89 protein-coding genes, 2 pseudogenes and 1 other annotated feature (1 of these 92 running past the window's edge) are annotated in these 115,343 nt (G+C 55.4%); of the genes and pseudogenes, 57 read left to right on the forward strand and 34 right to left on the reverse strand.

What is annotated here, in order from left to right:
* Window positions 1-168: 168 nt before the first annotated feature.
* The 3 genes from PG722_RS02100 to PG722_RS02110 are packed head-to-tail and all read left to right on the forward strand — an operon-like array spanning window position 169 to window position 3,010.
* Entirely contained in the window at window positions 169-936 is a 768-nt protein-coding gene (locus PG722_RS02100; RefSeq protein ID WP_270579515.1) for a dihydroorotate dehydrogenase electron transfer subunit, read from the forward strand.
* A complete protein-coding gene (locus tag PG722_RS02105) occupies window positions 936-1,847 on the forward strand; it encodes a dihydroorotate dehydrogenase (RefSeq protein WP_110435524.1) in 912 nt (303 codons plus the stop codon). Before PG722_RS02100 ends, PG722_RS02105 begins: the two co-directional genes overlap by 1 nt.
* Window positions 1,847-3,010, forward strand: coding sequence for a bifunctional histidine phosphatase family protein/GNAT family N-acetyltransferase (locus PG722_RS02110; protein ID WP_270579516.1), 1,164 nt, complete (start codon window positions 1,847-1,849; stop codon window positions 3,008-3,010). Before PG722_RS02105 ends, PG722_RS02110 begins: the two co-directional genes overlap by 1 nt.
* 114 nt (window positions 3,011-3,124) lie before the next feature.
* Here the strand turns inward: PG722_RS02110 and glgB are convergent, their stop codons facing one another.
* The gene (gene glgB / locus PG722_RS02115; RefSeq protein ID WP_270579517.1) at window positions 3,125-4,879 is read right to left on the reverse strand and encodes a 1,4-alpha-glucan branching protein GlgB; all 1,755 of its coding nucleotides are present in this window, start codon (window positions 4,877-4,879) and stop codon (window positions 3,125-3,127) included.
* Between the two features lie 959 nt (window positions 4,880-5,838).
* On the opposite strand from glgB, the gene PG722_RS02120 reads away from it, so the two are divergent.
* Entirely contained in the window at window positions 5,839-6,393 is a 555-nt protein-coding gene (locus PG722_RS02120) for an RNA polymerase sigma factor (RefSeq protein ID WP_270579518.1), read from the forward strand.
* A complete protein-coding gene (locus tag PG722_RS02125; protein ID WP_270579519.1) occupies window positions 6,386-7,150 on the forward strand; it encodes a hypothetical protein in 765 nt (254 codons plus the stop codon). Before PG722_RS02120 ends, PG722_RS02125 begins: the two co-directional genes overlap by 8 nt.
* Before the next feature lie 62 nt (window positions 7,151-7,212).
* Here PG722_RS02125 and PG722_RS02130 read toward each other — a convergent pair whose 3' ends face one another.
* Complete coding sequence (locus PG722_RS02130) at window positions 7,213-8,862, reverse strand: DAK2 domain-containing protein (RefSeq protein ID WP_270579520.1); 1,650 nt, start codon at window positions 8,860-8,862, stop codon at window positions 7,213-7,215.
* 304 nt (window positions 8,863-9,166) lie between these two features.
* A complete protein-coding gene (locus tag PG722_RS02135; RefSeq protein ID WP_110435518.1) occupies window positions 9,167-9,517 on the reverse strand; it encodes an Asp23/Gls24 family envelope stress response protein in 351 nt (116 codons plus the stop codon).
* A 294-nt stretch (window positions 9,518-9,811) separates the two neighbouring features.
* On the opposite strand from PG722_RS02135, the gene lexA reads away from it, so the two are divergent.
* Window positions 9,812-10,402, forward strand: a complete 591-nt coding sequence (gene lexA / locus PG722_RS02140; RefSeq protein WP_161275320.1) for a transcriptional repressor LexA — start codon at window positions 9,812-9,814, stop codon at window positions 10,400-10,402.
* Window positions 10,403-11,311: 909 nt separating this feature from the next.
* Window positions 11,312-13,366: pseudogene (gene recG, locus PG722_RS02145) on the forward strand (ATP-dependent DNA helicase RecG); the annotation flags it as partial.
* Window positions 13,367-13,434: 68 nt separating this feature from the next.
* Here recG and secA read toward each other — a convergent pair.
* The 3 genes from secA to prfB form a co-directional block, all read right to left on the reverse strand.
* A complete protein-coding gene (gene secA / locus PG722_RS02150; RefSeq protein ID WP_118477917.1) occupies window positions 13,435-16,251 on the reverse strand; it encodes a preprotein translocase subunit SecA in 2,817 nt (938 codons plus the stop codon).
* A 120-nt stretch (window positions 16,252-16,371) separates the two neighbouring features.
* Window positions 16,372-16,782 (reverse strand): hypothetical protein, encoded by a 411-nt coding sequence (locus PG722_RS02155; RefSeq protein WP_270579521.1) that lies wholly within the window; start codon window positions 16,780-16,782, stop codon window positions 16,372-16,374.
* Between the two features lie 966 nt (window positions 16,783-17,748).
* A complete protein-coding gene (prfB, locus tag PG722_RS02160) occupies window positions 17,749-18,888 on the reverse strand; it encodes a peptide chain release factor 2 (protein ID WP_270579522.1) in 1,140 nt (379 codons plus the stop codon).
* A 584-nt stretch (window positions 18,889-19,472) separates the two neighbouring features.
* Between prfB and PG722_RS02165 the strand changes: the two genes are divergently transcribed.
* Window positions 19,473-20,423, forward strand: coding sequence for a calcium/sodium antiporter (locus PG722_RS02165; protein ID WP_270579523.1), 951 nt, complete (start codon window positions 19,473-19,475; stop codon window positions 20,421-20,423).
* A gap of 299 nt (window positions 20,424-20,722) precedes the next feature.
* Here the strand turns inward: PG722_RS02165 and PG722_RS02170 are convergent, their stop codons facing one another.
* Complete coding sequence (locus PG722_RS02170) at window positions 20,723-20,938, reverse strand: hypothetical protein (RefSeq protein WP_270579524.1); 216 nt, start codon at window positions 20,936-20,938, stop codon at window positions 20,723-20,725.
* Between the two features lie 186 nt (window positions 20,939-21,124).
* On the opposite strand from PG722_RS02170, the gene PG722_RS02175 reads away from it, so the two are divergent.
* Genes PG722_RS02175 through PG722_RS02185 form a run of 3 tightly spaced genes read left to right on the forward strand, consistent with a single transcriptional unit; the run spans window position 21,125 to window position 26,467 of the window.
* Entirely contained in the window at window positions 21,125-22,522 is a 1,398-nt protein-coding gene (locus tag PG722_RS02175) for a Wadjet anti-phage system protein JetA family protein (protein WP_270579525.1), read from the forward strand.
* Entirely contained in the window at window positions 22,519-23,151 is a 633-nt protein-coding gene (locus PG722_RS02180) for a DUF4194 domain-containing protein (RefSeq protein ID WP_117752090.1), read from the forward strand. Before PG722_RS02175 ends, PG722_RS02180 begins: the two co-directional genes overlap by 4 nt.
* On the forward strand, window positions 23,120-26,467 hold the full coding sequence (locus tag PG722_RS02185; RefSeq protein ID WP_270579526.1) for an ATP-binding protein: 3,348 nt from the start codon (window positions 23,120-23,122) through the stop codon (window positions 26,465-26,467). Before PG722_RS02180 ends, PG722_RS02185 begins: the two co-directional genes overlap by 32 nt.
* A gap of 94 nt (window positions 26,468-26,561) precedes the next feature.
* Here PG722_RS02185 and PG722_RS02190 read toward each other — a convergent pair whose 3' ends face one another.
* Window positions 26,562-27,470 carry an asparaginase gene (locus PG722_RS02190; RefSeq protein WP_270579527.1) on the reverse strand — a complete coding sequence of 303 codons (909 nt, stop codon included), beginning with the start codon at window positions 27,468-27,470 and terminating at the stop codon, window positions 26,562-26,564.
* Window positions 27,471-27,512: 42 nt separating this feature from the next.
* Window positions 27,513-27,854, reverse strand: coding sequence for a winged helix-turn-helix transcriptional regulator (locus PG722_RS02195; protein WP_118753448.1), 342 nt, complete (start codon window positions 27,852-27,854; stop codon window positions 27,513-27,515).
* Window positions 27,855-28,028: 174 nt separating this feature from the next.
* On the opposite strand from PG722_RS02195, the gene PG722_RS02200 reads away from it, so the two are divergent.
* Window positions 28,029-28,424, forward strand: a complete 396-nt coding sequence (locus tag PG722_RS02200; protein WP_118760739.1) for a pyridoxamine 5'-phosphate oxidase family protein — start codon at window positions 28,029-28,031, stop codon at window positions 28,422-28,424.
* A 124-nt stretch (window positions 28,425-28,548) separates the two neighbouring features.
* Window positions 28,549-29,574 carry a YeiH family protein gene (locus tag PG722_RS02205; protein WP_118645786.1) on the forward strand — a complete coding sequence of 342 codons (1,026 nt, stop codon included), beginning with the start codon at window positions 28,549-28,551 and terminating at the stop codon, window positions 29,572-29,574.
* A 23-nt stretch (window positions 29,575-29,597) separates the two neighbouring features.
* Here PG722_RS02205 and PG722_RS02210 read toward each other — a convergent pair whose 3' ends face one another.
* The 5 genes from PG722_RS02210 to PG722_RS02230 form a co-directional block, all read right to left on the reverse strand.
* Window positions 29,598-30,014, reverse strand: coding sequence for a YjdF family protein (locus PG722_RS02210; protein WP_118760740.1), 417 nt, complete (start codon window positions 30,012-30,014; stop codon window positions 29,598-29,600).
* A 264-nt stretch (window positions 30,015-30,278) separates the two neighbouring features.
* The gene (locus PG722_RS02215) at window positions 30,279-31,067 is read right to left on the reverse strand and encodes a TIM barrel protein (protein ID WP_118645790.1); all 789 of its coding nucleotides are present in this window, start codon (window positions 31,065-31,067) and stop codon (window positions 30,279-30,281) included.
* A 97-nt stretch (window positions 31,068-31,164) separates the two neighbouring features.
* Window positions 31,165-32,826 (reverse strand): solute:sodium symporter family transporter, encoded by a 1,662-nt coding sequence (locus PG722_RS02220; protein WP_270579528.1) that lies wholly within the window; start codon window positions 32,824-32,826, stop codon window positions 31,165-31,167.
* A gap of 112 nt (window positions 32,827-32,938) precedes the next feature.
* Window positions 32,939-33,949 (reverse strand): inositol 2-dehydrogenase, encoded by a 1,011-nt coding sequence (gene iolG / locus PG722_RS02225; protein WP_118360080.1) that lies wholly within the window; start codon window positions 33,947-33,949, stop codon window positions 32,939-32,941.
* A gap of 268 nt (window positions 33,950-34,217) precedes the next feature.
* Window positions 34,218-35,228, reverse strand: coding sequence for a sugar ABC transporter substrate-binding protein (locus PG722_RS02230; RefSeq protein ID WP_118753454.1), 1,011 nt, complete (start codon window positions 35,226-35,228; stop codon window positions 34,218-34,220).
* Between the two features lie 527 nt (window positions 35,229-35,755).
* Between PG722_RS02230 and PG722_RS02235 the strand changes: the two genes are divergently transcribed.
* Complete coding sequence (locus tag PG722_RS02235) at window positions 35,756-36,802, forward strand: LacI family DNA-binding transcriptional regulator (protein WP_270579529.1); 1,047 nt, start codon at window positions 35,756-35,758, stop codon at window positions 36,800-36,802.
* Between the two features lie 137 nt (window positions 36,803-36,939).
* On the opposite strand, the gene PG722_RS02240 is transcribed toward PG722_RS02235, so the two are convergent.
* Together PG722_RS02240 and PG722_RS02245 are read right to left on the reverse strand one after the other, a co-directional pair.
* Window positions 36,940-38,703: a [FeFe] hydrogenase, group A gene (locus tag PG722_RS02240; RefSeq protein ID WP_118477943.1), complete on the reverse strand. Its 1,764-nt coding sequence runs from the start codon at window positions 38,701-38,703 to the stop codon at window positions 36,940-36,942.
* Complete coding sequence (locus tag PG722_RS02245) at window positions 38,697-40,529, reverse strand: NAD(P)-binding protein (RefSeq protein ID WP_118728740.1); 1,833 nt, start codon at window positions 40,527-40,529, stop codon at window positions 38,697-38,699. Before PG722_RS02245 ends, PG722_RS02240 begins: the two co-directional genes overlap by 7 nt.
* Before the next feature lie 171 nt (window positions 40,530-40,700).
* Between PG722_RS02245 and PG722_RS02250 the strand changes: the two genes are divergently transcribed.
* From PG722_RS02250 to PG722_RS02265, 4 genes are all read left to right on the forward strand, one after another.
* Entirely contained in the window at window positions 40,701-40,859 is a 159-nt protein-coding gene (locus PG722_RS02250) for a hypothetical protein (RefSeq protein WP_270579530.1), read from the forward strand.
* 47 nt (window positions 40,860-40,906) lie between these two features.
* The gene (locus tag PG722_RS02255) at window positions 40,907-41,095 is read left to right on the forward strand and encodes a ferredoxin (protein ID WP_227600054.1); all 189 of its coding nucleotides are present in this window, start codon (window positions 40,907-40,909) and stop codon (window positions 41,093-41,095) included.
* Window positions 41,096-41,324: 229 nt separating this feature from the next.
* On the forward strand, window positions 41,325-42,344 hold the full coding sequence (locus PG722_RS02260; protein WP_117750994.1) for a Gfo/Idh/MocA family oxidoreductase: 1,020 nt from the start codon (window positions 41,325-41,327) through the stop codon (window positions 42,342-42,344).
* A 309-nt stretch (window positions 42,345-42,653) separates the two neighbouring features.
* Entirely contained in the window at window positions 42,654-43,505 is an 852-nt protein-coding gene (locus PG722_RS02265; RefSeq protein ID WP_270579531.1) for a helix-turn-helix transcriptional regulator, read from the forward strand.
* 134 nt (window positions 43,506-43,639) lie between these two features.
* Here the strand turns inward: PG722_RS02265 and PG722_RS02270 are convergent, their stop codons facing one another.
* Window positions 43,640-46,549, reverse strand: coding sequence for a heavy metal translocating P-type ATPase (locus tag PG722_RS02270; protein WP_330674652.1), 2,910 nt, complete (start codon window positions 46,547-46,549; stop codon window positions 43,640-43,642).
* Between the two features lie 460 nt (window positions 46,550-47,009).
* Between PG722_RS02270 and rsxC the strand changes: the two genes are divergently transcribed.
* The 8 genes from rsxC (at window position 47,010) to PG722_RS02310 (ending at window position 54,759) form a co-directional block, all read left to right on the forward strand.
* Window positions 47,010-48,422: an electron transport complex subunit RsxC gene (gene rsxC, locus PG722_RS02275; RefSeq protein ID WP_118477949.1), complete on the forward strand. Its 1,413-nt coding sequence runs from the start codon at window positions 47,010-47,012 to the stop codon at window positions 48,420-48,422.
* A 14-nt stretch (window positions 48,423-48,436) separates the two neighbouring features.
* Window positions 48,437-49,450 (forward strand): RnfABCDGE type electron transport complex subunit D, encoded by a 1,014-nt coding sequence (locus PG722_RS02280; protein ID WP_110435488.1) that lies wholly within the window; start codon window positions 48,437-48,439, stop codon window positions 49,448-49,450.
* A gap of 3 nt (window positions 49,451-49,453) precedes the next feature.
* Window positions 49,454-50,062 carry an RnfABCDGE type electron transport complex subunit G gene (locus PG722_RS02285; protein WP_118477951.1) on the forward strand — a complete coding sequence of 203 codons (609 nt, stop codon included), beginning with the start codon at window positions 49,454-49,456 and terminating at the stop codon, window positions 50,060-50,062.
* Window positions 50,063-50,077: 15 nt separating this feature from the next.
* Window positions 50,078-50,701, forward strand: coding sequence for an electron transport complex subunit RsxE (gene rsxE / locus PG722_RS02290; RefSeq protein ID WP_110435486.1), 624 nt, complete (start codon window positions 50,078-50,080; stop codon window positions 50,699-50,701).
* Window positions 50,702-50,722: 21 nt separating this feature from the next.
* A complete protein-coding gene (gene rsxA / locus PG722_RS02295) occupies window positions 50,723-51,313 on the forward strand; it encodes an electron transport complex subunit RsxA (protein WP_110435485.1) in 591 nt (196 codons plus the stop codon).
* A 15-nt stretch (window positions 51,314-51,328) separates the two neighbouring features.
* Complete coding sequence (locus PG722_RS02300) at window positions 51,329-52,237, forward strand: RnfABCDGE type electron transport complex subunit B (protein ID WP_188886291.1); 909 nt, start codon at window positions 51,329-51,331, stop codon at window positions 52,235-52,237.
* Window positions 52,237-52,650, forward strand: coding sequence for a Mini-ribonuclease 3 (locus tag PG722_RS02305; protein WP_110435483.1), 414 nt, complete (start codon window positions 52,237-52,239; stop codon window positions 52,648-52,650). Before PG722_RS02300 ends, PG722_RS02305 begins: the two co-directional genes overlap by 1 nt.
* Window positions 52,651-53,550: 900 nt before the next feature.
* Entirely contained in the window at window positions 53,551-54,759 is a 1,209-nt protein-coding gene (locus tag PG722_RS02310; protein ID WP_270579532.1) for a peptidylprolyl isomerase, read from the forward strand.
* A 298-nt stretch (window positions 54,760-55,057) separates the two neighbouring features.
* Here the strand turns inward: PG722_RS02310 and PG722_RS02315 are convergent, their stop codons facing one another.
* Window positions 55,058-55,609, reverse strand: coding sequence for a DUF3877 family protein (locus PG722_RS02315; protein ID WP_227600051.1), 552 nt, complete (start codon window positions 55,607-55,609; stop codon window positions 55,058-55,060).
* A 224-nt stretch (window positions 55,610-55,833) separates the two neighbouring features.
* Here PG722_RS02315 and PG722_RS02320 point away from each other — a divergent pair, with 224 nt between their 5' ends.
* From PG722_RS02320 to PG722_RS02340, 5 genes are all read left to right on the forward strand, one after another.
* The gene (locus PG722_RS02320; RefSeq protein WP_270579534.1) at window positions 55,834-57,231 is read left to right on the forward strand and encodes an alanine/glycine:cation symporter family protein; all 1,398 of its coding nucleotides are present in this window, start codon (window positions 55,834-55,836) and stop codon (window positions 57,229-57,231) included.
* 574 nt (window positions 57,232-57,805) lie between these two features.
* Window positions 57,806-59,728: an NAD(+) synthase gene (locus PG722_RS02325; protein WP_270579536.1), complete on the forward strand. Its 1,923-nt coding sequence runs from the start codon at window positions 57,806-57,808 to the stop codon at window positions 59,726-59,728.
* A gap of 66 nt (window positions 59,729-59,794) precedes the next feature.
* On the forward strand, window positions 59,795-60,448 hold the full coding sequence (locus PG722_RS02330; protein WP_118360067.1) for a VanZ family protein: 654 nt from the start codon (window positions 59,795-59,797) through the stop codon (window positions 60,446-60,448).
* 106 nt (window positions 60,449-60,554) lie between these two features.
* The gene (locus PG722_RS02335; RefSeq protein WP_270579537.1) at window positions 60,555-61,391 is read left to right on the forward strand and encodes a prephenate dehydrogenase; all 837 of its coding nucleotides are present in this window, start codon (window positions 60,555-60,557) and stop codon (window positions 61,389-61,391) included.
* A gap of 263 nt (window positions 61,392-61,654) precedes the next feature.
* Entirely contained in the window at window positions 61,655-63,055 is a 1,401-nt protein-coding gene (locus PG722_RS02340; protein ID WP_117488144.1) for a uracil-xanthine permease family protein, read from the forward strand.
* 226 nt (window positions 63,056-63,281) lie between these two features.
* On the opposite strand, the gene PG722_RS02345 is transcribed toward PG722_RS02340, so the two are convergent.
* Together PG722_RS02345 and PG722_RS02350 are read right to left on the reverse strand one after the other, a co-directional pair.
* Window positions 63,282-63,962, reverse strand: coding sequence for a nucleotidyltransferase family protein (locus tag PG722_RS02345; protein WP_270579538.1), 681 nt, complete (start codon window positions 63,960-63,962; stop codon window positions 63,282-63,284).
* Window positions 63,889-64,230, reverse strand: a complete 342-nt coding sequence (locus PG722_RS02350) for a winged helix-turn-helix domain-containing protein (RefSeq protein ID WP_161273585.1) — start codon at window positions 64,228-64,230, stop codon at window positions 63,889-63,891. The genes PG722_RS02345 and PG722_RS02350 overlap by 74 nt, the downstream gene beginning before the upstream one ends.
* A gap of 138 nt (window positions 64,231-64,368) precedes the next feature.
* On the opposite strand from PG722_RS02350, the gene PG722_RS02355 reads away from it, so the two are divergent.
* Genes PG722_RS02355 through PG722_RS02365 form a run of 3 tightly spaced genes read left to right on the forward strand, consistent with a single transcriptional unit; the run spans window position 64,369 to window position 67,910 of the window.
* The gene (locus tag PG722_RS02355; RefSeq protein WP_270579539.1) at window positions 64,369-65,133 is read left to right on the forward strand and encodes an FAD binding domain-containing protein; all 765 of its coding nucleotides are present in this window, start codon (window positions 64,369-64,371) and stop codon (window positions 65,131-65,133) included.
* A gap of 12 nt (window positions 65,134-65,145) precedes the next feature.
* Complete coding sequence (locus PG722_RS02360) at window positions 65,146-65,619, forward strand: (2Fe-2S)-binding protein (protein WP_118360063.1); 474 nt, start codon at window positions 65,146-65,148, stop codon at window positions 65,617-65,619.
* A complete protein-coding gene (locus PG722_RS02365; RefSeq protein ID WP_270579541.1) occupies window positions 65,616-67,910 on the forward strand; it encodes a xanthine dehydrogenase family protein molybdopterin-binding subunit in 2,295 nt (764 codons plus the stop codon). Before PG722_RS02360 ends, PG722_RS02365 begins: the two co-directional genes overlap by 4 nt.
* Window positions 67,911-68,066: 156 nt before the next feature.
* On the opposite strand, the gene PG722_RS02370 is transcribed toward PG722_RS02365, so the two are convergent.
* The 4 genes from PG722_RS02370 to potA are packed head-to-tail and all read right to left on the reverse strand — an operon-like array spanning window position 68,067 to window position 71,807.
* Complete coding sequence (locus tag PG722_RS02370) at window positions 68,067-69,104, reverse strand: ABC transporter substrate-binding protein (protein ID WP_270579542.1); 1,038 nt, start codon at window positions 69,102-69,104, stop codon at window positions 68,067-68,069.
* Entirely contained in the window at window positions 69,101-69,910 is an 810-nt protein-coding gene (locus PG722_RS02375; RefSeq protein WP_270579544.1) for an ABC transporter permease, read from the reverse strand. Before PG722_RS02375 ends, PG722_RS02370 begins: the two co-directional genes overlap by 4 nt.
* Window positions 69,907-70,758 carry an ABC transporter permease gene (locus PG722_RS02380; RefSeq protein ID WP_270579545.1) on the reverse strand — a complete coding sequence of 284 codons (852 nt, stop codon included), beginning with the start codon at window positions 70,756-70,758 and terminating at the stop codon, window positions 69,907-69,909. Before PG722_RS02380 ends, PG722_RS02375 begins: the two co-directional genes overlap by 4 nt.
* Entirely contained in the window at window positions 70,755-71,807 is a 1,053-nt protein-coding gene (gene potA / locus PG722_RS02385; protein ID WP_270579546.1) for a spermidine/putrescine ABC transporter ATP-binding protein, read from the reverse strand. Before potA ends, PG722_RS02380 begins: the two co-directional genes overlap by 4 nt.
* Before the next feature lie 682 nt (window positions 71,808-72,489).
* Here potA and PG722_RS02390 point away from each other — a divergent pair.
* From PG722_RS02390 to PG722_RS02440, 11 genes are all read left to right on the forward strand, one after another.
* The gene (locus tag PG722_RS02390; RefSeq protein ID WP_158574620.1) at window positions 72,490-73,410 is read left to right on the forward strand and encodes an FUSC family protein; all 921 of its coding nucleotides are present in this window, start codon (window positions 72,490-72,492) and stop codon (window positions 73,408-73,410) included.
* A gap of 765 nt (window positions 73,411-74,175) precedes the next feature.
* Window positions 74,176-75,591, forward strand: a complete 1,416-nt coding sequence (cysS, locus tag PG722_RS02395; RefSeq protein ID WP_118645840.1) for a cysteine--tRNA ligase — start codon at window positions 74,176-74,178, stop codon at window positions 75,589-75,591.
* Window positions 75,592-75,933: 342 nt separating this feature from the next.
* Complete coding sequence (locus PG722_RS02400; RefSeq protein WP_270579547.1) at window positions 75,934-77,319, forward strand: citrate/2-methylcitrate synthase; 1,386 nt, start codon at window positions 75,934-75,936, stop codon at window positions 77,317-77,319.
* An 85-nt stretch (window positions 77,320-77,404) separates the two neighbouring features.
* Window positions 77,405-77,782, forward strand: a complete 378-nt coding sequence (locus PG722_RS02405) for a hypothetical protein (RefSeq protein ID WP_270579548.1) — start codon at window positions 77,405-77,407, stop codon at window positions 77,780-77,782.
* Between the two features lie 62 nt (window positions 77,783-77,844).
* Window positions 77,845-78,012, forward strand: a sequence feature (ribosomal protein L10 leader region).
* 10 nt (window positions 78,013-78,022) lie between these two features.
* Window positions 78,023-78,589: a 50S ribosomal protein L10 gene (gene rplJ / locus PG722_RS02410; RefSeq protein WP_110435457.1), complete on the forward strand. Its 567-nt coding sequence runs from the start codon at window positions 78,023-78,025 to the stop codon at window positions 78,587-78,589.
* 78 nt (window positions 78,590-78,667) lie between these two features.
* Window positions 78,668-79,039: a 50S ribosomal protein L7/L12 gene (gene rplL / locus PG722_RS02415; protein WP_118360056.1), complete on the forward strand. Its 372-nt coding sequence runs from the start codon at window positions 78,668-78,670 to the stop codon at window positions 79,037-79,039.
* Between the two features lie 166 nt (window positions 79,040-79,205).
* Entirely contained in the window at window positions 79,206-80,540 is a 1,335-nt protein-coding gene (rimO, locus tag PG722_RS02420) for a 30S ribosomal protein S12 methylthiotransferase RimO (protein ID WP_117751026.1), read from the forward strand.
* A gap of 6 nt (window positions 80,541-80,546) precedes the next feature.
* The gene (pgsA, locus tag PG722_RS02425) at window positions 80,547-81,206 is read left to right on the forward strand and encodes a CDP-diacylglycerol--glycerol-3-phosphate 3-phosphatidyltransferase (RefSeq protein WP_270579549.1); all 660 of its coding nucleotides are present in this window, start codon (window positions 80,547-80,549) and stop codon (window positions 81,204-81,206) included.
* A gap of 215 nt (window positions 81,207-81,421) precedes the next feature.
* Window positions 81,422-82,315 (forward strand): TIM barrel protein, encoded by an 894-nt coding sequence (locus tag PG722_RS02430; RefSeq protein ID WP_270579550.1) that lies wholly within the window; start codon window positions 81,422-81,424, stop codon window positions 82,313-82,315.
* Between the two features lie 200 nt (window positions 82,316-82,515).
* Window positions 82,516-83,532: a sugar ABC transporter substrate-binding protein gene (locus tag PG722_RS02435; RefSeq protein ID WP_270579551.1), complete on the forward strand. Its 1,017-nt coding sequence runs from the start codon at window positions 82,516-82,518 to the stop codon at window positions 83,530-83,532.
* A gap of 342 nt (window positions 83,533-83,874) precedes the next feature.
* Window positions 83,875-85,470 carry a solute:sodium symporter family transporter gene (locus PG722_RS02440; RefSeq protein WP_270579552.1) on the forward strand — a complete coding sequence of 532 codons (1,596 nt, stop codon included), beginning with the start codon at window positions 83,875-83,877 and terminating at the stop codon, window positions 85,468-85,470.
* Between the two features lie 274 nt (window positions 85,471-85,744).
* Here PG722_RS02440 and PG722_RS02445 read toward each other — a convergent pair whose 3' ends face one another.
* A complete protein-coding gene (locus tag PG722_RS02445) occupies window positions 85,745-86,596 on the reverse strand; it encodes an AraC family transcriptional regulator (RefSeq protein WP_270579553.1) in 852 nt (283 codons plus the stop codon).
* A 113-nt stretch (window positions 86,597-86,709) separates the two neighbouring features.
* Entirely contained in the window at window positions 86,710-87,888 is a 1,179-nt protein-coding gene (locus PG722_RS02450) for an iron-containing alcohol dehydrogenase (RefSeq protein WP_119214608.1), read from the reverse strand.
* Between the two features lie 120 nt (window positions 87,889-88,008).
* Here PG722_RS02450 and PG722_RS02455 point away from each other — a divergent pair, with 120 nt between their 5' ends.
* From PG722_RS02455 to mfd, 4 genes are all read left to right on the forward strand, one after another.
* The gene (locus tag PG722_RS02455) at window positions 88,009-89,004 is read left to right on the forward strand and encodes a putative ABC transporter permease (protein WP_118728768.1); all 996 of its coding nucleotides are present in this window, start codon (window positions 88,009-88,011) and stop codon (window positions 89,002-89,004) included.
* A gap of 230 nt (window positions 89,005-89,234) precedes the next feature.
* Window positions 89,235-90,476: a cysteine desulfurase family protein gene (locus PG722_RS02460; RefSeq protein WP_118645852.1), complete on the forward strand. Its 1,242-nt coding sequence runs from the start codon at window positions 89,235-89,237 to the stop codon at window positions 90,474-90,476.
* Between the two features lie 117 nt (window positions 90,477-90,593).
* A complete protein-coding gene (nifU, locus tag PG722_RS02465) occupies window positions 90,594-91,028 on the forward strand; it encodes a Fe-S cluster assembly scaffold protein NifU (RefSeq protein ID WP_118477998.1) in 435 nt (144 codons plus the stop codon).
* Window positions 91,029-91,253: 225 nt separating this feature from the next.
* Window positions 91,254-94,718 carry a transcription-repair coupling factor gene (gene mfd, locus PG722_RS02470; protein WP_442867818.1) on the forward strand — a complete coding sequence of 1,155 codons (3,465 nt, stop codon included), beginning with the start codon at window positions 91,254-91,256 and terminating at the stop codon, window positions 94,716-94,718.
* A gap of 879 nt (window positions 94,719-95,597) precedes the next feature.
* Here mfd and PG722_RS02475 read toward each other — a convergent pair.
* Both PG722_RS02475 and PG722_RS02480 read right to left on the reverse strand, forming a co-directional pair.
* On the reverse strand, window positions 95,598-96,230 hold the full coding sequence (locus PG722_RS02475) for a copper amine oxidase N-terminal domain-containing protein (RefSeq protein WP_116705691.1): 633 nt from the start codon (window positions 96,228-96,230) through the stop codon (window positions 95,598-95,600).
* A 321-nt stretch (window positions 96,231-96,551) separates the two neighbouring features.
* A complete protein-coding gene (locus PG722_RS02480; RefSeq protein WP_270579555.1) occupies window positions 96,552-97,538 on the reverse strand; it encodes a hypothetical protein in 987 nt (328 codons plus the stop codon).
* Window positions 97,539-97,987: 449 nt separating this feature from the next.
* On the opposite strand from PG722_RS02480, the gene PG722_RS02485 reads away from it, so the two are divergent.
* The 3 genes from PG722_RS02485 to PG722_RS02495 all read left to right on the forward strand — a co-directional run bounded on the left by PG722_RS02485 (window position 97,988) and on the right by PG722_RS02495 (window position 102,017).
* The gene (locus PG722_RS02485; protein ID WP_270579556.1) at window positions 97,988-98,473 is read left to right on the forward strand and encodes an RNA polymerase sigma factor; all 486 of its coding nucleotides are present in this window, start codon (window positions 97,988-97,990) and stop codon (window positions 98,471-98,473) included.
* A gap of 82 nt (window positions 98,474-98,555) precedes the next feature.
* Window positions 98,556-99,590, forward strand: coding sequence for a DUF4367 domain-containing protein (locus tag PG722_RS02490; RefSeq protein ID WP_270579557.1), 1,035 nt, complete (start codon window positions 98,556-98,558; stop codon window positions 99,588-99,590).
* 978 nt (window positions 99,591-100,568) lie between these two features.
* On the forward strand, window positions 100,569-102,017 hold the full coding sequence (locus PG722_RS02495; protein ID WP_270579558.1) for a tyrosine-type recombinase/integrase: 1,449 nt from the start codon (window positions 100,569-100,571) through the stop codon (window positions 102,015-102,017).
* A gap of 370 nt (window positions 102,018-102,387) precedes the next feature.
* Here the strand turns inward: PG722_RS02495 and PG722_RS02500 are convergent.
* From PG722_RS02500 to PG722_RS02515, 4 genes and pseudogenes are all read right to left on the reverse strand, one after another.
* Window positions 102,388-103,260, reverse strand: a pseudogene (locus PG722_RS02500) (PSP1 domain-containing protein); the annotation flags it as partial.
* Between the two features lie 29 nt (window positions 103,261-103,289).
* Window positions 103,290-104,171 (reverse strand): hypothetical protein, encoded by an 882-nt coding sequence (locus PG722_RS02505; protein ID WP_270579561.1) that lies wholly within the window; start codon window positions 104,169-104,171, stop codon window positions 103,290-103,292.
* Window positions 104,168-104,491 carry a cyclic-di-AMP receptor gene (locus PG722_RS02510; protein WP_110435421.1) on the reverse strand — a complete coding sequence of 108 codons (324 nt, stop codon included), beginning with the start codon at window positions 104,489-104,491 and terminating at the stop codon, window positions 104,168-104,170. The genes PG722_RS02505 and PG722_RS02510 overlap by 4 nt, the downstream gene beginning before the upstream one ends.
* A gap of 61 nt (window positions 104,492-104,552) precedes the next feature.
* A complete protein-coding gene (locus tag PG722_RS02515; RefSeq protein WP_270579563.1) occupies window positions 104,553-105,998 on the reverse strand; it encodes an aminotransferase class I/II-fold pyridoxal phosphate-dependent enzyme in 1,446 nt (481 codons plus the stop codon).
* A 347-nt stretch (window positions 105,999-106,345) separates the two neighbouring features.
* Between PG722_RS02515 and serC the strand changes: the two genes are divergently transcribed.
* From serC to PG722_RS02535, 4 genes are all read left to right on the forward strand, one after another.
* Entirely contained in the window at window positions 106,346-107,437 is a 1,092-nt protein-coding gene (gene serC / locus PG722_RS02520; RefSeq protein WP_270579564.1) for a 3-phosphoserine/phosphohydroxythreonine transaminase, read from the forward strand.
* Between the two features lie 104 nt (window positions 107,438-107,541).
* Window positions 107,542-108,693 carry a 3-phosphoglycerate dehydrogenase family protein gene (locus PG722_RS02525; protein ID WP_118564215.1) on the forward strand — a complete coding sequence of 384 codons (1,152 nt, stop codon included), beginning with the start codon at window positions 107,542-107,544 and terminating at the stop codon, window positions 108,691-108,693.
* A 196-nt stretch (window positions 108,694-108,889) separates the two neighbouring features.
* Window positions 108,890-109,924: a tyrosine-type recombinase/integrase gene (locus PG722_RS02530; RefSeq protein WP_158557246.1), complete on the forward strand. Its 1,035-nt coding sequence runs from the start codon at window positions 108,890-108,892 to the stop codon at window positions 109,922-109,924.
* 164 nt (window positions 109,925-110,088) lie between these two features.
* Window positions 110,089-112,356: an S-layer homology domain-containing protein gene (locus PG722_RS02535; RefSeq protein WP_270579565.1), complete on the forward strand. Its 2,268-nt coding sequence runs from the start codon at window positions 110,089-110,091 to the stop codon at window positions 112,354-112,356.
* 177 nt (window positions 112,357-112,533) lie between these two features.
* Here the strand turns inward: PG722_RS02535 and PG722_RS02540 are convergent, their stop codons facing one another.
* Window positions 112,534-113,610, reverse strand: a complete 1,077-nt coding sequence (locus tag PG722_RS02540; RefSeq protein ID WP_270579566.1) for a DUF4179 domain-containing protein — start codon at window positions 113,608-113,610, stop codon at window positions 112,534-112,536.
* Window positions 113,594-114,085, reverse strand: coding sequence for an RNA polymerase sigma factor (locus PG722_RS02545; protein ID WP_188886271.1), 492 nt, complete (start codon window positions 114,083-114,085; stop codon window positions 113,594-113,596). The genes PG722_RS02540 and PG722_RS02545 overlap by 17 nt, the downstream gene beginning before the upstream one ends.
* 419 nt (window positions 114,086-114,504) lie before the next feature.
* Between PG722_RS02545 and PG722_RS02550 the strand changes: the two genes are divergently transcribed.
* Window positions 114,505-115,343 carry the 5' portion of a 4Fe-4S dicluster domain-containing protein gene (locus PG722_RS02550; protein ID WP_270579701.1) on the forward strand. Its footprint extends 685 nt past the window's final position, so the window shows 839 of its 1,524 coding nt (coding positions 1-839); it begins with the start codon at window positions 114,505-114,507; its stop codon lies off the right edge, out of view.

Here is a 115,343-nt window from a genome sequence, read left to right on the forward strand (position 1 = left end):
ACATCTAAGCAGCAACGAAAGTTGCTGCTTTTTCTTTTGCATAAAATGCAGGAGAATCTTTTCTTTTTCCCGATTTTCCTGTACAATAGAACTATCGAAAAATTTTTCGCCTGCTGTCGAAAAATCCACTGTTTCGTCGGCAGACCGATCAACGGAGGGAGAAATGTTATGTCGATTCAGGAAAACTGCCGTGTTGTAGAAAATACACGGCTGGGCGAGGGTCTGTATCTGATGGTGCTGGACGCGCCGGCAATCGTTAAACTGACGCAGTGCGGCCAGTTCGTCCACATTGCATGCGGTGAGGGGCATCTGCTGCGCCGCCCGATTTCGATCTGCACCTGGCAGGGCAGCCATCTGCGCATTGTTTTTCAGGTGAAGGGCGACGGCACGAAGTGGCTGAGCGAACGCAAGGTTGGCGATGTGCTCGACGTGCTTGGACCGCTCGGACACGGCTTTGACGTGCAGGCACTGGGCGACCGTCCGATTTTTATCGGCGGCGGCATTGGCGTACCGCCGATGCTTGGATGTGTTCGCACGGCAGTAGAAAAGGGTGCACAGCCTGCCGCAATCCTCGGTTTCCGCAACAAGGGTGCGGTGATCCTTGAGGGCGACTTCCGTGATGAATGCGAGACCTTTGTCACCACCGACGATGGCACCTATGCGCGTCACGGCTTTGTCACCGATGTGCTGAAGGAGCAGGTGGCAGATGCGACCGGCGTTGCCGCCTGTGGTCCGAAGCCTATGCTGAAGGCGATTGCGGCGATTGCAAAGGAAGCCGGCGTGCCCTGTCAGGTTTCGATGGAGGAGCGTATGGGCTGCGGCATCGGTGCCTGTCTGGTGTGCGCGTGCGCGCTCAAGTCGGAAAACGGCGAAACCCGTTACGGTCATGTCTGCAAGGACGGTCCGGTGTTCAATGCTGAGGAGGTCGAGTGGTAATGGCAGATTTAAGAGTGAACTTTTGCGGCGTTGAGCTGAAAAACCCGATCACGACCGCATCCGGCACCTTTGGCTTCGGGCATGAGTACGGCGAATTTTTCGACCTGTCTCAGCTTGGCGGCATCGGCGTGAAGGGTCTGACACCGACCGAGCGTCTCGGCAATCCGGCGCCGCGCATCGCGGAGACCCCGCAGGGTATTCTCAACTGTGTCGGTCTGCAGAACCCGGGCATTGACCGTTTCATCGAGGAGCAGATTCCGTTCCTGCGCCGGTACGACACCAAAATTATCGCCAACGTCTCCGGCAACACGGTCGAGGAGTACGAGGGCATGGTCGAGAAGATTTCGGACGCGGATGTTGACCTCATCGAGATGAACATCTCCTGTCCGAACGTAAAATGCGGCGGCATGGCCTTCGGCACCCAGCCGAAGATGGTCGAGGAGGTCGTTTCGGCAGCCAAGGCCAAGGCGAAGAAGCCGCTGATCGTCAAGCTGTCCCCGAATGTCACCGATATTGCGGAGATTGCACGCGCGGCGGAGTCCGCAGGTGCGGACGCGCTTTCGCTCATCAATACACTGCTCGGTATGCGCATTGATATCGAAAAGCGCAAGCCGATCCTGTCCAACGTAATGGGCGGTCTGTCCGGTCCGGCGGTGTTCCCGGTTGCGGTTCGCATGGTATATCAGGTGCGTAAGGCGGTTTCCGTGCCGATTCTCGGCATGGGCGGCATCCGAACCGGACGTGATATTGTCGAAATGATGCTTGCGGGCGCAGACGCGGTTGCCATGGGTACGGTGATGTTCAACGACCCGACCGCTCCGGTCAAGGCGCTTGCCGAGCTGAACGAGTGGCTGGACGCACACGGCGTGAAGTCTGTCACCGAGCTGTCCGGCGCGGTTGAGGTAGGCTGATGAGAACCACGGTCTACATCATCCGTCACGCTGAGGCAGAGGGCAATGTATACCGCCGGTGTCATGGTCAGTACAACGCGCTGCTGACCACGCGGGCGTACAAGCAGCTGCCGTATCTGGCAAAGCGGTTTGAGAATGTGCCGCTCGCGGCGGTTTACTCGTCCGATCTGTTCCGCGCACGCGTAACGGCGCAGGCTGTGGCAGAGCCGCACCATCTCTCGGTGGAGACCCGACCGGTGCTGCGCGAGATTGATATGGGAGACTGGGAGGATATTCCGTGGGCCGAGCTGCCGCACACATGGCCTGAGCAGTACGCGCTGTGGTGTGCCCGTCCGTGGGAAGCAGCGCCGCCGCACGGCGAGACGGTCATGCAGGCCGGTCAGCGCATGCTGGACGGCGTGCGCGCGATTGTGCGTGAAAATGAGGGCAAAGAGGTTGCAGTAGTGACGCACGGCAGTGCGATTCGCGGCATGCTGACGATTGCACACGGCTTTGCACCCGAACAGATGGGCGAAATCGGCTGGGGTGACAACACCTGTGTTGCCAAGCTGGAATTTGACGAAAACGGCAATATCGACATGGTTTACGAGAATGATGCCTCGCATTTGCCGCAGGAATACTCCACGTTTGCGTCCATTGGATGGACGAATACCAAGGGCATTCCGGCGTCGCCGCAGATCTGGTTCCGCCGCGCTGACCCAAAGAATCCACAGGATGTGGATAAACTCGTGGGATTCATGCGCGAGCTGCACAAGAATGCCTACGGTACGGATGCAAACCTCGATCCGGATGCGCTCATCCGCGATGTAGAGCGGGCACAGAAGGTTTCGCCGCGGGCGTGCACCTTCGGCTGTTTGGAAAGCGGGGAAGAAGCCGCACTCGTTTACCTGAAAACCTGGTGGGAGGAGCAGCCGGAGATTGGTCTGGTCGGTGGCTTCTGCATTGCCGGTGACTACCGCGGCTGCGGTCTGAGTGGACAGATTCTCGGTCAGGCCATCAGCGTGTACCGTGCGCTCGGCAAGCGCGAGCTGTGTGCTCGTGTTGCCGAGAAAAACATGCGTGCACAAGGTTTTTATCATAAATTCGGTTTTCTGCAGCGCGGCGAGTACCGCGATGAGAACGGACTGCATTATCAGATGGTAAAGCCGATTTCGGTCGAATAAATAGGAAAAGCGCTCTGTTTTTAGCAGAGCGCTTTTTGATTCGCAATGAGAAATTAGCAGTTAGTAATTGCATACGGCAGCGGAAAAGAAATCCTTTTCGGCTGCTTTTCGATTTTACAGCTTGAGCAGAACCGCACTGTATCGCGGCAGCGCAACCGTACACAGACTATCCTTGCGGGAGACGGCAAGCGTCTCTCCGGTGCCGCCGAACTCCGCGGCATTGCTGTCAAGCAGAATCGTAAATTTCGGCAGGGAAGCGGTGAATTTCTGTTCGCTGTCCGCAAAATTGCACAGGGCGAGCAGCGTTTCTCCGTTTGCACGGCGCTCCATGCCGAATACGCAGGGTGCATCCGCATGATTTTCCGCCCACCGGAAATTATCCGGCGCATAATCTGCGTGCAGCGCGGGATTCTCCACATAAGCTTTGCACAGGCTGTGGAAAAAACGGTGGAACGGACGTTCTGCCAGTGCCCAGTCCAGCGTACCGGCTTCGCTCCATTCGTATAGCTGACCCAGCTCGTTGCCCATGAAATTCAGTTTTTTACCCGGATGTGTAAACATATACAGATACATCACGCGCGCCTGCGCATACTTGTCGCATTCGTCCGCGCCCCACATTTTCTGCACGATTGCCGCCTTGCCGTGCACAACCTCGTCATGCGAGAGCGGCAGCAGGTAGTGCTCGTTGGAAAAATAGTGCATCGACCAGAGCAGCTTGCCATGGTCGCGCGGACGCAGATCCGGCTGGGTCTGGCAGAACTCGAGCGTGTCGTGCATCCAGCCGAGATCCCACTTGTAGTCGAAGCCCAAGCCGCCCTCGTCCACCGGACGGGTGACACCGGGATAGGCAGTCGAGTCCTCAGCGATGAGGAGAGCCGAGGGATGGCGGGCTTTCAGACCGCGGTTCATATTTTTAAGGAAGTCGAGCGTGTCGCCGTTGATGCCGCGCGCGGGATCGCCCTGCCAGTAGATCAGGCGCGAGACCGCATCCATGCGCAGACCGTCAAAATGAAACTCAGTGAGCCAGTAATCGGCTGCAGACTGCAGAAAACAGCGTACTTCCCGTCTGGAATGAATGAAATTGTAGCTGCCCCATTCACTTTCACCGACCGCGCTGTGCGGGTACTCGTACAGGTGCGTGCCGTCGTATTTCGCCAGACCGTAGGAGTCCACGGCAAAGTGTACCGGTACAAAATCCATGATCGCACCGATACCGGCATGATGCAGCTTGTCAATCAGCAGTTTCAGCTGCGCCGGCGTGCCGTAGCGCGAGGTCGGGGCAAAAAATCCGGTGTTCTGGTAGCCCCAGGAGCCGTCAAACGGGTGCTCGGACAGCGGCAGAAACTCCACATGCGTGTAGCCGTTTTCCTGCAGATAGGGAATCAGTCGGCGGGCGATTTCATCGTAGGTGTACCAGCCGTTTGCGTCATCCGGATTGCGCATCCACGAGCCGAGGTGCATCTCGTAGATGCTCAGCGGTGCGTCCGGCGAAGCCGTGCGGTCAGCCATCCACGCCTCGTCTGTGAAGCGGTACTCGTCAAGGTCGGTGATAATCGAGCAGCAGGCAGGCCGCAGCTCCATGGCAAAGCCGTAGGGATCGCAGTGCTCGGTGACAGAGCCGTCCGGGCCGTAGATGCGGTATTTGTAAAACTGGCCTGCGCGGGCGTCCGGCACAGAGACCGACCAGAAGCCGCTGCGGCCGTCCTGTACCAGATCGGTCTCGGTCCAGCCGTTGCACGCGCCGGTCAGCGTAATGCGGCTGGCATTGGGCGCAAAGGTACGGAAAACGACAGCGTTTTGCTCTATGTGAGCGCCAAACCAGCGGTAGGCGTCGAAAATTTCTCCTGTGAAGAATTGGTGCTGATTCATGGAAGCACTTCCTTTCTTTTCCCCTAACGAGGGATGGTCGCTTGCGAAGTGAAAGAACTGCGGCGGTTGCGCCGGGGAAACCAAAAGGGTAGACACCTACGGTTTCTACCCTCTTGGGACTCCCGTTTCCCTTGGGGATAGCACGGCGAAAATTAGTGAACTGAGACTATAGAGAACGGCAGAGGATCTTTTCTACCGTAGGACGCGCTTTGCACGTCCATGTATCCGCATATTCGCAGTGTCGGATAGATTACTGCTACACATGCGGTTAAATCTACGCTGGGTGCGGCACAAGGTGAATTGTCCGTAGGGCAAGAGAAGGTCCCCTGGGGGATAACAGTGCCGCACAATTCGTTAGCGTGTTATGATAGACAGGGCCTGCGGAGATAAATTGTAGCGAATACCTAAATTCGCAGGTGCCTTCCGTTACAACGCGCCAAAGGGTTGCGCGACACGGGTATGTCGCGCCTGCGGAGATTGAACCGCCTGTGTAGCAGCAGAGTATCTGGCACTGCGTATAGGCAGGGGAATGGGAGCACACTGTGCTCCCCTACGGAAGAAAAAATCCTCTGCCGTTCCCCTTTTCGGAGCGGTCTCGTCTCTCCGATTTTCGCCGTGCCCTCTAAGGGAAAGAGGAAGATTCACAAGAAGGAGAAAACCGCAGGTTGTCTCCTTCTTGTGCCCTCGCCGGGCAGGCGAGTTAGGTTCGCTTCGCAAGCGACCACACGATACAGCGGCACAATCCAGATTTTATAAATTAAGTATAGAATACATCCACGTTAAACGCAACCGTCAAAACTGTACAAAGTGTCCGTTAAATAAAAATGAACCGGCCCGCCGCTTCGCGGCTCTTATACTCGGGTGCGTCGAAGGACGCGGATTTCACTGAAAATAAAATGAACCGAATCCAAACTGGCTGCTCTTATATACAGACGCACCCAAGGAAAGGATAGAAAGTTATGAACGATAAAGAGCTTGTCAGCCGCATGCAGCACGGCGATATGCAGGCGTTCGACGAGCTGTACGAGCGCTACAAGGACGATGCATACCGCCTTGCGTGCCTGATCACCGGCAGCAGGACGGACGGCGAGGATCTGGCGCAGGAGGCCTTTGTCACCTGTGCGCAGTCCATCAAATCGCTGCGGGACGGCAGCAAATTCCGGCCGTGGCTGCTCAAAACGCTTTCCCGCGCGGCATGGAAGTACTGCCGCAAAGCCAAACGGGAAACGCCGGTCTCAGAGTTTTTTGACGCAGGCGAGAGTGAAAGCGCACTGTCCGCCGTGCTGCGGACGGATGAGCAGCGCCGCCTGTATGCCGCACTCGACACGCTGGACGAAAAACGCCGCGTGACCGTGGTGCTGTATTACTTCGATGATTGCTCGGTGCGCGAGATCGCGCAGGCGACCGGCGTGACCGAGGGAACGGTGAAATCCCGCCTTTTTTCCGCTCGCCGTCATCTGCGGCAGGCGCTGACCGAAGAACGGAAGCCGAAGGAGGCTGCAAATCATGGATGAAATCAAAATGGAACGTGAAATCAAGGAAATGCTGCATCAGTGTGCAGATGAGCTGCATGCACCGGATTCGATGCAGGCGCGCGTCAAATTCGCACTGAACAATGCACCGGCACGCAAGCGTCATCTGTGGAGCAAACGCTTTGTGGCGGTTGCCGCTGTCGCTGCGATTGCGGTGACCGGCGCATTCGCCGCCGGCGGCATGGGCGGCATTTTCAGTGAGGGCTGGTCTGACCAGCGGCTGGATCTGTCGAGCACGCAGGCGCATCTGGCTGATGCAGGTGTAGCGCTCACGCTGCCGGACAAGATTGGCGAGTATACGTTCAGCTACGGCTTTGATGTGGATACCACCGCACAGAACGACATGGGCGAGACCGAAAAAGTCAGCGAGGTGGACGCGACCTACACGAAGGATGGCGCGGAGCTGAATCTGTCCGCACATAAGAGCTACACCGTGTTCACCGAGGACGAGCAGGACAATCCGGTACCGGCAACGACCACCGAGGTAAACGGCGTTACGCTGACCTACCGCGATGCGCACTACCGCTTCGTACCGCCCGACTACGAGAAGTCCGACGAGGAAAAGCAGCAGGAGAAGAACGGCGAACTCGTTATCAGCTACGGCTCGGACGAGGTGGAGGATAAAATGTTCCAGTCCGTACTCTGGGAGCAGGACGGCGTAACGTACCTCATCAGCGGCTTCGACACCGGTCTGGATGCACAGGCGATGTTCGGCATGGCGGCAGAGTTTATTCAGTAAAACCTAACGAAAAAAGCATCGAGAGAGCTTCTCTCGATGCTTTTTTATGCTTTCCGGACGGTTTACTCTACCGAAATGATGTAGTAGTAAACCGGCTGACCGCCGTCGATGACGTTGATCTCCATCTCCTTATTTTCCTTGTGCAGCAGGTTCTCGACCTCAGCGGCCTGCTCCTCGGTAACGCCTTCGCCGAAGATAATGGTTGCAAACGCGCTGTCGTCGGAGACCATCTCGCGCGCCAGCTTCTTGATGACCGAGGTTTCCTTGCCGTTGGCGCACAGCTTACCCTCGCACAGCGACAGATACTCACCCTGCTTGATCTTCTTGCCGTCAAACTCGCTGTCGCGGGCCGCATACGTCACCTGACCGCTGCGGACGTGCTTTGCCGCGTCCAGCATAGCAAGCGCCAGCTCGCTGTCCTGCTCGGCTTCCGGATCGACTGCCAGCATAGCCGAAATGCCCTGCGGGATGGTCTTGGTCGGCACGACGATCACCTTTTTCTCCTCGGAGAGATGAACCGCCTGCTCGGCAGCCATGATGATGTTCTTGTTGTTCGGCAGCACGAAAACGATCTCTGCCGGAACGGCATCGACAGCGTGCAGAATATCGTCGGTGGACGGGTTCATGGTCTGTCCGCCCTGTACGACAACGTCCGCGCCGAGGTCGGTAAACAGGGTTTTGAGACCCTCACCGGCAGCAACGGCTACAAAGCCAAACTTCTTCTCTGCCGGAACGATCACGCGCTCCTTGGGCGCGTCTGCCGTGCCCTCAATTACCTTGGCGGTGTGCTGCTCGCGCATGTTTTCGATCTTAACGGTCAGCAGCGGACCGAATTTCAGACCCTCCTCGAGCGCCTTGTTTGGCTGGTCGGTGTGAACGTGTACCTTGACGATATCATCATCCTCGACAACAACCAGCGAATCGCCGATCTCGTTCAGGATAGAGCGCAGACGGGCAACATTGCGTGCCTTGTCCTTGCGGGATGCGATGAACTCGGTGCAGTAGGTGAAGGTGATGTCCTCGTCGTTGATCGCAGCGAAGTCTGCGGTGGACTTGGTCGGCTCTGCCGCAACAGCACGTTCCTTGTGGATGCCGCGCAGCGCGTCCAGCATGCCCTCGAAGATGGTGATAAAGCCGAAGCCGCCGGCGTCAACCACGCCTGCCTTTTCGAGCACCGGATTCTGATGAACGGTTTCCTCAAGTGCGGTGTGGCCCTGCTCGATGATCGCTGCCAGAACCTGCTCTGCAGTGAGCGTCGGCTCGGCCTGACACAGCTCGACTGCGTGCTGTGCCGCAACGCGCGATACGGTCAGGATGGTGCCCTCAGCGGGCTTCATAACCGCCTTGTAGGCGGTGTCTACGCCCTCGCGCAGCGCAAGCGCGAGTGTGCGGCCGTCGGCCTCGTCAGTCTCGCGCAGCTTTTTCGCCATGCCGCGGAACAGCAGCGACAGGATAACACCCGAGTTGCCGCGCGCGCCGCGCAGCAGCGCGGAAGCGGTCGCGTCCGCCGCTTTGGCGAGGGTCGGCGCGGCGAGCTTTTCCATCTCAGCCATTGCGGAACCCATCGTCATGGACATATTCGTGCCGGTATCGCCGTCCGGTACCGGGAATACGTTCAGTTCGTTTGCCTGTTCCTTCTTTTCTGCAATGGCGAGTGCGCCCTCGATCACCATGGACCGGTACAGCGCACCGTTGATTTTCTGATCTGCCATTTATCTAACTCTCCTAAAAGTAACCGCGCAGTTGCGCGTAATAAGATTTCGGTTTGCTTGCAAACCGTAACCGCATGACGGGATTTCCTTAGGGCAATCCGAGTCATTGGTTCCGTCCGCAGACGTCCGCGGTTGTACCGCGGTATTCAAACAGCGGCGTTATGCCGCAACAAAACCCGCGACATGAGCGTGGGTTTTGTTACTCCGACTCAGCGCCCTTGGGGCGCGTCGTTCGGGTATCGGAAGTCAGTTTCTACGGAACTGACTTCCGTATATAGGGGACTTGCGAAGTCCCCTATAGGTGTCAGTCCGCCTTGATGCTCTCTACATAGATATCGACGTTCTTTACGTCCACACCGGTCAGGCGCTCAACATGATAGCGTACCTCGCCGATGATAGAGCGGCAGACGGTGGCAATATTCACGCCGTGCTCGACTGCAATGTGTAGGTCGATGTTGACACCGCCGTCCACAGCCTCGGTGACCTTTACGCCGCGCGACTGGTTTTCCAGTCCGAGCAGGTGCGCCAGTCCGTCCGACATGGAGCGGATGGTCATGCCTTTGACACCGAAGCAGGAGGATGCTGCGTAACCGGCAATGCCGGCCAGCACCTCGTTGGTAATGTCGATATATCCGAGATCGGTCTTGATGGTCATATAAAAACCTCCCTGCGAGTTAAGGCAGAATGCGTCTGCCCCGCAATAATCAATACTTTTGCTGTTTATATGATATAACAAAATCATGTAAAATACAAGCAATGCGGTGATGAAACTGCGTTATTTTTCAACACGGCGGCAGAAAAATGGATAAAATAAAGGATAGTGTCGATTAACGCGGAAAATTCGTGCAGGTTAATGCAAACAAATGTTTGCTTATTGCAGCGGATTGCGGTATAATAAGGATAAAATTACGAACGTATGTTCCGACGGAAACAGCGAGGAGTGCCGAAAATGAAGAAGATTTCCGCCAAACAACAGCAGATACTGGATTATATAAGCAGTTATTCCCTTGAACACGGCTATCCGCCTTCGGTGCGTGAGATTGGTGCAGAGATGGGACTGCGGTCGCCGTCCACCGTGCATGCGCACCTGAAAAAGCTGCAGGAGGCTGGTTATCTGGAGCCGAATGAGCATAAATCGCGTGCGCTGACGCCGGTCAGCGGCCCTTCCATGGTGCCGCGCGTGCCGATTCTGGGCCGCGTCACCGCCGGTATGCCGATCCTCGCGGTGGAGGAGCATATCGGCTATGTGCCGTTCGAGCCGGCAGCGGGCGGCGGCGAGTATTACGCGCTGCGTATTCGCGGCGATTCGATGATCGGCGTGGGAATTATGGATGATGATCTGGTCATTATCCGGCAGGATGTGCAGGCGCGCAACGGCGATATTGTGATCGCGCTGCTCGAGGATGAGGCCACCTGCAAGACGCTCAACATTACGCCGGACGGTGTATGGCTCATGCCGGAGAATCCGGCGTATCCGCCGATCAATGGCACCGGGTGCCAGATTTTAGGCGTGGTGAAGGCGGTTTACCGCGAGTATTAAGAGCAGCCTTTTTCAGTACCGGCTGAGCGGGGGGACGCGAACTGCCGCAGGCGTGTTCGCCCCTAACGGGCGGGAGGTTTTTCGCTTGAAATCAAGCGGGGACTTCGCCGCGCCCTGCGGCGGGGACGTGCGCTGACGCCGCGCGGGCGCACAAGAGGGTAGACACCTGCGGTTTCCACCCTCTTGTGAATCACCCCTTTCCCTTGGAGGATCTGGCGAAGATTGCCGACATGTGACCGCTCCGAAAAAAGGGAACGGCAGAGGATTTTTTCTACCGTGTCTTTTGCAACCTGTTCGTAGTGTCAGATACCGTTCTGCTACACATGTGGGTTCATCTCCGTAGGCGCAACATGACCGTGTTGCGCAACTCTTTAACACGTTGTACCGCACGGCACCTACGGATTAGGTGTTTGGTACAATTTATCTTCGCAGAAACTGTCTGTAGCAACGCGCTATCGAATTGTGCGGCACTGTAATGCCGCGCCTGCTGGAAATAGCCGATCTGTGCAGCAGAATGGTATCTGACACTGCGAACAGGTTGAGAAATATACGGAAGAAAAAATCCTCTGTCGTACTCTTATTTTCGAAGCTGTCGCCGGTCTCTGGTCTGCGTCAGGCTATCAAATAAGGGAAAGGTAGGAGTCCAAAGAGGAAGGGAAACCGCAGGTGTCCCTTCCTTTTTGTCCCCGCCGCGGACGCGGCAGTCTCCCGCGCTCCGCAGAGCGCAGCTCCTTCGCTGAGGTTCAGCGAAAAACGCTCCGCCCGTTAGGGCGAACCGCCTGCGCGGTTCGTGCGCCTCGGTCAATTGGTGCAGAAAAAGGGTGCCGCCCAGAATGGGCGAACCGCCTGAGCGGTTCGCGCGTCCCGTAAAGCGGGTGCTTTGTAAATCGAAATTCCAAAAGGAGAGTCCACATGCCATCGGTTGATGACAGCATCCAGTTCGTCAGGGGCATCGGCCCGAAAAAGGCGAAGCTGCTCGAAAAACTGCATATACGCACGCTGCGTGACGCGCTCGAGACCTACCCGCGCGACTATGAGGACCGCACCCACATCACGCCGATTGCGGAAATCGACATGGAGGACAAGTACGCCGTGCGCGCGGTGGTCGGCACCGAACCCAAGGTCAACCGTATCCGCAAGGGCCTGACGTTGGTCAAGTGTATGATTTACGATGAAACCGGCACGCTGAACGTCACCTACTTCAACAATCCGTATGCTGCGGCACAGCTGCGCGTGGGACAGGAGTATGTGTTCTACGGCAAGGTGCAAGGATTCGGGCGCGGCCGCACAATGGTTTCCCCGCAGTCGGAGAAGGTCGCACCGGACGCTGACCACCCGGGACGCATTGTGCCGGTCTATCCGTTGACGGCGGGACTGACCCAGCGCGATCTTGAGCGTGTAACCGCTGCCGCTCTCGACACGCTGACCGGTGAATGGCCGGATCCGCTGCCCGAACTTTTGCGGGCGAAATACCGCCTGCCGGATGCAGTAGATGCGCTTTCTGCCATTCACCGACCGAAAACCAAGGACGATGTGGCGCAGGCGCGCCGACGCATGGTATTCGAGGAGCTGTTTTTGCTCTGCTGCGGCCTGCAGCAGCTGAAGGAGCGTCGAAAGGCGGATTCCGGCATTGTTTTCACCTCAAATGGATTGGATTCGTTCTTTGAAGCCCTGCCGTTTACGCCGACCGGTGCACAGCGGCGTGCGATTATGGAGATTGCGGCAGACTGCGCCTCCGGACGGCCTATGAATCGGCTGGTGCAGGGTGATGTCGGCTCAGGCAAGACAGTGGTAGCGGCCGGATTGTGTGCGCTGGCCGCGCAGAACGGCTGGCAGGCGGCTTTCATGGCGCCGACCGAAATCCTCGCCGCGCAGCACGCGGAAACGCTTGCACCCATGCTGGATGAGCTGGGCATCTCGTGCACGCTGCTCACCGGCTCGATGACTGCCGCGCAGAAACGTGCGGCACTGGCCGCCATTGAGACCGGTGCGGCGCAGGTGGTCGTGGGCACGCACGCGCTCATTCAGCAGGGTGTGCAGTTCCACCGGCTGGGTGCCGTTATCGCGGATGAGCAGCACCGGTTCGGTGTGGCGCAGCGTGCCGCGCTGTCCGCGAAAGGCGGCTCGCCGCATGTGCTCGTCATGTCGGCTACGCCGATTCCGCGCACGCTCGCACTCATTATGTACGGCGATCTGGATGTATCCGTGCTGGACGAGATCCCGCCCGGAAGAAGTCCGGTTGAGACCTACGCCGTGGGCGAAAACATGCGCAAACGTATTACTGCCTTCATCGACAAGCAGGTCGGTCTCGGTGGGCAGGCTTACGTCGTGTGTCCACTCATCGAGGACAGCGAAAATGCAGAAACCAAGCTGAAAAGTGCGGAACAGCATGCAAAAGACCTGCAGAAGCTGCTTCCGCACCGGCGCGTGGCTGTACTGCACGGACGGATGAAAAACGCGGAAAAAGATCAGATTATGCGCAATTTTGCAGCGCAGAAATACGATATTCTGGTTGCAACGACGGTTATCGAGGTCGGTGTGGACGTGCCGAACGCCAATCTAATGGTGGTCGAGGACGCAGACCGGTTCGGTCTGTCGCAGCTGCATCAGCTGCGCGGACGTGTCGGCCGCGGTACACGGCAGTCGTACTGCGTGTTCTTCGGCGCGGATAAGGGACAGGTCGCGCGGGAGCGCCTGCGCATCCTGTGCAAAACCGGCGACGGCTTCGAGGTCGCACGCGCAGACCTCGCGCAGCGCGGTCCGGGTGACTTTTTCGGTCAGCGGCAGCACGGCCTGCCCGCACTGCACGTTGCGGATTTGGCGGCTGACCTTGCGCTCATGCAGAACGCCCGCGAGGAAGCGGAAGCGCTGCTGGCCGCCGACCCAACACTCGCCGGCTATCCCATCCTGCTCGACCGTGTGCAGCGTATGTTCGCCGAACAAAATGATGAAGCGTTCAATTAAATAAAAACAGGAGAGAACCTCGGTTCTCTCCTGTTTCAGTCTGTCAATAAAGTCCGGTTTCTCGACAGTTATTTATACGGGTCGTCCGGCTTGAGGTAGCAGCATTTCTTATACTTCTTGCCGCTGCCGCACGGGCACGGATCATTTGGGCCCGGCTTCTTGCCGGCACGCTTGGGCTCTGCCTTGACAGAACCGTCGGTTGCGCCTGCTGCGCCGGTCTCCTTGGCTACCTGCTCACGCTTGGGTTCCTCACGGGTGCGAACCTGTGCAAGGAAGATCATGCGGACGGTATCCTCGCGGATGGAATCGATCATCGCGTCGAACATATCAAAGCCCTCGCGCTTATACTCGACCACCGGATCGTACTGACCGTATGCACGCAGGCCGATGCCGTTGCGCAGCTCGGTCATAGCGTCGATGTGGTCCATCCACTTGCTGTCTACGTTCTTGAGCAGTACAACGCGCTCCAGCTCACGCATGATGGGCGAGCCAAGGGCCTGCTCCTTAGCGTCATAAACCTTATGCGCCTGATCTGCCAGAATGTTGGTCAGCTGGTCAGCGGTCAGGTCGTCGCACTCCTCGGGCGTGAAGGTGCAGTCCTCCGGACGCAGGAATACGCCGATGAACGGACGGCGCGCCTGTTCAACCATCTCGGTCGAAATCAGGTTATGCTCGCCGATGGCGGCATGAACCGCATGGGCGATGGTCTCGTCGATCATCTTGACGATGTTGTCCTTAACGTCCTTGCCCTCGAGCACCTGCAGACGCTGTGCGTAGATGGTCTGACGCTGGGTGTTCAGCACATCGTCATACTCAAGGACGTGCTTACGAACGCCGAAGTTGCGGGATTCGATCTTCTTCTGAGCATTTTCGATCGCGCCGGACAGAATCTTCTGATCGATCGGCTCATCATCGGCAATGCCGAGGGTGTCCATCATGTTCTGGATACGCTCGGAGCCGAACAGACGCATGAGGTCATCCTCCAGCGAAATGTAGAAGCTGGATTCGCCGGGGTCGCCCTGACGACCGGCACGGCCGCGCAGCTGGTTGTCGATTCGGCGGGATTCATGACGCTCGGTGCCGAGGATATACAGACCGCCTGCCGCACGAACCTTTTCGGCTGCCGCGTCGGTCTCGGTCTTGAATTTGCTGTACAGCTCCTCAAACTTGGCACGGATAGCCAGAACCTCCTGATCGTCGGTGTCGGCATGGCCGTTTGCCTCGTAGATCATGTGGTCGATGTAGTCGTGCGCAACGCGCTCGTCCATCTCGCCCTTCTGCACACGGTCCTCGACCTCGTGACGGAGATACTTCTTAATTTCATCCAGCGCCATGGTCTCGGCGTTGCCGCCGAGCATGATATCGGTACCACGGCCTGCCATGTTGGTCGCAATGGTAACTGCGCCCGGCTTGCCGGCCTGTGCAACGATCTCCGCCTCGCGCTCGTGATACTTTGCGTTCAGGACGGTATGCTTGATGCCCTTAGCCTTCAGGATCTTGCTCAGTTCCTCGGACTTTTCGATGGAAACCGTGCCGACCAGAATCGGCTGACCCTTTGCGTGGCACTGCTCAATGCGGGCAATGGTCGCCATGATCTTGCCGCGTTCGTTCTTGTAAACCGCATCCGGATTGTCCTTACGGGCAATCGGCTTGTTGGTCGGGATTTCGATAACGTCCAACTGATAGGTGTGGCGGAACTCCTCCTCCTCGGTCAGTGCGGTACCGGTCATGCCGGACAGCTTGCCGTACAGACGGAAGTAGTTCTGGAAGGTGATGGTTGCCAGCGTCTTGCTCTCGTGCTCGACCTTTACGCCTTCCTTGGCCTCGATCGCCTGATGCAGACCCTCGTTGTAGCGGCGGCCGAACATCAGACGGCCGGTAAACTCATCAACAATGATGACCTGACCGTCACGGACAACGTAATCTACGTCGCGCTGCATAACGCCGCGTGCCTTGATGGCCTGATTGATGTGGTGCTGCAGCGTGGTATTCGCGGGATCGGACAGGTTTTCTACCTTAAAGTAAGCCTCGGCGCGCTTCTGACCGTGGGGGGTCAGCGTCGCGGTCTTTGCCTTTTCATCGACGATGTAATCGGCATCGATGTCGTCCTGCTCCTCCTTGGCATCCACTTCCTTGACGCGCAGGCAGGAAAGCTGAGCGGCAAAGCGGTCAGCAATCTCGTACAGCTGAGAGGACTTCTCGCCCTGACCGGAGATGATCAGCGGGGTACGCGCCTCATCAATCAGGATGGAGTCAACCTCATCGACGATGGCGAACGCATGGTCACGCTGAACCATTGCATTTTTGTAGATCGCCATGTTGTCGCGCAGGTAGTCGAAACCGAACTCGTTGTTCGTGCCGTAGGTAATGTCAGCGGCGTACATCGCCTTGCGGGCCTGCGGCGGGACCTCGTGAATGACAAGGCCAACCTTGAGACCGAGGAAGCGGTATACCTTGCCCATCCACTCACTGTCTCGCTTGGCGAGGTAGTCATTGACGGTGACAATGTGTACGCCCTTGCCGGTCAGTGCGTTCAGATAAGCGGGAAGGGTAGCCACAAGGGTCTTGCCTTCACCGGTCTTCATCTCTGCGATACGGCCCTGATGCAGGACGATACCGCCGATGACCTGTACACGGTAATGACGCATACCGAGTACGCGCCATGCGGCTTCACGGCAGGTGGCAAATGCCTCCGGCAAAAGCTGGTCGAGCGTTTCGCCGTTCTGGTAGCGCTGCTTGAATTCGTCTGTCTTGGCGCGCAGCTCGTCGTCGGTCAGCTTTTTGAACTGCTCTTCGAGTGCGTCCACTTTATCCGCAATGGGGTAGATCTTTTTCAGCTCGTGCGACGAGTGCGTGCCGAAAATTTTGGTCAAAAAATTAGCCATTACTTTTCTTCAGCCTTTCAAAAGGGCGCAATAGCCCCATTTGTTACATATACGATAGTATTATAGCATAAAGTGGACAGAATATAAATAAATTTTTTGTGAATAAGCAAATTGCTGATATTATAAAGCCGTTAAAGCGGCGGCTGTAGCGGCAAACACGGCGTCGGATGGGTCGTTTTCCCGTTCGGACAGGGGATGCCACAGGCGGTCTACACGCGCCATGCCGCCGGAAAGCCAGGTGTAGACTACCACCTGCTCCATGCCGAGCCGCACGCCGGTCAGCCGCAGGTGCATCATGCAGCGGTTCTCGCTCAGATAGATGGGCTGGGTGCGGTGCAGTGCAACGTAGCCGCGCACGTTGGCCCAGCGGTAGATTTCGCTTTCAGCGAGGTCGTGGATGCTGCCGTGCTCACCGAGATGGACGGCGGTGCTGCTCAGCACCAGACTGCGGTCCACCGAGGTGACTTCGTCGTGACCGGTCAGCGGCCGTTCGTCCGCACCAAGCGTGCACAGCGCGATATTGTTGCGCAACGGGTAAAATCGCAGCGGAAGCGCGTTTATTTTAGCCGCTGCGGTGAAAACTGCTGTCTGCGTAAAAACTCCTCCGTTGCGGCGTGATTTTGCACGGATTTATCCACAGACTTGTGGATAATTAGATGACTCCATGCCGGTGCCGCGGAGTGTTATTGTATCACGCGGAATGCGCGGGATTTGTCAAAATGGTAATTTCAGCAAGCGGGATTTTCCGGGTGGAACCTTTTCAGCACCGACTGTGCGGGGAGAACGAACTGCGTGAGCGTGTTCGTTCCTAACGGGCGGGGAGTTTTTTGCTTATATCAAGCGGGGGAGTTGCGCTCTGCGGAGCGCGGGAACGTGCGCTGACGCCGCGCGGGCGCACAAGAGGGATGGACACCAAGGTTTCCACCCCTCTTGTGAATCTCCCCGTTTCCTCTTAGCGTCTGCCTGCCAGAGAGCTGAGACTGTGGGGGAACGGCAGAGGATTTTTTCTACCGTAGGGGAGCACAGTGTGCGCCCATGTCTCGACCTATTCGCAGTGTCAGATAGCGTACTGCTACGCATACGGTTTCATCTACGCAGGCGCGACATAACCGTGTCGCGCAATTTTTGGGCACGTTATACCAGAAGGCACCTGCGAATCTGTCTGTTTGGCACAATTTATCTTCGCGGGTGCTGTCTGTTATAACGCGCTAACGAATCGTGCGGCACTGTTATGCCGCACTCAGCGTAGACTGAACCGTATGTGTAGCAGTAAGGTAACCGAACTGCGAATAGGTAAAAGAAAAGGACGGACCCGAAGTAGGTCCGTCCTTATGAGAGGAAAAATCCTCTGTCGTTCCTCTTTTTCGAAGCGGTCGCCGGTCTCTGGTCTGCGCCAGACTAAGAAATAAAGGAAACGGGATTCACAAGGGTGGAAACCTTGGTGTCCATCCTTGTGCCCACCGCCGTGGGTACGGCGGTAACGCGAAGTGCGGTAAATTACATATTACCGCCCTTGCTGCCTTCCCACACGCCGGTGGCGAGTGCAGACAGGTATGCGTTGATAAAACCGTCAATATCGCCATCCATTACAGCGTTGATATTGGCATTTTCAAAGCCGGTACGCGTATCCTTGGCGAGCGTATACGGCATGAAAACGTAGGAGCGAATCTGGCTGCCCCATTCAATCTTCTGCTGAACGCCCTTGATGTCCGAGATTTTCTCAAGATGCTCGCGCTCCTTGATCTCAACCAGCTTGGAACGCAGCATGCGCAGACAGTTTTCCTTGTTCTGCAGCTGGCTTCGCTCGGTCTGGCAGGCTACAACAATACCGGTCGCCTTATGGATCAGTCGAACCGCAGACGAGGTCTTATTGATGTGCTGACCGCCTGCACCGGACGAACGGTAAACCTGCATTTCGTAATCATCCGGCTTGATCTCAAAGTCCGTGGAGGTATCCGGAATATCCGGAACGACCTCTACCGCCGAGAACGAGGTCTGACGGCGGCCGGATGCATCAAACGGAGAGATACGGACCAGACGGTGTACGCCGTTTTCACCCTTGAGGAAGCCGTAGGCGTTTTCACCCTCGATGAGAATATCGGCAGACTTGATACCCGCGGTATCGCCGTCCTGGTAGTCCATGATCTTATAGGTAAAGCCGTGACGCTCTGCCCAACGGGTGTACATGCGGTACAGCATCGCGCACCAGTCCTGTGCCTCGGTGCCGCCGGCACCGGCATGGAAGGATACGAGTGCGTTGTGGCTGTCGTACTCGCCGGTCAGCAGCGTGCCCAGTTTCTGCTCGGCAATGCCGTCCTCCAGCTCCTTGTAGCCGCTTTCCAGCTCCTCAAGCATGGATTCGTCGTTTTCTTCAATCGCCATTTCGCAGATGGTGAGCAGGTCATCGCACAGCTCGGTCATCTTGTTGTACGCTTCAACCTTGCCCTTGAGCGAGCCCATGCGGGAGACGATCTTCTGGCTCTCCTCCGGATTATCCCAGAAACCCGGCTGAGAGGACTTGATCTCCAGCTCCTCTACCTCACGCTTCGCCTGCTCCAGACCGAGCGAGGTGTACAGCTCCTCAAGCTCGGGCTTGAGGTTGTTCAGCTTGACCTTGTATTCCTCAAATTCCAGCATGAAAATGCTCCTTCACTTTCAGATTGTTCAAAATTTCAGTACCTTATAGTATATAGGTTCACGAGGGACTTGTAAAGATTTTTTCGTGAATTATAGCAGCTTAGATAAATAATGCGGCAAAAGTAGCGTATAAAGCGCGCAAAGAGCAAGGAAATTTTATGAAGCCATGCTGGGCGCATGGCGAATGAAATTGACGATGCTATTTGCGTGCTGTATGCGCGCACTTGTTGCAGTATTTGTCTGAACTGCTATAAGGGGTTGTCCCGTAAAGATTGTGTACATTTCCACAAGTTCGGCTTGACTAATCGCTTTTTTTCCCATATGATAGTTACTGTAAAAGGGAGTAGCTCACGCAAGAGCGCGTGGTCGGTGCCGACAAGCCCGATTGACGAAAAGTCAATCCGTACCGAGCCGTAAGCAGCAAGACTTTTACCGCAGTATGCGGTAAAAGTCTTTTTTTTGTGCGCTGCAGCCGGAAATCGAGCGAAAACTCCCGCGTAAGCATGTACACTGTTGGGGACAAGGGCATTGCCGTGATAGAGCGGTGCTGTCCGAGATTTTCCGGAAACGAAGGAGGAAACGGTATGCTGTCATTTGTATTTCTGGTGATTGGCTTTGCACTTATGATCTGGGGTGCGGATAAGTTTGTTGCGGGTGCATCCGCACTGGCGCGCAAGCTGGGCGTATCACCGCTGCTGATCGGTCTGACCATCGTTGCGTTCGGCACGTCCATGCCGGAGCTGGCGGTCAGTGTCACCGCAGCCCTGCGCGGTGCAAACGAGATTGCGGTCGGCAATGTTGTCGGCTCGAACATTTTTAATCTGCTGGTGGTGGCCGGTCTGTCCGCCGCTGTCTGTCCGCTTGTGATGGATAAAACGCTGCTCCGCCGTGACTGGCCGCTGTCCATTCTCGCATCTGTGCTGCTGTTGGGCGCCATCGCACCCGACCTGACCATCGCCCGTTGGGAAGGCGTTGTACTGCTGATTATATTCGCATTCATTCTGACGCACCAGATCCGCACCGCACTGCAGAACCGCGAGCAGCTTGCTGCCGCAGCAGCAGAAGCTGAGGCCGAGGAAGCGGAAGCACCCATGTCCACTGCGATGATCTGGGTGAATATCCTGCTCGGTCTGGCGTGCATCGTGATCGGCGGTCAGCTGGCCGTAAACGGCGCGACCGGTATTGCGCGTATGTTCGGCCTGAGTGAAACACTCATCGGTCTGACCATTGTGGCCATGGGCACCAGCCTGCCTGAACTGGTCACTTCTATCGTGGCTGCACGCAAGGGACAGAACGACATTGCAATGGGCAATGTTATCGGCTCGAACCTGTTTAATATTTTCCTGATTCTCGGCGTTTCGTCGGTTATCACGCCGATTCCGGTGCAGGCGACCTCTATCGTTGACTGCCTGTTCCTGATTGCCATCAGCGCGGTATTTTATCTGCCGGCGCGCAAGGGCAAGCTCGGACGTGTGCCGGGTATCGCCATGGTGGCAATGTATGCTGTCTATACGGTGTATCTTATTATGCGATAAGGTATCGCGGTCTCTTGCCTGCCCGGCAGGGGCACAAGGGTGGACACCAAGGTTTCCGCCCTTGTGAATCCCGGTTCCTTTATTTCTTAGTCTGGCGCAGGTCAGAAACCGGCGACCGCTTCCATATAGGGAACGGCAGAGGAAAATTTACCATGACTTTCGGAGAAAAGAACGTAGACAAGCCGATTCGCAGTGCTGCCGTTGAGAAGAAGGGGGCGTCTCAGACTTGGCGCGTTGACCCGAAAGGTGAACGGATGGATATCCGCGTGTTCAACACCGAACCTGCGATAAAATCTCTCTTAGACATAGAAAAACACCCGATAGGATATTCCTGTCGGGTGTTGCCTTAATTGTAACGCAAAATCGTCATTCCGGCGGGCAAGGTGAGTGAGAACCATGCCTGCGCTCAGCACATTGGAGGTAACGGTCGCAATCGGCACACCGGCCACACCAAGCTGCAGCGCGAATAAAATCAGCTTGTCCGCCAGACCGCCCTTGTGTTTGGTCTGTGCCATGAAACGATGATTCTCCTTGCATGAGAGCTGCGGCATTATCTTATCATGCGGCGGGCAGCGGAGCAATACGCGGGAAACGGATTTCATCATTGTAATTTTTCCTCGAAAATTGTATAATATTTTTGTATAGAAAAGCAATTTGCGTGCCGAATCTATCGTTTTGCGCCGCAGAGGAGGATAGAGGACATGAAATTTTTTGAAGCCGTGCCGGACGAGCTGTTTTCGCCGCTGGCGTCACCGAACCGTGCGCTGTACGCGGATGCGCTCGATGTGCTGTACACGGCGTACCGCGAAAAGCTGAAGCTGCCCGAGGATATGTTGTATTCCATGCTGCGGAGCAGACTGGAGCAGCAGCTGGCCGAGGCTACCTTCGAGGGCGAGGACATCGACGAGGATGAGCTGCGCGATATTTCCGGCCGTGCCCGTTTCCTCATCCGCAAGCTGGGCAGCAAGGGCTGGTTTGAAAAGGAGCGCGGTACAGACTTTCGGGAATATATTACGGTGCCGGGCCACAGCAGCCGTCTGCTCGAGCTGTTCCACGCGCTGCGCGAGGACACGCCTGCACGCGGCTATTCGTATGTGTTCGGCACCTATTCCACGCTCAAGGTCGCGCATGAGTCGGACAGCGTGTATGACAAAATGGCTGCTGTCTACGGCGCATATGGCAACACGCGCGCGCTCATCAATCTGCTGCAGATGGTGTATCATAACGTCAAGCATTATTTCCAGATGCAGATCGACATGCACAATGTCGGGGACGTGCTCGCATCGCACTTTGATGATTTCGGGCAGAAGGTGATGGAGGCGTACATCCGTCCGCTCAAGATCAAGGATTCCGTGCCGAAATACCGCATTTCCATCCAGAATGTATTAAACGACTGGGCGGAGAATGATGAACTGCTCATCGCCATGGCGAATGCCGCTTTGGCTGACCGCCGAGGTGACACGCCGGAGAACTGCCGCGCCGATCTTCTTCGCAAAATTTACTGGATACAGGAGTGCTACGACAATCTCGAGCGTGATTATCTGGATGAGATCGACGCACAGGTGCGCCGCTACACGCGTGCGGCTACGCAGAAGATCGAAAACCTGACCAACCGAGATCAGAATATCCGCGGCAACCTGCACACGGTGCTGACCGCGCTGTCGCGCAACCGGCGAGCCGCCGATCTGGTGGACACGATTCAGCCGGTGTTCCGGCTGTACGAGCAGACCTGCCTGTCCGAGAGCAGCCTGTGGTACCGCAAGCGTCCGGGCAAGCGGACAAAGGCCGCGCCTGTGCTCGTGCAGGAGACCGAAGCGGATACGGCAGCCGCCGCAAAGGCGGCTGCACTTTTGCGCTCGGAGTATGGCCGCGGCGCCATCGCGGCGTATGTGCAGGGATGGCTCGGTGAAAGCGATGTGTGCCGCTCGGAGGATATTCCGCTCAAGAATGATAAGGACTATGTGATGAGCCTGCTGGCGGTGCTGACCGGCGGCGACCGCTCGGCGGATTTCACGGTGCAGGAGCTGGACGGCGAACGCCGGGAAAACGGCTATGCTATTCCGGAACTGCAGATCAGCCGGAAGGAGAACAACGAATGAATTTGGAATTTCTGAATACCGCTACCGCAAAGGAGCTGGAGCAGTTCAAAGCGGTGTGCAATCAGCTGCTCAGCCGCACCTATGTGGTGCGCACGCTGTACCGTCCGGGCAGGGGACGGGTGAGCAACCCGGACTACACTTTTTTATCCATTCATTATGAGTCCGTGCGCGAGTATCTCAGCCTGCTCGACTGGGATTTGCGGCGCGACGACATAAACGGCTACTTTTATGTGCTGAACACGGATGAAGCCAACAGGTGCATCCTGTCCAAGCGCGAAACCGCGATTCTGCTCGCCCTGCGCATGCTGTACGACGAAAGCCAGGAGCGCCTGGGACTCGAGCAGGACGCGCTCTGCACCGTGCGCGAGGTGCTCGAAAAGGTCGTAACCGACTACGCTATCCTGCCGGCCAAGCCGAATATGGAGGAGGTCAAGCGGGCGCTGACCGTATTTGAAAACCACTCGATCCTGCAGCGCATCGAGGGGAAATTTAATCAGGCTGACTGCAGATTTGCCATTCTGCCGACCATTCAGACCGCTGTTTCGAGCGAACGATTGAATGAGGTCGCAGCCGTGCTGCGAAAGGAGGAGAACGCCGATGAAGAAACTGAAGAAGATCCTGCTGATTAACTGGCTGTATTTCAGCAAGGAGATCATCGAGGTCGGTGACGTGAACTTTCTGACCGGCAAAAATGGTGCAGGCAAGTCCACGGTGATTGACGCGCTGCAGATCGTTCTCCTGGGTGAGACCAATGCGCGCAACTTCAACCTGGCGGCGAATGAGCGCTCACAGCGCACGCTGGACGGCTATCTGCGTGCCGATATGGACGAGAATAACCCATATTCCCGCAGAGGCAAGGACTTTTCGACCTATATTGTCTGTGAATTTGAGGACGATGTGGAGCACAATAGTTTCGTGTGCGGCGTGATGTTCGATTGCCGCAGTGACGGCAGTAAGCACGATCATTTCTTTATCTATGTCGGAAAACTGCCGGAAAACTGCTTTATCGAGGACGGCGAGGCGATGGATATTCACGACCTGCGCAAATTCCTCAAGCAGAATTTCTCCCGCGCCGAGGTGTACGATACCCAGTGGGAGTACCGCCGCAACATGCTCTCGCGGTGGAACGTACACAACGAGCAGGTGCTCCGCATGATGAAAAAGGCGGTGTCGTTCCGTCCAATCGTGGATATTCAGCAGTTTATCACCGAAAATATCTGCGATATTCCGGATAAGCCGGACATCGAAGCCATGCAGCAGAACATCCGCAACTACAAGCGGCACGAGCAGCTGGCGCAGCAGCAGGAGGAAAAGCTGACCGCGCTGCAGGAGATCAGCACTCTGTACCGCGAAATGACGCGCTCGGTGGACCGCTGGCGCGTGCAGTCCTTCCTTGTGCAGTGGGCGCAGAAGGAGGACATGCAGGCGCAGATCGACAGCCGCGAGCAGGAAAAGCGCAGCTGCCTGTCCGAGCTGACCGCGGCGGACACCGCGATTGAGGATTTGGCCGGGCAGGTGCAGGCGAAGGAGGAGCGCCGCCGTCAGCTGGACCGCGATTATGCGCAGAGCGACACCTATCAGGAGCGCGAGCGGCTGGAGAATCAGAAGCAGTCGCTGCTGACCGAGCAGAGCAAGCTGGTGCAGGAGATGGAGCGCGACGCACTTGAGATCAAGCGGGAGGCGCTGCGGCTGACGCACCTGTGTGAGACCGCGCTTGCGTGGGACGCCGAGGATGTGCTCGTTCCGGTGCAGCAGGCGGCGGAGCAGGTGCAGCGCACCTACGCACGGCTGTCGAGCGGCGAATGCGCGATCTTCTCGCAGGAGCAGACCGTATTCGAGGACGCCCGGCAGGCGGCAGCGACCCTGTCGGACGCGCTGGCGAAGGCGGCGCATCAGCTTGGCGATAAGGTTGCAGAGCTGCAGCATCAGCTGACCGAAAAGCAGACTGCACTTGCCGATCTGCGCAGGAACATCAAGGACTATCCGCGCGGACTGCTGCTGTTCCGTGCCAAACTGGCGGAGGAACTGGAGCAGCAGGCGGGAGTGCCGGTTGCGGTAGATATTCTTGCGGATGTGCTGGAAATTGAGGATGAGCGCTGGCGCGGAGCCGTGGAAGGCTATCTCAACAACCAGAAGTTTTATTTTCTGGTCGAACCGGCGTATTACGAGCAGGCTTTGCGTATTTACAACAAACTTAAGTGGGAAAAGAGCCTGAACGCCTACGGTCTGGTCGATATCGGCACGCTGCGCGAGCGTGAGCATATCGACCCGCAGAGCGGCAGTCTTGCGGAAAAGGTGGAGACCGGGAACGCGCTTGCGCGAACCTACATGGATTATCTGCTCGGGCGCGTGATGTGCTGCGACACGGTTGAGCAGCTGCGCGGGTATCGGACCGCCATCACGGATGAGGGTATGCTGTATCAGGGCTATGTGGCGCGTGCGCTCCGCAGAGACCGTATGGAGGATGCGTTCATCGGCCGTCATGCGGTCACGCTGCGTATCGCTCGTCTGGAGGAGGAGGCCGCCGGTCTGCAGACCGAGATTTCGCACCGGAAACCCATCTGGCAGGCAATTTCTCAGCAGAAAACGCCCATGCTGACACCGTATTATGTGCGAAACATCGTACCGCAGCGGCAGGCGGATTTTCTGTACCGCGCGGAACTGGAGGAGGAGATCAACGCGATCGACGAGCAGGTTTCCCATCTCGACCTGCTGTGGTTGGAGCAGCAGAAGCAGCTGATCACCGAGATCAGCGACGAGATTGCGGCGCTGAGTCGTCAGCGCGAGGTGCAGATTGCACACAAGGCCAGACTGGAGGAGCGTATTCGTCAGCTGGACGAGGAAATCCTGCCCGAGCAGTACCGCAGCCGCACCGAAATGGAGCGCAGGCTGGCGGAAAGATTCTCGGAGACCTACCGCGATGATATCGGTCTGCCGCGCTACCGGCAGGAGCTGGAGCGTCTGCACCGGCCGGACATCGTGTACCGCAATTTCAGCAATCACCATGCACAGGTTGTCAACGAGATGGAGAACGCCCGCGCGGCACTCCTGCGGGCGCGCCGAGAATATGTCGAGAGGTTTGGGCCGTGCTCGTTCCGCGTGGAGGCAGACGACAATGCGGAGTTCGATGCGGAACGCCGTGTGCTCGAGGAAAGCGAGCTGCCGCAGTACCGCACCAAAATCCGTGCCGCACGCGAGAGCGCGATGGAGCAGTTTCAGAACGACTTCCTGTCCAAGCTGAAAAGCAGCATCGAGCAGGTGCAGGATCAGGTCAAGAACCTCAATCGGGCACTGCGGCAGGCGCAGTTCGGCACGGACAGCTACCAGTTCCGCGTGGACCGCAATCCGGATTATGCCGAATATTACGACATGATTATGGCGCCGGAGCTGATGGAAGGCGATATTACGCTGTTTTCCGCACAGTTTCAGGAGAAATACGGTCCGCTGATCGACAAGCTGTTCAGCCAGATCACCATGGCGGACGATACCCAGCTCAATGCCCGCAAGCAGAGCGAGCTGCAGGCGAACATCGAGCGGTACACCGACTTCCGCACCTATCTGAAGTTCGATCTGGAGACCACCGATCAGAACGGCTCCAAGCAGCTGCTGTCGCAGACGCTCAACACCAAGTCGGGCGGCGAGACGCAGACGCCGTTCTATATTGCGGTTCTGGCCTCGTTCGCGCAGCTGTACCGCGTGAGCGATACGTCCAGCTTCGGCAATACGGTGCGTCTGGTCGTGTTCGATGAGGCGTTCAACAAGATGGATAGCGAACGCATCATCGAAAGCGTGCGTCTGCTGCGCAAAATGGGTCTGCAGGCGATCATCTGCACCCCGCCGGATAAGGTTTCGGATATCATGCCGATCGCTGACCGCACGCTGCTGGTCGATAAGCATAAGTATCGGATGCATATTCTGCCGTTCAGCAAGGAGAATGCACAGTAAAGAAAAATCCCGCTTTCTCGCGTGAGAAGGCGGGATTTTGTGTTATTTCGGACGGGCTGGCGTATTCTAAATTGTACGCTGCGGGCAGAACATCTTACAATTCACCGCACATGAGTGCGCCGAGCGCGTCCTCGAAGGTACGGCTGCCGAGAGAAATCGCACCGAGTGCTTCGGCACGGCGTCCAACCTCGTATTTGTGCAGGTGTACGCCGCCTTCCGGGCACTGCGTGGTGATATACACGCGCGTGCCGCTTTGGATCAGATCACGCACGGCGGCTTCTAAACGGGCGGGTACGCCGCCTGCGCCGAAGGCTTCGAGTACGACCTTGGGGTAGCCGAGCAGCACGGAGAAGAATGACGGATCAAGATCAGGTGTCAGGCGCACGGGCAGAATGTGGGTGTCGATTTGTTCTACGAGTTTCGGTTTGCCGGAGGGGACAGGCGCAGGTGTGTTCCAGTGTACTTCACTCTCACGGATTTCGCCTGCCGGTGCGGCATTTGCCGAGAGAAATGCGTCAATCTCGGTCGAATGCTGCTTAAAAACGTGGCTGCCGTGCAAAATCTGACCGTTCATCACGGCGTACACGCCTACGCGTCCGTCTGCCGCAGTGCGGAACGCATTCAGCAGATTGCGCGGCGCATCCGAGTCCGGCACGCCCATCGGCAGCATGGAGCCGGTCAGCACGAGCGGCTTATCGAAATGCGGCAGCAGGTGGGTGAGCAGCGCAGCGGTGTATGCGAGCGTATCCGTGCCGTGCGTGAGCACAAAGCCGTCGAATTTCTCGCGGTTTTGCCAGACCGCCTGGGCCATGCGCTGACGGTCGGCGGCGGTCACGTCGGTCGAGTCCAGCTGCATGAGATCGAGCGTTTCGACTGTGCACAGCGCAGACAGTTCAGGCAGTGCGCCGAGCAGCGCGGTGCCATCCAGAGCAGGGGAAAGACCGCGTTCGGTCTCGCAGCACGCAATCGTGCCGCCGGTGGCGATCATTAAAATATGAGGCATGATTTTCCTCCTGAAAGTTGTTTTTACGGATAGAAAGCCGGATTAACGGCACTGTGCCTGATAATTTTCTCCCCATTTCCACAGGGCGTCCATCACGGGTTTCAGACTGTACCCGAGTTCGGTCAGCGTGTATTCCACGCGCGGCGGCACCTCGGCATAGACCTTGCGTGTCAGCAGACCGCTCTGCTCCATCTGACGCAGCTGTGCGGTCAGAACCTTTTGCGTGACGTGCCCGATGGACTTTTTTAGTTCGCCGAAACGCAGGGTGCCGTTCATCAGGTCACGCAGGATGAGCACCTTCCATTTATCGCTGATGAGCGTCAGCGTGGTCTCGACAGGGCAGGCGGGCAGTTCCTGTTTTGCAGTCGATTCGGTCAGTTCCATGAGAAAAACCTCCTTGTTAACGCGATTTGCGCCAATAGTATCTTTTGGGTAACTACACCACAATATTGTGCTTACTTTACAGATTGTCACTACGGCTTTATTATAGAATCACCGAAAGGGAAAAGCAATCCCAATATAGAAAAAGAAAATAAAATCTTCATGGAGGTATTTATCATGAGCAAGGTCGTAGAATTTCTGCAGGCGAATCCGGTACAGTATCTGGCAACCGTAGGCCGTGACGGCAAGGCAAAGTGCCGCCCGTTCATGTTCTCGGGCGAGATGGACGGCAAGCTGTGGTTCTGCACGAACAACACTAAGGACGTTTACAAGGATATGAAGGCAAATCCGGAGATCGAAATCTCGGTTTCCAGCCCGGAGTACGCATGGATTCGCCTGCACGGCAAGGCTGTTTTCGAGAACAACATGGCTGCCAAGGAGATGTGCATCGCAAATCTGATCGTCAAGAGCCAGTACGGCGAGGCGACCAACCCGATCTTCGAGGTGTTCTATCTCGAGGATGCACACGGCAGTATCGCTGATTTCTCCGGGAATCCGCCGTATCAGTTCTAAACTGTCCCAATCAGCCTGCAAAGCACCTGCAGGCTGATTTCTTTTGCCCTTTGCCGAACTAAGTATTGAACTGCGCCGCCGAGATAGTGTATACTGATATTCGGTTTAATAAGGGGGTCAAACAATGGATTTCATCAAGAAAAACGGCGCCGGACTGCTGCTGTGTCTGTGCATTGCGATTCCGGCATGGCTGCTGGGACAGGCGGTGCCGGTTGTCGGCGGACCGGTATTCTCCATCCTGATCGGCATGGTGCTCACACTGTTCTGGAAGAACAAGACCAAGGTGCAGCCGGGCATCGGCTTTACATCGAAAAAGGTGCTGCAGTACGCGGTTATCCTGCTCGGCTTCGGTCTTAACCTGTCCGAGATTGCCAAGGTCGGCGCACAGTCGCTGCCCATCATCGTTTCAACCATCGGCACCTCGCTGATCGTGTCGTTCGTGCTGTGCAAGGCAATGAAGGTGCCGTCCAATATCTCGACGCTGGTCGGTGTCGGCTCGTCCATCTGCGGCGGCTCGGCAATCGCGGCAACCGCTCCGGTCATCGGTGCGGACGATGAGGAGATCGCACAGGCCATCTCGGTCATTTTCCTGTTCAACGTCATCGCGGCGCTGACCTTCCCGACGCTCGGCGGCATGCTTGGCATGACCGACCACGGTTTCGGCCTGTTTGCGGGCACGGCGGTCAACGATACCTCGTCCGTAACGGCAGCCGCTTCCGCGTGGGACGGTATCCACGGCAGCAATACGCTGGAAATCGCCACCATCGTCAAGCTGACGCGCACGCTGGCGATCATCCCGATTACGCTCGTGCTAGCGCTGTGGCGCACCCACAAGGCCAAGACCGAGCAGAGCCAGGGCGGCGAAGCCTTCTCGCTCAAGCGCGCGTTCCCGATGTTTATTTTGTACTTTGTGCTCGCGTCCATCATCACCACGGTGTGCACCACGGTCGGCGTACCGGCAGGCGTGTTTACGCCGCTCAAGACGCTGTCCAAGTTCTTCATCGTTATGGCGATGGCGGCTATCGGCATGAATACCAATATCGTAAAGCTGGTCAAGACCGGGGGCAAGCCGATTTTCATGGGCTTTTGCTGTTGGGTCGCTATTGCGTGCGTCAGCATTGCAATGCAGCATTTGCTTGGTTTTCTCTAAGCGGAATGAAAAAGCACAAAGGACTAATGTCCTTTGTGCTTTTCGCGTTTTTGCTGCTGTTTGAGTGCATAAAGCCGTTTGGCCTCGGCTTGTTTGCGCGCACGGCTTCGGCGCTTGCGCGCCTGCTTGTTCTGCTCCTGCTGGAGCTGCAGTGCCTGCTGCGATTTGGTGCCGATGCCGATTGGCGCGGTCTGCCGTCCGGCTTCCCGCTGTGCCCGTTTGGGATTGCGGTGTGCAGGCTTTACGGCAGTCTCAACAGCCGGACTGAATGGCAATCGGTAGTAGTGCCACAGCAGGTAAATCAGCAGCTCCGGCTCCTTCGGCTCTGCGCCGAAGGTTACCTTTGCCACGGATAACCTTCCGTTTTCGATCCGCTCGAATACACCGACCCAGAACGGGTCCTCAAAAAATACGGTCAGTCTGCCAATTACTTTGTCCATTGTTTTTCCCTCCTGAAAAATAAATGAACAAAGAATGGACAACCCGGAGGGGCAGGTTACTTACCCTGCAAAAGCAGGACGGCCGGGCTACCTACCGGCTCTGGTGCACGGAGTGCACGTTGCGTTTTTATCTTTGCAGTTTTATTATAGCATGGAAATGCAGGATGCGGTTGAAGATTTTGATTTGCGAATTCGAATGCCTGCCTCATAGCATAACAGAAGTCCCTGTACCATACAGCACAGGGACTTGAAAGAAAGAGAGATTTAGGCGTTTTCCATGATGGCCTTAACAGCAGCTGCGGTATCGGTCAGCGGGAACAGCTCATAGCCGACACGGCCGGTGTAGCCGCACTCCTCGAGGTGACGGATAACCTTCTTATAGTTGATCTCACCGGTGCCCGGCTCATGACGGCCCGGAGCATCGGCAACGTGAATGTGGCCGAAGGTGTCGCCGTAGTTGGAGATGGTATCGCAGATGCAGCCCTCGTTGATCTGCATGTGGTATACATCATACAGCAGCTTGAGACGCGGAGAGCCGATTAGACGAACGATTTCAGCGCCCATCTGGGTGGTAGCGAGGAAGTTGCCGACGTGGTCGGTGGTGATGTTCAGCGCCTCGAGGTTGAGGTTGATCTCTTCCTTCTCGGCCAGCTCAGCGCAGGCGAGCAGCGTGTCGTACATCGAGCACAGCTTTACGGTGTGGGACAGGTTGTCGTAGTGGTTTACTACAATGCCGCCGTCACCCAATGCGTTGGAGTGGATGGTAACGCTGGCTGCGCCAACCTTCTTAGCCGCCGCGATGGACTCCTTCAGGTAGTCCAGATACTTCTGCTTGTGGGTCGGGTCTACGAGCGAGTAGTCCGCATCGCCGTTGAAGCCGGAAATGGCAATGCCGGCCTTCTCAGCAGCCTCGCGGGTCGCATCCAGATCGCGGATACGCCAGTCCCAGAACTCTACGGCCTCAAAGCCGTCGTTCTTTGCAGCCTGGAAACGGTCGAGCCAGTCCAGCTCGGTGTAAAGGGTATCAATGCAAGCGCATTTTCTCAGTGCCATAATAAATTACCTCCAAATTTTCTTGTTTCGGTTGTCTTACTCTTTTAAATTGATGATACATCAAGCGCAGCGGATATGCAACGCTGTTTTCCAAAAATTATGCTCCGATGCCGAGCGGCGAGAATGCCAGATAAACCAGCACAACGCATACGATAACGATCACGCTGACGATATTGCGGTACTTCCACGGCGTCAGGTCTACCGCGCCGACGTCCTGCTGTACCCAAACCTCAGCACCCTTGCGCTTATTGTGACGGTGCATGAGGTACATGATCAGCATTTCAAGCGGCCACAGAACGGATACGGCGTACAGATAGTGCATGGTGCCCTCGTTGCCGCCGAACAGCGAATAGCTGGGAGACAGGAGCATGAAGCCGCCATAGCAGATGATGTGGAATACCATGATGAAGCGTGCGCTGTACTTCGGCAGGCAGTTGAAGAAGAAGCCGCCGAATACACCGGACAGGACCGGCAGACCGACCAGCATAACGAACGAATCGAGGAAGGTCTTGAGTCCGGCAGGGAAGAAGTAGACCATCGGACCGACGATCATCGAGAAGATCGCGAACACAATGCCGATATTTTTGCCGACCGAGACCAGCTTTTTATCGCTGGCGTTCTTGTTGATGAATTCCTTGTAGATGTCCATCGTGAACATGGTGTTGACCGAGTTGAGCACCGAGTTGAACGAGGATAGGATCGCGCCGAACATAACGGCTGCGAAAAAGCCCATGATCGGCTGGGGAACAACGCGGGTGATCAGTGCCGGATATGCGTCATCCATCATGGATACCTGCGTGCCCTCGATGTTGAAGATCGCGTAAGCGATAACACCCGGCAGCGCGAGGAACATAAAGCCGAGGATTTTCAGGAACGCACAGTAGAGCGCACCCTTCTGTGCCTCCTTGAGGTTTTCAGCAGCGAGCACGCGCTGGATGAACGACTGATGCGTGCACCAGGACTGGAAGCCGAGGAATACCAGACCGAGGAACACGGTCGGCCACGGAACCGCCGGTGCTTCGCTCTGCGCGGGTGCGATGGAGTTGAGCATATCGGCGTGGTTGTGGATCAGGTAGCGCACGCCGTCCATGATGGCAACGCCGCTGTCGCTGCCGGAGGCATGGCCGAGCACGTTGAGCGCGAGGAACGGGATCATCAGTCCGCCGATCAGCAGACCGACGCCGTTGATGGTATCCGATACCGCAACCGCTTTCAGACCGCCGAAGATGGCGTAGATCGAACCGATGATGGTGATCAGAATGCAGAGAATAACGATAGACTGGAACTTGGTAATGCCGAGCGTGCCGGACAGGTTGAAAATGTTTTCAAATACCAGCGAACCGGAGTACAGAATGACCGGAATCTGCACGAACAGGTACAGAATAATGTACGCGATGGAGAACCACAGCTTGGTGGGTCGGTCGTAGCGCTCGCCGAGCAGCTGCGGAATGGTGGTAATGCCGCTTTTCAGGTAGCGCGGCGCGGCAAACAACGCCAGCACGATCAGCGCGGTGGCTGCCATGACCTCGAATGCCATCGGGCTCATGCCGATCGCCCAGGTCTGTCCGTTTGTACCGACAAGCTGCTCTGCGGAGAGGTTGGTCAGCAGCAGCGAGCCTGCAATGACAATGCCCGGTAGACCGCGTCCTGCCAGAAAATAGCCGTCGGCGGTGGTCTGGTCATCGCCCTTGGTCTTGACGTAGGAGATGACCGCAACTAAAATCGTAAAAAATACAAAGGTTACGCAAGTGAATATCATTTTCTCTGTTCTAACTCCCTCAATTTGTAGAAAAAAACCGTTGGTGCATAGCGCACCAACGGTTTTAGCACATTGCTTAGACTGTGTGCGTGGTGTGAAAATGAAGCTGTGATTAAGCCTCGATCTCGGAGATCTTGACCGGGCGGCCCTCATGCAGCGACTTGGTAGCAGCTGCTGCCATCAGTACCGGATACAGACCGTCCTCGCCGGTAACCGGAGTCTCCTTGTCGTTGATAACGGCATCTGCGAATGCCTGCATTTCTGCAACGAATGCGCCGGTGTAGCGGTCCCACATTACCTTGTAGGCTACGCCGTGTACAGCGCCGTCTGCGGTGGACAGAACAGCGGTGTTCGGGGTGTCGTTCTGGTCCTCGGCACAGCCTTCGGAGCCGAATACCTCAACGCGCTGGTCGTAACCGTAAACTGCCTTGCGGCTGTTGTCGATCACGCCGATCGCGCCGTTTGCGAACTTGAGGGTAACGAGCGCAGTGTCAACGTCGCCGGCCTCACCGATGCCCGGATCGACCAGAACGGAACCAACTGCATTTACCTCGGTAACTTCGCTGCCTGCGAGGAAGCGGGCCATATCGAAGTCATGGATCATCATATCATAGAAGATACCGCCGGAAACCTTAACATAGGATACCGGAGGCGGCTCCGGATCGCGGGAGGAAATCTTGATGATGTTGACCTTGCCGACCTTGCCGTCACGAACCATGTCGTATACTGCGCGGTGGTTGTGGTCGAAGCGGCGGCAGAAACCGATCTGCAGCTTTACGCCGGCTTCCTTGGCTGCGTTGATAGCAGCGTGAACCTTCTCCAGATCATAATCGATCGGCTTCTCGCAGAAGATGTTCTTGCCTGCGTGAGCAGCCTCGATGATGTACTTGGAATGGGTGTCGGTAGAGGAGCAGATGAGAACTGCCTCGATCTCGGGATCGTTCAGAATGTCGTTTGCGTCCTTGGTGGTGTTCGGAATGCCGCAGGACTTGGCAAATGCCTCGGTCTGCTCATTCATAAACGGGTCAGCGATGGTCTTGATCTCCATCTCCGGTACGAACATGGAAATGTTCTTTGCGTGTACCTTACCGATACGACCCGCACCGATAATACCTACTTTCATGGGTGTTCCTCCTTAAATGAACATTTGGAATAAAAAGAGAGGTTTGTATGAAGCGTTGGAGCGCGTTTCCATACATAATTTCCGCCGCAGGCGGTATTAAATCGTGAAGGCGTTGCCTTCACAAAAAAACGCGGAGCATGTATCTGCGTTTTTTTACAAGTAAGAAAATCGGTGTGCCGCTGTGCGACGCGCTGATTTTCGCCCGGGAATCATCCGCGGCAAAGCCGCGGTGTTTCCAATCTCCTTGAAATGCGTGCATTTCAAGGAATTATTTCAGCCAGTTTGCGAAGTTGTCCAGGCGAGCCTGTGCGTTGTCCTTGGTGATGATCTCGGTGCCGGTGTCTACGTCGCCGTACTCCTCGCCGTTCAGGATCTTCACGATGGTCTCAACTGCCTTGTAGCCGATGTCGAAGTTGTTCTGTGCAGCGGTCATGGTCAGCTCACCGTTCAGAACGGCTTCTACTGCGGACTTCTGGCCGTCAAAGCCGAGGAAGATGGTTTTTGCATAGTTCGGATTGTCCTTTGCGGTACGGGCAGCTGCCAGCGCCATATCGTCGTTGTTGGAGCAGATGATGGCAACGCCTTCCGGATACTTGCTCATGATGCCTTCCATCGCGGTTACAGCGAGGTCAGCGGTTGCGTTAGCGTACTGGGTCTCTGCATCAAGGAACTCGCCGCCGGCTTCGTTTACGCCTTCGCGGTAGCCTTCCATGCGGGCGGTGTTAGTTGCGTCACCCTGAACGCCTGCGATCTCGATGCACTTGATATCGGTCCAGCCGGCTGCCTTTGCAGCTTCAACAGCGGCCTTGCCGCCCTCCTTGGCTGCTTCCTTGTTGCCGGTGCCGACGAATGCGAGGCACTTGTCGGAATCAATGCGGGTATCGTATGCTACGACCGGCTTGTCGGTGTTTGCGATAGCGGTTGCAACAGCCTCGGACTGCAGCGGAGCGATCAGGTAACCGTCGTAGGACTCAACCGCAAGGTCGGTCTGGATGGTGTTGAGCTGCTCCTCGTAGTAGGTCTCAGCCGGAGGACCCTTGATATCCAGGCTGACCTGATCCGGATGCTCATCCTCATAAGCCTCTGCGCCTGCCTGAACGATGTTCCAGAACTCGGCAGCGTTGGTCTTGAGCACCATGCTGATCTTGTACGGGCCGTCATGGGTGGAGGCGGTGTCGCCGCCGTCGTTTGCTGCAGAAGAATCGGTGCTGCCGCCGCAAGCGGTCAGGCTGAGTGCGAGGGCGCTGGTGAGCAGGGCTGCTAACAGTCTCTTTTTCATAGTGAGTCTCCCTTTCTTTTCTCGTTTTTCTTCTCGTGTCTCTCTTTCAACACTGTGCGTTTGTGTGCTCTGTGCCGTTTATGTGCTTATTATAGCGAGCGGGTATGGGAATGTCAACAGGCAATTTGCCTGTGTAAAAATCGTAAAAATGGGAATAACATCAAAATTAGTGAATAAAATGCGTGAAAAATGCGTATAAATTGAGAAATGCAAAACAAATGTGCGAAAAATGAGGATGGTCACAAGGTTTGGTGTGTGCAATTGTATATGTCGCACAAAGCACACATTCTGTGAAAAACACAGAATATCGCACATAGGTTTGGAAAAAATGAAAAATAGAGCATAAAACACCGAATATATCGGGAAATTCGTACCGAAAATTATATGTGCAAATGCACAGAAAGAAGGAAAGCACAGATTGCGTCTTCACAAAGCACAGAAATATGGTATAATAAGCACAGAGAAAAGAAACATTGCAGAGAGATGCAGGATAGTATAAAGAGCAATTACGAAAAAGGTGAAGGATTATGAACAAAAGACCAACCATTCAAACGGTTGCCGAGCTTGCGGGCGTCTCCCGCGGCACGGTAGACCGTGTATTAAATAATCGTTCGTATGTGCGCGCGGATGTGCGTGCGCGCGTGCTGAACGCCATTCAGGAGACTGGTTATCTTTCTCCGAAGGAGGCACATCGGCAGGCCGCAGAGGCAAAGCTGCCGCTCAAACCTGTGCGTTTGGGTGTGCTTTTGCCAAACTGGAGCGGCCCGTTCCACGAGGATGTCCCGAGAGGCATTCAGGCTGCGCGTTCTGAGCTGGAAAAGCGCGATGTCGAGGTGCGTGTGTGCACTTGTGATACAGATATTCCGCGCGAGACCATCGAGCTGCTGGACGAGCTGGTAAACTGGGGCGCGCAGGGCATCGCACTGTGTGCATTAAATGATATTTCGATCGAAGCACGCATCGGAGAATTGGCCGAACAGGGTATTCCGTGCATCACGTTCAACTCTGATCTGCCGAACAGCCGCCGCTTGTGCTTTGTGGGTCAAAATTACGCACAAAGCGGCCGTATCGCCGCCGAGCTGCTCAGCAAGTGCGTGCCGAAAAACGCGCGTGTGCTGGCGATGGCGGGCAATCTGGAGTACGACGGCCACCGAACCCGTTTAGACGGCTTCTGCGAGCATCTAAAGAAAAAGGGCTTCTCTTCCTCGCAGATCGAGATTGAGGAGACCTATAACGACTACCGTTTGACCTATAACCGCGTCACGGCAGCACTGCAGTCGGACAATCCGCCGGCGGCCATCTATATGGCAAACCGCAGCGTTACCGGCTGCGTGGACGCGCTCAAAGCTGCAGGCATGGATCAGCAGGTGCGTGTAATCGCACATGATATGTCGTTGCGCCGCAAGCAAATGCTGCTCGAAGGCTCGCTTGATCTGACCATCACACAGGATATGTTCCGGCAGGGCAGCCAGCCGCTGCGCCTGCTCGCAGACCTGCTGCAGAAGAATATTCAGCCGGAAAACAGTAATAAGGGGTCGGAAATTTCCATTATCTGCGCACAGAATATCGAATAACGCAAAAAAGACGCTGTATCAAGCTGATACAGCGTCTTTTTTGCTTGTTCGGGGTGTTTTTGCCGTTATGCGATAAGAACTCCGCCAAATGAGGCGGGCTGAGGGCAGCCCGCCCTACGGGATTGCAGAACCGGCTTTTATCGCGGATTCTGCGGCATCTGCCATGCGAAATGGTCGCAATGCAGCAGCTCCTCCGCTCTGTGCGAGCACGGCTCATCCAGATACTCGCGGTACAGCGCCTGAACCGCCGGATTTTCATGCGAAAAACGCAGCGGTGCATTCTGATCGAGTCGGAACAGAACCTTGCCGCGGTCGGCGGCCTTTTCGCGGTCGGTGCCGTCCACCGGCTGACCGCCGCCGCCGGCACAGCCGCCCGGGCATGCCATGATCTCCACAAACTCATAGTGTACCTCACGGCGCTGCAGCGAGCGCAGAAGCTGACGCGCGTTGCCCAGTCCGCTCGCTACCGCGCAGCGCACAGTCCGGCCTGCCAGCTCGAACGTCGCTTCGCGCCACGGCAGCGGAGAGATCGTGCCGTCGTCACGTACCTCGCGGAACGCATCCGGCGACGGATTTTCGCCGGTGGTGAGGAAGTACGCCGAACGCAGCGCAGCCTCCATGACGCCGCCGGTCGCGCCGAAAATAACGCCTGCGCCGGTGCCGTCACCCAGCGGAGAATCAAACGCGGATTCCGCGATGTTTTCCACATCGAGGTGCTCGGCACGCGCCATGCGCGCCAGCTCTCGGGTGGTGATGACCAGATCGACATCGCTGCCGTGACCGGCTGAATCCATGCTCGGCAGCTCACGCTCGGCCTTTTTTGCGATGCACGGCATGATGGAGATGCTGTAAATTTTGTCCGCGTCTACGCCGAGATTGTGCGCCAGCCAGGTCTTGCCGACCGCGCCGAACATCTGCTGCGGCGACTTGGCGGTGGACAGGCGGCCGGTCATTTCCGGAAACTGCGACTTCAAAAAGCGCACCCAGCCCGGGCAGCACGAGGTAAACATCGGCTGGTTGTCCAGATCACCCGCCTGCAGGCGCTGGAGCAGCTCGGTGCCTTCCTCCATGATGGTCAGATCGGCGGAAAACGTGGTGTCGAACACATAATCCGCGCCTAATTTGCGCAGAACGGACACCAGCTGACCGACGGTTGCCTTGCCGGTCGGCATGCCGAAGGCTTCGCCCCATGCAGCGCGCACAGCCGGAGCAATCTGCACAATGGTCACGCGGTCCGGATCACCGAGCGCAGCATACGCCTTCTGCGTGTCATCGCGCTCGCGCAGAGCGCCGGTCGGGCAGTGCGTAATGCACTGACCGCACAGCGAGCAGTCCGCCTGCTTGATCACGCGGTTTTCCGAAACATCAATGGTGGTGCGCGCACCAGAGCCGCTGATATCCCAGACGGACAGCGACTGCACCTTGTCGCATACCTGAATGCAGCGCATGCACTTGATGCACTTATTTACATCGCGGTAGAGCGGGAACGTGGTCGTCCAGTCGGCCTTTTTGCCGTGTGCGAGGTCGGTGGGGTAGGAAACACCCAGAATGCCCATATCGTTTGCGATCTTCTGCAGCTGGCAGGTGCCCGAGCGGATGCAGGTCGCGCACTTGTTGTCGTGCTGCGAGAGGATAAGCTCCATATTGACGCGGCGCGCCTCGAGTGCACGCGGAGAATTGGTGTGGATGACCATGCCTTCGCGCACGACGTTGTTGCACGAGGGAACCAGCTTGCCCTCGCCCTCTACCTCAACACAGCAGACGCGGCAGGCGGAGATTTCGTTCAGCTCTTTTAAGTAGCACAGGCTGGGGATTTCGATATCGACAGAGGCGGCGGCATCCAGAATGGTGGTGCCTTCCGGTACAGTCACCGGAATAGAATTGATCGTCAGATTTACCATTTAGAAGAACGCCCTCCCTTGAAAATACCGTAGCCGAAGTGATCACAGCGCAGACAGCGGGAGGTCTCCTGATGAACCTCCTGCTCGGTCATGCCGCACTTTACCAGATCAAAGTTGCCGACGCACTCCTCGGCGGGTCTGCTGCGCAGTTCGATGCGGCCGCAGGCCGGCATATTGGTCAGATGCGGTGCCGGAATCTCAACATCGCTCTTGATAACGTGACGGAAGCCGAGGTGCGCGTCAATGTTGGCCGCAGCCACCTTGCCGGCGGCTACCGCGCGGATAACGGTCGCCGGACCGGTAACAGCATCGCCGCCCGCGAATACATGCGGGGTGTTCGGCACGAAGGCGTCGGACTCGGCCTGAATCTTGCCGCGCACGACCGGAGCGATCTGCTCGAACGGCTTTGCGTCGATGGACTGGCCGATGGCTACGATAACGACATCGCACGGTGTGCGGAGCAGCGGCTGATCAGCGTCGTAGGGACGCGGACGACCGTCCTTGCCGTAGGAGCCGATGACCTGCGGACGCGTCCACAGAGCGGTAACGCGGCCCGTTTCATCGGTTTCGATGTGATCGGGTGCCTGCAGCGAGAGAATCTGGCAGCCTTCGCTCTGTGCTTCCTCGATCTCCTCAGCGAGCGCGGTCATATCGGTCACGCGTCGGCGGTAGACGCACGTTACTGCGGAGGCACCGAGACGGATTGCGGTTCGGGTTGCATCCATCGACACGTTGCCGCCGCCGATGACGCAGACGCGCTTGCCCTTGAAGTCCGGCACGCGGCCCTCGCCGATGTCGCGGAGCAGCTGCACCGCGGAGTGTACGCCGACTGCGTCCTCGCCGGGAATGCCGATCTTCTTGTCGTTATGCGCACCGATGGAGATGTAAACCGCGTCGTACTGGTTCTCAATCTCAGCGAACGAAATATCGCGGCCGATGGAAACGCCGGTGTGCACCTCAATGCCGGTGGACAGGATGAAGTCGATATCCGCATCCAGCTTGTCCTGCGGCAGACGATAATCCGGAATGCCGTAGCGCAGCATGCCGCCGAGCTTGGGACGCTGGTCATAGACTACGACCTGGTGACCCATCAGCGACAGGAAATACGCCGCCGACAGACCGCCCGGTCCGCCGCCGATGATGCCGATGCGCTTGCCGGTCGAAGGTGCGGAATCCGGCGGCGTGGTGTTGTCTGCGTGGTCGCACGCGAAGCGCTTGATGCCGCAGATGTTGACCGCATCGTCCACCATGCTGCGGCGGCAGTGTGCCTCGCACGGGTGCTCGCAGACATAGCCGCATACGGTCGGGAAGGGGTTGTCCTTGCGGATCAGGCGCACGGCGTCATTGTAACGGCCGGCACGCACGAGTGCAATGTAGCCCGGAATATCCACTCCGGCCGGGCAAAGTGCCACACACGGCACCGGATGATCCCAGCCGAACAGACAGCGGCCGCTTTCCACATGGGAGAGGTAGTCATCGCGGAAGCCCTGCACGCCCTGCAGAACCATGCGGGCAGCCTCATAGCCGATGGCGCAGTCCGCCGTATCCTGAATGACACGGGCGGTTTTCTCGATCAGGTCAATGGTCTCCGGTGTTGCGGTGGAGTCCAGCACCTGCTCGAGCAGAGTGGTCAGCTGTCCCAGACCGATGCGGCACGGAACACATTTGCCGCAGGTCTGTGCATGGCACAGACGCAGGAACGACAGCGACATATCCACCGGACACAGACCCGGAGGACTGGCGCTGATGCGCCGCTCGATATCGCGGTACAAGCCGGCAATGACGGTCTCAGCCTTGCCCGGCGTTTCAATGGATAAACGACTCAAAAAAGTCCCCTCCCTTTCTTGTAAAAACATATAAAAAATAATAGAACTTTTGGGCGGATAAGTCAATTGCAACTCAGTGATTTTGGAGAAAATACCAATAAAAAGCTGCTTGCAGTGGCAGCTGGAGGACGGATATGCTATACTGCCAGAAAAGAGAAGGAGAGCGAAGCTATGCGTATCATCAATTTCGGTTCGCTGAATATAGATAAGGTATATCAGGTGGAGCAGTTTATCCGGCCGGGACAGACCATCACCGCGAAGGACTGCACCGTAGCTGCGGGCGGCTTCGGCGGCATCCGCCATCGCTGTCTCGCGCGCAGGAACGCATAAATCATCGGAAACGGGACAAACTGAATCTCCGAAAGGAGTGTATCGGTATGCACGTTACAATCGAACGAGGCGGCTGTATTTCCTGCGGCCTGTGTGAAGGAACCTGTCCTTCCGTGTTCCGCATTGCGGAGGACGGCCTTGCCGAAGTCCATCATCAGCCGGAAACCGCAGAGGAGCAGGCGGGCGCGCAGGAGGCCGCAGGCGGCTGTCCGGTGGCCGTCATTCATGTCAGCTGAACAACGTAAGCGTAAAGGCGGACCGTCGGGTCTGCCTTTTTGCATCGACCGCAAGAATTTGAAAGTTTGCCCGAGAGCCCCGCTCATATCCCGCAAATAGGGGCGTTCTTTTCGCAAGAATGCTCTGTTTTTTCAGCCCCCGAAACGCTACAATAGAATCATCCAATGGAGAGCGGCAAAACCGCCGCGTAAGAGAGAGAGAGTTACATATAAAAGGAGAGAATATACCATGAAAACTGTTAAGGTTGGTTCGGTAGGTCTGGGTCGTCTGGGTTATGAGCACGCGAAGAACCTTGCAACGCAGGTTCCGGGCTGCGAACTGGCAGCCATCTGCGACGTAGATGCAAACCGCGTAAAGGAAGTTGCGGCAGAGCTCGGCGTGCCGAATACTTACACCGATTTTGAGGAAATGTGCAAGAATCCGGAGCTGGACGCGATCGTTATCGTTTCCCCGTCCTTCCTGCACTGCCAGCAGATTGAAATTGCCATGAACCACGGCAAGCATGTGTTCTGCGAGAAGCCGCTCGGCACCGATGTTGCACAGTGCAAGGCTGCCGAGAAGGTCATCGAAGCACATCCCGACCTGATCTTCCAGCTTGGCTTCATGCGCCGCTTTGACAAGTCCTACGCCGAGGCAAAGCGCAAGATCGACAACGGCGATATCGGCAAGGTTGTTCTGGTTCGTTCCTACACGCAGGACCCGCGCTCCACTATCGAGTCCACCCTCAAGTTTGCACCGCACTCCGGCGGTCAGTACCTCGATATGTGCGTGCATGATATCGACCTCATCCGTTGGTTCACCGGCTCGGATGTCAAGAATGTATGGGCAATCGGCGGCGTATTCGAGTTCGACCTGTACAAGGAGCTGAACGATGCGGACAATGCAGCTGCTACCATCCAGATGGAGAACGGCGCAATGGGCTTCATGTTCACCAACCGCACCCATGCCGCAGGCTCCAATGTCGAGACCGAGATTATCGGCACCCACGGCACGCTGCGCATTGCAAACGTCGGTGCAAAGAACCTGCTGAATATCGTGGACGAGCACGGCTCCCGCGAGGAGTATTATCCGGACTTCATGAGCCGCTGGCACGAGGCTTTCGTAGCCGAGATGGTTGCCTTCACCGGCCATGTCCGCGACAACACCAAGCCGGCTGACCTCACCGTTTATGACGGCACCGCCGTTTCCGAGGCTGCTTACCGCTGCAAGGAGTCCTTCGAGACCGGCAAGATGCTGCCGATTCGATAAAATCAGCATAGAGAAAGCCTGTCACTGTAGTGGCAGGCTTTCTGTTATCCGCGGCCCTGCCGGACCGCAGCGGGCGAAGCGCTGCATTGAGTTTTCATCGCAGGAGCGCTATAATAAGTTTATCTGATTATATGTACCGCGATCTGACAAAGGGCAGTATCGCCAAAGGTTTGATCTGGTTTGCGCTGGCAAGCCGGTCGGTGAGGTTGGTATCCGGATTGCTATCCCGACCGGCTGGTTTTTCGCGGATACTATCTCCGCCGCAGAAAGGCGCTTTTGCCGCAGAATTGAGGAAAAAGGAGCGTTTTTATGATTCAATGCTTTGTGAAAAAGGAATATGAAGCACCATTCGGCCTGACGCAGATGCCGCGTCTGTTTTCGGTCAGCCGCACAGATGAGAAGGCGTCGGCACATCCGCGTGTTATGCACGCGCATGACGATTTAGTGGAAATTGTACTCGTGCGAGGCGGCGAGAGCCGCTATTTTGTCGGCGGCACGCCGTATGAGGCACGCCGCGGCGATCTGTTTATCTTCAACAGCCGCGTCGTGCACGATGAGCCGTCCGGACCGGATCGTCCGGTGGCAACTTCGAGTCTGGCGCTTGGCGGACTGGCTGTGCCCGGACTGCGTGAAAATACGCTGATCGCGGAGGATTCCTGTCCGGTGTGCCGCCTGACCGAGCCGCAGACCGTGCGGCTGGAGCATCTGTACGACATGCTTTACGATGAACTGACCGAGGGCAACGACGACGGTGCACATCATCTTCTGCTTGCGATCCTGACACTTGTGCAGCAGTTCCGCGCGACCGCAGCCGAGGGCAGCACGCACAGCGGCAATGCCTTTGCACAGCGCATCAAGGATTACATCGACAAGCATTTTGCGGACGAATTTTCTCTGCAGCAGATGGCGGATGCGCTGCACGTCAGTCCGTACTATCTGGCGCATATCTGCAAGGAAGTGACCGGATATTCGCCGCTGCAGTATGTTCTGCGCCGCAGGATTGGCGAAGCGCAGACGCTGCTCATCACAACTGATTTGCCGGTAACGCGGATTGCATCGCAGGTGGGGTATGACAACCCGAGCCATTTCAATGCGCAGTTTTCCAAGGCGGTTGGTATGGCGCCGAGGACTTTCAGAAAAGAGTATGTTTTCCATAAGTAACCGCTGCGCAGGCGAGTTCCGTTCGCCTTTCAGGCGGAAACCCTGCGTATCAGCACAGACTATATGGTATACAAAAGGCTCCTATTCCAACCGGAACGGGAGCCTTTCTATATAAGAGGTACAAAGAGTATGTGTTATTCGGTCTTCATATACAGCATGCGGATCGAATTGAGCACGCACAGCATAGCCACGCCGGTATCGGCGAATACGGCCAGCCACATGGATGCGATACCGAACAGACCGAGGATCATAACGAGGATCTTGACCGCGAGTGCAAACACGATGTTCTCCTTGGAGACGATATTCGCCTTGCGGGCGATCTTGACCGAGATCGGGATGGAAGTCAGGTCGGCATTCATGAACACCACATCTGCGGCCTCGATTGCCGCGTCTGCGCCGCTGCCCATTGCCGCGCCGACGTCTGCACCGGCGAGTACGGGAGCATCGTTGATGCCGTCACCGACGAACATAACTGCACCGCGCTTCTCGCGGATATCGGTCAGTGCCGACAGCTTATCCTGCGGGAGCAGGCGGGCACGCACTTCGTCAATGCCGACTTCCTGCGCAACCGCGTCCGCACTGGCCTGACCGTCACCGGTCAGCATGGCGGTGGTGAGTCCCTGCGCCTTCATGCGGCTGATTGCGGATTTGGCATCTGCCTTGATGGTATCGGAAATGTCAACATGACCGAGGAAGTGACCGTCCATCGCCAGCAGCACTTCCGTGCTGCCCGGGGTGCCGTGGTAGCCGGAAAGGTCGATGTTATTGCGCTCCATCAGCTTTACGTTGCCGCAGAGTATGGTTTTGCCTTCCAGCTCGGCGGAAATGCCTTCGCCGGCCTGCTCGCGGATGTTCTCAACCGTTGCACCAACGGCAACAAGAGAAAAGTCGCCGGCCTTTGCCGCGGACGTTTTGCGCTCCTCGTAGGAGTTGATGATGGACTTGGCGATCGGGTGGGTGGAAGCGCCCTCGCAGGCGGCAGCCAGCCACAGAAGCTCATTCTCATCGAGCGGAACGCCCTGCGCCGGAACGACCTTCTGTACTACAAAGTTGCCCTTGGTGATGGTGCCGGTCTTATCCATAACAATAGTTTTAACGTTATTCAGTGCTTCCAGAGAAGCGCCGCCCTTGAACAGGATACCGCGTCTGGAGCCTGCGCCGATGCCGGAGAAGTAGGTCAGCGGTACGCTGAGCACCAGTGCACACGGGCAGGAAATTACAAGGAAGGTCATCGCGGTGTAGACCCACTTGTGCCACTCGCCGGTAACAAGGCTCGGGATAATGGCGGTCAGCAGGGCAATCGCAACAACAGCTGGGGTGTAAACGCGGGAGAAACGGGTGATAAAGCGGTCAATCTTCGGCTTGCGGGCCGCTGCATTCTCCACGCTGTCGAGAATGCGCTGTACCATGCTCTCAGCGAGAATGTGGGTGACGCGCAGCTTGATCGCGCCGTCGGTGTTGACACAGCCGGAGGTTGCCTTGTCGCCGACAGCGACACGAACCGGAACCGGCTCACCGGTGACAGCCGAGGTATCCAGACGGCTTTCGCCTTCGACAACCTCGCCGTCCAGCGGAACGCGGTCGCCCGGGCGCACCAGAACAATGTCGCCCTCCTGTGCGTCCTCAGCAGGAATAACCTCGATTTTGCCGTTGTCCTTGACCAGATTTACCGTCTCGGGACGCAGGTCGATCGCGTCCATGATCTGCTTGCGCGAACGGTCAACCGCACGATCCTCAAAGTATTCGCCGACACGGTAGAACAGCATAACGCCGACGGCCTCGTCGAACGAGCCGACTGCCCATGCACCGATGGTTGCAACGGCCATCAGGAAGTTTTCGTCAAATACCTGACCGCGGCCGATGTTCTTGACAGCCGTCAGCAGGACATGGCGGCCGAGCAGCAGGTAAGCCGCGATGAGCAGCACCAGCTTGACAGCCATGGCCGGAATGAGCAGACCGGCAACGAACAGCGCTGCACCGATGAGCATTTCGGCAAGCGGATGGCTGCTGCTCTCTTCCTTTTCCTCCTCGGGAGCGATTACCTTGACTTCGCTCTCGATATTTGAGCAGATTTTACGGATTTCGGGAAGCAGTGCATCAGGATTGTCGCCCTTGACGCGCAGCTGCTTGGTCTCGTAGACCAGCACGCAATCGTCGATGCCGTCCAGCTGGCTGATCTGGTGTTGCATTTTCGCAGCGCAGTGTGCGCAGCCGAGGTTTTCGAGCGTGTAAACGCGCTGACCGTCCTTGCCGTAGTGCTTGGGCTTGGGTGCGATGACCTTGGCTTCACTCTCAATGCCGGAGCAGATTTTGCGGATTTCAGGCAAGAGCGCATCCGGATTTTCGCCGGTTACGCGCAGCTGCTTGGTCTCAAATACGAGAACGCAGTCCTCCACGCCCTCGAGTTCGCTGATGCGCTGCTCCATTTTTGCCGCGCAGTGTGCGCAGCCGACATTCTGCAGCGTGTACACGCGCTTGACGCTGTGCGCGCCGGCGGCGTGCTCGTGGTGGTGATGCTCGTGCTCCTCATCCTCATCGTGGTGGTGATGGTGTCCGCAGCCGCAGCCGCAGTCATCGCCGTGGTGATGGTGGTGATGCTCGTGCTCCTCATCCTCGTCGTGGTGGTGATGATGTCCGCAGCCGCAGCCGCAGTCATCGTCATGATGATGGTGGTGCTCCTCATCCTCATCGTGGTGGTGATGGTGACCGCAGCCGCAGTCGCAGTCATCGTCATGATGATGGTGGTGCTCGTGTTCATCCTCATCGTGATGATGATGATGTCCGCAGCCGCAGTCGCAGTCATCGTCATCGTGGTGATGGTGGGGATGCTCGTGCTCCTCATCCTCATCGTGGTGGTGATGGTGTCCGCAGCCGCAGCCGCAGTCATCATCGTGCTCGTGATGGTGATGCTCGTGCTCCTCATCCTCATCGTGATGGTGATGGTGACCGCAGCCGCAGTCATCATCGTGCTCGTGATGATGATGTTCGTGCTCATGCACTTCTTCATTTAATAAGGTATCCTCATGCTTGTGTTCGTCTGCCATTTCGGATCGCCTCCTGTCGGTGATAGTCAATAATATATGAACGATTGCTCATATGTTCATGTATTCATATTATAACCGAAGAAAGGGAAAGTCAATAGCGGTATACGAAAAATGTGCACAAAAGGCAGGAGGCAAAACTTCGCATTTTGCGCGCATTTCAGCCGGTTTTGCGAAAAATGCAAGCCGGAAAGGGAATACCTGCATCCGTCTAAACTGACCGAACCCGAGCGTTATTCACAAAGAAAAAGCGGATAAAAATGATAGACTTAACAAGATGTACAAAGTTTCCCTGTATTTTATTCGATTTTTTTTTGCTTTTGGTCTTGCCAATACTGTACAAAAACCAGTATAATCTATACTGTAAGGCTATGCTTCATGCGTAGCCAGCCAATTTCTGAAGAAGAGGAAGCCGGGCGCGCGTCCGGTTCTTCTTGCGCAAAATATTAGAGAGGTGAAAGAAATGGCGTATTCGTTCCGTGGCGGCATACACCCGGGTACTCACGCAGACCCGGGCTATAAATCCGCGACAAACACCAAGCCGATCGAGAAGCTGGCATTGCCCGATGAGGTAATCCTGCCGGTTTCCATGCACATCGGCGCACCGGCAAAGCCGATCGTTTCGGTTGGCGACACCGTGGACCTGGGACAGCCTATCGCGGAAGCCGGCGGCTTTGTCAGCGCTCCTGTCCATGCTACCGTTTCCGGTAAGGTAAAGGCAATCGAGCCTCGCCTGCATCCGAACGGCAGCAAGGTTCTGTCCATCGTAATTGAAAATGATGGCGAGGACCGCAAGCACGAGTCCGTGCATCCCTACGACTTCGCTTCCATGAGCAATGAGGAGCGTATCGAGTGCATCCGTTCTGCCGGTATTGTCGGCCATGGCGGTGCAACCTTCCCGACCCATGTCAAGATCCAGTCCGGTATCGGCAAGTGCGACACGGTCATCATCAACGCTGCAGAGTGTGAGCCGTACATCACGTCCGACCATCGCCTGCTGCTCGAGCGTCCGGAAGAGACCATCGGCGGCCTGAAGATGCTGGCCGACATCATGGGCGTACAGACCGCGATTATTGCAATCGAGGAAAACAAGAAGGATACCTTCGCCAAGATCGAGGAGCTGATCGCGGACGATTCCCGCCTCAAGCTGTATCCGCTGGCCTGCAAGTACCCGCAGGGCGCTGAGAAGCAGCTGATCAATGCCTGCACCGGTCGTGAAGTTCCGTCCGGCAAGCTGCCGGCAGACGCCGGCTGCGCGGTATTCAACGTAGATACCGCAGGTGCGGTTTACCGCCGCTTCACCACCGGCATGCCGGTCATCCGCCGTATCGTTACCATCTCCGGTTCTGCTGTTGCTGAGCCGAAGAACCTCGAAGCACGCATCGGCACCCCGATCGAAAAGCTGATCGATGCCTGCGGCGGCTTCAAGGAAGCTCCGAACAAGCTCCTTGCCGGTGGCCCGATGATGGGCAACGCCCAGTTCTCTCTGGATGCCCCGGTTGTCAAGGGCACCAACGCATTCCTCGCCTTTGCAGGCAATGAGGATAAGCGCGTTAAGGATCCCCAGTGTATCCGCTGCGGCAAGTGCATCAACGCCTGCCCGATGCACCTCCTGCCGATCTACATGAATGTATACGGCAAGCAGGAGGATCTGGACAACGCCGTTGACTGCGGCATGATGGACTGCATCGAGTGCGGCTCCTGCGCTTATGTCTGCCCGGCTCGTATCCCGCTGGTTGCACAGTTCCGTCTGACCAAGGGCAAGATCCAGGCAAAGCGTGCTGCAGAGCGCGCCAAGGCTGAGGCTGAGAAGAAAAAGGCCGAGGCGGAGGCTGCTGCAAAGGCAGAGGCTGAAAAGCCCGCAGAGAACAAGTAAGGAGGAAAACGAAAATGGCTTATGATCTTAGCAAAGTAGTCGTAACCTCCTCGCCGCATATCAAGGCGGATGATGACACCCGGAGCCTTATGCTCGATGTGCTCATCGCACTTGTTCCGGCACTGGCGGTTGCAGTTTACACCTTCGGCGCTCGTGCGCTGATCCATGTTGTTATCGCAATGGTGGCAAGCCTTGTGTTTGAGACCATTTACAACAAAATCGTTCATCACCCGAACACCGTAGGCGACCTGTCCTGCCTGGTTACGGGCGTACTTATCGCATTCAACATTCCGGTTGCAGCTCCGCTGTGGCTGAGCGCTTTCGGTGCTCTGTTCGGCATCATCGTTGTTAAGATGCTGTTCGGCGGTATCGGCAAGAACTTTATGAACCCGGCACTCGGTGCCCGTGCGTTCATGATGGCATCCTGGGCCGGTTTCATGACCACCTGGACTGCTCCGCATGCAAACCTGCCGCTGTTCGGCAACGTAACCGTTACCGACGCGATTTCCACCGCAACTCCGCTGGCTACCCTCAAGACCGGTGCTGTACCGGCTGACACCGGCCTGCTGGAGATGCTGCTCGGTCAGACCGGCGGCGTTATCGGCGAGACCTCCGCGCTGGCTCTGCTGGCAGGCGGCGTTTACCTGCTGTGGCGCAAGGTTATCACCATCAACATTCCGGCAGCTTACATCCTTACTGTTGCTGTCATCACCTTCCTGTTCCCGCTGTCCGGCGATGTTTCCCGCGTACAGTGGATGCTCAGCCAGGTACTGTCCGGCGGCCTGATGCTCGGCGCGATCTTCATGGCTACCGACTACGTTACCAGCCCGGTTACCCCGAAGGGTCAGATCATCTTCGGCGTTGGCTGCGGTCTGCTGACGGTATTCATCCGCTACTTCGGCGGTCTGCCGGAGGGCGTATCCTACTCCATCCTGATCATGAACACGCTGGTTTGGGCAATCGACAAGAAGACCCATCCGCGCAAGTTCGGCTATCAGCTTGACAAGGCTAAGAAGGAGGCGCAGTAAATCATGGATAACAGCAAAAAGGAAGGCGGCATCGTACAGCTTGTCGTCGTACTGGGCCTCATCACGTTCATCTGTGCACTGCTGCTGGGCGTTATCAACGGTGTAACCGCGGATAAGATCACCCAGAACGGTATCGAAACCCGCAACGCAGCAATGGCAGAGATCATCCCGGACGCTGATTTCGAGGATCTCGGCACCGCACTGTCCGCTGAGGACGTTGCAGCCGCTGGCGTAACCCTGCCGGCAGGCCGTACCGCTGCTCAGATCGACGGCGTTTACAAGGCAACCAAGGACGGCGAAGAGATCGGCTACTGCGTACAGGTAGAGCCGAAGGGCTTCGGCGGCAACCTGACGATGATCGTCGGCATCAATGCGGACGGCACCGTTGCAGGCGCAAAGGTAACCTCTCACGCTGAGACCCCGGGCCTCGGTGCGAAGAGCCAGGCAGACCCGAACTGGATCACCCAGTTTGCAGGTCAGACTGCTGACGGTCAGCTCAAGGTGACCAAGGACGGCGGCACGATCAATGCGATCACCGGCGCTACCATCACCTCCCGTGCTGTAACCGACGGCGTTAATACTGCGGCAGCATATGTCGCTACTCTGGGTTAAGGAGGAAAAGCCACTATGAAATTTTCTGAACAGCTGAAATCGGGCGTTATCCTCGATAACCCGGTTTTCATGCAGACGATCGGTCTTTGCCCGACGCTGGCAACCACTACTTCTCTGCAGAATGCGATCGGCATGGGCGCGGCGGCTACCGTCGTTCTCATCTGCTCCAATATCGTTATTTCCGCGATGCGCAGAATTATCCCGGATAAGATCCGTATCGCAGCATTCATCACGATCATCGCAACCTTCGTAACCATGATCGACCTGTCCATGCAGGCATTCCTGCCGTCGCTGGCATCGTCTCTTGGTCTGTTCCTGCCGCTGATCGTAGTAAACTGCATCATCCTCGGCCGTGCCGAGGCGTATGCTTCCAAGAACAAGGTTCTGCCGTCCGCACTCGACGGTGTTGTAATGGGTCTGGGCTTCACCTTCGCTCTGGTACTCATGGGTTTCTTCCGTGAGCTGCTCGGCGCAGGCACCATCCTGTCCGGTTACGTTAACGGCGTAAACGGCATCGCAGTTCCGTTCTTCCACTCCAACCCGATGGTCATGATGATCCTGCCGGCCGGCGGCTTCCTCATGATGGGCTTCATCCTGGCTGCGATCCAGAAGATCATGGCTCGAAAGGAGGACAAGTAAGTGTTTAATTTACCTGCCTCTATGGGTTTGACCGATATCCTGTCGCTCGCAATCGCGGCAATCCTGGTCAACAACTACATTCTCGTTCAGTTCCTCGGCTGCTGCTCGTTCTTCGGCGTATCCAAGAAGACCGACACCGCGCTCGGCATGGGCATGGCGGTTATCTTCGTTATGGCGATCGCTTCCGCAGCATCCTGGGCTGTACAGTACTTCATTCTCGAACCCCTGGGTCTGGGCTACATGCAGACCATCGCGTTCATTCTCGTAATTGCAACGCTGGTTCAGTTCGTCGAGATGTTCATGAAGAAGGCTATGCCGTCGCTGTACTCTGCGCTCGGTATCTTCCTGCCGCTGATCACCACCAACTGTGCGGTGCTCGGTGCTGCTAAGACCAACATTTCCAACAGCTATTCTTTCATCGGCTCTCTGGTATACGGCGTTGCAGCCGGTGTCGGCTACACGCTGGCAATCGTGCTGTTCGCTTCCATCCGTGAGCGTCTGGACGCTACTTCCAAGTGCCCGAAGTGCTTTGAAGGCTTCCCGATCTCGCTGGTTGCAGCAGCGCTGCTGGCTATGTCCTTCATGGGCTTCTCCGGCCTGTCGATTTGGTAAGGGAGGACACAAGAAATGGATATGCAAAATGTTATTTACGCGGTAGCGGTACTGTTCATCATGGGTATCGTTTTCGCAATCCTGCTCGGCGTTGCCGCTAAGGTTTTCGCTGTAGAGGTTGACGAGCGCATCCCGCTGGTACGCGAGTGCCTGCCGGGCGCTAACTGCGGCGGCTGCGGCTTCCCGGGCTGTGACGGTCTGGCTGCTGCAATCGTAGAGGGCCGTGCGCCGGTAAACGGCTGCCCGGTCGGCGGTGCTGCTGCGGCTGAGAAGATCGCAAAGGTACTCGGCGTTGAGGTTGCTGCCGGCGACCGTCAGGTTGCACACGTTTACTGCAACGGCGGCTGCAACGCAAAGGATAAGGCAAACTACGAGGGTCTGCAGGACTGCAACGCTGCAATGCGTGTAGCAAGCGGCCCGAAGGCTTGCTCCTTTGGCTGCATGGGCCTCGGCTCCTGCGTAAAGGCCTGTGCGTTTGACGCAATCCACATTGTGGACGGCGTTGCAAAGGTTGATACCGACAAGTGTGTTGCCTGCGGCAAGTGTGTTTCCACCTGCCCGAAGAAGATCATCAACCTGGTATCCGAGGTCAAGAAGGTTCACGTTAACTGCGTGAACAAGGACAAGGGTCCGGAGGTTATGAAGGTTTGCTCCAACGGCTGTATCGGCTGCAAGATGTGCGAGAAGACCTGTAAGTTCGATGCAATTCACGTAGTAGACGGCGTTGCCAAGATCGACTACGACAAGTGCAAGAACTGCAAGATGTGCACCAAGGTTTGCCCGAAGGGCTGCATCGAGCCGGTTCCGACAGAGGAAGAGAAGGCCAAGTTCAAGGAAATGCAGGCTAAGCAGGCTGCTGCTGCCAAGGCTAAGGCTGAGGCTGCAAAGCAGGCCGCTGAAGCAAAGGCTGCTGAGGACAAGTAATGACCGATCATCTGCACCCTGTGCTGGATGACGCTGCGATCGCCCGCATGACGAGTCTTGCACTCGCCCATGTGGGCGACGCTGTTTATGAGATACTCGTGCGCACGCATCTGGCGTGCGGCGGCACTCAGACCGCGAAAAACCTGCACAGCCGTACGATCCAGCTCGTTCGTGCGTCCGCGCAGGCGGAAGCGGTAAAGCGCATTCAGCCTATGCTCGATGAAGACGAGCAGACCGTTCTGCGTCACGGACGAAACGCAAAGCCGAAATCCGTGCCGAAGTCGGCCTCCGTGGCAGAGTATGCCTACGCGACTGCACTCGAGGCGCTGTTCGGCTGGCTGTACCTCAAGGGACGCTATGAGCGTATCAATGAGCTGTTTGAGGTTATCTGTCAAGGGTTTGACGCGAAATGAACAAAGAGAACCGCGGAAGCGGTTCTCTGAGGCTGTCGAAAAACTATCGTTTTCCGAGCAGCCTCTCGCTCGAAACCACGCTTTCGAGCGAAACCGAAGAAAAACCGCGCCCTGCGGGGACATTTTTTCTTCCCTTGTATAAATTCCGAGATACACAAGGTGAATTGCCGCATAGCGGCAAGAGAGGGTGGTCTGGACCATGCTCCCGGAATTTATGAATTTGCAAAGCAAATTCGATTGAATGCGTGCTGCCGCACGAACCATAAAAATCGAATATTGCTTTTTCGACAAGCTGAGAGAACCGCGGAAGCGGTTCTCTTTTTGTTTGCAGTAATTAAGAATGGAAAATGAAGAATGGAGAATTGACCAGATGGTTTTCATTCTCCATTTTTGCATTTTACGGGTGTTTTTTCGTTAGAAAAGGTGCGCCGAGTCGGCGCACCCTACGGTATAACATTTATCATCAGATGAAATTCGCAGGTGCTGTCTGTAGCTGCCAGGCCAATGAGTTGCGCGACACGGGTATCCCCCAGGGGACCTTCTCTTGCCTTTCGGGCAATTCACCTCGTGTCGCGCCTGCGGAGAGTAAACCGCCTGTGTAGCAGTAAGCTATCTGTGAACCGCGAATATTTCACGAAAGATACGCAAGAGTAACCCGACTGCCGTTCTCCTTCTCGAAGCGGTCGCCGGTCTCCGGTCTGCGCCGGGCTAAGAAACAAAGGGAAACGGGAGTCAAGAGGGTAGAAACCGCAGGTGTCTACCCTTTTGCCCCCGCGGCGTGGTACGCCGTCCCCAGCGGGCAGCGAAATTTGTGATGTTTCTGTGTTTTCGCTTGTGCCTGTTCCGAAATAGTGTTATACTGATAGCGTTCGTAAAATACAGAAAAGGGAGCATAGTAATATGAGCAAGTTAGTGCAGCGCATCGTTGCGCTGGTCGTTATGCTGGCTGTCGTTATGAGCGCAACTGCATACGGCGCATCCACCTTTGTGGTGGATTATCAGGAGCTGAAAAGCGATGCACCGGTCGTTATGACGGTCAACGGCGAGGAAATCCACGCAGATGAGTATGCAAGCTATATGATGAGCCAGATCATCAATTATCAGCAGATGTACGCTATGTACGGTCTCTCTGAGAAGAATATGGCATCTACATTCGGCGATGCCGCAAAGGAGTCCGCAAAGCAGCAGGTCGCTCTGATCCATATCGTTAAGCAGAAGATGGATGAGCTGGGTCTGTCCCTGTCGTACAGCCAGAAGAAGAACATTGTTATGGCAAACAAGCAGAATGCGGAGCAGCTCGGCGGCGAGGACGCTTATCTGCAGCGTCTGGCTTCGATCGGCTTTGACATGGACAACTACAATAACTACCAGTATGTCAGCGCATGCGCACAGGTGCTGAAGGATTACTACTTCGGTGAGAACGGCGTAAATGTTCCGAGTGATGACGAGCTGCAGAAGTATTTCGATGACAACTACATCACTGCAAAGCACATCCTCATTCTGACTACGAATCCGTCCACCGGCGAGACCACCCGCACAGATGAGGAAGCAAAGAAGGAAGCACAGGCTGTTCTGGATCGTCTGAACAACGGCGAGGACTTTGACGCGCTGCTGACCGAGAAGAACGAGGATGCAGGCGAAGCACAGTATGCCAAGGGCTATACCTTCACCGAGGGTCAGATGGTAGACGAGTTCTACAACGCTGCCAAGGCGCTGCAGGAAGGCGAAGTTTCCGGCCTGGTCAAGAGCAAGTACGGCTACCACATCATCAAGCGCTGCGAGCTGAATCAGGATGAGTTCGAGAATATGCGCGACGCGATCATCGCAGCAGTTGCTTCCGAAAAGGGAACTGCCGGCTCGATCGACGAGATGATGCAGCAGTGGATCGACGAGGCTGACATCCAGACCACCGATGCTTACGACGAGATCACCTATGATAACACCAAGGACTATCTGCCGGCTGACGTGCAGACTGTTCTGAACAGCAATACATCGGATGATGACGGTAATGCGCAGACTGAGGACGCGCAGAGCGAAGACCAGACCTCGACCGACAGCCAGACCGCGACTGACGAGGCGCAGACGGCTACTACCGAGTCCGCTCAGTAAAACCGCAAAACAGAAAGGACGCTCAAGGAGCGTCCTTTGTCTGTCAATAAAGTCCGTTTTCACGATGCTGACGCTGCTGCGCGGCAGCGCGCATGAAATAATATTTGCGAAGCAAATATATCAAAACCGGGGGCGTGTACCTCGGTTTTGATACTTTAAGAGGGAGAAAGTTTCCGCATGGGAACTTTCGGACGACCGTGTTTTGCGAAGTCAAAACACAGATTGTCGGAAAAACTGTAGTTTTTCGACAGTCTCAGGACGCTCCTTGAGCGTCCTTTTTTCATGCTTATATGGGGATTTAGAACCCAAACGCCGCATAATCCTCCGGCGTAAAGCGGTGATAGACGGCATCACCGTCATCATCCAGCTTGATGCAGTAGCGGTAGCTGTCCGGTGTGCCGTCCTCGAAGTATACGAGGTAGTCAAACTCCTCGTTGCCCTCGAGCTTCTCGCAGTGCACTTTGTCGGAAAACTGATGGAACACCGCAAGAATATCGTCAAAGCTGACCGTCAGACCGCGCATTACCTGCAGAAATGCACGCAGAAACGCGGGATCTGGCAGCTGTTCATGCACATACTGTGTGCCTTCTGCGGAAATGTGGAAGCAGAAGCGCTTGTCATCGCGGGTGACTTGGATTGCGCCAAGTGTGTCGGCGGTGTGCGCGGAAAGGGAAGCGAGCGCATGCTCGGTGTTGTCCGCGTCCTCCTCCGGTGTGCCGAGCAGACGCGCCACGGATTCCGTGGGATAATACAGCGTGATCGGGTGGTGGTCGTAGCCAATCTTGAGCTGTGCTTCCTGAATGACGTCGGTCAGGCTCTTTTCCAGCCGTTTATAATTCACAGAGTTCATAGGGAACACCTCGATAGTTTTTAATTCGATACGATTATAGCATACGATAAGAGAACGCGCAATATCCCGTCAAATGCCGAAAAAGTGTCGAATATGCACGAATATGCTTGCATATTTTCGGAAAATTCGATATAATATAGATCTGCGACGCTTATCCGAACAAAATGGGGGTAAGCGCCTTCTCTTGTCCGAAAGAGAAGAAAAGTGAGGAAGGAATCGGATACATGGAAGTATTTGTTGCGTTAATGAACAAAATCGACAGCGGGATCTGGGGTCTGCCCATGCTGGTGCTGCTGTGCGGTACGCATATTTTTATGACGTTCCGCACGGGCTTCATCCAGCGCAAGACCTTAACCGGCATCCGCCTGTCGGTGACAAAGGACCCGGATTCGCCGGGTGACGTCAGTCAGTTTCAGGCGCTGACGACTGCACTCGCATCGACCATCGGCACGGGCAACATCATCGGTGTCGGCACGGCTATCTATCTCGGCGGACCGGGTGCCGTGCTGTGGTGCTGGCTGACCGGCGTGTTCGGCATTGCCACAAAGTACGCGGAGAGCCTGATCGCGGTCAAGTACCGCGTGCAGACCGCGGACGGCCGCATGATGGGCGGTGCGATGTACGCACTTGAGCGCGGCCTCAAGTGGAAGAAGTTCGGCAAGGTGATGGCGGTGCTGTTTGCGCTGTTCGCCATGCTCGCCTCGTTTGGCATCGGCTGCGGCACGCAGATCAACGCGATTGCCGAGGTACTGGAGACCAACCTTCCCATCAGCCTGCCGCGTATCGCAATCGGCATTGTTTTCGGCATTATCACCGCGATTATCATTATTGGCGGCATTGAATCCATTGCAGTTGTGTGCGAAAAGCTGGTGCCGCTGATGGCGCTGTTCTATGTGGTCGGCTGCATCGTTATTCTGTGCGCCAACTACGATTTTCTGCTGCCGGCTCTCAAGGCCATTTTTGTGCTGGCGTTCAAGCCGGGCGCTGTGACCGGCGGACTGGTCGGCGGCGGTATCCGTCTGGCGCTGCAGTACGGCGTGGCACGCGGCCTGTTCTCGAATGAGTCCGGTATGGGCTCGGCGCCGCTGGTTGCCAGCGCGGCGCAGACGCGCAATCCGGTGCGGCAGGCGCTCGTTTCCGCGACCGGCACCTTCTGGACGACGGTTGTCGTGTGCCTGATGACCGGTCTGGTGCTCGTCTCCTCGATGATGAAAAATCCGGCGGTCAGCGTGGCAAACATAGCAAACGGCGGTCAGATGACCACGGCGGCATTCGCACAGATTCCGTATATCGGTCCGTTGATTTTGATGATCAGCATCATTACGTTCGCGTACTCCACCATCCTCGGATGGTCGTACTACGGCGAGCGTGCCGCTGAGTATCTGCTCGGTAAAAAGGCAATTCTGCCGTATAAGGTGCTGTTTATCGCGGTCGTTGTGTGCGCACCCGTGCTTGCGCTCGACCTTGTGTGGACTATTGCGGACGTGCTGAATGCACTCATGGCCATCCCGAACCTGATCGCTGTGCTGCTGCTCTCCGGCGTGATCGCGGCAGAGACAAAGCATTATCTGAAGCATCTGGATGAAAAGGATGAGTCTGAGATTCCGGTTGTGGATCGGTAAGTAATGGAAAATGGAGAATGAAATCATTTCATTCTCCATTTTTTCGTTTTGCGATTCGTTTTCGCCCACCATATGTACGAATGAATAACATGGACAAATGCAATTCGCAGGTGCCGTCCGTAATATCCAGATAAACGAGTTGCGCGACACGGGTATGTCGCGCTTGCGTGGAGTAGCCGATATGTGTAGCAGAATGGTATCTGACACTGCGTATAGGTAGAGAAATGGGCGCACACTGTGCGCCCCTACGGTAGAAAAGCTCCTCTGCCGTTCCCCGTTTCGAAGCGGTCGCCGGTCTCTGGTCTGCGTCAGATTAAGAAATAAAGGGAAACGGGAGTCAAGAGGGTAGAAACCGTAGGTGTCTACCCTTTTGCCCCCACACCGTGGGTACGGCGAACTCCCGCCGCCCGCAGGCGGTAACTCTTCGCTCGGAAACAACATACCGCTTGCGCGCTTCGCGTACCCAGTCTTGTGGGTGCACAAGTTTTCTTCTGAGGGCATTTCCCTTGCGTAAACGCGCAAAAAGAGGTATACTAACTCTATCTGGACTATTCCACTGGAAGGAGCATCACCGATGCGAGATGGATTTATCAAAATTGCCGCGGCAACGCCTGATCTGCACGCTGCGGACTGCGCATATAATACCTCTGAGATCGTAAAGCTGGCGAAGGAGGCCGCTGCCAAAGGCGCGAAGCTCATCACGTTCCCTGAGCTGTGCCTGACCGGCTATACCTGCGGCGACCTGTTTTTGCAGGAAACGCTGCTCGAGGGCGCGATGCAGGCGCTCGAGACCGTCTGCCGCGAGACCGCAGAGCTTGCGGCTGTCATCGTAGTCGGTCTGCCGCTGCGCGTGCGTGGTAAGCTGTACAATATGGCTGCTGTCGTAAACGCCGGTGACGTGCTGGCGTTCGTGCCGAAAACCCATCTTCCGAACTACTCCGAGTTCTACGAGCAGCGCCATTTCGTATCGGCAGATGCGTTGGGTTCGATCGAGAGCGTAACGCTTACTGATACAGCCGGTGAGCCGCGCTATGTACCGATTGTGACCGACAGCATTTTTCAGTGCGATGAGCAGCCGCTGTTCACCTTCGGCGTGGAAATTTGCGAGGATCTGTGGGTGCCGAATCCGCCGTCTACTACGCTGGCGCAGATGGGCGCGCACATTATCGTCAACCTGTCTGCATCGGATGAGATCATCGGCAAGGCGGGCTATCGCCGCGACCTTGTTCGTCAGCAGTCCGGACGACTGCTGTGCGCGTACCTGTACGCGGACGCCGGCTTCGGCGAGTCCACGCAGGACCTTGTTTTCGCGGGTCACGACCTTATCGCGGAGAACGGTGCGCTGCTGGCTGAGAGCAAGATGTTCTCGCAGGGCATCATTTACGCGGATATCGACCTCCAGCGTCTGGCGCATGAGCGTCAGCGCATGAACACATTCGAGTCTATCGAGGGCAGCGTGTTCTCGTTCTCGCTCGAGCCGGTGGAGAACGACCTTGTTGACCGGACCTTCCCGCGCACGCCATTCGTTCCGGCGAACAAGGCGCTCCGCGACGAGCGCTGCGAGGAGATCCTGACGCTGCAGGCAACCGGTCTGGCGACCCGTCTGCGCCATACGCACGCCAAGACGGCAGTTGTCGGCCTGTCCGGCGGCCTGGATTCCACGCTGGCTCTCATCGTGCTCGTACATGCGTTTGATATGCTCGAACTCGACCGCAAGGGCATTCTGGCCGTCACGATGCCGTGCTTCGGCACGACCGCCCGCACCAAGGGCAACGCGGAAAAACTGGCGGAAGCCTACGGCGTTACGCTCAAGACCGTGGATATCAAGGCGGCGGTCGATCAGCATTTCATGGATATCGGTCAGTCTAAGGACGATCTTTCCGTTACCTTTGAAAACGGTCAGGCGCGCATGCGCACGCTGGTGCTGATGAACCTCGCCAACAAGAACGGCGGCATGGTTGTCGGTACGGGCGACCTGTCCGAGCTGGCGCTCGGCTGGGCGACCTACAACGGCGACCACATGAGCATGTACGGCGTTAACGGTTCAATTCCGAAAACACTGGTGCGCTACCTTGTCGCTTACGAGGCAGACCGCACCCTCGGTGAGTTGTCCGACGTGCTGCAGGATGTGCTCGATACCCCGGTATCGCCCGAGCTGCTGCCGCCGAAGGACGGCGAAATCAGCCAGAAGACCGAGGATCTGGTCGGCCCGTACGAACTGCACGACTTTTTCCTGTATTACATGCTGCGTTTCGGCTATCCGCCGCGCAAGATCTTCCGTGCCGCACACAAGACCTTCGAGGGCGTGTACGATGACGCGACCATCAAGAAGTGGCTGACGACCTTTATGCGCCGCTTCTTTACGCAGCAGTTCAAGCGCTCCTGCCTGCCGGATGGCCCGAAGGTCGGCACCGTAACGCTTTCGCCGCGCGGCGACTGGCGTATGCCGTCGGATGCAGTGTCCGCGCTGTGGCTCAGGGAAGCGGAGAGCCTATAACAGAATTTTTGACATAGGGCGGGTACTCCCGCCCTATGATATTCCAATACAAAGGAGAATCTCCTTTTGAAGAATTTAATTCGCGGCATAGCGGTACTGCTGACAGCGGTATTTCTGTGCTTCAACATCTATTATGAGTTAGCACCCGGAATCACCGTTGCACCCGAGCAGAAATTCATGTTTGCAGCGATTTTTGCGGTGCTTTTGCGTGCTGCGCTGTTCTGCGGCGTGCCGGACAATACGCGTCCGACACGGCGGCGGCTGTACATGCTGGCGCTGTTTCTGTACTACATATGGGTGCTGCTGAATGTGCTGTTTTTCGATAACGCATTCGGCCGCGGATTTGGCCATACCTCGCTCGATATGGTAAATCTGGAGCCGCTCCGCACGGTGAAAAATTACCTGTTAGCCTACGGCTACGGCAATATCTCACTGCGGCTTGTGGTGCTCAATCTGGCAGGCAACCTGATTGCGTTTGCGCCGATGGGCGTATTTCTGCCCGCACTGTTCCGCTGGCAGAGAAGCATTTTCTTTTTCACGGCGTCGCTCACGCTGAGCATTACGGCAGTGGAGGTGCTGCAGATCTACACCGGCACCGGCTCGTGCGATGTGGATGATCTCATTCTCAATCTGGCAGGTGCGCTGCTTGTGTTCGTTATCTGCCGGATTACGCCGTTGTGGCACCGGATTTGCAGTGTCAATCCAAGACCGAAGAAATGATGAAATAACAACCGGCTGCAAAGGCAGTCGGTTTTTCATTGACAAACCCTGTCTGCCGTTATAAACTTTAACTGAATAAAAAACAAAAGACAGGGGGAACCCATTCATGTTTGATACCGTACTCATCGCCGGTCTGGGCCTGATGGGCGGCTCGATGGCGAAAACCATCAAGGCGCGCACGCTCAGCCGCGTTTTGGGCTGGAACCGCACGCGTGCAACTGCAGAGCAGGCACTGGCTGACGGCTCGATTGACGCGATTGCGACCGAAGCGCTGTACAAGGAGGCTGACCTTGTTATCATCGGTCTGTACCCGCAGGCAACGGTAGACTGGCTGCTTGAGAACATGCCGAAGATGAAAAAGGGCTGCGTGATCGTGGATATGGTCGGCGTCAAGCAGTTTATGGTCGATCATCTGGAGCAGGCGGCGCTCGACGCCGGTGTGCACTACGTCGGCGGCCATCCGATGGCGGGCCGTGAGTTCTCCGGTCTGGATTTTGCCCTGTCGACCCTGTTTGACGGTGCGAGCATGATCTTTGTGCCGACAAAGAGCAGCACCGAGCGTGTGCTTGAGCGGCTGGAAGCGTACTTCATGTCGCTCGGCTTCGGTCAGACCGTGCGCTGCACGGCGCAGCAGCACGATCACATGATCGCGTTTACCTCGCAGCTGGCGCATGTGGTTTCCTCGGCGTACATCAAAAGTCCGGAGGCGGACAAGCACAACGGCTATTCGGCGGGCAGCTACAAGGATCTGACGCGTGTTGCCAAGCTGAATGAGACCATGTGGAGCGAGCTGTTCTTGTGCAACGCAGAGCCGCTCGCGGAGGAGATTGATGAGGTCATCAAGCACCTTGACGAATACCGCAAGGCCATCCGTGCAGGAGACCGCGAGGAACTGACCGTTCTGCTGAGAGACGGACGTGAGCGCAAGGAAAGACTGGGTTAATCAGAAATTCGAAGCGATACGAAAAGGGACAATGCCTGTGTGCGTTGTTCCTTTCCTTTTGCGCGGATTCGGGAAATTGTTAAGGAAACAGGTCGCAGAACGTAAATTTTTGCGCATACCTCCAAAATCCTGCGGCTGTCCGCGCAATCCATTTACATAGGAATTTGTTTTTGTTATAATTTATTTGCATGAAATCAGAAAGTGTTTTGCTAAGGGGAATGAATGGCACGGCACTTTACAGGACAACACAAAGGAGTGTGGGTATGCAAGAGAAAATTTCTATGGACGCAGCGCACGATTTTGAGGCAAAAATGCCTTTGTCGCGCAAGATTCCGCTGGGACTGCAGCACGTTTTTGCGATGTTCGTCGGCAATCTGACGCCGCTGCTCATCATCATGGGTGCGTGCGGCATTGCAGGCGGCGAGTTCGCGGACCTGCAGGTAAGCGTTCTGCAGAACGCGATGTTCGTGGCCGGCGTGGTAACGCTGGTGCAGCTGTTTTCCATCGGCCCGATCGGCGGCAAGGTGCCGATCATCATGGGTACAAGCTCGGGTTTTATCGGCGTGTTCAACAGCGTTGCGGCTACCATGGGCGGCGGTGTGATTGCGTATGGCGCGATTATGGGCGCGTCCATTCTCGGCGGCCTGTTTGAGACGGTACTTGGCTTTTTCCTCAAGCCGCTGCGCAAATTCTTTCCGGCGGTCGTTACCGGCACGGTCGTGCTGAGTATCGGTCTGTCGCTGATCTCGGTCGGCATCAATTCCTTCGGCGGCGGCAACTCTGCGAAGGATTTCGGCTCGATGGAAAATCTGCTGCTGGCGCTGTTCGTGCTGGTGGTTATTCTGGTCGTTAAGCACGGCTGCAAGGGCTTCCTTGGTTCGTCTGCGATCTTTGTCGGCATTATTGCAGGCTACATTGCGGCAATCATCATGGGTCTGGTTCTGCCGACCACCGCAGTTGACGCGGACGGTGTAGAATTCACCAAGGCATGGGTACTCAACTGGGACAAGGTAGCACAGGCCAGCTGGTTTGCCATCCCGAAGCTGATGCCGGTAAAGCCGGTGTTTGATCTGCGTGCCATCCTGCCGGTGCTGGTTATGTTTATTGTTACCGCAGTCGAGACCGTCGGCGATATTTCGGGCGTTATGGAAGGCGGCATGGGCCGTGAGGCAACCGACAAGGAGCTGTCCGGCGGTGTAGCCTGCGACGGTATCGGCTCGTCGTTTGCGGCGCTGTTCGGCGTACTGCCGAACACCTCGTTCAGCCAGAACGTAGGCCTTGTTACCATGACCAAGGTTGTCAACCGCGGTGCACTGTCCGTTGGCGCAATCTTCCTCATTTTGTGCGGCCTGATTCCGAAGCTGGGCGCGATCGTGTCCATTATGCCGCAGTCCGTGCTCGGCGGTGCGGCTGTTATGATGTTCTCGTCCATCGTGATCAGCGGTATCCAGCTGATCACCAAGGAGGAGATGACGCCGCGTAATCTGACCATCGTGTCGGTTGCTCTGGGTGTCGGCTACGGCATGGGTGCCAATATGACCATTCTGGCACAGGCGCCGCAGGCGGTTCAGCTGATTTTCGGCGGTTCCGGTATTGTACCGGCAGCGTTTGTTGCGATTCTGCTCAATATCGTGCTCCCGAAGGATAAGAAAACCGAAGCATAATTAAAAACCCCGGAAAGAAGTTCTTTCCGGGGTTTTTAATTGCGAATGGAGAATTTAGGATGGAAAATGATTGTAACGGTCAACCATTCGCCATTCCGATTGAGCGAGGCGTAAAATGATACTGTAGGGTGCGACGACCGCGGCGCACCGTGTAAACCGACTGCACAAACGTAACCGTAGGGGCGCACAAGGTGCGCCCATGTAATGCCACATCAAATGGTTGGCATTACCGATAAAATGAATCGTTTTGAAAAATCATTTTTAATTCTGCGAGAACGTCCGGTGTATCCGCGTCCATCAATTCCGCTGGATGTCGAGCAGGAAACAGCGTTACCTTTTCCGCATGCCGCTTGGCGACCGCGCCGCCGCCCCTGCCCTCGGGAAGAGAACGCAATGCCTCAAAATAATCCGCGCCGAACAGCACGGGACTGCCCGGCGTACCGCTTTGCGGTTCGCACAGGCGAAAAATCCGTGATCGTTTCCTCGGTTCCGCGCAGAATGCCGCAGCCATACCGCAGAGCGTTTTCCTCGTCAGCAGCGGCTGATCACCCGGCAGAAACACGCAGCCGGACATGGCCGGAAACCGCGGCAGCAGGTACTCCAGTCCCAGCCGCACGGTGTCGCTGCGAAAGGGAAGGGCATGGTGCAGGACGGGAATGCCGCATTCTTCACACAATGCCTGCACCTCGGTCGAGCGGGTAACGACCACGCGGTGCAACCCCTCTGTCACAGCAAACGAACGGCAGAGCAGTGGTTTTCCGTCAAATTCGGCGAGCAGCTTGTTGGAGCCAAACCGTTTTGCCAGTCCGGATGCCATGATCACACATCCGATTTCACTTTTCGTCGGGGAAAAACTGCGGGTAGAGCTGTTTTCCTGCTTGTTTGCAGGCGTCACGATACTGCTCATAGCGATAGAGAAACTCCTTTGCTTCATCGGTAAGTACGCTGCCGCCGCCGCCTTTGCCGCCGATTTTGCGCTCGGTGAGCGCAAACCCAAGCACCTGCTCGGCGTGGCGGACGAGTCCGAGCGCCTTGGTGTATGCCATCTGCATGGATTGCGCGGCGGCGCGAAGCGATCCGGTCTGCTCGATGGCATGCAGCAGACGGCACGGTCCCTCACCGAAAAAGCGCTCGCCGTCCTCATCGAACAGCGTCACGCGGATATTTGGCTGCATGGCGGCTCCTTTCCCACAACTTTTTCTTTTCCGTTGTATTTTGATATTCACAACGGCATTATAGCAGATTTTGTGGTAAAATAAAAGTAGTATACTGAAAAGATAACACATTCCCCTGAAAGAGAGAGGATATAACGTATGTTGACGATACGGGAATACAAAAAAGCCGAGTCGCTCGAGGAAGCGTATACGCTCAACCAGAAAAAGTCCAACCGCGTGATCGGCGGCATGATCTGGCTCAAAATGGAGACGCTGAATGTCGGCACGGCAATCGACCTGTCCGGTCTGGGACTGGACACTATCGAGGAGACCGACACCGAGTTCCGGATCGGTGCGATGGCCTCGCTGCGCGCGCTGGAGCTGCACGAAGGACTGGCAGCCTACACGAACGGTGCGATGCGCGAGTCTGTGCGCCATATTGTCGGCGTGCAGCTGCGCAATCTTGCGACGGTCGGCGGCAGCCTGTACAGCCGGTTCGGCTTTTCCGATGTGCTGACCATGTTCCTCGTGCTGGATGCACAGGTAGAGCTGTACAAGGGCGGCATTGTGCCGCTTTCCGAGTACGCCGAAAGACCCAAGGACCGCGATATTCTGGTGCGCATTATCGTGCCCAAGAAAAATGCGAAATTCAACTACCAGTCCGTGCGCATCAGCCAGACCGACATTCCGGTGCTGACCTGCGCGTCTGTTAAGGATGAGAACGGCTATCGGTTCGCCATCGGTGCTCGTCCGGCGCGCGCACAGATTTATGCACAGCCTGTGGATAAAACGGCGGAGCAGATGGCAGAAGTCGTTCGGGCGGAAATTAAGACCGGCAGCAGTCTGCGCGGCAGTGCGGAGTACCGCAGACACCTCGCGGGTGTGCTGGTGCGCCGTGCGGCACAGGCGCTCGATGCAGAGTAAGGGGGAACGGATATGCTGATCACAATGACATTGAATGGAAAGAAAGTAGCAGACGATGTGGCGGCGGACACGCTGCTCATCGACTTTGTGCGGGGGCATGGCTGCCTGAGCGTCAAGCGCGGCTGTGAGACTGCGAACTGCGGTCTGTGCACCGTATTTATGGACGAAAAGCCGGTGCTGTCCTGCTCGGTGCTGGCAGCGCGTGCAAGCGGACATACGATCACGACCTTGGAGGGCTTGCAGGGCGAAGCCGCCGAATTCGGCGCGTTCATCGCGGATCAGGGTGCGGAGCAGTGCGGCTTCTGCAATCCCGGCTTTATGATGAACGCGATCGCGCTGTTCCGCGAAAAGCAGGACCCGACCGATGAGGAGATCAAGGAATATCTGGCGGGCAACCTGTGCCGCTGCTCGGGGTATGAGGGACAGCTGCGCGGTATCCGCGCATATCTCGACTGGAAAAAGCAGAGAGAGGAGGACGCACAGTGAAGGTAGTCAATCAGCCGCTCCGTAAAAAGGATGCAATGCAGCTTGTGACCGGTCAGCCGGTGTATGTGGACGATGTAACGCCGCGCGACTGCCTGTGCGTCAAGCTGCTGCGCTCGCCGCACGCGAACGCCATCGTCAAGTCTATCAACAAGACCGCCGCGATGAAAGTCCCCGGCATGGAGGCCATCTTCACCTGGGAGGACGTAGACCAGAACGGCCGCCGCTATACGCAGGCCGGTCAGACTTATCCGGAGGCCAGTCCGTATGACCGCCTTGTTATCGACCGTCATGTGCGCTTTGTCGGTGATGTGGTTGCCATCCTTGCAGGTGCGGACGAAAAATGCGTTGATAAGGCGATGAAGCTGGTCAAGGTGGAGTACGAGGTGCTCGATCCGGTGCTCGATTTCCACACGGCAAAGGACAATCCGGTGCTCGTGCATCCGGAGGACAACTGGGAGAGCCTTGCGCCGGTCGGCGCGGACAACAGGCGCAACCTGTGCGCGCACGACGAGTGCGGCAACGGCGATATCGATGCGGTCCTCGCGGACTGCGATGTTGTTATCGACCGCGTGTACCACACGCAGGCATGCCAGCAGGCAATGATGGAAACCTTCCGCACCTACTGCGAGATCGACACCTACGGCCGTCTGCACATCATCAGCTCGACCCAGATCGTGTTCCATACCCGCCGTATTGTGGCGAACGCACTGCATATTCCGAAAAGCAAGGTGCGTGTCACCAAGCCGCGCATCGGCGGCGGCTTCGGCGCCAAGCAGACCGCGGTCAGCGCGGTGTATCCGGCGTTTGTCACCTGGATGACGAAAAAGCCGTCCAAGATCATCTTCAGCCGCGTGGAGAGCCAGATTGCATCTTCGCCGCGCCACGAGATGGAAATGCACGTCCGTCTGGGCGCAAACAAGGACGGCATCGTGCGCGGCATCGACCTGCACACGCTGTCCAACACCGGCGCGTATGGCGAACACGGCCCGACAACGGTCGGTCTGTCCGGTCATAAGTCGATTCCGCTGTACGGCAAGGCCGAGGCGTTCCGCTTTACGAGTGACGTTGTGTACACCAATCACATGTCGGCGGGCGCGTACCGCGGCTATGGTGCGACGCAGGGCCTGTTCGCGGTGGAGAGCGCGGTAAACGAGCTGGCGAACATCCTCGGCATGGACCCGTTCAAAATCCGTGAGATGAATATTACGCACGAGGGTGAGATTATGCCCGCGTACTATGGTCAGCTGAACACAAGCTGTGCGCTCGATCGCTGTCTGGCGCGCGTGCATGACATGATCGACTGGGATAACAAGTATCCGTGCCGGGACATGGGCAACGGCAAGATTCGTGCGGTCGGCATGGGCATGGCGATGCAGGGCTCGGGCATCACGAGCATGGACGTCGGCAGTGCGACGCTCAAGGTCAACGATGAGGGCTTTTACACGCTGCTCATCGGCGCGGCTGACATGGGCACCGGCTGTGATACCACGCTTGCGCAGATTGCGGCAGAGGTGCTTGAGTGTCCGCTTGACAACATTACCACGCTGAGTGCGGACACCGACTGGTCGCCGTATGATTCCGGCTCGTATGCCTCGAGTACAATCTATGTCACCGGCAAGGCGACCGAGAAGTGCGCGCTCGAGCTGCGCGGCAAAATCTGTGCGCTCGGTGCAAAGCTGCTCGGCTGCGACAAGGCGCAGGTCAGCTTTGACGGAAAGGAAGTCCGCGTAGAGGAAGGCGAAAATGCAGGCAAGACCATTAACCTGAGTGATATTGCGACGGCTTCCATGAACGGCAACAGCATCGAGCTGCAGGCAACGGTTACGCATTCGTCCGAGATTTCGCCTCCGCCGTATATGGTCGGTGCGGCTGAAATCGAGGTGGATACCGAAACCGGCGAGGTAACCCTGCTGGATTACGCTGCGGCAGTGGACTGCGGTACGCCCATCAATCCGAACCTGACGCGCGTGCAGGCCGAGGGCGGCATTGCGCAGGGCATCGGCATGACGCTGACTGAGAGCGTCACCTATGATGACCGCGGCTATCCGATGGAGAATTCGCTTTTCCAGTATAAGATTCCCGCACGCGTGGACATCGGCAAGATCCGCGTGGAGTTCGAGAACAGCTACGAGGGCGAAGGCCCGTTCGGTGCGAAATCCATCGGCGAGGTTGTTATCAACACACCGCTGCCGGCGATTTCGGATGCAATCCGAAATGCCGTAGGCAAGCGGTTCTATGAACTTCCCATCACGCCGGAAAAGATTGCGATGGCAGCGATGGAGCAAAAGTAAGTGCAAAAAAGAACGTATCCGATGGGATACGTTCTTTTTCTTTGCCGCAGATGTCAAAATCTGTAGGGCGCGACGACTCGGCGCGCCGTTGTAACGGGTTGCAGATGGTTTACACGGCGTGCCGAGGTCGTCACGCCCTACGGCAAACACATTAAATCACGTTAAAATATCAACCCAAAGGTCGTTGTAATACTGGTTGATTTCCGTCGGCAGATTGGTATACGCCTCAGTCGGATACTGCGTAATATCCGGGAAATACAGCGGGTCGCTGGTGATTTCCTCGTCCAGTTCGTTATAGACCTCGGTCTGCGGACTGGAATAGCCGATGTACTCCCAGTTTGCCATCGCCGCCTCGGTCGAGCACATGAAGTTGATGAACTTCTCCGCGCCCGAAACGTTCTTCGCGTTCTTCGGGATGCACATGGCATCGACAAACAGGTTGGTGCCTTCCTTCGGAACGTAGAATGCGAGATCGGGATTTTCGTCGATCATCGTGACGGCATCGCCATTATAGTACGGTGCGGCCACAATTTCCTCACTCGGCAGCTTTTCGAGAATCTGGTCCATCCAGATGCCCTGATATACCGGCTTGCCGGCGATAATGAGGTCGGCTGCCTGCCGAAGCTCAGCCTTATCGGTGGTATTGAGGGAGCAGTCAAGATACATCAGCGCAATGCCGAGCGCATCGCGCGAGTTGTTGAACATCGCGGTGCGATTGGTGTATTTGGGATTCCACAGCAAATCCCACGAGCCAATATCCGCTTTATCAACGTACTTGGTGTTGTACACGATGCCGACCACGCCCCAGGTGTAGGGAACGGAATACTTCTGCTCGGGATCGAAGTCCAGATGGGTGTATTTCTCGTCGATCAGCTTCATATTCGGAATATGATCGTAGTTGAGCGGCTGGAGCATATCCTCGTCGATAAAGCGCGAAATCGCGTAGTCGGACGGGATAATGACGTCGTAGCTCGTGGTCTGGATGCGCGAATACAGGTTTTCGTTGGAATCAAAGGTGTTGTAGATAACCTTGATGCCGGTTTCCTCTTCGAACCGGTCGATAAGGTCGGTGTCGATGTACTCACCCCAGTTATACACGTTGAGCACCTCTGCCGAGGAGGCATTGCCGCAGCCGGAGAGCAGCCCGGCGCACATTGCGCCGCACAGCAGCAGGGAAAGCATACGTTTTTTCACGGCTGCATCGCTCCTTTCCGGCGGGCGGCTTCGCGGCGCTTCTCGTCGCGGGACTGACGCACATTGATGACGATGAGCAGCGCCAGCACGATCAAAAACAGAATGGTCGAGATGGCGTTGATTTTTGGTGTCATGCGGTGGCGGGTCATCGAGTAGATCACGACCGACAGCGGCTGACTGGTCGTGCCGGCGGTAAAGTAGGACACCACGAAATCGTCGATTGACATAGTGAACGCCATGATAGCGCCCGTGACGATGCCCGGCATGATCTCGGGCAGGATGACCTTGTGGAGCGCCTGATGCGGCGTTGCGCCGAGGTCGAGCGCGGCCTCATAGGCGTTCTTGTCCAGCTGGCGCAGCTTGGGCATGACATTGAGCACGACATACGGTGTGCAGAACGTAACGTGTGCGAGGATAAGGGTCAGGTAGCCCTTGTCCAGACCGATGGCGGCAAACAGCAGCATGAACGTCACGCCCATGATGGTATCCGAGGAGGACATCGGGATGTTGTTGACGGTCAGGTAAGCCGCCTTGGCTCTGCGGCCCATGTTGTGGATGCCGATGGCGGCAATCGTGCCGAGCACGGTTGCAATCGCGGCAGCGGCAACAGCTACGAGCAGCGTGACATACAGTGAATGGAGAATGTCCGCATCGCGGAACAGCTCGACATACCAGCGGGTGGTAAAGCCGTTCCACAGGCGGCGCGACTTGGAAGCGTTGAACGAAAAAATCATCAGCACAACGATAGGCGCGTACAGGAACAGGAAGATCAGCAGCAGATAGAAGTTCTTGAAAAACTTTTTCACAGCAGCAGACCTCCTTCCTCGGAGGAGCCGTCATCGAACTTGTTCATGATCCACATGCAGATGAAGATGAGAATGATCATCACGAGCGCGATAGCCGAGCCGAGATGCGGGTTGTACGCACCGCCCATGAACTGAAGGTCGATCAGGTCGCCGACGAGCAGATTCTTGCCGCTGCCGAGCATCTGCGAGATAACGAACGTGGACACGGACGGCACGAACACCATCGTGATGCCCGAGATAACGCCGGGAATACTCAGCGGGAAGATAACGCGGCGGAACACCAGATGGGTCGGCGCGCCGAGATCCTGTGCGGCTTCGATCAGCTTGCGGTCGAGCTTGATGAGAACGGTGTAGATCGGCAGCACCATGAACGGCAGGAAATTGTATACCATGCCGAGCACGATTGCGCCCTGCGTGTTGATGAGCGGGATATAATCCAGCGAATAGCCGAAATGGCTTTGCAGGAACGAGATAAGCCCGATGGAGCGGAAAAACTGGTTGATAAAGCCGTTGTTTTCCAGGATGGACATCCATGCGTAGGTGCGGAGCAGGAAGTTTATCCACATCGGGAGCATAATCAGCATCATGCACAGGCTTTGGCGGCTGGCGGACAGGCGGCTCATCAGATACGCCATCGGGTAGCCGAGCGCAAGGCATACCGCCGTTGACAGGAACGCCAGCCAGAACGACCGTCCGAAAATCGGCAGGAAGCCGGGCAGATAGCTGAAATTATGCAGGGTGAAGCCGCCGTCTGCGTTAAGGAACGCATAGACAACGACCATGAGTATGGGCGCGAGGATGAACACCGCCAGCCACACGCCGTAGGGATAGGCAAAGGATTTTTTCACGCTTGCGCCTCCGCACTCTTGTGCATGATGTGGATGTCAAACGGAATGACGGACAGACCGACCGTCTTGCCGACCGACTCTGCCATGGTGGAATGCACCATAAAGGTGAAGAACTGGGTGCGAACCATCATCTCGTAGTGTACGCCCTTGAATACGATGGACTCAACAACGCCCTGCAGCAGACCGTCACCGGCATAAACGATTTTAAAATCCTCCGGACGGATAACGACATCGACCGGCGCATTCCGGCCGAAGCCCTTGTCCACGCACTCGAAGGTGCGGCCGCAGAACTCGACCTTGCAGTCCTCGAGCATCACGCCGTCAATGATATTGGATTCGCCGATGAAATCCGCGACAAAGGCGTTGACCGGCTCGTTGTAGATATCGGTCGGGCTGCCGACCTGCTGGATAACGCCGTGGTTCATGACAACCACGCGGTCGCTCATGGTGAGCGCCTCTTCCTGGTCGTGGGTGACGTAGATAAAGGTGATGCCGGTACGCTGCTGAATGCGCTTCAGCTCGATCTGCATGTCCTTGCGCAGCTTGAGGTCGAGGGCGCCGAGCGGCTCGTCGAGCAGCAGCACACGCGGCTCGCACACCAGTGCACGCGCGATGGCGACACGCTGCTGCTGACCGCCGGAAAGACTGGTCACATCGCGGTTTTCAAAGCCGCGCAGGCCGACCAGCTCGAGCATTTCGGTGGTCTTGCGCTTGATATCTGCGCGGTCCAGCTTTTTGATGTGCAGACCGAACGCGATATTTTCCGCTACATTCAGGTGCGGGAACAGCGCATAGCGCTGGAATACGGTGTTGATCTCGCGCTGATACGGCGGAACATCGTTCAGGCGCTTGCCGTCGAAGAACACATCGCCGGAATCCGGCTGCTCAAAGCCGCCGATGATGCGCAGTGTGGTCGTTTTGCCGCAGCCGGACGGACCGAGCAGGGTCACAAACTCGCGGCGCTTGATGGACAGCGAAATGCCGCGCAGCACAGGCGTTCCGTCAAATTCTTTTTTCAGGTTTTGCAGATCGACCAGATTTTGATTCAATCCTCATCACTCTCCCCAAACAGGTAGCAGCCCCAAACCGAGCGGGTCAGGCTCGGTTTGGGGGCGCGCTATATATTGTAGCAAATAAATTTTTATCATATAATAGTATAGGGAAATGCCATAAAAGTCAAGGTGATACGCAGATTCTGCTCGCAAAAAGCAGGGAAATTCGAGGGGAGGATGCTCGATTTGGAGGATTTGCCAGCTTTGTTATGTAAAACGTACAAGCTGAAATGGTTTGATTTGTACACTTCGCAAACGGACACTGTTAAATATGCACAAAAAGATGGTGCATCGATTGGTGAAGGTTCATAAAATATAGCTCTTGTAACAGAGGCGGTTATCGTGTATTATAATACCTGTGATCAGGAAATGATCCAAACACAAAAACGTAATTTAGTCATTAACTTTTAAGGAGTTGTATATATCATGATGAAGGGTTTCTTTAATGGTCTGGTAAGCGCACGCATGATGGAGCTGGATAACGGTCGTTCTTTCTCTAAGGCTCGCAAGGCAGAGCGCACTGCTAAGTAAGCGGTAATCAAACCGAATTTATAAAGGCTTCCCGGAACAGATGGCCGGGAAGCCTTTTTCTTTGTGTGACAGGATTGTGTTGGCTTTTACCGATAGAATGTGGTACACTTAAAAACATACGGTATTCAGGGGTAAAGGGGATAGGACGTTGCAGTTTATCAAACGGTTTCGGGTAGGTCAGCGCGCCATCAAGACTGCGGTATCGGTCGGTCTGGCGCTTGCACTGGCGATGGTGCTGGGTTCCAGCCTGCCTATTTTTGCAGCCATCGGTGCGATCTCGGTGATGAGCCGGACATGGGTGGATTCACTTAAGGAGAGCCTCAATCAGATAGCGGGTACATTTCTCGGCTATCTGATTGCATGTGTGTTTGTTACCGTGCTGCCCAATCCAACGTTTTTCGTGTGGATGGCGCTCGGCGTGCTGTGTGTGATCTCGCTGTGTATCGGTCTCAAGCTGAATTTTGCGATTCCGCTGGCGAGCATCGTGTTTGCGGATGTGTGCCTGTATACCGGCGGAGATTCAATCGTGTATGGCTTCCACCGCTTCACGGATACGCTGGTCGGTCTGGTGGTGGCGCTGCTCGTCAATGTGGTGATTCGGCCGTATAACAACCGCCAGAAGATCATCAATACGATGGATGAGATTCAGAAAATGTTTCTGCCGCTGCTGCAGTCGCGTGTGCTCGAGCATCGTTATCCGGATCTGACGCCGCTGACTGAGAAAATGACCTCGCTTGCGTCCGAGCTGCGTATTTTCGAGAAGCAGCCGGTAGCGCTGTGGCAGCATGCCGTGCGTGTTGCCGCCCGACGGCAGGAGGCCGCCTATCTGCGCGGCTGCGAGCAGCTGCTTGCCAAAATGTGCGGTGAGCTGGCGGCGCTGTGCAATATGGACTCCAATCCGGCACCCGGAGAGGAGAGTATAGAGCGATTGGAGGCACATGGTCTTACCGCGCCGGAAAACCTTAAGGATTACTGCCGGTGCTCGCCGGTGGATGCACAGGTTATGGATTTTCATATCGGCAATCTGCTCGATGCGTATGATTTTCTGACTGCGTTTCATCATGTGTAAAAATATACCGCAGGTGCACGAACTGTTAAAATCGTGCACGCTGCGGTGTTTTTATAGTCATACAGCGCATAGACAAAATACGCCTTAATCTGCTATACTGTTGTTTAAGGATATATACACGCTGTTTTTGTATGGCGGTCAGCCCTTTCTTTCCCCGCGGTCTGCGGTGGAAAGGAGGTGGGCGCAGATGAAGAAGAAAGCACTTCAGCTTTTTATTTGTGCGGTCATTGTACTGTACATTTTCTTCGTAAAAGCGCGATGACCGCTCGGCTGGTCCCCGAACGGTCATTAGCATAAAACTTTTGATTCGATAAAGGGCTGACTGCATAGACAGCGTCCCTGTATATCCATAGTATACCGCGGAAAGCGCTGTTCGTCAAGATGGTGCTCTCTGCGGTGTATTTAATTTTGCGGAAAGCTGTGGTCTGCACCGGTCGGCTTGACTTCTCCTCACAAAATGGTTATAATAAAATCATTATAATCGTTATTTATGCGATGACGCAGGAAAAGTAACCGGCTCGCCTTGCGCGAAAGAGAGAAGCTCCTCGGCTGAAAGGGCTTTGCGCGGGAAACGGTGAAGTGCGCCTGCTGAGCAACAGGGTCAAACGCCCTGCGGGAAGTGCCCGTTACCGCACTGCACGAGCGAAAAATCGGAGTGGAACCGCGTTTGTACGCCTCCCGAGGGAAGAATATCCCTTGGGAGGCTTTTTTATTCCCGAAACTCCGCATAGCTTTCCTGAAAACCATCAAAAGGAGATAAAAATCATGAAACTCTACAACACGCTGACCCGTCAGAAGGAGGAATTCGTTCCGATCACGCCGGGCGAGGTAAAGATGTATTCCTGCGGTCCGACGGTATACAACTATTTCCATGTCGGCAACGCACGTCCGTTCATCATTTTCGATCTGCTGCGCCGTTACTTCGAGTACCGCGGCTACAAGGTTGAGTTCGTTCAGAACTTCACCGACATTGACGACAAGGTAATCAACAAGGCGAACGAGGAAGGCGTGGACTTCAACACCATCGCTGAGCGTTATATTAAGGAATATTTCGTTGATGCACAGGGTCTGGGCGTCAAGAAGGCGACCGTGCACCCGCGTGCGACCGAGACCATGGACGCTATTATTGATATTGTTGAGCGCCTGATCGAGAACGGTCACGCTTACGTTGCTGAGAACGGCGACGTATACTTCCGCACCAAGTCCTTCCCTGAGTATGGCAAGCTGTGCCACCAGCCGATGGAGGAGCTGCAGGCCGGTGCCCGCATCTCGGTCGGCGAGGTAAAGGAAGATCCGATGGACTTCGCGGTCTGGAAGGCTGCAAAGCCGGGTGAGCCGGCTTGGGATACGCCGTGGGGCAGCAAGGGCCGTCCGGGCTGGCATATTGAGTGCTCGGCTATGGCGAACAAGTACCTCGGCAAGACCATCGACATCCATTCCGGCGGTCTTGATCTGATTTTCCCGCATCACGAGAACGAGATCGCACAGTCCGAGTGTGCAAACGGCTGCACCTTTGCGCATTATTGGCTGCACAACGGCTTCCTGACCATCGACAATGAGAAAATGTCCAAGTCCAAGGGCAACTTCTTCATGGTCCGCGACGCAGCAAAGCAGTTCGGCTATGAGACCATCCGCATGTTCATGCTGAGCGCGCACTACCGCACTCCGCTTAACTACTCCGCTGAGTCGCTTGAGATGAACAAGGCCTCCCTTGCCCGTCTGTACGAGGCCCGCAATAATATGGAGTTCCGCATCGAGAAGGCATCCGGCGACACCATGACCGCCGAGGAGACCGAGAAGCTGGAGGCTCTGAAGGGCTACAAGCAGAAGTTCATCGACGCAATGGATGACGACCTGAACACCGCAGACGCACTGTCCGCCATCTTCGAGTTGACCCGTGAGATCAACGCGTACAACGGCTCTCATCAGGATGCCACCAAGGCATTCCTGACCGCAGCGCATGATCTGTTCATGGAACTGACCGGTGTACTCAATCTGGTGCAGAACCGTGACGATGCGGTTGATCCGGACGCAGAGAAGATCGAGGAGCTGATCGCACAGCGCGCCGCAGCTAAGAAGGAGAAGAACTTCGCTGAGGCAGACCGTATCCGCGGTGTGCTGGCTGATATGGGCGTTACCATTAAGGATACCCGTCAGGGCACGCAGTGGAGCCGCAATTAAATCGCAAATCCTGACTATTTGATAGAGAAAGTCCTCTGTTCGTGTGTGGATAGAGGACTTTTTGCGTGTTTCCGCACTGGCAGAGCATCTTGCTGACGCAGCCCGCGTGTGCCGGTCAACCGGTGCTAAGGCAACACTGCAGGCGACTTTTTCGCTTCAAATTGATAAAATCTTTGCACGCTGCAAATAAAAATCTTGCGTGATATCAGGATGAACAAGCGGAAAACCTGCAAAAAAGCGGTTTTTGTCGGTTTATACAAGTGTCGTTGATTGACATTTTTGCAGGATTGCGGTACAATATATTCATTATCTAATTTATTGGGACGGAAAGGAGAAGGCGGAATGACGATTCAGCCTGATTATGTAAAGGAAGAACTTTTGCATGAACTGAGTGAGAGCTTTCGTATGCACAACCAGCTCCCACCCGATCTGTTTACGCGCTACCGCATCAAGCGCGGCTTGCGTAACGCGGACGGTACCGGTGTTCTGGTCGGTGCTTCTCATCTGGGCAATGTACACGGTTATATCGTCAACGAGGGCGAGCGTGAGCCGATCGAAGGCCGCCTGACCTATCGCGGATATAATGTATATGACCTGATTCACGGTCTGGAGCAAGAAAACCGCTTCGGCTTTGAGGAAATCGGTTATCTGCTCATGTGCGGCAAGCTGCCGAGCCGCCGTCAGCTGGCGGAATTTCAGCATACCATTGGTCTGGAGCGTGCCCTGCCGGACAACTTCACCGAGGATATGATCATGCGTGCGCCGAGCCGCGACATCATGAACAAGCTGGCAAGCGCAACGCTGGCACTGTATTCTTATGATACGAATCCGGATGAAACCACGGTCGAGAACATTATGCGTCAGGGCATCAGCCTGATGGCCAAGTTCCCGGTTATCATTTCGCATGCGTATCAGGCAAAACGCCGCTACTTTGATAATGATTCCATGTTCCTGCATGTGCCGGATCCGAACCGTTCGACTGCAGAGAATATTCTGCACCTCATCCGTCCGACCGGCGAATTCAACGATGACGAGGCTAAGCTGCTCGACCGCTGTCTGATCCTGCACGCCGAGCATGGCGGCGGTAACAACTCGTCTTTCACCGTGCGTGTTACTTCTTCGTCCGGTACGGATACCTATTCGGCGATCGCGGCTGCGGTTTCCTCGCTGAAGGGCCCGCGCCACGGCGGTGCAAACCTGCGCGTCGTCAAGCAGTTTGAGGAGATGAAGGAGAATATCCACAACTGGAAGGACGAGACCGAGGTCGGCAATTATCTGCGCAAGATTCTGAATAAGGAAGCAGGCGACGGCTCCGGCCTGATCTACGGCATGGGTCATGCAATTTACACCTTGAGCGACCCGCGTGCCGTTGCACTGAAAAAGGCTGCTCGTCCGCTGGCGGAAAAGACCGGCTATTCGGACGAGATGGACCTGATCGAGCTGGTAGAAAAGCTGACGCCGGGTGTCTTTGCCGAAATCAAGGGCAGCGACAAGCCGATGTGCGCAAACGTTGATATGTACTCCGGCTTTGTTTACAAAATGCTCGGACTGCCCAAGTCGCTGTATACGCCGCTGTTCGCTACTGCGCGTATCGTCGGCTGGATGGCACACCGCCTTGAGGAAGTTACCACCGGCGGTAAGATCATCCGTCCGGCGTATAAGCCTGTTGCGAAGAATATCGAGTACGTTAATATTGATGAGCGGAATGACGGTCCGATCAACGACTGATTTTTAATTAGTAATCAGTCGTTAGTAATTGGAGTGGAGGGTATAGTGCTCTCCGCTCTATTTATATTGTGCAGAGGATAATTATATGGGAATGCTCAGCTTAGCAGATATCCTATTAACAGATGCGCAGGTATCTTATAAAGAAAACCGTATCATCCTATATTTCAAGTCGGATGCGGAAGTGAATCCGATATTCAAGGAGCACGTCAGATCGCTGTATGCCAAATTCGTTAAACAGGAAAGCGTTTCGGTGACTATCGGGGAACATTCCTTTGAATCTCATATTATTTCACTGGCCAGTGCTGCGTCTCCGGAGGAATATGTATCGGACGATCCCGTTGAACGGCTTATGTGCGGCGATGAATTTACCCTTACAGTCGAAAACGATGGCAGTATCCCTGCTGATGCTGCGGAACAGGGAACAGCGAAAGCCGGTTTCACACCGCTAATCCTAAAGAACTGATATTTGATAAATTTTTTTTTTTTTTTTTTGAAAAAAGTGTTGACAACCCGCTCTATATGCGTTATACTAAATGAGCTTGGTCAAAGACAGCTGGCGCCGCAAGGCTTAAATGGCGATTTGTTCGCCGCCCGCCGAGGTCAACACAGACATGTTTATTATCATATTTGATTATGTTTTCTGTGTACCCTCCCTGTGTCTTTGCACCGGGAGGGTACTTTTATTTTACAGGAGGTGAAAATGATGCCGAACGCAAAGATTCTGGAAGAGAAGAAGGCTCTGGTCGCTTCCCTGGTAGAGAAGATCAAGAATTCTCCGGCAGGTGTACTGGTCGACTACAAGGGCATCAACGTAGAGGATGATACCAAGCTCCGCAAGCAGCTCCGTGAAGCTGGCGTTGAGTATGCTGTCATCAAGAACACTCTGATCCGCTTTGCAGCTAAGGAACTGGGTTTTGACGAGCTGGATGCGTGCCTGCACGGTACCACCGCTCTGGCAATCTCCACCACCGACGACGTTGTCGCTCCGGCGAAGATCCTGGCTGACTTTGCTAAGACCCACGAGAACTTCACCCTGAAGGCTGGTTACCTGGAAGGTAAGGCCATCGGTGAGGACGAGGTCAAGAAGCTGGCTGCTATGCCGAGCAAGGAAACCCTTATCGCTCAGGTACTGTACAGCTTCAACTACCCCATTATGCAGCTCGCTATTGCTTGCGATGCTATCGTTAAGAAGGCAGAGGGCAATGAGGAAATGAAGGTTGCTGAACTGGTAGCCCCGAAGGAAGCTGCAGCAGAAGAAGCTGCTGAGTAATTTCCCCGCACTGACTGATTTATTCGGTCAGGAACACATTTTAACTTAAAAATTATCTAAAATTGGAGGTTTAATCCCATGACTATCGCTGAGATTATGGAAGCTGTAAAAGAGCTCAAGGTTATGGAGCTCTCTGAGCTGGTAAAGGCTCTCGAGGAAGAATTTGGCGTATCCGCTACGCCGGTAGCTGTTGCAGGTGCTGTAGCAGGCGGCGACGGCGCAGCTGCTGCTGACGCTAAGACCGACTTCGACGTAGTTCTGGTTGACGCTGGCTCTTCCAAGATCAACGTTATCAAGGCTGTTCGCGAGATCACCGGCCTGGGCCTGAAGGAAGCTAAGGAGAAGGTTGACTCCGCTCCGCAGACCATCAAGGAGGCTGCTCCGGAGGCTGAGGCTAACGAGATCAAGGAGAAGCTCGAGGCTGCTGGCGCTAAGGTTGAGCTGAAGTAAGGTTTCCTTACCGAACCAACTGCTTGCAATCAAGCAATTCCAAAGACGCAGAGCGTTTGCTCTGCGTCTTTTTCTATGCCAAATTTTCCGTCAGTCAGTGGTGACAAACCTGAAATTGTGCGGTATAATAAAATAGAATAATAATGTGGACAAGAAGGAGAATCTCATGCCGAAATTAGGACTTATTTCGCTCGGCTGCGCGAAAAACCTCGTGGACAGCGAGCACATGCTGGCCCGGCTGCGGGACGCAGGCTGGGAGATCACCGAGGATATGACCGAAGCAGACGTTGGCGTTGTCAACACCTGCGGCTTCATCGAAGCCGCTAAGACTGAGGCCATCGAAACCATTCTGGAGACCGCCCAGAACAAGCAGACCGGCAATATGAAGGGTCTGGTCGTGACCGGCTGTCTGGTGCAGCGCTATGCTGACGAGATGCGCGCTGAGCTGCCCGAGATCGACGTATTCTGCGGAACGGGCAGCTATGATGACATTGTGGACGCGGCCAATGCGGCGCTCAAGGGGCAGCAGGCGGCGTACATGGCCGATATGACCTCTGCTGCACTCGACGGCAGCCGTGACCGCCTGACACCCTCGTACACCGCATACTTTAAGATTGCGGAGGGCTGCTCGAACACCTGCGCGTACTGTATCATCCCCAAGCTGCGCGGACGTTACCGCAGCCGTGAGATGGCATCGCTGCTCGAGGAAGCGCGTGCACTCTCTGACGCAGGCGTTAAGGAGCTCATCGTTATTGCGCAGGATATCACCAAGTACGGTATGGACCTGCCCGAGCACAAGCGTCTGCTGCCCGAGCTGCTGCGCGAGCTGTGCAAGATGGACTTTACCTGGATTCGTCTGCACTATCTCTATCCCGACCAGATTACGGACGAGCTGATCGACGTGATTGCGGATGAGCCGAAAATCGTAAAGTATCTGGATATTCCGCTGCAGCATGTCTCTAAGCGCATTCTGCGTGCCATGCACCGTCCGGGTGACGGCGCGGAATTTACCAGGCTGATCGAGAATATGCGCGAGCGTATTCCGGGTCTTGTACTGCGTACAAGCCTGATCGTCGGTCTGCCGGGCGAGACCGAGGACGAGTTTGCCGAGCTGTGTGAGTTCCTGCAGAATGTCGGCATTGAGCGTGTCGGTGTGTTCGAGTATTCGCCGGAGGAAGGCACGGAGGCCGCAGAGCTGCCCGACCAGATCGACGACGAGACCAAGCAGAACCGCCGTCTGATCGTCGAAGAGCTGCAGTCCGGTGTGCTCGACGACTACAATACCTCCCGCCACGGTGAGGTCATGCAGGTGCTCTGCGAGGGCTTTGACGAGGAGCAGGGCCTGTGGTATGGTCGTACCTACGCGGATTCGGTCGAGGTAGACGGCCACGTCTACTTTGACGCGGCGGATAACGAACCGGCGGAAGGCGAGTTCGTGTCCGTTCTCATCACCGAAAGCCTTGGACCCGACCTACTCGGTGTCCGTCAGAAGGAGGCATAATTTCCTATGACAACCGCAAATAAAATCACGCTGACCCGCATTGCGATGATTCCGTTTTTCATCTATTTTGCGGCGCAGCCCATGCTGATCATCGATGAGACCCGGTATCTCGCCGCGTTCCCGACCAGCACGGTCATCGCGCTCGTGCTGTTCTGCGTGGCATCGTTCACGGATTTTCTGGACGGCTATGTAGCACGAAAGTACAATCAGGTGACGGATTTCGGCAAGTTCGTTGATCCGCTGGCCGATAAGCTGCTGGTATCGTCTGCGCTCATCCTGTTCGTAGAGCAGAAGGCGATGGCAGGCTGGATGGTCTGCGTTATCCTCGCGCGTGAGCTGATTATTACGTCTCTGCGCGTGGTTGCAGCCAATAAGGGCGTTGTTATGGCTGCAACGTGGACGGGCAAGGTCAAAACCTGTGTGCAGATTGGCGGCATCATCGTCATTTATCTGTATTATATCATCATGGGTGCGCTGGCAAACGGTATCGCCTTCGCGGACGGCGATGGTGTTACCGCTGTTATGTTCATCCCTCATGCGGATGGTATGCCGCTGCTGCTGACCATCGTCGGCTGGGTGGTAACGCTGGTTACCATTTACTCCGGCTATGATTATCTCAAGAAGAACTGGGATCTCATCAAGGACGGCGCGGTAAAGGCAAAGTAAAACCGCATACTGTTTCAGCCTCAGAGGTGCACTTCGGTGCACCTCTTTTTTATTATTTCCTCTGGTGCGGGAACAGGATAGTGGGTTGACGTTAAGTAAGTTGCCCGTTTACATCAATTAAAACATAATGCCGAAACGGTCTCCGGCGGGAGTGATTCCGCCGAGGCCGGAAAGGCTGACAGTTTCCTGAATAATTTGACAGGGAGGATAAAATTATGGCTATCAAGATTGGTATTGCACCGGACTCCTGGGGTGTATGGTTCCCGGCAAGTGATCCGAACAATGCAAAGCAGCCCCAGTGGTGGCGCTGTCTGGACGAAATGAAGGTTGCCGGCTACGAGGGCTGCGAGATTGGTCCGTGGGGCTACATGCCGAACGACGATCCCAAGGTTCTCAAGAACGCTATGGACGCACGCGGTCTGACTCTGGTAGGCGCTACCGAGGGCGGCAACTTCCTTGATGACGCGGCTGTTGAAGGCATGCTCAAGGACATCGACGATATCTCCAAGCTGCTGAAGGCTTTCCCGAGCGCAAAGTATATCGTTCTGCTGCCTCCGATGTACACCAACCTCGCTACCGGCGAGCTGGAGATGAATCCGGAGCTGACCAACGAGGAGTGGGCAACCTACTGCAAAAACGTGCAGAAGTGCGCGGACCGCTGCGTAGCGAACGGCTTTATCGGTCTGTTCCACCCGCATGTTGACAGCCACGTTCAGACTGAGGAGCAGATTGAGCGCTTCCTGAACGACACGACCGTTGACCTGTGCTTCGACACCGGCCACCATGTGTACGGCGGCGGCGAGCCGATTTCCTTCTACAAGAAGTGGGCGAAGCGCATCCCGTACATCCATTTCAAGGACTGCGATCTGGCAATCAAGGCAAAGATGGACGAAAACAAGTGGTCTTTTGCCAAGGCTGTAACCGAGGATATCATGGTTGAGCCGGGCAAGGGCAGCATTGACTTCGCTGCAATGCATAAGGCACTCGACGAGTGCGGCTACGACGGCTGGTGCGTTGTTGAGCAGGACCTGTTCCCGGTAAAGTCCTTCGACGTACCGCTCGAGAAGGCGACCATCGGTCGTGAGAACCTCCGCAAGGCAGGCTTCTAATGAAATAGTAATCGCAATACCCATTTTACAATCGCATCTACACTATTCCCGTTTTCATTATTTTGTTATCCGGTCCCTCTTGAATTTCATCCAACAGAAAATCAAGAGGGACTGCTGATAAAGAGTACACGCAAGTGTGAAATACACAAGCGTAAAAGGGCGCTGAGAGAGCAGGGCCCGGAAAAGAAAGGAGAAAAATTATGAACAAGAAGAGAGTGTTAGCGATGTTGCTGGCAGGCGCGATGGCTTTGTCGATGACCGCATGCGGCGGCAATTCTGCCTCGACCGATGGCAGCAGTGATGACGGTGGCGCATCCGCTTCCGGCGGCAGCTACAAGGTCAGCGTTATCCTGAAGACCCTGGCGGCCGAGTACTGGCAGTATGTAAAGTCGGGCGCTGAGGACTATGCTTCCGAGCATTCGGATAAGGTTACGGTAGAGGTTAAGGGTCCAAGCTCTGAGACCGCTTTCGATGAAATGCAGAACATGATCGAGACCGACCTCAGCTCCGGCAGCTATGACGGCGTTATTATCTCTCCGCTGCAGTCGGATACCGCGGCGCAGCTCGTCAGCGGCACCAAGCTGCCGATTGTTGCTATCGACACCAACTTCACGGCACCGGAGGTTAAGTCCTTCGTAGGTACCGGTAACGAAGCTGCTGCCAAGAAGGGCGGCGAGGCTGCTGTAGAGGCTGCCAAGGCTGCCGGCTGGACCGATATCAAGTGCATTGAGATCGCAGGCGTACAGGGCGACCAGACCAACACCGCTCGCATGAACGGCTACAAGGCTGGCGTTGAAGAAGCAGGCGGCACCTTCCTGAGCGACGAAGTACAGTACGCAGACGCAACTGCTGACCGCGCTACCACCGCTATGGAAGCTATCATGCAGACACATCCGGAAGGCATCGCAATCATTTGCGCAAACAACGACGATATGGCTATGGCAGCAGCCCGTGCAGCGCAGGGCCATGACGCATACAAGAACACCATCTTCCTCGGCTTCAATGGTGACCGCGCTGCTTGTGAAGCAATCCTGGCCGGCCAGATGACGATGTCTGTCGCCCAGATGGCTTACGAGATGGGCTACAAGGCTGTTGAGACCATGGTTCAGGTTCTGGACGGCGAGACCGTTGACGAGTTCGTTGACTCCGGTTCTGACGTAGTTACCCCGGACAACGCGCAGGAGCGTCTGGATACCCTGAAGACGCAGCTCCACTAAGAAAACTGCATTTCGCACAAACGCAGATTGTGCGATAATGTTCATGCGTAAGATCCTCTCTCCGGATCGGCAGGAAAACGCTCCAACGTTCTGCCAATCCGTTATGGACAAACGCAAATTTCAAAGATCCTTTCTCTCATTCTATTTCTCTGTATGGTGGTGCCCCCTGATCCTGCCCAAGCAGGATTAGGGGGCATTGCTATGGAATGAAGTTGGATGAGATAGACAAAATTGGCAATTCCGTACAGGTTATCCTGCAGGCTGCAGAGAAAAAGAGGGACACGCTGCTGCAAACACCCGTGGCAGCGTATTTACACAGCAAACAAGAGGGGTTTCAAGAAAATGGTATTTACACTGGGTTCATTTGTGCTTGTCACCGTAGCGGTGGCATTCGTAAGCTGGCTTAAAACCAAGGGAACGGACGAGACCAGCAAAGACGGTTACTTCCTTGGAGCCCGAAGCCTGAGCGGTCTGGTTATCTTTGGTTCTCTGATGATGACCAACCTGTCTGCGGAGCAGCTGGTAGGCCGCAACGGTCAGGGCTATGCAGCCGGCATGACTGCAATGGGATGGGAGACCATGTGCCCGATCGCATTGACGCTGATGGCACTGTTCTTCATCCCGAAGTATTTCAAGCTCGGCATTTCCACTATCCCGGAATTTCTGGAAAGCCGCTTTGACCGCGCAACCCGCGTCATTGTATCGTTCATTTTCCTTGTCGCTTATATTGTAACCATGCTGCCGCTGGTGCTGTACGCAGGCTCGGTAGCGATGGAGCGTATCTTCGGCATTACCGCACTGATGGGCGGCAACCGTTTCATGGCAACCACCGTAATGTGCGTTGCACTCGGCATAATCGGCGGTATCTATGCAATCTTCGGCGGCCTGAAGGCCGTAGCCGTATCGGACTCTCTGAACGGCATCATCTTTATCATCGGCGCGGTCATCCTGATCCCGGTTCTGGCATTTATCGCACTGGGCGACGGCAGCATCGCAGAAGGCATCCGCATTTTCGCTACATCCTCTCCGGAGCACCTGAATGCGATCCAGCCTGCTGACGCACAGCCGCCGTACATTCCGTGGCCGATGATCGTACTTGGCTGTGGTATCAACCACATCTCTTACTGGTGCACCAACCAGTCCATCATGCAGCGCGTACTCGGCGCTAAGAACCTGAAGGAAGCACAGAAGGGCTCTCTGCTGACCGGTCTTACCTGCGTATTCTGCCCGATCTTTCTGGTAGCGCCCGGCGTTATCCAGTTCATCCGTGACGGCGGCGTACTGACCGACTTCGATATGGCGTACCCGTCTCTGATCAAGGACATCCTGCCGACTCCGGTACTGGGCTTCTTTGCAGCAGTCATGTTCGGTGCGATCCTGTCCTCCTTTAACTCGGTACTGAACAGCTCCATGACGCTGTTCACTCTGGACATCCTTCCGGTTATCTCCAAGAAGAAGCGCACGGACGCGCAGCTGATCACCATTGCAAAGCGTTTCGGCATCGTGCTGTGTCTGGCATCCATTATTATCGCACCGTTCCTGCTGTATCTGCCGGCCGGCATCAGCACCTTCCTCAATCAGATGTGGGGCTACTACGGCGTTCCGGTTCTGGCCATCGTTGTTATGGGTATTCTGGCTCCGCGCATGCCGAGCTTCGCACCGAAGGCTGCCATCATTGTCCATATCGTATGCTATGGCCTGATGATGAACCTTCTGCCGTTCCACTTCCTGTACTTTGAAGTAGGCGCATTCGTAATTGACCTGATTCTGATGGCGATTCTGACCAAGGCTGCACCGCGCAAGGAAGCATATGTACTGCCTGACCTTGAGGTTGTTGATATGACCCCGTGGAAGTACCGCAAGCCGGTCATTGCAGTTACATTCATCCTGCTGGCAGGCATTTATGTGCTGTTCTCTCCTCTGGGTCTGGGCGGCTAAAGGCTTCGCCTCGATTGAAACCACGGTTTCAATCGAATTTCGACGAAAAACCGCGTCCTGCGGACACATTTTTTCGTCCCTTGTATAAAAAGGCAGGCGCTATCCTTGCGCGACTTCTCGGTCGCGCTGCGCGTACACGCCCCGCCTTTTTATGAATTTGCTTCGCAAATTCGATTGAATGCGTGCTGCTGCACGAAGCACATTGCGAACAGCCGGAATTACGATTTACAAGAAGAAAAGACAGACCGTTTTGCGGTCTGTCTTTTTTGTGCGTTTAGAAGGAAATTGACCGGAACGCCGTTGGTGAAATATCCGTCTCCTGCCGAAATGCCCGCGCAAAGTGCGATGCACTGTTGAAGCCGCAGTCCTCGGCAATCTGCTCAACGGTCAGGTCGCTGGACAGCAGCAGACGCTTGGACTGACGCAGACGGTATTGCAGCAGATACTCATGCGGCGTACAGCCGACGTATCGCTTGAAGCTGCGGATAAAGTGGGATTTGCTGATGCCGCACATCTCGGCAAGGTCGTTCAGCGAAATGTCATCGGCAAAATGACCGTGAATGTACGCCAGTGCCGGTGCAAGCAGCTCGCTGATGACGGTGGTTCGCACGGTCTGCGATGCCAGACCGCCCAGAATGCTGTGGACGGCAATGGAAATCTGGTGCTCGTTCATGGAGGCAAACTGCGTGCTCATGCCGTACTGCGCCGAGTGCACAACCGTGCGGAACTGGTCCTTGAGCGACAGCATCGGCTGCTTTTCGTGCACAAGGCCAAAGCGCTCGGTCAGATATTCGGTGTACTGCTTGCTGCTTGCACCGTTGAAGTGAAACCAGTAGAAGTCAACCTTGTCCGGACACCAGTAGCAGTGCGGCTTGCGGCAGTCGAACAGCGCTATTTCGCCCTCATGCGCCTCAGCGGTCATACCGTCTGTGCGGATGCAGAGCGAACCGCTGTTGATGTAGATCAGCAGGTATTGGTCAATGCTGTTTCGTTCGATCCGGTAATCTCTGTTACAGATGAACTGACCGAACTGCGGGCAGTAATACAGCGCGCTTTTCGCAAATTCGGACGGCAGTGAGAAGTCCATGAAGGATGGGGTCAGTACGCCGGTATCTACAATTTGCATAAAATCCCTGCTTTCATTTGTTCTCGATAGCGATGAGATACAGGGGGCGGCTGCTGCACAGCCTTCCCTTCGCAGCTGTTACGCTTATTGCGCTGCCTTTGTCACAGGCGGTTTTACTCCGCCAGCTTATAAATCTCGATGATAGCCTGTTCATCAAGTGCGGAATAGCTCTTGACCGGACCCTTGACCGTGCGGACGGTATTCGCTGCCAGCTGTGCGTAATTTTCCGGCTTGATGCCCAGCTGCGTCAGATGCGTCGGCATGCCGATCTCCTCAAAGAAGCGCTTCATGGTCAGGATGCCTTCGCGCGCGGTGCGCTCGGGATGATGGAAATCCATCTCCACGCCAAATACGCGGTTCGCCAGCTGAGCAAAGCGCGGAAAATCGTTCTTCATTTCGTACAGCGCCCAGGCAGGGAACAGCACGGACAGACCGGCACCGTGTGCAATCTCATCGCGGAACGCGGACAGCTCATGCTCGAGCTTATGCACCGGGAACAGGCGCTTGCGGCCGCAGCCGGTGTAATCGTTATGTGAAACGCTGCCCGCCCACATCAGGGAAGCGCGGGCTTCGTAGTCGCGCGGATTAGCGATTGCCCGGCGGCCGGCATCGCGCACGGCAATGAGCAGACCCTCGGCAATGCGGTCGGTAATGTCGCTTTCGCCGCCTTCCGGCGTGAGGTAACGCTCGAGCGTGTGCATCATGATGTCCACAATGCCGCAGCCGGTCTGGAATTTGGACACGGTATAGGTGTTCTCCGGATCAAGGAAGCTGATGAGCGGACGGTTGGTCTCGCTCGTGATACCGCGCTTCTCCTTGGTCTCCTCGTTGGTGAGTACGCAGGAGTTGCTGCTTTCCGAGCCAGAGGCTGCCAGCGTCAGCACAGTGCCGACCGGCAGCGTGGTATCCGGCTTTGTGCCGGTGGATGCAAACTGCCACGGATCGGTTTTGGTGGCAACGCCCATGGCGATGGCCTTTGCCGAGTCGATTACCGAGCCGCCGCCGACTGCCAGTACAAAGTCGATGCCCTCTCGCTCTGCCAGTGCAATGCCCTTGCGGACAAGCGATACCTTCGGGTTCGGCGATACACCGCCCAGTTCAACAAAGGCAAGACCCGCCGCAAACAGGCTCTTTTCTACACGGTCCAGCAGACCGGTCGTGCGTGCGCTCGAGCCGCCGAAGTGCACTAAAATGCGGTGCACTCCCAGCTCTTTCAGACGCGGGCCGATCTGTTCCTCAATATCTTTACCAAATACAATCTCAGTCGTGGTGTGCAGATTAAAATTCAGCATTAGGCGTTCCTGCCCTTCCTATTAAAATAGTATGATTCTATTATATCGTTCCCCTTGCAAAAAGTCAAAAAATTCGATAAAATAGATAAATACGAAATCCGAATCGTGAGGAGTGAGAGCGTGTATTACAGTTATTCCGCCGCCCAGTGGCTGCTGGTTTTCTACCTGTACTGTATGCTCGGCTGGTGCTTTGAGTCCACCGTGGTCTCGGTAGGACAGCGCAGACTGGTCAACCGCGGCTTCCTGCGCGGCCCCATGCTGCCGATTTACGGCTTCGGCGCCGTGATCCTGCTGCATGTTTCTCTGCCGTTAAAGCAGCATCCGGTGTGGCTGTATCTGGCGAGCATGATCGCGGCGACCGTGTTTGAATACATCGTCGGCGTGGTGATGGAAAAGATATTCAAGGTAAAATACTGGGATTACTCCAAGCAGAGATTCCAGTTTCAGGGCTATGTCTGCCTGCGCTCGTCACTGTGCTGGGGCTTTCTCGGCCTGATCCTGACGAGCGTCATTCATCCGCCGATTGAAAAGCTGGTGCTCGGTCTGCCGTTTATCGGGTTGATTGTGATCGACGTTCTGTTTTCGGCGGCATTTATCAGCGATGTGATCGTATCCGTACGCAGCGCACTCGATCTTGCCAAGGTGCTCGAGGAACTCGACCGTCTGCGCGAGCAGGGAGCCGAGCTGCGACAGCAGCTGTCCGAGACTGCGCTTGTCGGTCTGACCAACCTGTCCTACCGTGTAGAGGAAGCGCACGGCGAATTCACTGAGAAGGTGGGCGAGGCGAAGGCACAGCTTGCCGAGCGTGTGGACGATGCCAGGGAGCAGCTTGCCGACGCGAAAGCGCAGCTCTCCGAGAAAATGGACGATGCGAAGGAACAGCTTGCCGCCGTGCATGAGATGCGCTCCGACGAGCGCAGGGCGCAGACCGAAGCTGCACGCGAGCAGCTGCAGACTAAGCTCGACGAGCTGCAGCGCCGCTTTGACGAGCGGGCAGCCGCACTCGGCCGCACCCGCAAAAGCCTGCTGCGCGGCAACCCGACCGCCCGCTCCGAGCGTTATACCGAGGTGCTCGAACGGCTGAAAAAGCGCCTCGATACGCACACGCACCGGTAAAACACAGCTAACCTCCTTATAAAACTACACAAAATGCACAAACTAATGCAAAATACAGCAGGATACGCGTGCTGTTTCGTCAGTTTTTCACTTGCTAAAATACCCGTTTCGGGTGTATATTAGTAGTACCCGCTGAACCTATCATTTTGCTCGGGTTTTCGCGCGTCGAAAACCGCCTGTTCAGCTTGTGTTTAAGACAACCTTTTTGGACAAAGAAAGGCAGATATACTATGGAAAAGAGATTTGTATATGCGGATAACGCGGCGACGACCCCGATGTCCGAAACTGCGTTCAACGCTATGAAGCCGTGGCTGACCGAGAACTACGGCAACCCGTCCTCTCTGTATCGCATCGGCCGTGCGGCAAAGGAAGCGCTCAACGATGCGCGTACCGTTGTCGGCAAGTGCCTGAACGCGGCAGAGCCGGTCAACGAGAAGAACGACTATGCACCGGGTGAGATTGTATTCACCGGCGGCGGCTCGCAGGCGGACAACCTTGCGATCCGCGGCTTTATGCACGGTCCGTCCTCCAAGGGCCGCAAGCACATCATCACCTCCAAGATCGAGCATCATGCAGTGCTTTACACCTGCGAGGCGCTTGAGAAGGAGGGCTACCGCGTTACCTATCTGAATGTGGATAAGGAAGGCCGTGTAGATCTTGAGCAGCTGAAAGCAGAGCTGTCCGAGGACACTGCACTGGTTTCCGTTATGGCGGCCAACAATGAGATCGGCACGATTCAGCCGATCAAGCAGATTGCTGAACTGGCGCATTCGGTTGGCGCAAAGTTCCACACCGACGCGGTTCAGGCTGTCGGCCATATGCACATCGACGTACAGGAGATGGGCATTGACATGCTGTCCCTGTCCGGTCATAAGTTCCGCGGTCCGCGCGGTACCGGCGTGCTGTATGTGAAGAAGGGCATCACTCTTGAGCCGCTGGTATACGGCGGCGGTCAGGAGCGCGGCCTGGTTTCCGGCACCGAGAACACCGCAGGCTTCATCGGTCTGGCAGCAGCGATGAAGGAGGCCGTTGAAGGTCTGGACGAGAAGATGGGATACGTTAAGAAGCTGACCGATAAGCTGGTTAAGGGCATTATGGAAAACATTCCGTACTCCCACTATACCGGCGATCCCGTAAACCGTCTGCCGGGCACCGCTTCGTTCGTCTTTGAGGCGATTGAGGGCGAGGGCCTGATCCTGCGACTGGATAACGCAGGTGTATGCGGCTCCACCGGTTCGGCATGCTCGACTGGTTCGCTCGATCCGTCTCACGTTCTGATGGCGATCGGTCTGCCGCACGAGATCGCGCATGGCTCTCTGCGCCTGACCTTGGGTGAACAGAACACCGAGGAGGACGTTGATTATATCATCGAGACGGTCACCGATGTTGTTAAGACCCTGCGCTCGATGAGCCCGGTTTGGGAGAACGGTCATCCTAACCTGACCGCTGCAACCGAGCTGCACGCACATTAAGATAAGCGGAAACGTATCCCGTAGGGCGCGACGACTCGGCGCGCCGGGGTTGTCACGCCCTACGATTGATTTTCCTGCAATATATTCATTTGATTGGACAAAAAGGAGATAGATTTTATGCAGTACAGTGAAAAGGTGCTCGACCACTTTACGCATCCGCGCAATGTTGGCGAGATTGAGGACGCAAACGGTGTCGGCGAGGTCGGCAACGCAAAGTGCGGCGATATTATGAAGATTTACCTCAAGGTGTCGGACGACGGCATCATCGAGGACGTTAAGTTCAAGACCTTCGGCTGCGGTGCAGCGATCGCAACCAGCTCGATGGCTACCGAGATGGTAAAGGGCAAGAGCCTGGAGGAAGCGCTCAAGCTGACCAACAAGGCCGTTGCTGAGGCTCTGGACGGTCTGCCGCCGGTAAAGATGCACTGCTCCGTGCTGGCAGAGGAAGCGCTGCGCTCTGCAATTTCCGACTATTACAAGCGTCTGGGCAAGGATCCGTCTGAGATTCTCGGCTGCGATGCAGACTGCGAGACCTGCCACAAGGCAGACTAACACGCATATTTCGCAGAAAATACGCATAACATTAGGGCAGATTGAGAAATCTGCCCTTTTGGTGTCTCAATAATTAAGAATGAATAATGGAGAATTGAGAATTAGCGCTATCCTTGCGCAGACTTCAGTCGCGCTGTGCTGGTATTGCGCTTTGCGCAATTATTCAAATAACCGCCTTTACAGGCGAACTCCTCCATTTTCCATTATGAAAGGGAGGTGAACCTCTTGAACGAAATTACAAAAAGTATAACTTTTCTAAAAGAATACAAACGGTTAAAACAAGCCGTTGATGAGGGCAAAACTCCGGTGCTGGCGGTTGGCTTATCAGCCATCCATAAGGCACATCTGGCGGCGGCGTTAGGACTGGATACAGGCCGTCCGGTACTGGTTTTGACCGACGATGACAACGCTGCGAACCGGTTTGCCGCTGATCTGCGCGGCTTTGCCGAGCGTGACGTCGTGCTCCTTCCCTCGCGCGAGCTGGTTATGGCGGACGTGGTCGGCGTGTCGCGCGGCTACGAACAGCGCCGACTTGCCGTACTGGATGAAATGCGCGAGGCGCGTTTCGCGGTCGCGTCCGTGCAGGCGGCAGCACAGCGCACCATGCCGCCCGAACTGCTCGTGCAGTTGGTTGTCACCCTCGCGGTCGGTGAAACTGCGCCGTTGGACGAACTGGCTCAGTCGCTCACGCGCGCAGGCTACGAGCGCTGTGTACAGGTCGAAGGCACCGGTCAGTTTTCCATTCGCGGCGGTATCCTCGATGTGTTTCCGCCGCAGGCAGAGCACCCGTATCGCGTGGAATTCTGGGACGATGAGATTGACTCAATCTCCACGTTCGACGTCGGCAGTCAGCGCCGATTGGAGCAGTGCGAGTGCCTGCGCTGTCTGCCGTGCATGGAATCCATTCCGGCACTGGCGAAGGGCGGTGCGGCAGGACTGGCAAAGGCTGTTCTGGCACTCACCTCGACCCGCCGAAAGAAGCAGCACGCAGATTTGCAGGCTAATCTCGAACGGGACGCGGAACGTCTGCGCGAGACCGGTTCGCTGCCCGCAGCGGACAAGTATATGCCGCTGATTTATCCCGAAATGGCGACCGCGTTCGACTATCTGCCCGAAAATGCCATCGTCATCATCGAGGACACGCCCCGTCTGCGTGACGCGGTGCGCGATTTCCACGCGCGTGTAGCCGACGACGTAACTGCTCTGCTCGAGCGCGGCGAAATGCCGCCCGCCCTCGGTGAGTATGCGCTCGATTTTGTCGGTGTATGCAGTGTGAAGCGCCAGATTCTGCGTCTGGACAGCTTTCTCAACAACGTAGTCGAGCTGACGCCGCAGCATCTGGAAAACTTTATCGCCAACCAGATGAACGCCTACGGCGGCAACCTCGACATGGCGTCTGCCGATATCCGCAGCTATACCGAGCAGGGACGCGCGGTGGCGGTCGTGTGCGGCAGTGCGCTGCGCTGCCAGAACATGCTGGACGCGCTGACCGACACCGGTCTCAACGTAAAAATCAGCGACCTGCTGCCCAAGGGCGGCTGCGTCAACATCATGGAGGGCACGCTGTCCGCCGGTTTTGAGTATCCCGATCTCGGTCTTGTTGTCATGACCGAGGGACAGGTTCTTGCCCGGCGAAAGAAAACGCAGGTCAAGAAGTCCAACCGTGATAAGGTGAAGTCGTACACCGACCTGACACCGGGTGATCTGGTCGTGCACGAGCACCACGGTATCGGTCGGTTTATCGGCATGGAGCGCATGACGGTGGACGGTTCCGAGCGCGATTTCATCAAAATTGCGTTTGCGGGAACGGATTTTCTGTATGTTCCGGCAACCTCGCTCGATCTCATCTCCAAATACATCGGCGGCGGCGACAACGAGCGCGTGCGGCTGAACAAGCTCGGCGGTGCGGACTGGAGCAAGGCGAAAGCACGCGCCAAAGCGGCTGCAAAGGAGCTTGCCGAGGGTCTCATCAAGCTGTATGCCGAGCGCGCCAAGGTCAAGGGCTACGCCTTCCCGCCGGATGACGCGTGGCAGCGCGAGTTCGAGGAGGATTTCCCCTACGAGGAGACCGACGACCAGCTGCGCTGCATTGCCGAGATCAAGGACGATATGCAGTCCGACCGGCCGATGGACCGCCTGCTGTGCGGTGATGTCGGCTTTGGCAAGACCGAGGTCGCGCTGCGTGCCGTGATGAAGTGCATTCTCGCGGGCAAGCAGGCGGCGATCCTCGTACCGACGACCGTACTCGCGCGCCAGCATTACCTGACCGCGATGCAGCGTTTTCAGGGTCACCCGATCACGATCGAGCTGCTCACGCGCTACAAGACCGGCTCGGAGCAGACTGCGCTGCTCAAAAAGCTGGAGGCGGGTTCGGTCGATCTGGTTATCGGCACGCACAAGCTGTTCAACAAAAAGATCAAGTTCAAGGATCTTGGTCTGCTCGTTGTGGACGAGGAACAGCGGTTCGGCGTTGGACACAAGGAAACGCTCAAGGAAATGAGCAAAAACGTGGACGTGCTCACGCTGTCGGCAACGCCGATCCCGCGCACGCTCAACATGGCGCTGTCCGGTATCCGCGATATGTCCTCCATCGAGGAGCCGCCGCAGAACCGCCATCCGGTGCAGACGTTCGTGCTTGAGCAGAACGACGGCGTGCTGCTTGATGCCATCCGGCGTGAGCTGGGACGCGGCGGACAGGTATACTACCTGCACAACCGCGTGGAGTCCATCGAGCGATGTGCGAACATGTGGCAGCAGCGGCTTCCGGATGCGCGAATCGGCATCGTTCACGGCAAAATGGGTCAGAAAGAGATTGCAAAGGTTATGAACGAGATGGCGGACGGCGAGATTGATATTCTGGTCTGCACCACGATTATTGAAACCGGTATTGACATTCCGAACGCGAACACGCTTATCATCGAGAACGCAGACAATATGGGTCTGGCGCAGCTGCACCAGATTCGCGGCCGTGTCGGCCGCTCGTCGCGCCACGCCTACGCCTACTTGTGCTACCGGCACGGCAAGGCGCTGAGCGAGATCGCGCAGAAGCGGCTCGGTGCGATTCGTGAGTTTGCAGCGTTCGGCTCGGGCTTCAAGATTGCCATGCGTGATCTGGAAATTCGCGGTGCAGGCAATGTGCTCGGTCCCGAGCAGTCCGGCCACATGATGAGCGTCGGCTATGATCTGTACCTCAAGCTGCTCGAAGAGGCTGTGCAGGAGGAGAAGGGAGAAACACCCAAGCCGCGTGTCGATTGTGCGGCCGAACTGCTGATTTCTGCCAACCTTCCCGCCGATTATGTTGCGGATGCGGGGCAGCGTGTCGATCTGTACCGCCGTATTGCGCTCATCCGAACGGACGAGCAGCGCAGTGATATGCTTGACGAGCTGATCGACCGCTTCGGTGAGCCGCCTGCGGAGGCCATCGCGCTGCTGGATATCGCGCTGCTGCGTGCCAAGGCCAGCGAGCAGGGGATTGCGGAGATCAAGCAGCAGGACGGACGACTGCTGCTCACCTTCTCCGAGACCGATTTCGCGCGCCTGTCCGCGCTCTGCGGTGACAGTGAATTCAAGGGCCGCCTGCTGCTCAATGCCGGTTCGACACCGTATCTGTCGCTGCGCCTGAATAAGGGCGAGAAGGCGATGGAAATGGCACAGACGCTGGTTGATAAGTACGCTGCCACGGCAAAATAAGCAGGAGAATGGTAGAAAGCGTGATTCACTGAAGCCGATTTTCTTCACAGAGCTTGCAGAGAGGGGAGCGGCTGTATTTGCGAAAAAAAGAGCGAAACCATGCGGTTTCCTACTCTGAATTTTGAAGCATTTTCGATTTCAGCAATCTTACGGATTCTGAAACTTATAAATGCATCTAAAACGCATTTTTCAATCAATAATTCAAAATCATATTACAAAATGCGAAAAACATTGTTTTTCTGGTTCGTGCAGTTTCATACCGTTTTAGAGGTGTATGAACCGCAAACATTGGTGTAATTATGGTGTCAATCAGCGGCAGGCAACAGCAGCTAACAAATACAACAAAAGCACGCTTTTTAGAGCGTGCTTTTTGCTATCTACCGGTCCTATACGCATTGGCGCCGTCCGCGCGGCGGCGTGCAGCGCGTAAGCCGACGGCACGGAACGGTGCCGAGGGCGCGGCGACAGCCGCGCCCGAAATATAGATACCCCCTTTCTCTAACAGGGGGGTACAAATCGGAATAGATCAGCGAATCTCGCAAAACTTTGAATATTTCTCGTGCATAAATGGGGATTTTACAGATAAATACGGAGAAAATGGGGGAGTTTCTGCAAAAGCGATACATTGTAAGGTCGAAAATGATAATTGGCCGTAGTCCGGTTCCTGTTAGAGATGCTGATAACTGCGCGATACGGCGGTATCAACCTGTACCGGTGTCGTATCTTACCGCATTGGTGGAGCGATGTATGCTGCGCTATGCTCTTGTTGGATTTGGTGTGTAGTTTTATGCGCAAAACAAAAGAAGTTGAGGTTGGTCCTCAACTTCTTTTTGGGTATTAGTGATATATGATTATTAAACAGGGATTTCCGTCGATAACTTAGAAACCACTTGCAAATTCATCAATCCAGAACTGACTGCCGACTTTTCTCACATAGATTAAGCAGCTGGTAGAGGTTTGATTGGGGTCATATACCGAATTAGCGGTGGGTTTCATTGTGAAAGAACATTCAAAAACGAGTTTGTTTGCTCTTGCGGAGTAATCACCGTTATAAGTACAGGATTTCAATTTTGCTTCCTTCATGCCAAATACACCGTAGCTGAAATCAAGACTTGCAGCATCACCGGCGCACAGCGTATTCATCTTTTGGTACTGCTGATCACCGAACAGCGTAAAGAACTCGCTGATCACATTTTTAGCAGCTGTAACATCGCTGTCGGAAAAGACAGAATCGTTGATGAGAACAGAACTGGTGCTGCCCTGCCATGTAACCGTTTTGCCCAGCCATTCGCTGACGGCGCGTATCGGCACATACGTCGTACCCTGATAGATCAACGGTTCTACTGTTTTACCGTTTACATCGGTAGCAACCTGTTTCTGGCCATTCAGATAAATGGTAATGCCGCCGTAGGTTGCAGTGATTTTGCGGCCATTGACTGCAAAGGCAATCGTACCCAGCAGCATGCAGCAAATCAGACCGATGATCGGGATGCGGAAACGCTTGTTTTTCATGTGCAATACCTCCTTAAATGATTATCGTTGTTACAACAGATATTGTTGTGAGATTCAAAGGCGAGTAGCTTGTTTTAATCTGCGAAAATAGATATACATATCTGTCCGCACAAGTCCGATACACAGCTTGTGCAATAAGATGTGCAGGCTGTGGGTTTTGCAGATTTGTTGTAGCCCATCGGAATCACCTCTGCGACTGGTAAATTGTTAGTTTCTTAATGCTGCTTACTATGCTGATACAACTACATATTGTAAGTTGTGCTATCCAGCGTAAAAGAAGCGTTCGTGGTGTCGGTAACCAATTTGTCGCAAGTGCAATGATTAAGACACCGTAATCTGGAATCTAACGATAGCATCGGCTACGTGATTGTTGCTGAGGAAGAAACGGTATTGATGAGTCGGATCAACCGTAAACGATTTAGAAGCACCGCCTACATTTAATCCCACACAATCGCTGACGTGACCTTGGGTAACATCATAAACAGATACATGAACTGTTGCAATGCCCGAAGCCGTATCTGTTGCCTGTACCGTAATTCGGCCTGATTCACCACTTTGAAAAGTTAACGCATCCACGTTGGGGAGATCGAACGTACTCGCATTGCCATTCTTTTTCGGAATACCATATACCCAGCCTGAAAAATAAGACCGCGTGCTGGTCTGAGCAGCCATATTTGTATTGTTCTGCGGGTAGAAGTGATAATCCTGATCGGAACCGCACATAGAAGTGTCGATCTTAGACCAATCGACACCATGTCGATCAATTGTGCCGCCCGGCTTTCCCCAATTAGCGTTGGGAACAACATTCGGATTGTTCTGCTGTACAGGAGTGTTCACTGTTTTCAGATAGACCGAGCCGAACTTATAGTACAGGGTGCCGTTCAGAGGGTATGTTCCATTGGTGGAAATATCCAGATAGTATGCACCGGCAGACAGCGGGTGACCATCTGCGCCGTAAAACGGCAGCTTACCGCCAGCAGGAATGTACATCGGGGCACATACCAGTTCGCCGGTCGGAAAATCCTTGTGGATTTTTACAGTCATTCTGCTTTTGGAGGTATTGATGACGTGAATCTTCCAGTAACCATAGCCGGAATAGACCGACCACGGTACGATTTGATTGGAAGAATTGGTGTTGAGCTTAACCGTGGTGCTCGGAGTTACTGTGCCGCGTACATTCTGTGGGGCGGCAACAGGAGCCGGTGTAGTGCCGGTCTGCACATTTGCTGCACCTGCGCTCCCCATCAGCGCGGATGCGGCCATGCATCCTGCGAGCGTTACGCTCATCATTTTTTGAAACTTGTTCATGTTATAACCTCCACATTCAAGCTTTACTCTCTGTGATTACTGCGGAATGGCAGCAACCGTAAAATCCTTTTATTGTGAGATTTATAGAAAAGTAGGTTGTATTGATTTGCAAAATCAGATATACTATATCTATCCACATAAGTCCGATACACCGCTAACGCGGTGAGGCGTGCAGCCTTTCGGTTTTATGTGGATTTTTAATAGACCATTAGAATCATCTCCTGTTCCTGTCGGACTGTTTGAAGCCCTTTACTATATACAACGCATGAGAAACGCGTTTTGTGACAAGAAACCTGCAAAAAAATATTTTTTCTTTTTTCTGAAAATTCCTGTTACAAAATAGCTTGTTCATGTGTTGTATATATAATAGGGGTATTAATAGGGGTATTATTTACCTTACATAAAGAGAGCCTTAACAGCCAAAACACATAGCCCAAGGGGGATTGAGGTTGACCGGGAATCAAATTGAATTTTTCGATGATATATATCGGAAATACTATAAAATGATGTATGATGTGGCTTTGCGGATTGTGAAAAATCCAGAGATTGCCGAGGATGTTGTTGCAGATACCTTTTTAGTGCTGATAACAAAAATCAATGCCGTAATAGAGCACGAGCAGCCTGTAAAATGGTTGTTTCGTGTTCTGAAAAACAATGCGCTGAATGAACGCCGTGCCCAGAGCGCCCATTCAGCGGTTCCATTGGATGAGCACTTAGCTGTTGCAGCGGCGGACAATTTAACACCGTTCAGCGGTTACTTGCCGAACGGCTTGTCTGAAATAGAGCAAAAAATATTAACGCTTCGTCTATCAGAAGATCTTGAGTACGTCGAAATCGCTAAAATTATGAACATGACAGAAAACGCCTGTCGGATGCAGTACAGCCGTGCGCGGCGGCGCTGTGCGGAACTGTTGGAAAGGCAGAAAAATACATGAGTTTTTCTACAAATTTGTTGTTACAAAACAGAATGTTCAAGTGTTGTATATATAGAGGAACTTACAAGGAGGAGGTGAAAACATGGATAAAGAAAAAATAAAAGGTAGTGCAGAGAACGAGTTAGACGATATGGTGATTTTTCGACTGCTTGACGAAGTAATCGAACACGGTGAAGAAGCATTGCCGGAAATGGAAGATTATTTAACTGCTACGGCTGACAGCGTGGATTCTCCCGAAGTTGATGTAGAAGCGTCGCTGAAAAAATTCAAAACAGAACACGCAGAGTTTTTCGTAAAACCGCGCCGTCCACATCATTGGGCGTATCGCGTCTGTGTTGCAGCAGCAGCGGTATTCGTTGCCAATACGGTATGTGCGTTTGCACTTGGTCATAGCCTGTTTAATTATGCCGCGAAGTGGGGCGCGGAAACATTCGGCTTTTATCGGGATGATTTTCCTACATCGAAAGACGGAAAGATCATCTATTATCCTGATGGCTCATGGGATGATCGCACTAATATGCCGGATTATGACCATGAAACGTATACTGCGTTGCCCGAGAATAATACTTCTTCCTCGGAAAATTCACCTGAAATGTTAGAACCAATAGATAAAGGTGAAGCACTGCCTGAATATGCAAATTTACCCGATACCACTTCATCTGATATAGGGTTGAAAAAGGGTACTTCTGCTTGGGATGGTTCGCATACGATAGAATGGTTCGATGTTGAAAATGTGTCATTAAAAGAAACGTTAACGGCCTTGCAGATAAACCATCCTATAGCACCATCTTGGTTGCCTGATGGATATAAGCAAACTCGTATACAAGTAACCAATGACCACATGATTGGCGCATATGATGTGCGTGCAGATTATGCCAAGGATGTAGACGATTCTAAAATGTTTATTCAAATTTCCAAAATCACCGATATAACTGGTGATACGATTGAAAAAGATGATCGTGCTGTAATTGAATACACTAAAGAAAAAACGACATGGTATATTATGCACAACTTACAGCGGTTGAACGCTGCTGCGTTGATGGATGATTATCAAGTTCTTATATCAGCTCCTATATCCGTTGACGAAATGAAGAAAATAATAGATTCTATTTATTGATGATAGGTATTCTCATGTATACATTGTACGATCAAACAACAGGGAAAAATACGCCCAAGAACGTAGGAATGTATACTTCTGGTGATCATTTTCAGTCTACCCTCACTATACCTAATCTTACTGCTGGACACACCTATTATTTGATGGTTACGTTTTAGGCCGATGGTAGTACATATAGTCAAGTGACAAATTCTGTTCGCATACAATGCCAAACAGGCACAGGGAAATCCTGTGCCTGTTCTTTTAGCTAACATCGTCGTAGGTGGTTATAGGCATACCGCTTTTTCGGGGGGACGGTAGAGGGGAAAACAATTTTTTCTATCTCTCGTTAATTTCTCTCTTTGCTCGCCGCCGCGAGAATGGTGAGGGGGTGCAGCCCGGCTGTGTGTAACTGCCGCAGGAAGTTATACACAACCGGACAGGGGGAGAGGAAAGACGCGGGCGGCGCGGACTTTGTTCCTCTCCCTCTGACCTCGAAAGTGAGTTTCACCGGCGTTTTGATAAGATATTAGCATATCGCACAAAAACCGAAGCCGAATCTTGTGCATGATTAAAAATATTTTTCAGGGGCTATTCCATTGACCACATTTCGGCGTTATAGTAAAAGAGGAAATATTTCCAATGTCCTTTGACAACCGCATACTCAGGCATCAGGTACAAATTCGGCGCGGAGAGCTGCAGCGGAAAGCTGCGAACTGTGGGTGGCTCCTATCATGGCAATGACCCGCGCGGAAGATAATGATACTCCCGACCAGTCACCGTCCGAGCGTGAAAACGTCGCAGGCAATGAGGTCGGACAACGGATAGGTGAAATTCCTGTGGAATCGGTACGCTGCCGATCGCTTGGTGCTTCCCACAGTCGGGGGTGAGGCCGAATAGACTGACAGTAACAGTATAAATCATTATAAAACCGGAAGAATACCGCTTCTTTGCGTGTATTCTTCCGGTTTCGCACTTCATGGAGGTTTTACATGTCATTTGATTACGAAATTTTATCACAGAATGATCTGCTGGAACTGTTTCCGTTCGGCCGGTCAAAACTCAACGCTTTACTGCGGGCCGGTGTTCTGCCCGTCACCAAAGTTGGACGTGATTACATCACCACTCGAGCAGAACTTGACCGCTGGTTCGCGGCCAATCGCGGACGTGAAATCTTCTATTAACCAGACGTTGCGAACCATGCAGAGTATGGCGTATAATAACAATGTTAGCTGTTGTAGCTGCCGCACCGGGTCAGGAGCGAAAATGAGCAATACAACAGAAAAAGTAACGAAAACGAATCGTCATTACGGGGAGGGCAGTATTTATCAGCGCAAAGATGGCCGCTGGGTAGCAAAATACCGCGATGAAGCAATGGCGAAAACGCAGTATCTTTATGGTTCGACCGAAGCTGAGGTTCGCCGCAAGCTGCGGGATTGGAAAAAGCAGACGGCACGCGGTCTGACTGCGTGCAAGAAAGTGTTTTTTCGTGATTATGCAGATAACTGGTTTTACACGTTCAAGCAGCACTCTGTCGAAAACAGCAGTTTTGACCGTTACGAAAGCATTTATTTGCATCATATCAAGCCTGTATTGGGCGATATTCAGATTGCGTCTATCCGCAGTGAGGAGATTCAGAATCTGCTGGTTGCGAAAAGCAAAACGCTTTCGTACAGTGTAGTGAAGAAGATCAATTTCCTTTTGTCGGAACTGTTTCAGTATGCCCATTCCGAGGGCGATATTGCGAAGAATCCTATGCGCAATGTGAAGATGCCGAAAAAGACGCTGTTCAAGCAGAAGCGCACGATTTTAGTCATGGAAGATGAAGAAGTGCAGGCGTTGGAACAGGTCGCTACATTAACATGTCACAATGATACACCGCAGATTATGCACGCTAATGCGATTGTGTTTCTGGTGCATACTGGTTTGCGTTGTGGTGAATTGCAGGCATTGAAATGGTCTGACATTGATTTCGCAAACGAAACAGTCACGGTCAGCAAAAATCTTTCGATGATTGTCAACCGTGACCGCAAGCCGGGACAAAAGCATAGGAACGCAAAAATCAAGGGAACTAAGACTGCGAGCGGCAATCGGATTGTTCCGCTGAATGAAAAGGCTGTCCATGCACTGCGCAGTTTACAGCAGATTTATCGTATGCTGGGTGTTCGCAGTGATTCGGTACTGGTGTCGCGCAACGGCAAGGTGCTTTCCAATGCACAGCTTCGCCGTGTGCTGGACCGTGTTTTGCGCAAAGCTAATATCGACAAGCCCTTCACTTTACATCAGCTGCGACATACCTTTGCTACGCGGACACTGAAAGCGGGCGTACCGATCAGCGTAGTCAGCAAGTGGCTTGGCCATGCGAATATTTCGACAACATACAACACATACATTCATGTTCTCTGTTCTGAGGAGAATGACGCAGCGGAATTGCTGAAGGCTATGTGAACACTTTGGTGTCAAGTTGGTGTCACGGGAAATCGGTAGAACGCAATTCGTTAGATATATCGTAAAAATTGGAGAAAAAGAGCGAAACCATACGGTTTCGCTCTTTTTCTCATTCTTCGCCGGAATTCTGTTCCGGAGCACCGTTTTCGCCATTCGGCTTGCGGCGGCGTCTTCCGCCTCTGCGGCGGCGACGGCGCGGCGCACCTTCACCGTCCGGAGACAGCTCATTCTGAGCATCTTCGGGCAGTTCGTCTGCGGCAGTCTGCTGCGGGGCAGGCTTGCGCGGCGGACGCGGCTGCTGCGGCTTCTGATGCGGAGCCTCGCTCTTTTTCGGTGCATCCTTTTTGGGTGCGGGAGCGGCAGCATCCTCCTGCTCCTCGCGCTTACGGCGTTCCTCGGCCATAGCGGCGGCATTCTGACGGTTGCGGCACGCACCCTTTACCATGCAGCACTGCGTGCACTGGAACTCGGTCAGCGAGTGCTCCGGACTGTCGTCCAGCTGCACCTTGCAGGTGCCGCGCAGCATTTGGGTGGAAACTACCTTGCCGCGGCCTTCCGGCGTATCGACCACGCTGCCCTGACGCGGCGTGACCTTCTGCAGCTCGGCGTAGGCCTCATGCTCATACTTGAGACAGCACATCAGACGGCCGCACACACCGGAAATCTTCGCCGGATTGAGCGACAGGTTTTGATCCTTTGCCATATTGATGGAGACCGGATGGAAATCATCGAGATATGAGCTGCAGCACAGCTCGCGGCCGCAGCAGCCCAGACCGCCGATCATCTTTGCCTCATCGCGCACGCCGATCTGGCGCAGCTCAATGCGGGTGCGGAACACGCTCGCAAGGTCCTTAACCAGCTCGCGGAAATCCACACGACCGTCTGCGGTGAAGTAAAACAGCAGCTTGTTCATATCAAAGGTGCATTCCGCGGTGACAAGGTTCATTTCCAGACCGCGGTCCTCGATCTTCTGCTTGCAGATAATAAACGCCTCGTCGGCACGCTTTTTGTTGCGCTCGAGCGTTTTCATATCGGTCTCGGTTGCCACACGGACCACGCGCTTGAGCGGCTGCACGACCTGCTGATCGGGCACATCGGTGTTGCCCTGCACGCAGTCGCCGTATTCCACGCCGCGTGCCGTCTCGACGATCACACCCGTACCGGGTGCGATTTCCAGACCCTGCGGGTCGAAATAATACATTTTCCCGTTCGATTTGAAACGAACTCCGATTATTGTTGTCAAAAAGTTTTCCTCCTGTATGATGGAAACGCTTAGGAAGCGTAACAGATGCGGTAGATATCGCTTGTTAATGCACAGGTGACAGCCGCGGATGCCGCGTTGCGCGACACACGGTCGATCAGCACATCAATAAAATCGTAGACCGCCAGCAGACGTTCCGTACTGACGGCGCCGGCGAGTGCCTGCGTCTGCTTGCGGAGTGCCGGCTGCAGCGGCTTTTGCGGCAGAGCCTTTGAGACGAAAATCGCGTCCCGGACAGCGGCCTGCAGAATGCCGAGTACACCTAACAGTGCACGGCGCGGCGTCTTTTCCAGACCCATTGCACCGAGCATCATGCGGTCCTCACGCCGTTCGGCAACCGCAGAGAGATAGGGTGCAAGCAGGCTTGCCGCCTCTTCGTCCGACACCGCCGCATGCGACGGCTCGAGCGTAAATTTAGTGCAGCGCGAGCGCACGGTCTGCAGCAGCGAATCCGGCTGCTCGGCGGTCAGAATGAAGAACGCATACGCAGGCGGCTCCTCCAGTTCCTTGAGCAGTGCGTTCTGCGCCATGGGATTGAGATTCTGCGCATGGTGAATGACTGTCACACGGCGTTCGCCGTCATTCGGGATAATGGCGTTTTCCGCCTTGATCTGACGCGCCAGATCGACCTTGAGTTCGGCCTCTCCTTCGTCCACGATCATCAGATCCGGGTGCACACCCTGCTCCACCTTGCGGCACGGCAGACAGTTTCCGCACGGATGACTGCCCGTGCCTTCGCATAAAATACCGGCCGCGAGTACAGTCGCAAGGGTTTTGAGCGCCGCCGGATCGTCACCGGACAGCAGCACGGTCTGCGGAAAACGCTCGTTCAGCGCATGCTTCAGGCTGTTTTTGAGCGCATTGTTGCCCGCAAGTGCGTCAAATGAGATCACAGCTTTTCAAAACGCTCAACGTTGAGTACAAATACGGTTGCGCCGCCGACCTCGACCTGCACCGGCGTGGACGGGAAAAAGCCCATGCCGAGTTCAGCGGTTGCCGGCATGATCTGCTTGCGGGAGGAGGAGTGCTCGCGGATGATGTCAAAGCACTCATCCAGCTTGCTTTCGTCCAGACCGATCAGGATCGTGACGTTGCCTGCTTTGAGGAAGCCGCCGGTGGTCGCCAGCTTGGTGATGGAAAAGCCTGCTTTCATCAGGCTGGAGATAACATCCTGCGAATCATCGTAATTGATGATAGCCAGTACCATTTTCATAATAGTAACCCCCTATTCGCATTGCTGCGCGGAAACATATCGTTTGCTTGGATGAGATGCGTTATTGATGGACAACAACGGTTATTTCATCTATTATATTGTACCATCTTTCACGGATAAGTGCAATGTGCGCTCCTGTAATTTTCTCGCCGGGCCAGAGCAGCGGCACACCGGGCGGATACGGCGTGACCGGACGGGCGCAGACCAGACCCTCGGCAGCGGCAGGCTGCACTCTGCCGGTCTGTGAGAACCATGCGTCGCGCACGCTCATCACGCGCTCGGCGGGCGGAAACGGTGCGGACAGGGACGGCAGGGGAATCAGCTCGCGCCGTTTGGAAATGCGCCGCAGACCGCGTTTCAGACGGCTGATCGCACTGTTCGGGTCAGAGCCGGTGAGGATGAACACAACATTGCGGTCGTCCGCCATCTCGCACGCCACGCCGCATTCGCTCCACAGCGTATCTGCCAGCTGGTGACCGGTGATGTCGGTTCCGGCGGTGCACACCGTCAGACGGCATGGGTCAAGCGCAGGAAAATGATCCTCGGTCAGTGCGGTGAACATGGTCCGGTGCTGCACATAGGCACGCAGTTCGGCGCAGGTTTCCGCCGAGCGGCGGTACTCCGCGTGACCGGGTCCCTCGGTGTAGGCACGCGCAAGGTCGATGGACGCCATAATAGGGTAGGACGGACTGGACGTGCCGAACAGCATGGTGTTTTCGCGCAGTGCGCGGCGGTCCACGCCTGCCGCGGAGAGCAGAACGGCGCCCTGTCCCATGCACGGCAGCGTTTTGTGCATGGAGAGCACGGCCATATCCGCACCTTCCGCGACCGGTGTCGGCAGGCCGACAGCAGGGAAGTGTGCACCGTGTGCACCGTCTACGAGCAGCAGCTTGCCGTGCGCGCGGCACAGATCGGCAAACTCGGGAATCGCCCGCCGGATGCCGTAATATGTCGGGGAGGTCAGCAGGATCGCCTTGATTTCCGGATGTGCAATCAGCTGTGCTTCCGCATCCTTGACCGGAAGCGAACCGGAAACCGCGAACGGCTCGATCAGCGGTGCAGAGAAAAAATACGGCGTAATGCCGAGCAGCGCGCAGCCGTAGCAGACGGACTTGTGTACCTCGCGGTCGAGCAGGACAGCGCCGCCGCGTCCGACCGCTGTGCCGAGCATGGCCAGAATGCCCTGCGTCGAGCCGCCGGTCAGGAAAAAGCAGTCCTCCGCGCCGAAATACCGCGCGGCGGCAACCTCCGCATCGCGGATAGGGCCTTCACCGGTGTACAGGTTGCCGGTGCCGTAGGTTTCAGTAAAGTCGATGGCAAAAATATCTGCATAGGTGTTGAAAACCGGCTCACCCTTGTGCCCGGGCATGTGAAACCGCGCGGAGTCGCCGGTCTCGAGCAGCTGCAGAGCATGGAACAGCGGTGCCGTCGTGAATGGCATCAGGCGGTTGATTTGTCTGTGATTGGGACGGTGGCTGTGCGGCGCAGCCGGTCGGCGGTGGTGCATAATACAGTTGGCTCCTTACATTATTGTGCTATAATACAGTATAACACATAATTAGGAATTAGGATTAGGAATTAGGAATTGCCGTGATTCACAGGTATGCATTCACCTATCACAAAAAAATACTGATTTTTGATTACGCATTACTAAATTTCATGAACTGTCCACAATGTGCAGACATTCGTTTATTCATTACGGATTTTTTGGGACATTTTTCGGTAGCCAACGGCAGGGCTTTGTATTATAATAAATAATATGTTCCATTCATAAAAGTAATATCACCGCGACAGACCGTGATATGTAAACTGGGAACGTCTTTACGCTTATATTTGAAAGGCAGGCTATTCACTATGGCAGACAATCGTATCTACAATTTTTCCGCAGGTCCCTCCATGCTTCCGGTTCCGGTGCTTGAGCGCTGTGCAGCCGACATGCTGAACTATCAGGGCTCCGGTATGTCAGTCATGGAGATGAGTCACCGTTCAAAGGTATATGACGGCATCATCCAGGAGACCGAGGCTACTCTGCGCCGCGTACTCTCCATTCCGGATAACTACAAGGTTCTGTTCCTGCAGGGCGGCGCCACCACCCAGTTTGCAGCGATCCCGATGAACCTGCTGAAGACCGGCAAGGCTGACTACGCGCTGACCGGCAGCTTCGCTTCCAAGGCTTACAAGGAAGCGCAGAAGTTCGGCGACATGCACGCTGCATTCTCCTCCAAGGAGACCAACTTCGACCACGTTCCGACGCAGGATGAGCTGGATATCCGTCCGGATGCCGACTACTTCTACATCTGCGCCAACAACACCATCTACGGCACCGAGTATCAGTACGATCCCGAGACCCCGGCAGGCGTTGAGCTGGTAGCGGATATGTCCTCCAACATCCTGTCCAAGCCGGTTGATGTTTCCAAGTACGGCGTCATCTACGCCGGCGCACAGAAGAACATGGGCCCGGCCGGTGTTACCGTTGTCATCGTCCGCGAGGATCTGCTCGGCAACTATCCGCTCGAGAAGTACCCGGTTATGCTGGACTGGAAGACCATGGCTGACAAGGATTCCATGTACAACACGCCTCCCACGTACGGTATCTATGTACTCGGTCTGGTTGCCAAGTGGGTTGAAGACATGGGCGGCGTAAAGGCTATGCAGGAGCGTGCTGAGAAGCGTTCCTCCATGCTGTACGATTACCTCGATTCCCAGGATTTTTACAAGACTGTAGCCGCAAAGGATTCCCGCAGCCACATGAACGTGACCTTCCGCACCGGCGACGACGAGCTGGACGCAAAGTTTGCCAAGGAGTCCATGGCAGCCGGCATGTCCAATCTGAAGGGTCACCGTTCGGTAGGCGGTATGCGTGCTTCCATCTATAACGCAATGCCGATCGAGGGCGTTGAGAAGCTCATCGACTTTATGAAGAAGTTCGCTGAAGAAAACAAGTAACAATAATTGAGAATTGATAATGGAGAATGGGAAATTGCGGTATCGCGCAAGGATAGCGACATTTTCCATTTTCAATTCCCCATTTTCCATTGGAGGATAATCCCATGTATAACGTAAAACTCTACAACAAGATCTCGAAGGTAGGTCTGGACGATCTCGATCCGGCAAAGTATACCTGCTCCGAGGATTTCACCGATTATGACGCCGTTCTGGTTCGTTCTGCCAAGCTACATGACGTCGAGTTCCCGAAGAACCTGCGCTGCATCGCGCGTGCAGGCGCCGGTGTCAACAACATTCCGATTGACCGCTGCTCCGAGGAAGGCATCGTAGTCTTCAACACGCCGGGTGCAAACGCTAACGCCGTTAAGGAGCTGGTTATCTGTGCACTGCTGCTGGCTTCCCGCAAGGTGGTACAGGGCGCAAACTGGGTTAAGGGCCTCAAGGGCACGCCGGACATCGGTCCTGCTGCCGAGAAGGGCAAGGCCACCTATGCAGGCCCGGAAATCGCCGGTAAGAAGCTGGGCATCATCGGTCTGGGTGCGATCGGCGTTAAGGTTGCAAACGCGGCTGTTGGCCTGGATATGGAGGTCTGGGGCTATGACCCGTACCTGTCGGTTGACGGCGCACTCAAGCTCGACCGCTCGGTCAAGCACGTTACCGAGCTGGACGAGATTTTCGCAAACTGCGACTACATCACCATTCATGTTCCGCTGAACGCTGACACGAAGAACACCATCAGCGCAGAGGCGATCGAGAAGATGAAGGACGGCGTTCGCGTCATCAACCTTGCGCGCGGCGAGCTGGTTGACACCAAGGCAATGGCCAAGGCGCTCGAGAGCGGCAAGGTTGCAGCATACGTTTCCGACTTTGCTTCCGACGAGATCCTCGAGCAGGAGAATGCCATCACGCTCCCGCATCTGGGTGCGTCCACGCCGGAGAGCGAGGACAACTGCGCTAAGATGGCCGTTTACGAGATCACCGAGTACCTCGAGAAGGGCACCATCCGCAATTCGGTCAACTTCCCGAACCTCAAGGTTCCGTACGAAGGCGGCTACCGCATCTGCATGATCCACAAGAACATCCCGAACATGATCGCATCCATCACCTCCGCTGTTCGCTGCAACATCGAGAATATGGGCAACCGTTCCAAGGGTGACTATGCATACACCATCATCGACACCGCAGAGGCTCCGACCGAGGCTAACCTCGACGAGCTGCGCGCGATCGAAGGCATGATCTCTGTTCGCACGATCTAATTGCCATAAAACCGATAAAACCGCTCTGAATGCAGATTCGGAGCGGTTTTTGTTGCTTTTCTGTGCAAATTGAATATTGTCGAATTTGGTCGAATTTTCGTAAAATATGGAAATGCAGGACAAGACAGCACCGCAGCTTTCATTGTGCGGTGCTGCCGAATACTGCAGGATGACTATTTTTACAGGAGGCTTCTCAATGGAGAACATACGCATTTACGAGGAGGACGGCTACATTCACTTTATTATGCGTCCGGAGGACCTGATGCGGCTGCGCTACTCGACCGAAGCGAAAACGCCGTTTGCAGATTTCATGGACCGCTGGCTGACCCAGATGAAAACGCAGGTGCGCGAAAACACGATGGACGGCTACCGCTACGCATTTGAAAAGCACATCAAGCCGTTTTTCACCGCACGAGGAACAACGCTTGCCACGGCACGGCCGATGGATTTTCAGGATTTTGTCAACCTGAAATTCGATCAGGGGCTTTCACCGACTTCGATCGTCAAGTTTCATTCCATCATGCACAAGTGCCTGAAATACGCGGTAGCACTGCAGATTATCCCGACGAATCCGTCGGATAATGTCATGCTGCCCAAGCGGACGCGCTTTCGAGGACAGGTGTACGACCGGACGCAGATCAACATTTTTCTGGCAGCGGCGCTGCAGTCGCCGGCAGAGGCGGCGTTCGTGCTGGCGGCAACCTATGGTCTGCGCCGCAGCGAGTGCGCCGGTCTGCGCTGGTGTGCCGTGGATTTTCGGGCACGGAGCATGGTCATCAATCATACGGCGGTGCTGTCCTCCGGACGTGTGATCTATGCGGACAGCGTAAAGACCAAATCCAGCTATCGGACGCTGCCGCTGTCCGACTCGCTCCGGCGGTATCTGACCGATCTGCGCCGCAGACAGAACGCCAACCGCAAAAAGTACGGCAAAGCCTACTGCCAGAGCGATTACGTCTGCTGCCGTGAGGACGGTTCGCCGCTTCGGCCGGATTACATTTCGCGTGAGTTCGAGCGGGTGTGCCGCCGTGCGTGCCTGCCGCGTATCCGGTTTCATGATTTACGGCATTCGGTTGCAACGATTTTGCTGCAGCAGGGCTTTTCGCTCAAGCAGATTCAGGACTGGCTGGGGCATTCCGACATCTCCACCACAGCCAACGTTTACGCACATGTGCCGTATGTGGAAAAGGTATCCATCGCCAAGAGCGCAACACCGATTATCGGCAACTGATGTGCATTCTGGGAATGTAACATAATCGTAACATTCCGGCGGGTTGTTTCACCATTGTTACACTTTGCCGCCTGACCTTGTATGAGAGTGCGTGATTGCTTATAATGTATATTGTATAAGAATAACAAGGATAGAGAACTTTACACAATATACAGGTGAAGCATATGTTCAAAAAAACACTTTCCGCGCTGGCGGTTGCGTGTGTGATGCTGGTGAGTGCGGCTGCGGCCGGCACCATTTTTCCGGCAGAGTACACCGACATTGACGGCGTGACACGCGCAGGCTATCTGGATGAGGACGGCATGACCGTTCTTCCGTTTGCCTACGCACAGGCAGGAGATTTCGCGGACTGCGGACTCGCTGCCGTAGAAAACGAGCAGTGGCAGACGGCGGTGATCGACCGCACGGGAAAGCTCGTCATTGCATACACGGATTCGCCGGTTTCGGTTGATTTTTCGGATACGATAGTTGCGTATCGTTACACTGACCACAGCGTGTATTATGCGACTGACGGCAAGCGCATTGGCTCATATCCGGGCGCGGTCGGCTTCTTTGAGGACGGACTGCTGCTGTGCAGAAATGCGGATACCGGTCTGTATTCCTATGTCAAGCAGGATGGTTCGACTGCCTTTTCGGGCAGCTACCGTAAGGCTGGCGCGTTCTCAAATGGCAGAACGCTTGTGCAGACGCAGGACGGCGATTATCAGGCAATCGACACCGAGGGCACGGTGCTGTACACTCTGCCGAATGACGTAACGCCTTCCTACATGGCGATTTACGGCGAGAGCACGGTGGTCGTCACCAACGGCACCAATCAGGCGCTGTATTCGCTTTCGGAGGGCAAACTGCTGACCGAGTTTCTGTACAACACCATTTCGGAGTTTCACGACGGCGAAGCAATGGTTCGTCAGATCAACCGCTGGGGCATTATGGATACCACCGGCAAGCTGCTGACGGCGCCGACGTATTACTATCTGTCCTACATGGGCGAGGGGCTGTACGCGGCCCGCAGTGAGGACGGTTCGGTTTCCGCGGTGGATGCGGGCGGCAGCCTGTCTTACCGCACGCTGAGCTACATCAGCGGCTTCTCCGAGCTGCGCTACGGTCTGTCGTGGCACAACACCGCAGACGGCACATTGATTTTCTTCCGCAAAAACGGCGGCTTTGCAGCGTCCGTTAAAGAGGCGGAGAACCCGACCATTCTGACCGAAAACGTGGTCTGCGTCACGCAGGACGACACCCGCAAGTATATTGATCTGCGCAGCGGCAAAACGCTGTTCGAGCAGCCGAAGTCGTTCGACCTTGGCGGCGGCATCACCGCAAGGACCGTGCATTACGAAAAGTTCATGGGCTATCAGCAGGACGGCACGGAGCATGGATGGGATGTCGATTTTCCGGAGATCAGCGGTCTGAGCGACAAAAAGGTGCAGAGCACCATCAACAGCGAAATCCGTTCGTTCTTCCTCAAGGGACCGTCCGTTACCGCAGAGTATGATGCGCTCGAGGGCAGCTACGGTGCGTCCGTGGAAGGCTCGGTGCTCGTTGTCTGGGCCAACTGCGTGAGCGGCAAAGGCGCCGGTTCGTCGGTCTGGAATAACTGTCTGGCATTTGATCTGCACACCGGCACGCAGTACACACTGAACGACCTGCTGATCGGTGACTACATCGAGACGGTCAAGCAGCTGCTGCCGGACGATCATGCGATTTATCTGTACAGCTATCCGCGCGTCAGCACGAAAGGCGTAACCTATTTTTACAACGAATATGAGAGCGCTTCCCGCAGAGCATACACAGAGGAATATCTGCTGACGTTTGAGCAGCTTTCCGGTGTGCTAAACTGCAACAGCGCATGCTATAAGGCGTTGATGACGTCGTATTCGCCCGAAGTTTCGGCTGCTGCGACCGGCTACAGCGATGTGAGCAGTACCTGCTGGGCACTGCAGTATATCAATACAGTGACCGAGCGCAAGCTGATGACCGGCGCGAACGGTAAATTCCGTCCGAACGATAAGATCACGGCGGCTGAGGTCTGCACGACCATCGCGCGTCAGCGCGGTCTGTCCGGCAGCGGCACACTGCCCGCAGACGTTCGCGCAGGCGAGTGGTACTCGGAGGCGGTCAGCGCGGTGTACGCAAACGGTCTGCTCGAGGGCCTGAATGACTTCCGGCCGACAGCTGCCATGACCCGCGAGGACGCGATGCAGCTTTTTGCAAATCTGCTGCAGGCGGACGGTACAGCGGCCATGAGTGATACCGAAACCGCACAGACGCTGGTATCTGTCAAGGATGCAGGCTCTATCTCGGCAGACCGCCGAAATGCGGTTGCGCTGTGTATGCAGAAGGGTCTGGTGCAGGGCTTCAGCGACGGCACGATCAAGCCGCAGGGTACGTTCACCCGTGCGGAGTTCGCAAAGCTGCTGACGACGATTTAATGAAAATGAAGAATGGAGAATGGAAAATGATTATGCAGCATTCCGTTCTCCATTTTTGTTTAGGCATGAGAAAACCCCGGAGACTACCACTCTCCGGGGTTTTCGCAGCTCATGGCTGTGTCACATCGTTGTTAATCGTATAGCATCGATCTTGCGATAATGCAAGCACTACGCCGATTATTTTACCGGAATCGTAGTATCACCGATGGTGACGGACGCCACTTCATCAAGCGGGAGAATGGTATCGAACGTGCCCTGGCGGGTGCAGACGGTCTTGCCGTCATGCACGTCCATGCTGCTGCCGTTGCCTGGCACGTCGATTACAGTGCCGTCCTTCTTATTGATAAGCAGTTTTGCAGAAAATGCGTCCCATGTATCGCGGTGGCTGGCGGGTTCCTGACCGCTTTCGGCATTCTCAAACGGTGCTTTGCCATCAACCGTGTAGACAAAGTTATAGCCGATAGGCGAGAGCAGGACTTTATTGATCGTTGCGGTTTTGCCACCTACTTGAATAGACTGACCGGCAGGCAGTTCAACCGCGCTGTTATCGGCCTCCAGCTTGAACTTGAGATGCCAGGTACCGTCGGCGATGGTTTTGGTTTCAGCGCCGTTATCAGTTACTGCTGTCAGGTCGCCGAGCATAATCTTTGCTGTACCACCGGTCGTAACTGCGTCAGTGTACGACATGGTTTCAACATACTGAATGGCATTATCATTCGGATTTTCGTCATAGAAATAGCTACTGCCGATTGCGCCTTGCGCATTCAGGCCGATATTGCTGTCTGCACGATTCCAGTACACATTCAGCAGACCGGTATCCGGGTTTTTCGTGCAGTCGAACGCCGAACCGTCCTCCTTTTCGAGCGTGTAGGAGATAAGGTAGTTGTAGCCATCGAACAGAATCGCATCCGCGGTGACGGTCACGCCGCCCGCCGTATCGCTCGCGCCGATTGGGCGGCCGATCTGGTCGATGATTTCGGTGTCTGCTGTTGGACCGAATACGCCGGCAAATGCGTCGCTCGCGGACTTGAATACGCCGGTTGCGCCTGCACCGATGCTCAGCACCAGAGCGGCAGCCACGCCGACCGCCGCGATGCGCGGAAAACGGCGTACACGATGAATGGCAACCGGCTGCTCCGGCTGCTCGGCGGCGGCCATCAGGCGATTGACCATGCGGCTTTTCGCCTCGTCAGAGAAGCGCAGCTCGTCCAGTGCGGAATTATACATTTTGTTATCGTTATACTCTCTGTTCATAAAGATCCCCTCCCAAGGTGGTGCGCAGGCTTTTGCGCCCGCGGCTCAGGTGTGCGGAAACGGCAGACTCGCTCTGACCGAGCAGAGACGCGATTTCGCGCACGGAATAGCCCTCGTAGTAGTGCAGATAGACCGCTTCACGGTATTTGCGCGGCAGCGCCATCACCGCATCGAGCACATCGGAATCCGGTGCGGCAGGCGCGGGTGTCGCGGCAGCGGCCTCCAGACCGACGTTGCGCCGGTGCGCGGCGCGCAGACTGTCCTTGCAGGCGTTGGCGGTCGCGCGGATGATCCACGCTTTCTCGTGCGCCGGACTGTCAAAGGTTTGACCGCCGGTCAGCAGCTTGAGGAAGATATTCTGGCAGATGTCCTCGGCATCGTGTGTGGACTTCAAATAGGTGTAAGCCAGCCGCAGGATTAGGTCGGAGTACGTCTGCACCAGACGTTCGGCGTCCGCCCTGTTAAATTGTTTCATTGGTCTCAGCTCCTTTGGAAAGCAACGTTGTTTCACCTATAATACGATTGAGGATTGCGTATCCTGACAGAGAGGATAAATTTATTATAACATAAATACGTTAGCGGGCACCGTTCCCGCGCGCCGCAGCGTACATCGCCCGCTTTTCGTCAAGCGTAAAACCTTCGATTTTGCAAGGGATAGAAAGACACCTGTCCGTCTGCGCGTTGTTTTTCAACAGAATGCCCAAAAAACACAGGTAAAATTGTAACAAAGTAATTGTTAAAAAATCTACAAATACCCTTTGCAGAAAGCCCTGTTTATGGTATCCTGTTAAAAGAGCACATGCGCTCTGCCGGGAGCGCTCATAAGATAGTATAAAGGGAAGACCCGCTCAACGGGTCGCAAAGGAATTCAGGAGGATAAAACAAGCTATGGCTATGAGAGGTGTAGAAACCCGTATTCAGGAGATCCGCCACCGCATTTTCACCGAGGTTGCCCGTATGGCGTACCATACTGAGTGGCCGACCGACCGCCGTATCGAAGCACTGCCGTTTGACATCATGCCGGGCGAAGTGGGCAATATCCGCAACGATATTTTCCTCGAGCGCGCTATCGTCGGCGAACGCCTGCGTCTGGCGATGGGTCTGCCGTGCCGCAGTGCCGCCGAGCACGCGCCGCTGTCCGACAACATCGAGGCTGCCACCCGAGAGGAAACCTACTACACGCCGCCGCTCATCAACGTGATCAAGTTCGCGTGCCACGCCTGCAAGGAGAACGAGGTCATGGTCACGGACGGCTGTCAGGGCTGCATGGCGCATCCGTGCGTTGAGGTATGTCCCAAGGGCGCAGTATCGCTCGACCGCTTCAACGGCCGTTCTGTTATCGATCAGGAGAAGTGCATCAAGTGCGGACGCTGCATGGATGTCTGTCAGTATCACGCCATCATCCGTCAGGAGCGCCCGTGCGCGGCAGCCTGCGGCATGGATGCCATCCACAGCGACTGCAATGGCAGAGCCGATATTGATTACGAGAAGTGCGTTTCCTGCGGCCAGTGCCTTGTAAACTGCCCGTTCGGCGCGATCGCAGACAAGTCGCAGATCTTCCAGATGATCCGCGCCATTCAGGCGGGTGAGCGTGTCTACGCCGCTGTCGCACCGGCGTTTGTCGGCCAGTTCGGCCCGAAAATGACCCCGGGCAAGCTGCGTGCGGCTATGAAGCGCCTCGGCTTTGCCGATATTATCGAGGTTGCCATCGGCGCTGACCTGTGTGCGGCACA

The organism is Butyricicoccus sp. OF27-2pH9A (assembly GCF_027693185.1).
Lineage (GTDB): Bacteria > Bacillota > Clostridia > Oscillospirales > Butyricicoccaceae > Agathobaculum > Agathobaculum butyriciproducens.

Excerpts from the sequence above, each read along its gene's own strand:
- PG722_RS02100 (WP_270579515.1), top strand. The coding sequence starts at position 169 with ATGTCGATTCAGGAAAACTGCCGTGTTGTAGAAAATACACGGCTGGGC.
- PG722_RS02105 (WP_110435524.1), top strand. The coding sequence starts at position 936 with ATGGCAGATTTAAGAGTGAACTTTTGCGGCGTTGAGCTGAAAAACCCG.
- PG722_RS02110 (WP_270579516.1), top strand. The coding sequence starts at position 1,847 with ATGAGAACCACGGTCTACATCATCCGTCACGCTGAGGCAGAGGGCAAT.
- glgB (WP_270579517.1), bottom strand. The coding sequence starts at position 4,879 with ATGAATCAGCACCAATTCTTCACAGGAGAAATTTTCGACGCCTACCGC.
- PG722_RS02120 (WP_270579518.1), top strand. The coding sequence starts at position 5,839 with ATGAACGATAAAGAGCTTGTCAGCCGCATGCAGCACGGCGATATGCAG.
- PG722_RS02125 (WP_270579519.1), top strand. The coding sequence starts at position 6,386 with ATGGATGAAATCAAAATGGAACGTGAAATCAAGGAAATGCTGCATCAG.
- PG722_RS02130 (WP_270579520.1), bottom strand. The coding sequence starts at position 8,862 with ATGGCAGATCAGAAAATCAACGGTGCGCTGTACCGGTCCATGGTGATC.
- PG722_RS02135 (WP_110435518.1), bottom strand. The coding sequence starts at position 9,517 with ATGACCATCAAGACCGATCTCGGATATATCGACATTACCAACGAGGTG.
- lexA (WP_161275320.1), top strand. The coding sequence starts at position 9,812 with ATGAAGAAGATTTCCGCCAAACAACAGCAGATACTGGATTATATAAGC.
- secA (WP_118477917.1), bottom strand. The coding sequence starts at position 16,251 with ATGGCTAATTTTTTGACCAAAATTTTCGGCACGCACTCGTCGCACGAG.
- prfB (WP_270579522.1), bottom strand. The coding sequence starts at position 18,888 with ATGCTGGAATTTGAGGAATACAAGGTCAAGCTGAACAACCTCAAGCCC.
- PG722_RS02165 (WP_270579523.1), top strand. The coding sequence starts at position 19,473 with ATGCTGTCATTTGTATTTCTGGTGATTGGCTTTGCACTTATGATCTGG.
- PG722_RS02170 (WP_270579524.1), bottom strand. The coding sequence starts at position 20,938 with ATGGCACAGACCAAACACAAGGGCGGTCTGGCGGACAAGCTGATTTTA.
- PG722_RS02175 (WP_270579525.1), top strand. The coding sequence starts at position 21,125 with ATGAAATTTTTTGAAGCCGTGCCGGACGAGCTGTTTTCGCCGCTGGCG.
- PG722_RS02180 (WP_117752090.1), top strand. The coding sequence starts at position 22,519 with ATGAATTTGGAATTTCTGAATACCGCTACCGCAAAGGAGCTGGAGCAG.
- PG722_RS02185 (WP_270579526.1), top strand. The coding sequence starts at position 23,120 with ATGAAGAAACTGAAGAAGATCCTGCTGATTAACTGGCTGTATTTCAGC.
- PG722_RS02190 (WP_270579527.1), bottom strand. The coding sequence starts at position 27,470 with ATGCCTCATATTTTAATGATCGCCACCGGCGGCACGATTGCGTGCTGC.
- PG722_RS02195 (WP_118753448.1), bottom strand. The coding sequence starts at position 27,854 with ATGGAACTGACCGAATCGACTGCAAAACAGGAACTGCCCGCCTGCCCT.
- PG722_RS02200 (WP_118760739.1), top strand. The coding sequence starts at position 28,029 with ATGAGCAAGGTCGTAGAATTTCTGCAGGCGAATCCGGTACAGTATCTG.
- PG722_RS02205 (WP_118645786.1), top strand. The coding sequence starts at position 28,549 with ATGGATTTCATCAAGAAAAACGGCGCCGGACTGCTGCTGTGTCTGTGC.
- PG722_RS02210 (WP_118760740.1), bottom strand. The coding sequence starts at position 30,014 with ATGGACAAAGTAATTGGCAGACTGACCGTATTTTTTGAGGACCCGTTC.
- PG722_RS02215 (WP_118645790.1), bottom strand. The coding sequence starts at position 31,067 with ATGGCACTGAGAAAATGCGCTTGCATTGATACCCTTTACACCGAGCTG.
- PG722_RS02220 (WP_270579528.1), bottom strand. The coding sequence starts at position 32,826 with ATGATATTCACTTGCGTAACCTTTGTATTTTTTACGATTTTAGTTGCG.
- iolG (WP_118360080.1), bottom strand. The coding sequence starts at position 33,949 with ATGAAAGTAGGTATTATCGGTGCGGGTCGTATCGGTAAGGTACACGCA.
- PG722_RS02230 (WP_118753454.1), bottom strand. The coding sequence starts at position 35,228 with ATGAAAAAGAGACTGTTAGCAGCCCTGCTCACCAGCGCCCTCGCACTC.
- PG722_RS02235 (WP_270579529.1), top strand. The coding sequence starts at position 35,756 with ATGAACAAAAGACCAACCATTCAAACGGTTGCCGAGCTTGCGGGCGTC.
- PG722_RS02240 (WP_118477943.1), bottom strand. The coding sequence starts at position 38,703 with ATGGTAAATCTGACGATCAATTCTATTCCGGTGACTGTACCGGAAGGC.
- PG722_RS02250 (WP_270579530.1), top strand. The coding sequence starts at position 40,701 with ATGCGTATCATCAATTTCGGTTCGCTGAATATAGATAAGGTATATCAG.
- PG722_RS02255 (WP_227600054.1), top strand. The coding sequence starts at position 40,907 with ATGCACGTTACAATCGAACGAGGCGGCTGTATTTCCTGCGGCCTGTGT.
- PG722_RS02260 (WP_117750994.1), top strand. The coding sequence starts at position 41,325 with ATGAAAACTGTTAAGGTTGGTTCGGTAGGTCTGGGTCGTCTGGGTTAT.
- PG722_RS02265 (WP_270579531.1), top strand. The coding sequence starts at position 42,654 with ATGATTCAATGCTTTGTGAAAAAGGAATATGAAGCACCATTCGGCCTG.
- PG722_RS02270 (WP_330674652.1), bottom strand. The coding sequence starts at position 46,549 with ATGGCAGACGAACACAAGCATGAGGATACCTTATTAAATGAAGAAGTG.
- rsxC (WP_118477949.1), top strand. The coding sequence starts at position 47,010 with ATGGCGTATTCGTTCCGTGGCGGCATACACCCGGGTACTCACGCAGAC.
- PG722_RS02280 (WP_110435488.1), top strand. The coding sequence starts at position 48,437 with ATGGCTTATGATCTTAGCAAAGTAGTCGTAACCTCCTCGCCGCATATC.
- PG722_RS02285 (WP_118477951.1), top strand. The coding sequence starts at position 49,454 with ATGGATAACAGCAAAAAGGAAGGCGGCATCGTACAGCTTGTCGTCGTA.
- rsxE (WP_110435486.1), top strand. The coding sequence starts at position 50,078 with ATGAAATTTTCTGAACAGCTGAAATCGGGCGTTATCCTCGATAACCCG.
- rsxA (WP_110435485.1), top strand. The coding sequence starts at position 50,723 with ATGGGTTTGACCGATATCCTGTCGCTCGCAATCGCGGCAATCCTGGTC.
- PG722_RS02300 (WP_188886291.1), top strand. The coding sequence starts at position 51,329 with ATGGATATGCAAAATGTTATTTACGCGGTAGCGGTACTGTTCATCATG.
- PG722_RS02305 (WP_110435483.1), top strand. The coding sequence starts at position 52,237 with ATGACCGATCATCTGCACCCTGTGCTGGATGACGCTGCGATCGCCCGC.
- PG722_RS02310 (WP_270579532.1), top strand. The coding sequence starts at position 53,551 with ATGAGCAAGTTAGTGCAGCGCATCGTTGCGCTGGTCGTTATGCTGGCT.
- PG722_RS02315 (WP_227600051.1), bottom strand. The coding sequence starts at position 55,609 with ATGAACTCTGTGAATTATAAACGGCTGGAAAAGAGCCTGACCGACGTC.
- PG722_RS02320 (WP_270579534.1), top strand. The coding sequence starts at position 55,834 with ATGGAAGTATTTGTTGCGTTAATGAACAAAATCGACAGCGGGATCTGG.
- PG722_RS02325 (WP_270579536.1), top strand. The coding sequence starts at position 57,806 with ATGCGAGATGGATTTATCAAAATTGCCGCGGCAACGCCTGATCTGCAC.
- PG722_RS02335 (WP_270579537.1), top strand. The coding sequence starts at position 60,555 with ATGTTTGATACCGTACTCATCGCCGGTCTGGGCCTGATGGGCGGCTCG.
- PG722_RS02340 (WP_117488144.1), top strand. The coding sequence starts at position 61,655 with ATGCAAGAGAAAATTTCTATGGACGCAGCGCACGATTTTGAGGCAAAA.
- PG722_RS02345 (WP_270579538.1), bottom strand. The coding sequence starts at position 63,962 with ATGAGCAGTATCGTGACGCCTGCAAACAAGCAGGAAAACAGCTCTACC.
- PG722_RS02350 (WP_161273585.1), bottom strand. The coding sequence starts at position 64,230 with ATGCAGCCAAATATCCGCGTGACGCTGTTCGATGAGGACGGCGAGCGC.
- PG722_RS02355 (WP_270579539.1), top strand. The coding sequence starts at position 64,369 with ATGTTGACGATACGGGAATACAAAAAAGCCGAGTCGCTCGAGGAAGCG.
- PG722_RS02360 (WP_118360063.1), top strand. The coding sequence starts at position 65,146 with ATGCTGATCACAATGACATTGAATGGAAAGAAAGTAGCAGACGATGTG.
- cysS (WP_118645840.1), top strand. The coding sequence starts at position 74,176 with ATGAAACTCTACAACACGCTGACCCGTCAGAAGGAGGAATTCGTTCCG.
- PG722_RS02400 (WP_270579547.1), top strand. The coding sequence starts at position 75,934 with ATGACGATTCAGCCTGATTATGTAAAGGAAGAACTTTTGCATGAACTG.
- PG722_RS02405 (WP_270579548.1), top strand. The coding sequence starts at position 77,405 with ATGGGAATGCTCAGCTTAGCAGATATCCTATTAACAGATGCGCAGGTA.
- rplJ (WP_110435457.1), top strand. The coding sequence starts at position 78,023 with ATGCCGAACGCAAAGATTCTGGAAGAGAAGAAGGCTCTGGTCGCTTCC.
- rplL (WP_118360056.1), top strand. The coding sequence starts at position 78,668 with ATGACTATCGCTGAGATTATGGAAGCTGTAAAAGAGCTCAAGGTTATG.
- rimO (WP_117751026.1), top strand. The coding sequence starts at position 79,206 with ATGCCGAAATTAGGACTTATTTCGCTCGGCTGCGCGAAAAACCTCGTG.
- pgsA (WP_270579549.1), top strand. The coding sequence starts at position 80,547 with ATGACAACCGCAAATAAAATCACGCTGACCCGCATTGCGATGATTCCG.
- PG722_RS02430 (WP_270579550.1), top strand. The coding sequence starts at position 81,422 with ATGGCTATCAAGATTGGTATTGCACCGGACTCCTGGGGTGTATGGTTC.
- PG722_RS02435 (WP_270579551.1), top strand. The coding sequence starts at position 82,516 with ATGAACAAGAAGAGAGTGTTAGCGATGTTGCTGGCAGGCGCGATGGCT.
- PG722_RS02440 (WP_270579552.1), top strand. The coding sequence starts at position 83,875 with ATGGTATTTACACTGGGTTCATTTGTGCTTGTCACCGTAGCGGTGGCA.
- PG722_RS02445 (WP_270579553.1), bottom strand. The coding sequence starts at position 86,596 with ATGCAAATTGTAGATACCGGCGTACTGACCCCATCCTTCATGGACTTC.
- PG722_RS02450 (WP_119214608.1), bottom strand. The coding sequence starts at position 87,888 with ATGCTGAATTTTAATCTGCACACCACGACTGAGATTGTATTTGGTAAA.
- PG722_RS02460 (WP_118645852.1), top strand. The coding sequence starts at position 89,235 with ATGGAAAAGAGATTTGTATATGCGGATAACGCGGCGACGACCCCGATG.
- nifU (WP_118477998.1), top strand. The coding sequence starts at position 90,594 with ATGCAGTACAGTGAAAAGGTGCTCGACCACTTTACGCATCCGCGCAAT.
- PG722_RS02475 (WP_116705691.1), bottom strand. The coding sequence starts at position 96,230 with ATGAAAAACAAGCGTTTCCGCATCCCGATCATCGGTCTGATTTGCTGC.
- PG722_RS02480 (WP_270579555.1), bottom strand. The coding sequence starts at position 97,538 with ATGAACAAGTTTCAAAAAATGATGAGCGTAACGCTCGCAGGATGCATG.
- PG722_RS02490 (WP_270579557.1), top strand. The coding sequence starts at position 98,556 with ATGGATAAAGAAAAAATAAAAGGTAGTGCAGAGAACGAGTTAGACGAT.
- PG722_RS02510 (WP_110435421.1), bottom strand. The coding sequence starts at position 104,491 with ATGAAAATGGTACTGGCTATCATCAATTACGATGATTCGCAGGATGTT.
- PG722_RS02515 (WP_270579563.1), bottom strand. The coding sequence starts at position 105,998 with ATGCACCACCGCCGACCGGCTGCGCCGCACAGCCACCGTCCCAATCAC.
- serC (WP_270579564.1), top strand. The coding sequence starts at position 106,346 with ATGGCAGACAATCGTATCTACAATTTTTCCGCAGGTCCCTCCATGCTT.
- PG722_RS02525 (WP_118564215.1), top strand. The coding sequence starts at position 107,542 with ATGTATAACGTAAAACTCTACAACAAGATCTCGAAGGTAGGTCTGGAC.
- PG722_RS02530 (WP_158557246.1), top strand. The coding sequence starts at position 108,890 with ATGGAGAACATACGCATTTACGAGGAGGACGGCTACATTCACTTTATT.
- PG722_RS02535 (WP_270579565.1), top strand. The coding sequence starts at position 110,089 with ATGTTCAAAAAAACACTTTCCGCGCTGGCGGTTGCGTGTGTGATGCTG.
- PG722_RS02540 (WP_270579566.1), bottom strand. The coding sequence starts at position 113,610 with ATGAACAGAGAGTATAACGATAACAAAATGTATAATTCCGCACTGGAC.
- PG722_RS02545 (WP_188886271.1), bottom strand. The coding sequence starts at position 114,085 with ATGAAACAATTTAACAGGGCGGACGCCGAACGTCTGGTGCAGACGTAC.